Genomic DNA, 108035 nt, shown 5'->3' on the forward strand with positions numbered 1-108035 from the left:
GCAGTCCGAGTCGGCGGCGATGGCACCGAAGAGCGGACCGGGCAAGAGCATCCGGGCGACGGCATGTCCCCGCGTGCGGTCGACGAACAGCCGCAGCGCGGCCGCGGAGAACACGATGGGCCTGGCGTTGGACACCGCCGGAAAGCCTTCCCAGAACGTGCGGCCGCCACCTTGGTGCGTCCGTCCGTCCGCGTACCGGGCCCCGGCGGGTGGCACTCATGCCAGACCCTGACCCCGAGGTGGACCAAGTAGGCGGCGTCGGCCGGCTCGAGCGTGGTGAGGATGAGGACGGAACGCTCTCCGACGAATCGGACTCCCGATACCACGGCCGCGATGGGCCCGTAAGCACCGAGCGCGTTCCCCGCGACGTGGCCGCGGCGGTCCGGCGCTCCAGCGCCAGGGCTGTTACCCGGTGACGAACAGCACGCTGCAGCCGAGGATGACGATCAGCGGAGACGCCGTGGCCACGAGGGCTTCCAGGGAGGAATGCCCGGTGTGGGCTGCCCTACCTTTCCGGTCGACCCAGGGCGTCACTACGGGACGGACTTCGGCCTGGCCACCAGTCAGCTGCTGCGGCGCGCGAGGCTGTAGACGAGGATCAGGACAGCCGCTGCCATCACCACCACGTGAAGCCACGCGGGTGCGGCTGAGGCGTCTGCGGCGAGGTTCGTCACTAACGGGGTCATCGTGTTCACTCCTTGTGTGTCGATGTCCAAGGTGGGCCCTTTGCCGGCGCTCAGGCGCGGGTCGCCACGTTCGCCGGGCGGGAACGGCCCCGACGGAGCGAAGCTTCCCGGTGCGCTCCGCCGGCCCGCCGTCCACGCGTCAGGCGTGGATGACGGGGCGGCAGTCACCGTCCGCCCGCACTCCGTCCGCTGCCGATGCCTGCGGCGTGCAACGCCAGCAAGCCCAGGCCGAGCAGTACTGCGTTCGCTGAGGCAAGAACTCCGATGCCTGTCAGGTCGGCAACGTTGATCAGGATTGCGATGGCGACGAGTACTGCCGCAGCTACCGCCAGCATCAATTGGGCTCCTTAGGTCTCTTGAAGCGCGTGTACCCCGGGACGCGGGAAGCAGGCACCCACGGATCGTTCAGCATCGAAGTGAGAGCCGAGCCATGGCTGGAACCGGGCTCCACCGGCGGGGACCCGTGGGCGCGTGGGAGGCGCGTCCACGCGTCGGCATGCTTCCTCTTGGGGCACTTCGCCGAGCCGATCACGCGGCCGAGAGGGCGCAGATCGCCGTCGGGGGCGCTGGACTCCGTGGTCTACAGCGGCTCTGCGGCCTGGGCGAGTTCGCGCACCGGGCCGGCGTTCACCGGCGCCTGCGCACGCGCGACCGGGCGGTGACGGTCTGGCCTCCGGCTCCGAGGGCCGGCATCAGCATGGGCAGCGGTAAGCGATGCCATCGATGTGTTCGGCGTGATGCGGACATGGATCAAGGCTGCCGATGGGCAGCAGCTCCCGGACATCCTGCTCCCTGCAGTATGTGTACGGGGGACAACCGGTGAGGGCCGCTACGGCTCGTCCGCTCCGCAAGAGTCTGCCGCCACCCTCCGCGTGGCCCACCGTCCCGCCGTTCCCCTCGCGGCAGTGGTGGCACTCGCTCCGTGCGCACCGGCCGGCGATGGCTCAGACGCGGTACCCGGAGCGCCAGGTCACAGGGCGTAGGAGCTGCGGAGTTTTTCACGCCGGGCCCACCGATCCGCGCGAACAGCCGGGATAGGGTCGCCGTCATGCTGAGACTCGGAATCCCTGTCATCGGTGTCACGGACGTCTCCCGAGCGGAGGCCTTCTGGACCGCGGCTCTGGACCTGGTGTCCGCCCCGGAGTGGCGGAGCGAGACATGGCGGACGCTCGAACACGCCGACGGCTCCGGCCAGGTGCTCGGCCTGATGCGCAGTTCGTCTCCGCCCGAGCCGCGCCCTCGCCTCCACCTTGACCTCTTCACGAGTTCGACGGAGGAACAGCAGGCGGAGGTACGGCGGCTGATCGGCCTCGGCGCGCAAGCCGTCGACTGGGACCTCTATCCGCCCGAACCGGATTTCGTCGTTCTCGCCGACCCGGACGGCAACGTCTTCTGCGTGGTGGACCTGAGCCGCGCACCCAGCGGTGGCAGCCGACCGGCGCCCTGACGCCTGCGTCGGCGTCTGAGGCGAGACGGTCGTTGTACGTACATCAGGTTCCTGCCGCGACGCGCCGGGCAGCCGGAGCGGCACAGGGGCTGCCGCTCCCGGCGTCCCCAGCCCGCGTCGCCAGGCACTGGGCTTGCCTTCCGTCAGCGTTGCGGCGCACCGCTTCGTCCGAGGCAGGCATCCGGAAGCCCGTCAGTCTACTTGCCCACGGCGTGGACGGCGTGGTCGCGCAGGGTGTCGGCAGCCGAGCGGGCCCCGTGCGCCTTCTCGGCCACGGCGGTACCCACTTTGTGCCCGGCCTTGCGGGCACTACGGCCGCCCGCGGTGGCCGCTGTCCGTGAGCGGTAGGCCAGCGAGGGCTTGCCATGGGTGTCCGCCGCAGCGATCAGCAGACCTCCGAGCAGGGACAGGTTCTTGGTGAACTGCACACGCTGATGAGCCCGCTCGTCAGGGTCCTCGGCGTTCCACCACGCGTGCCCTGCCAGGGTCGTGGGCACGAGCGAGGCCGCCAGCGCCAGGGCGGAGGCACGTGGGAAGCGACCGGCCGCGAGGAGGACGCCGGCGCCGAGTTGTACGGCGCTGTTGATCCTCACGAGACGCACAGTGTCGTCCGGCAACTGTGGAACGCGTCCGGCGACCGGCTGGGCCACCGGTTCCGCTGCGGCTGCCACGGAGTGCGGGTCCCGGAGGGTGCGCAGCCCTCCGGAGATGAAGACGGAGGCGAGCAAGGGACGGGCGGCTTTCCTGAGTATGGCCATGCTCCGCGCATGCCCGGGTTCGCTCGGAGCACGCGTCCGGTTTCCTCCGGTGCGCAAGCCGTGCCGGCACGTGGTGTTCGGGTCGCCCGGACTGTGGTGTGCACGTCGCGGCTCTGCGGCCCGGGCGGTGGGAGGGGGCCGGGCCGCGCGTGAACGCCCATGACCGCCGCCCGCAGTCCGCCGGGCCTGGCGACCACGTCACAGGCATGCCTGCGTTCGTCCTCCGAACACCTTCCGTGCGATGCTGAGCGGCACGTGGATCATGGTGGACAGCGTGAGAAAGTGCAGGGTGAGGGCAGTGCGGCGGCGGGGCGGGGCCATCATGTGGGATCGGTTCGCGGCGTCCGATCCGGGGTTGCTGCGCCTCACAGCGGGGCTGCGGACCGTCTCGGCGATCGCCCTCACGCTGGTGGTTCTCCTACCGCTCGGGACCGGCGTCACCCACCTGGTCGCCGGAGCGATGACAGCGATGACGGCCACGTTCGCGATCAAGGACAAGCTGGTCCGCGACCAGGCAGTGACGCTCGCCCTCGGTCTGCCGGTCGCGCTCGTCGCGATGTCTCTCGGCGCGCTGCTGACGTCCGAGGTCGTCGCCGGTGAGCTGTTCTTCGTCGCCCTCATCTTCGGGGCCGTGTACAGCCGGCGGTTCGGCGAAAGGGGGACGGCCCTGGGACTGGTCGGATTCCAGATCTACTTCCTCTCCCTTTTCGTCGGAGCCTCCACGGCCGGCCTGCCGAAGCTCTGCCTGACTCTGGCCATCGCCTTCTGCTGCAGTGCGGTGGTGCGGTTCGCCGTCGTCCCGGAAACACCAAAGCGCGTCCTGACACGGTTGCGCGACGCGTTCCGGACGCGCGTCGCTCAGCTCGTCTCCGCGCAGATCGAACTTCTGGACGCCGGCCCCGAGCAGTTGGAGAAGGTGCTCGACGAACTGCGGCGCCGCACCGCTCGGCTGCACGAGACCGCTCTCATGATCCAGGGCCGTCTGGAGGAAGGCACCCAGGACGCGGGTAAGGCGGCACTCCTGCAACGCCGGGTCGCCGACGCGGAGATCGCCACGGAACGCCTGGGCATGCTGCTGCTCGATGCCCGCAGCGCCGAGCGCGCCGACACCCTCACCCTTCATCTTCCGCACGCGCCTGTACCGCTCACCGGTGACTGGAGGCCTGCTGAGGACGATGTGACGATGGCCCTGCGCCGGGACCTCAACGCTCTGCGGCTCCTGGTGGTCCGGCCGGCGTCGAGCGACGAAGGCACCGCTGTCGCTCACATTCGCAACAGGCTGCTCGGTTACCGCGACGAGGAGAAGCTTCCCCCGGCGCCCGTGGGCATCCAGGACGCGTTTCGCGGCATCGGTGAGGCAGCCAGATCCGTCCTGGGGCTTCGCCTCGCGCTGGACGGGCCGCAGGACGAGGCCGACGACTCGCCGGCGACCACGCGTTCCCGCGAGGAATTCGACGCGGAGGACCTGGCGATCGGCTCCTCCGAGGAGTCCGTGGGCGATGAACGTGCCGGGTTGCAGCGTCCGAGCACGCGGGCGGCCTTCCAGGTGTCGGTCGGCTCGGTCCTGGCCATGATCGGTGGAGAGCTGCTCTCCAGCCAGCGCTGGTACTGGGCCGTTCTCACCTGCTGGGTGGTCTTCCTCAACACCGCGTCCACCGGTGAGATCCTGGTCAAGGGGTACCGGAGACTTCTCGGCACGCTGCTGGGCGCGGTCGCCGGTGTCGGGCTGGCCGGGCTGGTCGGGGACCGGACCTGGGTCGCGTTCGCGCTGGTCCTGGTCTTCATCTTCGCGATGTTCTACACCGCTCCCCTGTCCTACGCGGTCATGTCCTTCTTCGTCACGGCGATGCTCGGGCTTCTCTACACCCTGCTCAACTCCTACAGCTTCGACGTGTTGGTGCTCCGCATCGAGGAGACCGCCATCGGCGCGGCGTGCGGCGTCGTCGCCGCCGTACTGGTGCTGCCGGTGCACACCGACCGCCGCACCGACGAACTGCTGGGGACCGTCCTCGACCGGCTGGGCGACGTCGCGTCCGCCGCGGTCGAGCAGCTCAGCGGTGGCCCCGCGTCCGACCTGCTCAGCAGGGCCCGGAGCCTGGACACGGCGCTCGACGAACTGCGGGACTCCACGCGCCCGTTGACGTATCCCATCACCCCTCTGCGCGGCCGGCGGCAGACCGTCCGCTACCTGGTGGCGCTTCTGGAGACATGCGCCTATCACGCCCGCTCGCTCGCGGCGACCGCCGAACTCGTGCCGCACAGCAAGACCGTCGCGGCCGATCCCCGTCTTCTCCGGGCCGGGCAGCGCATCGCCCACAACATCGAGGTACTCGCGGCGCATGTCGCGGACGAGCACGCCAGGGGTGAGGTGCGGTCGGGTGCCAGTATCGCCTCGACTCTGCGGGAGACCGGAGCCGGTGGTGTTCCCTCGGGCTCAGTGGCCTTCCGCGTGCTGCGTCACCTGCAACGCCTCGACGAAGGTGTGGTGGGGCTGGCCCGCCCACTGGGCGTGCCGGTCGCCGAGCGCTCGGGGACGGCAGCCGTACCCGACTGAGGAGGCTCTTCGGCCGGGCGTCACGCGCCGGGCCGGCACGCGCTGGTTCTGTCCGCGGTGTACGCGGTGACCACCCAACGCCCTCCTCCCACCCGCTCCATCCGCGCCGTGGCCCCATGGCGCAGCGGCTGATCGGTCCGCGGCGGGATCTGCCAGCCGGTTGTCGTGTCGAGGGTCCGCCACCTCGTCTCGTCCACACAGTCGTTCACCGTCGCGGTGGGCGGCTGAGCAGCGGTTGCGAGCGCGGACACCTGCGGCTCATGTCCTGGTTCGCCGCGCATCGCCGTGTTCCCCTTCCGCATGCGCGCCAGATCCGCCTTCACCACTTCCAACGCCTCGGACGTCATGTACCGCTCCAGGTCCGTCCCCTCGACCGACGCCGCCCGGTACGCCTTCAGCCTCTCGGCCCACATCGACCCGTACGCCTCCAGCACCTCGGCCCCGGCCGACGCGTCACTCACCCCGGGGGCCGAGGGAGTGAGGGTGGCCGAAGACGCCGGCGCGCCGGAGGCGGCCGTGTGCGCCGACGACACGACCGGAGCGGGCTTCGAGTCGTCCTCTCCCCCCGCACCACCGGCGGCGCAGCCGGTCAGAAGGAGAACGAACGTCGCGGCACCGCACCGGATCGTTCCGTCCGCCCGGGACCACCCCTGCCTCGCCGTCACCATCAGGACTCCCCACTCGCCGGCCGACATCGGTCACCGGCCCAACGACGCCCGGCGTCATCAGGTCACGTACGTCGCCCGGCGTCGCCCCCTCGTCCCGCCGAGCGGGTCCGGCTCGATGTCGGACCAGGACATCGCTCCACGCACGTGCGTGGTCCCGCCGGGCGTCGGCCCGAGTGACCCCCTCGGCCGACGGCCGGGACGCCCCGACCCGTACCCGGCCGCCGCTCATCCCACGGGATGCGGTACGAAGTCCGGTGTGGACGAACAGACTCAGCCCGCGACCGTTCGCGTGTTCATCGCGCTTGCCCCACCCGATCATGCGAAGGAAGAACTGGCACGGGTGCTGCGCCCCTCCGGTCACACGCACCCGCACCTGCGGTGGAACCGTATCGAGGACTGGCACGTCACCCTCGCGTTCCTCGGTGAGCTTCCGGTCGAGACCGTGCCTCTCCTGCGCCGGCCCCTGGCCGACCTCGCGAAGGCCCACCGGCCGCCCTGCTTGGCACTGCGCGGCAGCGGAAGCTTCGACGACCGCGTGCTGTGGAGCGGAATCGACGGAGACCTCGACGAACTCCGCGCACTCGCCGCCGACGTGCGTACGGTGGTCAAGAGCTGCGGGATCGGCTTCGAGGACAGGCCGCTGCGCCCCCATCTGACCTTGGCCCGTGCCCGCCGAGGAGACCGGTCGTCGGTGGCCGAGGTCGCCGGCGTGCTGGCCGGATTCAGCGGCCTTCGATGGCCTGCCGAACGTCTGCACCTGGTCGGCAGCAACGCGGGCCGCAGCCGTGGACCGATCCACTACCGGGACATCGAGGCGTGGGCCCTCGGCAGCGGGCAGGGTGCCGCGCCGTGAGCGGGGCGCGTGGGGGCCGCCTGACGAGCGGTCCACGGCGGTGCGGGTGCCGCACGGTCCCGGCTGTGGAGCCGCGACGACCGGGAGCCGGAGTGAGCCGGGCTTAGACTGGATCCGGCACCGACGGGGGGCGGGACACATGACGGTCGATGCAGTGCGGTGGTGGGGGTCGGTTCTCGATTCCGTGGTGGTGTACGAGCAGGGTGCGGTCTGCCGACGCCTGGCCCGGGGCGTGGTGCCGCCGGACGGCCGGGTGCGCGTCACCGGTCTGCCCCGCTCGCTGGATCCAGGGTCGCTGCGGGCCGTCGTTACCGGCGCCCGCGGGATACGCGTCGGCGAGGCCCGGGTCGAGGTCGACGCCGAGCCACTCACTCACCGCGCACCCGAGGGACTGCGGGGCGAGGTCGAGCGGCTGCGCGCCGAGGTCTCGGCGGCACGGGGCCGCCGGGATCACCAGCTGATCCTGATCGAGGAGGTCAGGGCCCTCCGCCCTGTTCCGCCGGCACGCGGGCCCGGGGACACGCACCGTCGCACCCCCGTCGAAGCGTGGCTGGAACTCGCCGACTTCGTCGGTGAGCGGCTTACGGCGCTGCAGGCCCGCCTAGACGAGTTGGAGGAGGCGCTGTGCGGGGCCGAGCACGAGCGCGACCTTGCGGAGGACAGACTCGCACGCGCCTCCACCGACGCGCCGTCAGCACACGTCGGGACCACCGTCTCGGCTCTCCTGACCTTGGACGTCGCCCGCACCGGCGCACCGGATGACGAAGTGGAGATCGCACTCGAGTACGGCGTGCCGGGCGCCGTCTGGGTGCCTGCCTACCGTCTCGCCTACCGTCAGGGCGGGAGCAGCGGCCGTCTGGTGCTGCGTGCTTCGGTGGCCCAGCGCACCGGTGAGGACTGGACGGGCGTGTCCGTGGGCCTGGCCACGGCCGACCTGCGGCGCGGCACCGATCTGCCGCGCCTGCGTTCCCTCCGTATCGGCCGCCGTCAGCCGCCGTCAGCGCCTTCCGGCTGGCGTGAGCCGCCGGCAGGTCTCGCCGACCTGTTCGCCGGGTACGACACGGCCCTTCGTCAGGCTGCCCCGACCGCTGCTCCCGTCGCCGCTGCGGCCAGGACAGTCCCGCCGGGCCCTCCGCCGCCCGCGCCGCAGGCGTACGGCGGGCCTCCCCCCGCACCGGCCGTTGCGGGGGGTGCCCCGGCCGGGGGTTTCACGGGGATGCCCGCCCCCGCCCATCCGGCCATGTCGCGCAGGCGGGGTCCCGCCGCGGCAGCCCCTGCCCCGATGGCTCCAGCGGCCTTCGGCGGGGGTCCCCTGCCGGCGTCGTCTCCTCCGGTGGCGCCCGCCGGTCCACCGCAGCCGAGCGGCGCCGAGCTCGACTACGCCGCGCTCGTCCTGCACGGCCCCGACGAGCAGGGAGGTCGCAGGGGCAGGCTGTTCCCCGATACCCCCTCCGACGCGGTGACGGCCGACCACCGCCGCCGCGCCGAAGCGGTGGCCGCTCTGCCACTGCCCGGGTATGCGGTGCGGCCCCGCGAGTCGGCCGGTTCCTTCGACCACCGTTTCGACACCGCCGCCCGCGCCGACATCCCGTCGGACGGCACCTGGCACACCGTCACCGTCGGTGAGATCGCCGTGGGTATGCACACCGAGTACCTCTGTGTGCCCTCCGTCGAACAGACCGTCTACGCGACCCTGGTGCTCTCCAATGCCACCGGCCGGGCTCTTATGGCCGGCCCGGTGGAGGTGACCGTCGACGACGACTTCCTGATGACGGCCGCGCTGCCCACGCTCGCCCCAGGAGGTGTCCGAAGGGTCGGGCTCGGGCCGGCCGAAGGCATTCAGGTCATCCGCCGCACCGACGTCCAGGAGTCCACCTCGGGACTGCGTAACAACGTCACGGTGGTCGACCACCGTGTCCACGTCGAGGTGGCCAACCACCTCGCCGGGCCGGTCGCACTCGAGGTCCGCGAGCGGGTGCCCGTCACCTCCGAGCCGGACGTCCGGATCGAGGAACGAGCCGACTGGACGGTACCCGAGGACGGCCCGGGCCCGGATCACCATGTCCCCGGCACCCGTGTGTGGCGGCTGCACCTGCCCGCAGGCGGTGCCGCCGTGCTCGACGGCGGCTACGAGATCCGCATGCCGGCCGGCAAGGCCCTCGTCGGCGGCAACCGCAGGAGCTGACAGACGCCATGAGTACGAAGCCGATCGCCCTCCCCGTCACGGCCGTGACCTGTCTGGAGGACCGGGCCCATGTCGAGCGTGCCGTCGTGCTCGACCTGGAGGCCGGGGTCCAGCGCCTGCGCCTGGGACCGGTCAGTGCGCTGGCCGTCGACAGGACCCTCCATGCCGAACTGTCCGCCGATCACCCGGCGTCCGTGCTCGACGTGCGGATGACCCGCAGCTGGGGGCCACGCGGTCCCCGGCCCCCTGCCGACGACGACTCGGCACTGCGCAGGCGGATCCATGCCCTCACCCAGGAACGCGACGCCCTGCGGCAGCGGCGCGACCGCCTGGAGGTCCGCCGCGACCTGCTCGGCGGGCTGGCCGCCGACCTTCTGCGGGACATCGGTGAGGGTGCGGGCTCGGGCGAGGCCGACGGAGCCCGCTGGTCCGCCGAACTTGACCGGGTCGACGGCGAGCGCGTCCTGTGCGGTGAGCGACTGCACGACGTGGAGGCGGGTCTGGCGACTCTGGACGACGAACTCGGCCACGCCGAGCAAGCGGTACGTGCGTCCGAGGAGGAGCCCCCCGAACTCGTCGGCCATATCGAACTGACGGTGGAAAGTGCGGTCGCCGGGCCGGTCGGGCTGCGCCTCGGGCACCTCGTCCCGTGTGCGCTGTGGCGGCCCGCCTACCGGGCGGATCTCGATGGCGGGTCCATGACGCTGGAAACGGACGCGATGGTATGGCAGCGCACCGGCGAGGACTGGTCGGACGTACGGCTGACGCTGTCGACGGCGCGCTCCGCGCTCGCCACCGAGCCTCCGCGACTCGGCGAGGACCGGCTGACTCTCACCGAACGTTCCGTCGCGGAGCGCCGCACGGTGGGTGTCGAACTACGCGAGGAGGAGACCCGGGACCTCGGCGCTTCGCCGGTGCTCGGCCTGCCGGGCGTGGACGACGGTGGCGAGGCCCGGGTGCTGCGCTCCCCGGGGCAGGTCTCCGTGCCCGGTGACGGCCGCGCCCACCGGGTGCCGCTGTCCGCCTTCACCACGGTCGCACGCAGCGAGTACGCGTGCTCCCCCGAGCTGTCTCCCTTGGTGACACGGGTGGTGCGGTTCGACAACCAGGCCGGCCACGCGCTGCTCGCCGGGCCCGTGGACCTGGTCCGGGACAGCGGTTACAGCGGTCGCGGCACACTGGACTTCGCGGCCCCCGGCGCTGCCGTCGAGCTGTCCTTCGGCAGTTGCGACGACCACCGGGTGGTCCGCCGTGCCGAGGAATCCCGGGACACGTCCGGCCTCACCCAGCGGACCGTCATCACCCGCACGGTCCACCTGCACGTGTCCCGTTTTTCCGCCCCGGAAGAGCGCGACCACCGGCTGGTCACCCTGCGGGAGCGGATCCCGGTCTCCGAGGTCTCGGCGGTGGAAGTCCGTCTGCGCGAGGAAGCCTGCTCCCCTGCCCCCGACGTGGTCGATGCCGAAGGGATCGCCCGGTGGGACGTGGTCCTCCCGCCCGGCGGCCACCGCACGGTCACCCTGGTCTACGAACTGTCGGCGAGCGCCAAGGTCACCGGGCTCTGAGCGGCGGCCGACGCGACGCGCCGACCCGACGCCGCTGTCAGCTGTGGTACCGCACGTCCCTCACCTGGCAGGCCCCCTCCGGTGCGCTGCCCGTCGGCCTAGCCGCCCGCGCTCGGATGCCTGGGCAGCGCTGTGCCGTCGACGTACAGGTCGACCCGCTCGTTGTAGAAGGCGATCAGCCCGGCGATGCGGCTGACGTGGACGGTGGGGAAGTCGTAGGCCCAGGCGATGTCCTCGTGAGCGGCGATGTCGCTGTCGAACGACCAGTAGCCGCTTGTCGTGCCCTTGTACGGGCACCGGGTCACGGTGCCGGAGTGTCTCAGCCTCGCCAGGTCGACATGCGTGCGGTCGAGGTAGTAGCGGGTAGGCAGGCCGGTCTCGAACAGCTTGACGCAGTCCGGCGCCTCCGCCAGCACGGCCCCGTCCAGTTCCACTCGGACGCTGCTGGAGGAACGCAGGGCGTCCACGCGTGAGTACGGGCTCCTCGGGTGGACGTGGACCGGCTCCTCCTCCTCGAACCAGGAGTCCAGGGCCTCCCACTCGAAACGGACGGACCCGTGCAGGGCTGCCGGGGCGCCGTCGTCCCAGACCCATGCGGCGCCCTCGCGGACCTGGGCCCCGACCTTCAGCGTGTGACGTCGCGCCGGCCCGGCGCCCAGCTGTTCGACACGGCCGTCGTCGACGAGAACACCGTCGACCAGGTCCTCGACCGGGATGCTGAACTGCGGATAGGCGGGCCACTCCCACACGTACAGTGCGCGCCGCGTGTCGAAGACGCAGCGCCCACCGATCGTCGCCCGGACGCGCCGGGGCACGGGCTCGACGTGCCCGACCGGCGTGATGGAACTCGGGTACCGCACGCTCTCGTCCGCCATCAGCGGTCACCTCGGTCCACTCGTTCGCTCTCCGGTGTTCCGACGCCTCCCCCGTGCGGCGACCTGGTCGAGCAACCGCTTCGCAGGGCCGAAACCTCACCCGTTCATCCGAAATACTACTGAATGTCCCCATGCCGAGCAGCCGTTTCGTCCGAACTGCCGGAGGGGCTCACACGGTCACCTTCACGCACACGTACGAGGCACCGGGCAGGGACGCCACCACGGTGGTGGTGACGCCCCCGCCCGGGGCCCGTCGGACGGAGCGCGGTCATTCCCTCCGACGCCGCCCGGCCTTCTCGGTGCCACTGCCGGGCTCCGGCTCCTGCCGCCCACCGGTGCGCGTGAGCCGGCCGGCCCGCCGTGAGTGAAGGCGCGGGCCGGTCCCCCCATGCGCTGAGCGGGAAGGCAGGTTCCGCGCGCACGATGACGTGCGGCGGACGGCAGGACGGGACTAGCGGATCTCGGTGGTCCGCCGCTCCTTCAGTGCGGCGCAGTTGGAGTTCTCCACCGACACGTACACGTTGGCGATGCTTCCGCCCCAGCTCACGCAGTAGCCCTTGCCGTAGACGTAGGCCGGTCCCGCGTAGGAGGTGAAGTTGCCGTCGTCCCCGGCCCACTCGTCGGTGGCGGGGACGTAGATGTACGCGGACATCTGCTTGGCCGTACCCGGATTGGCGCGGATGGTGGCCACACAGTTCTTGCCGTTGGTCGAGTTGTACGTCAGGTAGACCGTGCCCAGGGAGCCGACGGGCACCGAGTTCACCGTCTTGTACGCCTTGCCGCAGACGCCCTGCGGCGTGACGTTCGGTGCGGCGGAGGCTGTCGCCCCGAACGCGACCGTGCTCCCCACCGCCAGTGCGGTCAACGCACCCACAGCCGCCGCATTACGAACGATTCTCATATTTCCCCCTTGCGTGCCTGAGAGCCGTTTGCTCCCACTTGATGGGACCCGCGAAGGGCACGGATGGTTGCACTGCATCCACGCAGAGGTACGGTGCGACCACTCGAAAGGGGCGGAGCCCGCGGGGATCCCGCTGGTCGGGCCGCCCTCGAAGCGGAAAAATATCTGGCACGGACGGTCTGCCCACCCCGGCCGGAACGGCCCTGCGGCATCCGGCCGGTCCGTCCCACCGACGCCGGGAGGACCGCGGGCCCTCGTCAACCGATCAGGAAGCCGGCTCCGGGAGAGGCGTACTCGACTGGGCCGTCGAACCGGGCCGCGGCGCGTGCCGTCGCCTGTCGTGGCGTGAGGAAGCGGCTGACATGCGTGACGATCAGGCGGCGCGCTCCGGCCTCAGCGGCCGTGTTACCGGCGTCTTCCGGCGTGTGATGCACCTGGGCACCCTCGGTGGGTACCTGTGCGTTCCCTGCTTCGCACAGCAGCACGTCGCATCCTGCGGCCAGTTCGACGAGGCTCGCACACGGCGCCGTGTCCCCGGAGTAGACCAGTGACCCGTCCCCGGCCTCGACGCGAACGGCGAACGCGGGGATACCGTGAGCTACTTCCCGGCTGGTCAGAGTGAGAGCGCCGACGCCGACCCGGTGGCCGTCGTACAGCTCGTGGACCGCGAAGGCGGACTCCACCGGGCTGCGGGCCGAGGTGTTGGTGAGGAAGTGTGCCAGCCGGTCAGCGATACCGGGCGGTCCGTACAGCGGGATGGGTGCGGTGAGCTGTATGTCCGCGTAGAGCGCGGCGTAGTAGGCGGTGAGCAGGTCGGCGCTGTGGTCGGCGTGGAGGTGCGAGATCCAGATCGCGTCCAGCTCGTCGAGGCGGAGGTGTCGCTGCAGCTGCGCCAGCGACCCGCTCCCCGCGTCCACCCAGATCCGGGTGCCGCCACCGGACACCAGATAGCCGGAGCACGGATTGTCGACACTCGCATAGGGCGTCGCGGAGCCGAGGACGGTGAGCTGGAGAAGATCGCCGGACATGTACAGAGCATAGAACGCTTGATCGTCGCGCAGGGGAGGAACGGCTCGTCCGTCCGGAGCCGGCCGTCAGGTCGACGCCCGCCCGACCGTCGGCGACCCGACCCGTGCGGCCGGCGCCGGTGATCGCAGGTTCCCCCGGCTGGGCCGGCGGCCTTTCCGCCCGACGTCCGCACCGGCCGAAAGACATCGGCTACTTTGCGGAACCTTTACCAGTGACCAGCCGTTGGCTGAGTGAGCGCACGGGCTCACGATCGACCACTCAGACGAAGACCGAGGTGACCTCAATGGCAGTGTGGGACCGGCTCAAGGATCAGGCCAGGACTCTGCAGCAGTCTCAAGGGGGGCGTGGCCCGGGAGCCGGACGCAGCGGGGGGCAAGGATCCAGCGGCGGCTCGCGTGCCCAGCTGGTCAGCACGCTGAAGACCCAGCTCGCTTCCCTCAAGACGGAGCTCAAGAGCGGCGCCTACCGCGACGCGAGCATGGCGATGTGCGCGCTCGTCGCGGCCGCGGACGGGCACGTGGACCCTGCCGAGCGTCAGCATGTGGAGTCGATGATCCTCGGAAACGACGTGCTGCAGAACTTCCCGCCGGAGCAGTTGCGCACGCGCTTCAACAAGCACGTTGACCAGCTGAGTTCGAATTTCCAGCAGGGCAAGGCCGAGGCGATGCAGGAGATCGCCAAGGCCGCCAAGAAGCCGACGGAGGCAAGGGCCGTGCTCCAGACCGGCATCGTCGTTGCCGGTGCCGACGGCGACTTCTCCCAGCCCGAGCACATGATTCTCCGGGAGGCCTGCACAGCCCTGGGACTGTCCCCTGCGGAATTCCAGCTCTGACGCGAGGCTGCGGGCCGTCCCCCGAGGGGCGGCCCGCAGCGTGTGGCAGTGACGTCCCGCCGGGCTAGGGGTGCCCGGCCTGGGTACACCGACGCATGTGTCCGAGGCAGGCGGTGCGGGCCCGGCCCTCAGGACGCACTGGACGACGTGGGTTTCCGGGGACCCGGCCGCCCCCCGGCGGGGAGCGCGCACGCGGGCGTGCCGCCGGGCATCTTCTCCCGATTGTTCGCGACGAGCCGGTAGACGCCGTGGGCGATCCAGCGGAGGGGAGGCAGGGTCAGCAGTGCTCCGACGACTGCCCAGCCTCTTCCCGCGTGGAGCAGCAGCTTGGCGACGGCCTGCGCGCCACCGTGGATCCCTCCTGCCGGGGTGATCCACAGCACTTCGAACTCGGCTCGCTCCCGGGTGGTTCCGAGCGAGTCCAGGTCCGCGAACTGCCAGGGGACGACCTCGCAGCGTGGCCGGACATACCGCTGGACGAATGTGACGGAGGAAGTGCAGAAAGCGCAGTCCCCGTCGTAGACGAGTACAGGTTGCGGCCCCATGACCTCATCATGCCGCAAGAACAGCCTCCGGGGCGTTGACGGCCGTGGCCGTACAGGCTCATCATCCGTTCCCTCGCTTTGCGAGTCACCCGTAGCGCAGGACGGCGTGGCGTCACGCACGGACCGGTGGGCAGTTCCCGTAGCGCGGTGAAGCCTCCCGCGCCCGGTTGGCCACTCCGGATCCGAAGCCTGTGTCCCAGGTTCCAGCATTCCGCCGCCGTCGACATCCAGTTCGAAGTAGGGCGCAGAGCCGCCGGTCCGCAGTCGACCGAGCATCGGACCCGCCAGACGGGGACCCGTTCGCCGAGGAGCCGATATCGGGTATCCGCCTGACACGAGGGCGGGTTGCCCTTCGAGCGACGCAAAGCTTAGGCTTACCTAACTTTTACTCGAGGGTGAGGTCTCGGGGGCTTCCGCGCGGAACCTTCGTGGTTCTTCGCGGCCCGCGCCCAGCACACCGAAGTCCTCGGGCCGGCAACCACCATCGGACACAAGGGCGCGGGTCCGTCCCGCCCCGGCACAGCGCACGCCATCGGCTCGCGCGCCCAGGGAGAACAACACCCATGGCCTCGCTCAACCTCCGTCTACGCCGCGTCGCCGCCACCACGGTGGCGCTCGCCCTCGGCAGCGCTCTCGCGCTGACCGGCACGGGGACCGCCACAGCGGCAACAGGCGCGCCGGCAGGCGGAGACCTGGCATCGGTTCCGCTCGCACAGGGGCTCTACCAGTCCGCGTACTCCGAACGGAACGACGTGCTCTGGGCGACCTCCGCCGTGGGGCAGCCGCCTGCCCCGGTCACGGGTTCCCGGCTGCTGCGGATCGATCCGGACAGCCTGGAGATCACTGCAGCCGTCACGCCTCCCCTGAACGGCACCGTCGAAGCCGTCTACGGCATCGACGTCGACGACGAGCACAACACACTTTGGGTCACCAACACCCGGAACAACTCGGTCGCTGTCTACAGCCAACGGACCGGAAGGCATCTCGCCACCCGGACGAACGTGAACCACTCACGCGAGGTCGTCGTGGACGAGAAACGCGACGTCGTGTGGGCGAGTTCCTTCGGTGACGGCGCTCTGGTGGCCTTCGACAGCCGCACGCTCAAGGAGATCAAGCGTGTCACCGTGGAAGGGAGCGGGCCGACGGGGCTGGCGGTGAACGAACGGACCGGCGCCGTCTACGCCGCCGACTTCACCAACAGCCGGATCATCGAGTTCGCCCCCGGGTTGAGGGCCCCGCGGCTCATCCCCACCGGCGGCGGGCCGCTCTCGATCGCGCTCTCCACCGACGGGCGCAGTGCCTACACAGCCGACCAGACCACGGGGACCGTTTCGGTCGTCGACCTGCGCAAGGGCACCGTCGTGAGGTCGGTGGCGACGGGTGAGGGTGCGAAGTCCGTAGCTGTCGACCGTTGTTCGGGCCGGGTCGCGGTCGCCAACAGGCTCGCCGGGAGCGTATCGGTGGTCGACCCGCGCGCGGGAAGAGTGGTGGGGAGCGTGACCACCGGCGCGTACCCCAACCATGTCGAGGTGACAGACGGTGGTACCGCCTTCGTCGTCGACAAGTCCGGCGCGGGGCCGGGCGGGGAGGACGGACTCACCCGTCTACGTCTGACCCCGCAGGCTGCACTCTCCGGCCCCCCGGCGGGGACACGGCCGGCCTGCTGAACTACGCCTCCTCGCGTACCGCACGCGAGACCGCCACGCTCCGCGCCGGTCACCATCGCACTCCCCCGCCGAGAAGCCCGGCTGCGGAGGACCGGGCCCGGCTGGACGGCCGCACCCGTGATCATCAGGGTCGGTAGCGGAGCGGGTGGTCGGCAGGCACCTCCGTCAGCACGATGCGGTGACCGTCCGGGTCGGTGATCCACATCTCGATGAGGCCCCAGGGTTCCCGCAGCGGCGGACGGAGAACGGCTGCTCCCCGGGCCGTCACCTCCGCGTGCGCCGCCGCGCAGTCGGCGACCTGCATCCAGAGCCGCAGCGTGTCGGTGGGCGGAACGTCGGAACGCCCTGAGACCTCCAGAAAACCCCCGCCGAGGAAGTACACCGTTCCACGGTCGGGGCCGGTCCCGAACTCTCGGTAGACGGAGAGCCCGAGGGTCCGCCCGTAGAAGTCGCGGGACATCTCCGGATCGCGAGGCCTCAGCAATACCCTGCTGCTCAGTACGTGAACCATGATCCCGACCCTACGCGGAACGGTGCGCCGGAGCGGCGCTCCTCACGCCTGCGCCCGCGTCCGGCTCAGGGAGCCTCCACTGCGGCCTTGATCCGCTGCCCGAAGGCAGGGGCGTCCTTCCTCGCGGCGGCCACGGCGAACCCCACAAGGAGCTTGCCCAGACGGTGGCCTTCCAGGTCATTGAAAATGCGCACGCGCGTCCTGTCTCGTCCCAGGGGTTCCAGGTCGTAGCCGCCTTCACGGGCCGTCACGAGATTGGCGGACAGTTCGTTCCAGCGGATGCGCGTCGGGGCGACCAGGTCACTGATCCGGAACGTCCGCCGGGTCGTCATGCCCGCGTCCTTCACCTTGCTGCGGAAGACGGTGCCCACCGCTGTCGGGCCGGCCGGGCTCTTGGAGATCTTCTGCACACGTGGGCTGAACTTCCTGTCGTTCTCGCCGTCCGCGAGGAAGGCGAAGACCTCTGCGACAGGGCGGTCGACATCGACTGTCGCCTCGAACCGGGCCATAGTGGTCCCCTCTCGTGCAACCGGCGCGGCACGCGGCGTGGCGCTCCCGGCGTGACGCTGCCACCAGGATCAGCGCTCCACGGCCACTCGGCAGCCGGGCGGGGCGATCCTGCATGCAATCGGGTGTTCTCACCGGGTGCCGGCGTGGGCGCGGCAGGCCGCAGGGCGGGGCGGCGTCGCGGCCGCGAGGCGGACGACGGCGGACGGGGCACGCTCCGCCGGTCCCCCTTTCCCGCGCATCGGCAGAACGGACCTGGGCGCGCCCGGCCAGGCCCGCACATGGGGGGCCTGCGGCGGACCGGGCAAGTGGTGGGGACGAGGGGAGTCGCCGCTGCGCGACGCCTGTGACGAGGACGGAACGAGTCCCTGCCGACGGGCTGCCCGGGGCCCGGTCGGCGGCGCGATGGACATGAGGCCTGCCGGGCCGCGCTCCTCGGCGAGTGCGGCGTCCCGTGCGGCGCCGTCAGTGGGCGATGGTATCGATCAGCTCTCGGGCGCCCTGACGCAGCAGGGCGACGGCCACGGAGGTGCCGAGGGTGGCGGGGTCGAGCGGGCCGGCCCATTCGTGCGCGTTGAGGACCGTCTTGCCGTCAGGGCTGAACACGCACGCGCGCAGGGAGAGGTCTCCGTTGCGGTGGGCCGTGGCGTATCCGGCGATCGGGGAGTTGCAGTGGCCCTGGAGGACATGCAGGAACATGCGCTCGGCTGTGATCTCCCGGTACGTCGCGGGGTCGTTGAGCGCGCTCACCGCGTCGATGGTCGACGTGTCGTCCTCGCGGCACTGCAGGGCGAGGACGCCTGCGCCGATCGGGGGGCACATCGCCTCCGGGGAGAGAATCTCACTGATCACGTCGGGGCGGCCGATGCGGTGGAGTCCCGCAGCAGCCAGGAGAAGGGCGTCGGCGTCCCCGGCGGCGAGCTTCGCCAGCCGCCGGTTGGCGTTGCCCCGGAACGGGATGCAGTCCAGATGGGGGTGCGACGCCGCGAGTTGCGCGGTCCGGCGAACCGATGAGGTACCGACGCGAGCACCGTCGGGGAGCTGGTCGAGGGTGAGCCCACCGGGATGGACGAGTGCGTCGCGGATGTCGTCGCGCTGGAGGAACGCGGCGAACGTCGTGCCCGCGGGCAGCGGCCGGTCGGCGGGGATGTCCTTGACGCAGTGGACGGCCAGGTCCGCCTCCCCGGCGAGCAGCGCGGCGTCGACCTCCTTCGTGAAGGCCCCCTTGCCGTCGACCTTGGAGAGATCACCCATCCATCTGTCGCCCGTGGTCTTGACCGGGACGACCTCGGTGACGGTTCCCGGGTGAAGGGCTGCGAGTTCAGCCCTGACTCGCTCGACCTGGGCCAGGGCCATGGGCGAGTCGCGCGAGACGATACGGATCAGCTCAGGGACGGACATGGTTCCCACGATAGACCGACACGCTACGGCTGTGGTCCATCGACGCGATCAGCGGCGGCGGGTGACCGGCCGCTCCAGGAGACGCACACCGCAAGCGCGCAGTCGAATTCCGGCCGCGCTGAGACGGCGCTTCTCGCGGCCTTCGGGCAGGCCTCACACACCCGCCGACGCGTAGTGCGCGGCCCGCCGGAAGGAGAAGTTGCTGCACCGCTGCCCGGAAGAGTCGGCGTCGCCAGGTGCGGACCCGGCAACGAGGTCGTTCCGCCGTCATACGGGGGTGGCTGGATAAGCGCCCTGTGGCCTTGCCTCATTCACTCGAGGGCTGTCAACGCCCCGGCGAGATCCCTAGCATGGGCTCCTCACGGACACCGACTTCACTCTCTTCGAACCGCGAGGCGCTGGATGAGCAACGGGGACACCTCCCTTCCGAAGACCATCGATGTGAACGTGCCGAGCGTCGCGCGGATGTACGACTACTACCTGGGTGGCAAGGACAACTACCCCGCCGACCGGGTGGCGTGTGAACAGCTCCTCGAACATGTGCCGAGCACGAAGGTGCTGGCGGTGAACAACCGGAGGTTCCTGCGGCGCGTCGTGCACCACCTGGCGTCCGAGTACGGGATCCGCCAGTTCATCGACCACGGTTCCGGCCTGCCGACGCAGGACAACGTCCATCAGGTCGCACAACTCGTGGACCCCGGCGCGCGGGTCGTCTACATAGACAACGATCCCATCGTCCTCGCACATGGCAAGGCCATACTCGAGGAGAACGACAGGACCGCTGTCATCCAGGCGGACATGCGGGACACCGAGGGTATCTTCGGCCACCCCGAGGTGAGCCGGCTGATCGACTTCGACGAGCCGGTGGCCGCCCTTTTCGTGTCCGTGCTGCACTGCATCCCCGACGAGGACGATCCCGCGGGTCTGGTTCGCAGGGTGGCTTCCCGTCTCGCTCCGGGGAGTTTCCTGGTGGTGTGCCAACTCGTGAGCGAGGACGCGGCCACCCGCGACTTCGTCACGGACTTCATGGCGAAGAGCACCGGCAATCAGTGGGGACGCGTGCGCCGGGAGGACGACGTGCGCGCGTTCCTGGAGGGCCTCGACGTCCTGGAACCGGGTCTGGTGGAGGTGTCGACGTGGCGGCCGGATTCGGACCTGGCACCCAGGCAGGCAACCCAGGAATGGATCGAGTACGGCGGCGTCGGCCGCAAGTGGTGACGCCCCCGTGACGGCGGGGCGGGGGTGCGGGGGCGAACACCCCGGTAAGCCGACCCTCTGACCTCGCCGGCGTCGGGCGGCGTCGGTCCGGCAGGACACAAGCTCCAGGTCGCGTCTCGGCCCACGGCGGTCAACCGCCTCCGGCGCGGTGGCCCGTCGGCCCCGGCGCCAGGTTGGCCGCGTCCGAGCTCCGGGCTGCCCGTCGGCCGGGCCGTCAGGTCTCTGATCGACATGGACGCCGCGACCTGGCTACGGAGCCATAACCGGGCCCTGACCGCGAGTAGCGACCCGAGACCCACTTTACTCAGCGGAGTGGTCGGGCGGACCGGCCGGCCGAGCTGTAGCGCTCGAGTGCCTGCCTCAACAGGTCTCTGCTCTCCACCGGGTTCGGGGACTGGGCGCTGAGCGAGTCCAGGATCCATCGGTACTCATCCGTGCTCTCCTGCTTGTTCACGGAAGTGGCGTTGGTCAGGTGCTCGATGTACGCGACGTCGGGGAGCCCGTCCATGGCGAACCGCAGATAGGTGATGCCGTTTCCCGGAGACGTGTGGGCGGTCACGTCGAAGGGGGCCACCTGCACGATCACATGCGGCGGTTCCGTCATGTCCAGCAGATGGGCGAGCTGCGCGCGCATCACCTCTGTGCCGCCCGTCGGGCGCATCAGAACCGCCTCGTCCAGCAGCACCCAGAGCTTCGGGGCGTCGCGTCGCTGCAACAGCTGCTGTCGTCTGAGCCTCAGTTCGACGCGGCGCCGGGTGATCTCCTCCGATTCGAGCGCGTGCCCGGAGCGCACCACCGCATAGGCGTAGTCCGCCGTCTGCAGGAGCCCCGGGATGTAGTGCCCCTCGTACGTACGGATCGAGGAGGCGGCCTCCTCGAGGCCGACCAGGGGCTCGAACCAGTCGGGCAGAACGTCGGCGTAGTTGCGCCACCACCCCCGCTGTCCGGCCCTGCGCACCAGGTCGATGAACTCGGCCGTCCTCACCGGGTCCGTCACACCGTAGAGCACGAGCAGATCGGCTGCGTCCCGCTCCTTGCACGGCGAGTGCCCCGTCTCCATCCGGCTGATCTTCGCCGTCGAACACCGGATCCGGTCGGCGGCTGCGTCGGGCGTGATGCCCGCCTCGCCGCGCATCCGCCGCAGTTGCGCGCCCAGAACCAGACGCAGCGCCGTGGGACTTGCCCCCGCGGCCGGGGCGAGCGTCGGCTTCCGTGACGGCTTGAGCGGTTCGATGCCGGGCATGCGGACTCCTGAGGGCGGACGTCTTCACGCCAGTGTGCCATCAGGAGCCCACCGAGGCCCGGCCGATGCGCGAGTGCCGTGCTTTTTCGGCCTGTTCTGACGAGAATTCAGCCGGTCATGGTGTCGAAGTCGCCGTCCCGGACGCCCGCGAGGAACGCGCGCACCTCGTCGCCGGTGTACACGAGGGCGGGGCCGTCGGGGTACCTGGAGTTGCGTACGGCCACCGCCCCTCCCGGCAGCAGCGCCATCTCGACGCAGTTCCCACTGGGGTTGCTGTGATGACTCTTCTTCCACTCCACGCCGGTCAGGGAGTTGGCGGGAACGCCGTTGTCGATGTGCTGCATGCGGTCCATTCCTTTTCGTCGCGCTGACTCGATCTGCTGTGCCACCAGCGTCCGTACCGGGTGAACAGGTGTTTTCCACTCACACCCGTGGGTGCAATTCCGGATGCAATTGCACCCACGCACGGACGGCGAGGATACTAGTGGCCGCCCGGCCCTCGAGGCACCACCGACCAGCCCACAGCGGAGGGTGATCAGCGCTCATGCACGCGGAGAGCGGACCACGTCACGGAGCAGCGGCCTTCCCGCCCAATTCGCCCGGGGACGGCCCGGATCCGCACCAGGAGCTCGCGCGGGATCTCGGAATCGGCGCCCCCGGGTTTCTCACTCGCGGCCTGGGGGCGGATGCGGAGGGTCTGCGGCAGGCAAGGGCGTTCGTGCGTGACGCACTCGAGGGGTGGGGCCTGCGCGCCTGCGCGGACGACGCTGCCCTTGTCGCGGGCGAGTTGGCCAGCAACGCGGTCTGCCACGGGAGGGCGGCCGCACGGAACGCCGGGCACGCCCGGCTCGGCCTCGCCTGTCAGGACGGGACCCTGGTCTGCGCCGTGAGCGACCTGAGCCCCGAAGTGCCCGTGCTGCGCCCCGCGGACGAGTTTCTGGAGCGCGGCCGGGGCATGCGCATCATCGACGCGTTGAGCAGTTCCTGGGGCTGGTCGCGTCCCACCCGGAGGGGCAAGACCGTCTGGGCCGTGATCCCCGTCCTCCGGCCATGATCTCCGCTCTCCCCGGCCCCGCGTCCTACAGCCCTGCCAGTGCCGTCCAGGCCTCCGCCAGCAGCGCATGCCCGAGCGGGGTCGGATGGACTCCGTCACCCGCGACGTACTCCGCCCCGCCGGCGGCACGCGCCGCCTGGTTGAGCAGGCCGTCCGCAGCCAGCAGGGCCGCGTCGAACTCCTCGGACAGCCGGCGGACCGCCTGGATCCTGGGGTCGAGGTCCTCTCGCCAGGCCCACTGCTCTTCGTGTACCGGCACGAGGAAGGGCTCGATGAGGATCAGCTGGGCGTCCAGTCGTTCCCGGGCCTGCGTGAGGATGGCACGGTAGTCGTCCTCGAACGCACGCGCCGTGGTGACCGCGCCGGTGGCGTAGCGGCGCCAGGTGTCGTTCACGCCGATCAGGACCGACAACACGTCCGGCTCCAGCTCCAGGGCGTCCTCACGCCAGCGAGCGCGCAAATCCGAGATCCCGTCACCGCTGACGCCCCGGTTGACGAAGGTGATGTCACTGTCGGGTCGCGCGGACCGCACGCGCTCGGCGGCCAACCGGGCGTAGCCGTTGCCCAGAGGGGTGTCCCGTTCCGTCAGCCGTCCGACATCGGTGATGCTGTCGCCCTGGAACAGGACGGTTGCTGAGCGGTGCAGGCTGATGGTCACGCGGTGCTCCGAACGGTGAGGGGCCAGGGGCGGGGAATGATCCTGCCCACGGATACCCGGCATGACCCGGACCAGGCTCAGCGACGCCGGGCATGATCCGGACCATGCTCAGCGGCGCCGGGCATGACCAGGCTCAGCGGGCGGCGGCCGTCGCCCGCACCGCGCTGAAGTCGAGCACACTCTGCACCTCTTGCAGCGTCTCCTCGGCGACTCGCCGCACCTCGGCCGGAACGTCACCCTGCTCCTCCACCAGACCGGCGTAGATCGGCGCGTCGGATGCCTCTGTGGAACTCACGTGAAACTGCCCATCGATCGGTTATGCCCGCCAATCAGCGGAAACGGGAGCCGAGTGTACGCGTTCCCGCCCGGCCGTCCGGGGGGTGGGCTCCGGAAGTGACCGAGGCCACCGGAAAACCGGTTGTCGGCGGTGCGGGCTGCTGGGAGGCTGCTTCCGCCGAAGGGGTGTAGCTCAGAGGCCAGAGCGCCGGTCTCCAAAACCGGATGCCGCAGGTTCGACTCCTGCCTCCCCTGCGGGATCGGTTCCCCACCCGGCGACGGGTGGGGAACCGGGTCCGCTACTCGATGACGAGCTCGACGTCGATGTTGCCGCGTGTGGCCTTGGAATAGGGGCAGTACGCGTGGGTCGCCTCCACCAGGCGCCTGCCGGTCTCCCCCTCGAGCGCCTCGGGCAGTTCGACGCGCATGACGACCGCGAGGCCGAAGCCCGACTCGTCCTTGCCGATCGAGACCTCGGCCGTCACGGACACGTCCTTGGTGTCGACCTTCATCTCACGGGCGACGGAACTCATGGCGCTGGCGAAACACGCCGCATACCCGGCGGCGAAGAGCTGCTCGGGGTTGGTGCCCTGCCCGTTGCCTCCGAGCGCCGGCGGCAGGGCGAGCGGGAGGTCGATCCGTCCGTCCGAACTCACCGCCCTGCCTTCCCGGCCGTTCGCAGTGGCGGCGGCGGTGTAGAGCGCGTCCATGGGTGACCTTCTCTCGTACGACGTGACCGCGGGCCGGCCATCCCCAAAAGAATGACACACAATTAAATTGTGCACAACTCAATCATGGGCGGCAGGTATCCTGGACCCATGACGCCACCTTCCGCCCCTGTCCCCGGCCTGGCCGAGCTGCCCGACACGGAACTGCTCAAGCTGGATCACCAGGTCTGCTTCTCGCTGCAGGCGGCCTCCCGCGCCTTCGGCGGCGTCTACCGGGAAGCGCTCAGCGACCTCGGCCTCACCTACCCGCAGTACCTGGCGATGATGGTCCTGTGGGAACACGGCCCCCTTCCGGTCAAGACGATCGGCGAGCGGCTGCACCTGGATTCCGGCACGCTGTCGCCCTTGCTGAAGAGGCTGGAATCGGCCGGACTCGTCAGGCGTGAGCGCAGCCCCGAGGACGAGCGGTCGGTCACGGTCCGCCTCACCGACGCCGGAGCGCGACTGCGCGAGCGCGCCCTGCCCGTCCCCCGGTCGATCCTCCGTGCCACGGGACTGTCGGTGCAGGAGGTCCTGGCCCTGCAGGAGATCCTGGGACGGCTCACCGCTTCCCTCGGCCGGGCCGGCTGACGCCACCGGTCCCGCCGGCGCCCGGGGGCGGGGCGCGCCACAGCGCTCGCAGGAGTCCGGGCGCCGAAATATGATTCAGGAACTGTCTCTATGCGGAGCGGCCCATGAACCGGCGTCGAACTCCCCGGTCGGCGAGCGCCGAGGACCTGCTCAGCACCTTGCAGCATCTGACCGCCCGCGCCCGGCAGGAGGTGGAGCTGCACCAGGCGCGCGTCGAGCTGGCCCAGGCCCTGCAGCGGAAGATGCTGCCCGCTACGCTGCCGGCGTTCCCCGGACTCCAGACCGCCGCTCGCTACGCCCCGGCCCGGGACGGACTGGACATCGGCGGCGACTGGTACGACGGCTTCGTGCTCCCGGACGGGGCTCTCGGCCTTGCCATAGGCGATGTCCAGGGGCACGACGTGGAGGCGGCCGCCTTCATGGGCCAGATCCGGATCGCCATGCGCGCCATCGCGAGTTCGGCCGCCGATCCGGGCGAGGTTCTGGGCCGGACGAACGATCTGATCCTGTCGATGGACTCCGCACTCTTCGCGACGTGCTCGTTCCTGCGACTGGATACGCGGACCCGGGAGTTGCGGAGCGCCCGGGCGGGCCATGTCGCGTCCGTATGGGCGACCGCCGACGGACGCTCCGGCGTCACCGCCGACGCGGGCGGCCTGCCGCTCGGCATCGAGCTCCGACAGCACTACCCCGTGACGCGGCGCGAACTGGATGTGGCCGGTGCTTTCGTCCTGCTCACCGACGGGGTCATCGAAGGGCCCTCGCTCGCGATCGAGGACGGTCTCGACCGGATCAGACGTCTGGTGAGCGCCTACGCCCTCGCCGACGCCGAGGAGCTCGCGGACCGGGTCCTCCAGGCCGCCGCCCTCACGGGCCACGAGGATGACGCGGCCGTCCTCGTCCTGCGCCACGATGGCCGCTCGGGCGCCGGGTGAGCGGGCCACTGCCTCGCGTGTCACGACGGCGTGCCCCCGCGAGCGGTGTCTTATGAGACGCGTGATCCGCAGCGAGAAGACCAGAATCCGAGCCGTCCTCGTTCTGCAGATGCTGGGCATCGCCGCCGCCTACTACGCCTCCGGGCGGATCGGTCTGCTCCGTCAGGTAGGGGTGGAAAGCTCGGTCGTCACTCCCTTGTGGCCGCCGTCCGGCATCGCGCTGGCCTCCCTGCTGTACCTGGGTCCGCGGATCTGGCCGGGTATCGCGGTCGGAGCGCTGCTCACCGTCATGACGATGAGCGACGGACCCAGCTTCTGGGGTCTCGCTGTCGCGGCGGGCAGCGCACTGGCCCCGCTGTGCTCCTTCCTGGCCCTGCGCGCGGTGGGTTTCCGCGCGCAGCTGGACCGCCTGCGCGACGGTGTCGCTCTGGTCTTCCTGGGGGCGATGGGCGGCATGGTCATCAGCGCCACCGTCGGCACGGGCGTCCAGACGCTGAGCGGCGCTCTGCCCGCGCGTCAGTTCTGGCCGGTCTGGTCGGCCTGGTGGGCGGGGGACGCGATGGGCGTACTCATGGTCACTCCGCTGTTGCTGGTCCTGCGAAGGTTCCGTATGCCGCGAATGGACGACCGATGGCCGGAGGCTTCGGCGCTGGCGGTCGTCGCGGCGGCGGCGACGGTGGTCGCGACCCGGAGTCCGTTGTCCATGATCTACCTCCTCTTCCCGGTCCTGGTCTGGGCGGCGCTCCGCTTCCAACTGGCCGGCACGGCTCCCTGCGCCCTCATGATGTCCGTCATGGCGGTCGTCGCCGGAACCGACCGTGTGGGACCGTTCGCCGGCCACTCCGTGCTCGAGGTCATGCTGAACCTGTCCGTCCTCAACGGCTGCGTGGCCCTCACCGCGCTCCTGCTCGCCGCGATCGTCACCGAGCACAACAACATCCGGCACGAGACGGAGGTGGCGTGCGAGGAACTGGCCGCACTCGTCGAGGAGCTCGCGCCACGGCCGTCGGCAGAGGGCTGGCCCGACGGACGACCGAGCGGTTCGGGCTAGGAAGTCCGCCTCCGGCACTCAGCCTGTACGGGGGAAGTGGCGCGCCAGAAAGTCGTTGCGGAAGGTGCCGGTGGGGTCGAGCCGCTCGGTGAGCCGCTCGAAGTCCGCGTAGTGGCCGTACAGCTCGCGCAGGGTGCCCGGCGGCGTGGTGAAGACCTTGCCCCAGTGCGGCCGGGCCCCGAACGGGGCGAGGGCCCCCTCGATGGCACCGAGGACGGGTGTCACGGCCGCGGTGTCGGGAACCCAGGTGAAGTGGAAGGCCACGGAGTCCCTCCCCTGGGCGGGGCTCAGCCACAGGTCGTCAGCGGCCACGGTGCGGATCTCCCCGATCTGGAGGAGGGGCGAGAACTGCTGACGGATCCGGTCGAGGGCCTCGTAGGCCGCCACGGCGTCGTGCCGGGCGACGAAGTACTCCGACTGAAGCTCCTCCCCGTTGCTCGGGGTGAACTCGAGCCGGAAGTGGGGAAGCCGGGCGTGCCAGGGGCCGGGGACGCCCTGTTGCTGCGTGCAGTGCTCGGCTGCCACTCCGGGGACGGGGTGCCTCGGCCCCGGCGCGAGTGTCGCACCGTGCCACCGGTCGGGGGCTGCGTGGGGACCGTCGTCCGCGACCCGCCGTTTCAGCCACACCTGGTCGATCGGGCCTCCGTGCCAGCCGGTGAAGAGACTCACGCTGTAGGCCTCGGACATCACCTCGTCGAACCGGTCGAGCAGCCGCTCCTGCGGGAGTCCCTCGTACACCCACTGCTGGATGTCGAACGCGGGTACGAGGTCCAGGGTCAGCCGCGTCACCACTCCCAGCGCCCCCAGGGCGACGACCGCGCCGTCGAAGCCGGCGTCACCCCGCTCCAGCGACACCGTGCCGCCGTCCGCGGTGACGAGCTCCAGCGCTCTGACCGCGCCCGGCAGTGAACGGTTCCCCACGCCCGAACCGTGGGTGCCCGTGGCGCATGCTCCCGCCACGGAGATGTGAGGAAGTGATCCCAGGTTGTGCAGCGCGAGCCCACTGCGGTGAAGGGTTCCTGTCAGTTCTCCGAAGCGAAGTCCGGCGCTCACCGTCGCGGTACGCGCCTCCCGGTCGATCTCGACGGAGCGCGGCAGGCCCGCGACGGATATGAGCACGCCGTGGGTGTCGGCGACGGTGTTGAAGGAGTGACCGGTGCCCAGTGTCTTGACAGCCGTCCCGGCCGACACGAGCTCCTGGAGCTCGGCGACCGAGGAGGGGGTGTGCACCTGCTGCGCGCCGAAGGTGATGTTGCCGGCCCAGTTGGTCCGGCGAGCGGACGGGGCGTGCGCCGATTGGTCGATCATGTCTCCGGAGCTTACGCTGCGCGCGTCCGCGGGCTCAGAGCTTCCTTCCCACCCCGCTGACGGCATGGCCCGACAGTCCGTCCACTGCGCCACCACCCGGGTCGGGACGCCAGTCGGACGTCCTGACGACACCCGGCCGGACCAGTTCCAGCCCGTCGAAGAACGCGGCGACCCGGTCAGGGCTGCGCAGATGATAGGAACTCGCCGAATGCGCGTTGTACGCCTCGATCGCGCGGGTCAACGTGTCGTCGGTGTCCGTGCCGTCCGCGAGGGCGAGGTAGCTTCCGGCCGGAAGCGCCGCGACCAGACGTGCGACCAGGTCCCACGGGTCCTCGTCGTCCGGCAGCTGCCCCATGATGCCCAGGAGGGTGAGGCCCACGGGGCGCTGGAGATCGAGGGTCCGGGCGGCCTCCTGGAGGATGCGGTCGGTGTCGCGCACATCCGCGTCGACGTACGCACACGCGCCCTCCGGGGTACTGGTGAGCAACGCTCGGGCGTGGGTCAGCACCAGCGGATCGTTGTCGACGTACACGACGCGGGACTCCGGAGCCCGCCATTGCGCGACCTCGTGCGTGTTGTTCGCCGTGGGCAGTCCCGTACCGATGTCGAGGAACTGCCGGATTCCTGCCTCCCCGGTCAGGAAACGGACTGCCCGCGCGAGGAAGGCACGCTGGTCGCGCGCGATCCGGGCGATGTCCGGGAAGGTCTCGAGGATCAGCTCGCCCGCCTCGGCGTCGGCGGGGTAGTTGTCCTTACCTCCGAGCAGGTAGTTCCAGACACGGGCCGAGTGCGGTACCTCTGTCCGCAGCCGGTCGGCCGGTGGCTTTCGGTGATCGCTCATGTCGAAGCCTCACACACCGCGCGGTGACGGAGCCGGCGCCCAGCCGGGCGGGACTCAGTAGGGCAGCGGCCGCCCGGACGGTGTTCTCAGGTCGAGCGGGGGCGGCCCCGTGGGGGGCTGCGGACGACGGACGATCTGGATGCGGCCCACGGCCACCACCCCCTTCGGGTAATCCGGTATCTGCCCACCCAGGCGCCCTTCACACGTCGAGCCGTCGTTCGGACCGTCCGGCCGCGCTCGCGGATGCGGACCCGGCGATGTGCGGTGACCCTGGACGAGTGGGGGAACCGAGGCGAGGAGGTGTGCCATGTCCGCGCTGGACAAGATCAAGAACATGCTGAAGGGCCACGAGGACCAGGCCGGCAAGGGCGTCGACAAGGCCGGAGACATGATCGACGACCGGACCCAGGGCAAGTACGGCAAACACGTGGACACCGGCCAGGACAAGCTCAAGCAGCAACTGGGCTCTGATCGCGACCCTGACAACCCGCCGCGCGCCTGACCAACTCCCGCCCGGGCGCCGGATCCGTGAGAGCGCCGCTGTCACGGGTCCGGCGCTCGGCGCGTACGGACCCACGAGCGGATCTCGAGCACCTGACCGGATTCCTGTTATCGTCCCCGCCGCACTGCGTCTCCCGAATGTGGGCAGTGACGGAACAGGATCCCGGAAGAGTGAGCACAGCATGGGCGAGACTCGCGAGACGGCGTTGATCAAGGCCGCGCAGAAGGGCGACGCCGGGGCACAGGACCGGCTCGTCGCGTCCTACCTGCCGCTGGTCTACAACATCGTCGGCAGGGCTCTGAACGGCCACACCGACGTCGACGACGTGGTGCAGGACAGTGTGCTGCGCATGCTGCGCGGTCTGCCCTCCCTGCGCTCCCCGAAGAGCTTCCGGTCCTGGTTCGTGGCGATCACCATGAACGAGATACGCGGGCACTGGCGCGAGCGCAGGACCGGTGAGGTCACCGCGGACCGGATGGAGGACGCGTACGACGTCGTCGACCCGGCCGCCGATTTCGTGGAGCTGACGATCGTCCGGCTCGGTCTCACGGGCCAGCGGCGCGAGGCCGCGGAGGCCACGCGATGGCTGGACGACGAGGACCGCGAACTGGTCTCGCTGTGGTGGCTGGAGACCGCGGGCGAGCTGTCCCGGGCGGAGGTGTCGAGCGCCCTGGGCCTTTCGCCCCAGCACACCGCGGTGCGCGTCCAGCGGATGAAGGAGCGGCTGGAAGCCTCCCGGGTGGTCGTACGCGCCCTGGCGGCGGATCCGCGCTGCGTCCTGCTCGATGACCTGACGGCTCACTGGGACGGGGTGCCGTCCGCGCTGTGGCGCAAGCGCCTGGCTCGTCACGCGCGCGAGTGCACGGTGTGCGCGGGACACCGGTCCGGCCTGGTACCGGCGGAAGGCCTGCTGGTGGGGCTCGCTCTGGTGCCTGTGGCGGTGGTCGCCGGAAGCCCGGGGACGGACCTCCTGCCGACGTCGTTCCAGCCCGGGGCAGCCCCCGTGTCCGGCGCCGGACGTGCCGAGCGCCGGCGGGACGGTGCCCGGCGCCGGCGCCGGACCACCGTCGTCGCCGGTCTGGCGGCGGTCGCGGTGCTGGGCGGTGGCGGAACCGCGGTCCACCTGTACACGGACGACGGGGCGGAAGAGGGTGCGACCGCCGTCGCGCCGCTCACCGGTCCGTCGGCACCGCCGGCACCGGCGTCGTCCCCGGTGCCCTCCCCCTCCTCGCTCCCGCCCTCGCCCTCCCCCTCGTCGGCTTCGCCGTCGCCCTCCGAGCCCGCTTCCCCGTCCGCGTCGAGCAGCAGGAGCGCAGGCACTGCCACGAAGGTGCCGAGGCCGCGCACGCCGTCCTCCGCGCCGGCTGCCGCGCCGAAGGCGCCGCCGGCCCCGTCGGTGACCGAGGAGGTCATCGCTCTGGTCAACGCCGAGCGGGCCGCCGAGGGGTGCGGCTCGGTGAGCGGCGACAGCCTGCTGGCGAAGGCCGCGTCACGCCATTCCGCGGACATGGCGGCGCGGGACTACTTCTCGCACACCTCGCCGGACGGCACGGACCCCGGCGCGCGCATCACCGCCGTCGGATACCGGTGGAGCACGTACGGCGAGAACATAGCGAAGGGCCAGCGGACGGCCTCGGCGGTGATGGACTCCTGGATGAAGAGCGAGGGTCACCGCGCGAACATCCTCAACTGCGCCTTCAAGGAGATCGGGGTCGGCAGGGAGGACTCGGCCGGAGGGCCCGTGTGGACCCAGAACTTCGCCACCGCGCTGTGACGCCCGGAGGCAGGAGCCCCGTCATGTCGCGGAAACGCGCAGGTAGCACCCGCTCCACGTAAAGGATCTAGGCTGGGAACGAGCCCAGGCCGAAGGCGTCCGCCGGCGACACACGTCCTTCCCGCGGACAGGAGCACGGTGCCCACTCCCTCCCTTCTCGCCCCTCGGCTCCCCCCGTGGCTCGCTCACGCGCTGCGTGCCCAGCGCGGACCGGTCCCGTGGAGCGCGGTACTGCGCGGGGCGCTGGCCGTCATGCCGTTGTCCGTGTCGGTGCTCGCCGGGCATCCGACCGCCGGCGTCCCCGCAGCCCTCGGCGCGATGCTGGCAGGCATCAACGACCGGCCCGGCAGCCGCCGTGCCTCGATCGCCCGGCTGGGGCTGCCCGCTCTGGCCGGTTCGGCCGGGCTGCTGCTCGGCACATTGATCGCCGCCGCTGTGGGCGGCGGGCGGTCCGTGGTCGTGCTGCCCCTCGTGTTCGGGTTGCTGGGCCTGGTGTCCGGGGCGGTCAGCTCCACGGGACCTGTCGCGTCCGCGTGCGGCACACAGGCGCTGGTCGCGGTCGTGATCGGGGCCGGCATGCCGTTGCCGGAGCCCGGTCCGCTGCGCGCCCTGCTGTTCCTGGCCGGTGCGGGCTGGCTCCTCCTGCTGCGGCTGGTGCTGCCCTCGCCGGGAGGAATCGGCACAGGGCCGTACCGGCTGGACGGGGAGCGGGAAGCGGTCGCCGCGGTGTACGAGGCCGTCGCCGCTCTCCTGGAGGCGGTCGGCGGCCCCCGGGCCAGGGCGGGGCGTGCGGCGCTGAGCGCCGCGCTCGACCATGCGCAGGAAGCGCTGTCCGGACCCCGGCTGCGGCGCCGCACGGGCTCCGCGGCAGAGCGCCGGCTGCGCGCCCAGTACGCGGTGGCGTTCCCCCTCGCCGAAGCGGCCACCGCGCTGGCGTGGGCCGGGGTCCCGCTGCCCGGCCGGATCGTGGAAGGCCCCCGACGGCTGGCGGCCGCAGTGCGGACGGGCGGCCCCTGCGGGCCGTTGCCGGCTCCGGCCCGGACGGACGCCGCCCTGCGGGCTCTGGACGATGCCGTGTTGCGGGCCGCGACGGTCTTCGACCGGTCCCCCTGGTCGCCGCCGGGCAGAAGCGATGTGGCATCGAGCCCCTCCGGGCTCGGCCGGGCGTGGAGCGCGGCGGGGCTGGAGTACGGTCTCCGGGTCGCGGTGTGCTGTGCCACGACCACGGTCGTGGCGCAGTGGTTCCATCACGACCACTGGTACTGGCTGCCCGCCACGACCGTGTTCCTCGTCAAGCCCGATCTCGGGCCGCTGGCCTCACGGGTGGTGTGCAGGGCCGTGGGAACGGTCGCGGGGGCCGGGGTCTTCGGCGTACTCGGCCTCCTGGCACCGAGCCCGTTCTGGCTGGTCGCGACTGTGTCACTGTGCGGCGCACTGCTGCCGGTCGCGACCCGTCACTTCGCGGTGCAGACGGCGGTGGTCACCGTACTCGTGCTGTCCCTGGTGATCCTGGGTGGTGAGCCGGCCGCTTCCTGGGGGCGGATCGTCGAGTCCTTGTCGGCGTGCGCGACGGTGCTGCTCGTCGGGCACCTACCGCTGCCGGGACGGCGTGGCCACACCGTACGGGCGGCTCTCGACACCGCTGAGCGGGCGGCTCACCGCTATCTCGGGCACGTCCTGGGCGCCCCGGAGGACCACACCGGGAGAGGAGCCCTGCGCCGTGACGCCTACCGGTCGCTGGCGGCCGCCCGCAGGGCGATCGAACTGTCGGCGGCCGAACTCCCCCCGGTGGCCAGGTACTCGGCCGGGTCCGAAGGTGTCGCAGGTGCGGTGGAGCGGCTCATCGACACCACCACGGCATGTGCGGTTCAGTTGGACCGCCCGGCCGCCGAAATCCCGCCGTCGCACGCGGAACTGCTCGCCAGGCACCTCCGTGAGCTGGACCGGGCCCGGATGGTCCCCTCGGGGTGAGCGCCCGCCTCTAGGATGCGGCGCATGATCGCTGAATTGCAGTGTGTGGTGTTGGACTGTCCTGATCCGGCGCGACTGGCCGGGTTCTACGCGGCTGTGCTCGGAGGCGAGGCCGGCCGGCCCGACGAGCGGTGGGCTCTGGGCGAGGACTGGGCGACGGTGCACGCTCCGTCCGGCCTCGTGTTCTGCTTCCAGCGGGTCGAGGAGTACCTGCCTCCGCGGTGGCCTGACCCTGACCGCCCGCAGCAGTTCCACCTGGACTTCGGGGTCCCGGACCTGGACCGCGCCCAGGAGGAGGTGCTGGCGCTCGGGGCCACCGTGCTGGACGGTGGGGCCGACAGGCGTGCCTGGCGTGTGTTCGCGGACCCGGCCGGGCATCCGTTCTGTCTGGTACGCCACTGACCGGAGGGGGCCGGAACGCCCGACGCCGGGATCACCGGGTGATCAGTGCCAGAACCGCGCAGGTGCCGCCCACCGCTCCGGCGGTCAGGACGGACACCGCCACGCAGCGCAGCTTCAACTGGTCGTAGCGAGCGGTGTACTCGTCCCGGAGTTCGACGGCACGGCCGGCGATCCGGGAGAGCATCTCCCGGCAGACCTCCATCCTGTCCGCCACATACACGCGCTCGACGTCCTCGCGCTGGGCGGTGGTGAGCCAGGGCAGTGCTTCGGTGAAGCGGCGGGCTTGACGGCGCGCCTCGTCCACCTCGGCGTGCAGGAGCAGGTACCCCTCCACCTGGGCCAGGCCCCGGGCGCTCTCCTCGTCCGGCTGCATGCGGGTCCTCCTCTCCTCGGGCCGTCGCCCGGGAACCTCAGTCCTGCTTGTCCCCGGGGGCCACCGTGACGGATTCGTGCGGACGGTTCGCCGTCTCCTCGAGAGCACGGATCGCCGGATAGTGCACGTCGAACGCCGGCGACTCGGAGCGGATCCGCGGCAGGCTGCCGATGGCGCGGGGCCCCTCATCGTCACTACGGCACTCCTTCGGTCGACGGCCGATTGCTGACTCGGCGACCAGGATGGACCTCATGCCGCAGTACCGCAGGTCATCCTCCGGCGCACTGCACCAGTGGCTGGCAAAGGACACTCCATTGGCCGATGGCCGTGGTGCCCGTGTTGACGAGCATCCCGCGCCGTCGCGGGCGTGACGTGCCACTCAGGCCGTGGACCAGGCGCGCAACGCCTCTCTCGAGGAGAAGTCGGCCACGTTCTTGTCGAGCGGGTCGTCGGTGTACTGATGGATGCGCCACGCGGACTCGATCCGTGGTGCGGCCGCCTTGCCGTAGTCGGCGATCCACAGCCCGTCGCCGGCGTAGGAACTGGAGTCGTGGCCGAGCCAGAAGGAGCGATTGCAGTAGAGCAGTACCCGGTGATGCGGCCTCAGCTTTTTCACCTCTCGGATGAAACGGTCCTTGTCCGCGCTGCTCGCACGCGTCCCCTCCCCCGTCCGTTCCCAGTCGACAGCGAGGAGGTCGCCCTCCCGCACCGGTGTTCTGTCCAGGAAGTACTCCGCCTGGTCCTTGGCGTGCCCGGGCCACAGGAAGTGGTAGAAGCCGACGACGCACTCGGCGTCCCTGGCCCGTTTCACCTGGCTCTTCAGCCTCGGATTGACGTAGGAGCGGCCCTCGGTCGCCTTGACGAAGACGAAGTCCAGGCCGTCCGTGTCGAAGTCGGTCTGAAAAGCGCTCACATCGACGCCGTGCAGCACGGTCCACCTCCAAGTGGGGCGTAGTGGTTCCGCTTCTCTCCCCTGTTTGCCCACCTGGCGCTCCACCATCCGTCATCCAGATGCTGAACCGATTCGGCACGCTCGGAATAGTGCCTTGTCCCACCGGGTTGGTCATCCGACGAGACCCCTTCACTTCAGGTATCGGTATCGGAAGGTCGAATTCATGAAGATCGGCATCATCGGGGCAGGCAACATCGGCGGGAACCTCGCCCGGCGGCTCACCGCGCTGGGACACGACGTGTCCGTCGCCAACTCCCGCGGGCCCGAGACGCTCAAGGCACTGGCCGAGGAGACGGGCGCCACGCCCGTCGTCGCGACGGAGGCGGCACGGGGCGCGCGGATCGTCGTGGTGACCGTCCCGCTCAAGGCGGTTCCGGACCTGCCCTCGGGCATCCTCGACGGAGCGGCGGATGATGTGGCCGTCATCGACACGGGCAACTACTACCCGCAGCGTGACGGACGCATCTCCGCTGTCGAGGAGGGCCTGACCGAGAGCCGGTGGACCGAGCAGCAGATCGGCCACCCGGTGATCAAGGCGTTCAACGGCACGTACGCCCAGGACATCCTCGACAAGGGCCTCCCCCACGGCACACCCGGCCGCCAGGCCCTTCCGGTCGCGGGCGACGACCCGGCGGCCAAGCAGGCGGTACGGGACCTGATCGACGAACTGGGATTCGACACCGTCGACGCGGGAGGCCTCGACGAGTCCTGGCGCCAGCAGCCCGGCACACCTGTGTACGGGAACCGGGGTGACGCGGCTGCCATCGCCAAGGCCCTGGCCGAGGCCTCCCCGGAGCGCACCGACGAGTGGCGCGCCTGACCACGGCCGGTCTCCTCGGCGATGCCTTCGCGTCGGCTCTCCGCCCGGCGCGAGTCGTCCGGTGGGCCCTCGCACCACCCGCCCCGGGGGAGAAGGCCGTCGGGGTGCTCATTCCCGGGCGGGGAGACCGTCCCTGAACGAGCTGCCGGAGAACACGGCCCTCCCGGGCCCCGCAGGACCGTATCCGGGCGGTGAGGACAGGCCGTGCTCCTCCATCGTCGAGCGGTAGGCGTCGAGCAGCCGGATGTGGTGCTCGAGGGGCGCGCCGTCGGGAGCGGTCCTTCCGAGGGGGGCGTGGGCTCCGGGCACCATGTGGTGAAGCGCGGGGTGATGCCCTGCGACGTGAAGGAGGTGCACGCCGTAGTCGTGGAAGCGCTGGACGTCGGCCTTGGGGAGCGCTTGGGCGACGACCTTTCCGGTCCAGCGGCCGGGGAATCGCTCCTCGATGACCTCGGCGTACTGCCCGTCGAAGTCCGCCTCGTCACGGCCCTGGAGGTGGGAGGTGATCGCGCCTCCCGTGAGCGTGTACGCGGTGGTCGTCCTCGCGGTGTCGTGCCGGTCGATGATCTCGAGCGCCTTCAGGACCTCCTCCACGTCCTTCACGCCCGTGCAGGGGCGTCCAGCCGCCTTGTGCTGGCGCCAGTTGTGGTCGATGTCGCAGTACTGGCATTCCTCCCTGCGCCGAAGTACTGACGTACCCGGAAGACCGTGAGGTGGATCAGGTAGCCGCACTGGATGGTGGGCGCCACCTCCATGACGGACTTCCCGTTGGCCAGGGTGTGGCGGTAGTAGTCAGGCATCGGGGGCAGGCCGACGTCCGAGATGCGGGCGCCGTCGAGGTAGAGGCCGAGGATGCCGTCGGTGCCGGCCGCCACGCGGCACTGCGAGGCCGGACTCACCCGTACCGGCACCACGGTGCGGGTCCCCGTGTTCGTTTTCGCTGTGCGCGGAGTCGTCGGACGCCATACCGCCGCGCAGCAGGTCCTCCTTGAGGACAGCCTCTCCCGGAACAGGGGGAACCCCTCCATGAGCCGTTCCACCAGGCGCGTCCGGTCGTCTGCGGCGGCGGTCCGGGTGGGGCCGCGTTCACTGACGCTCGGCATGTGCGGGCTCCTCGGGTCCGGTGTCCTGGACGCTGTTGCGTGTACGCCACACTGTCCAACGAAGCAGCACCGCCAACCGTTCGCACGTGATCCGCCCGGTCCGGTGCGTCGCCCCGGCCGGCCGAGTACAGGGAGTCCTCATGCCCCGCACCATGTCCGTATCGGACAGCATCCTGATCCGGGCGGCGCCTTCGGCCGTGTACGAAGAGCTGAGCGACCCGACCGCCATGGGGCGCTGGAGTCCGGAGAACCAGGGCGCGCGGATACTCGGGGAACGCCGTGGAGCCCATGTCGGCATGGTCTTCGAAGGCCGGAACAAGCGCGGCCCCTTCCACTGGACGACCAGGTGCACCGTCACCGCCGCCGACCCCGGCGCGCGGTTCGCCTTTCGTGTGCACGCGATCGGAGTGCGGCGGCCACGGCTGCCGGGCTCCATCGCCCTGTGGGAGTACCGTTTCGACGCGGTCGACGGCTGCACCCGCGTCACGGAGACCTGGACGGACAACCGGCGGGCGTGGCCCGATGTCGTCGCCAACGCCTTCGACCGGGTCGCGACGCGCGGGCAGACCTTCGCGGATTTCCAGCGCGGAAACATCCGTACGACGCTGGAGCGTCTCAAGGCGGCACTGGAGCAGGACGGGCCGGAAGCAGCCGCCCGCGCTGAGTAGCGGACCGCTCCGCCGGCCGACAGGTGCGCCCGCCGCACTCGTACCGGGCGGCCGACACATCCATGCTCAGGTGGCGCCGGTCGGCGGACCGTCGGCCCCTGTGGACCGGTGGGTAAGCCTTGCGGGCCCGTGAGCAGGAGGCCCTGCTGGGCGTCAGGTGGTCACGGCCGTTGTCGGCGCACGTGCCGAGGGGAACCTCGTTGCGTGCTCAGGCTCGACCTGACCTGTTCCCCGCCCAGTGCGCGGGCCGGGTCAGGGAATCCGGCAGCCTTGTCGCGGCGTTGCCCTTCGCCGCGTTCACCTGTGCCTGGGTGAGGAAAAGAGCGCCGGTGAGGTCCGCGTCGGACAGGTCGGCGTCCCGGAAGTCGGCGCCGATGAGCTCCGCCCGGCGCAGGTCGGCTCCGCGGAGGTCGGCGGCGATGAGGTAAGCGCCGCGGAGTTCCGCTCCACGGAGGTCGGCACCTCTGAGCCGGGCTCCGATGAGGTCCGCCCCCCTCCGACTGCGCTTGGCGCGCCGGGGAACAGTGGCGCGTTCGAGTTCACCGGCGCGCAGCAGCAGGGCAGCGGTCCTGTCCCGGTGCGCGGACACGTCCAGCTCCGCGAGCTCGCCGGCGGGAAGACGAGTGAGGCGTTCGGTCTCGGCCAGTGCGTCCTGGAGGTCAGGGTGAACGCGCGAGGCAGCGGGCAGGGTGAGAGCCTCCGTCAGGTACCAGAGCAGCTCGTGAAGCTGTCTCATCACCGGGAAGACCTGGAACATCTGCTGGGCGGTGTCCGGGGCCGACCTCCAGTCCCGGCCGGCGTAGGTCTCCTGGGAGACCTTCTGGCCCGCGCCGAAGCAGTCGTACACGGTGCATCCGGAGAAGCCTTCGTTCCTCAGCCGGGTGTGTATGCCGCAGCGGAAGTCGTCCGCCAGATTGGGGCAGGGGGTGCCCGCCTCCTTGTTGATCGCGAAGTCCGCCGACGCGGTCAGGGTCAGAGCCACGCAGCAGAGCCCGAAACAGTTCGCGCAGTCGGCGCGCAGGGCTGTCTCTCGGGAGACGGGTGCGGCGGTCGGGTCGTCGTCGGGCACGGGCGTGGTTCCTCCGGTCTGCGGTGCTGCCGAGTTTACGGGTCCGCGCGAAGGGCGGGGGGCTACGGGTGTCAGTGGTCAGACGCACACTTGGCCGGAGAGACGCTACGGATGCGGAGGTCGCGGGAAGTGAGCGCGCAGGACAGAGGGTTCGAGCCGGCGACCGGTGACGGCCCAGCGGTCCCCAGGACCGTGGCCGGCCGCGCCGGAGAGGTGCGGACCGCTTACGAGGGGATGCTGCAGATCAGGCGGCTGACGCGTGCGGGGGAAGCTGATCCCGAGAGCGCGCCCGCCCCTTGGGAGTTGCACCGTCCGCTGCGGGCCGTGGCGTTGGCGCTCGAAGCCGCCGGAATTCCCGCGTCGGCGCTCGGCCCGTCCGGTGAGCGGACCGCCACCGGGTACCGCGTGTCCGAGGGCGAGGCGCCCGGCACGGTGCGGGTCGAGTGGACCGGGCCGCCGGGCGGCGGGGCTGCGCACGACGAGGCGGAGGCGCTGGCTTCGTGTGTCACCGTGCTGCGGCGCCTGGGCTGGACGGCCCTCCTTTACCGCGGCCCGCGCAGGCGGCGCTTTCTCGAGGTCGAGCCGCCGCCTCCTGCCGGCTCCTGACGGGCCGGCCGGAGTGCTCGCCGGACGTTGTCAGACCCATGGGGGATGCTTGATGGTCCGACACCTCTGACCGGGAGATGCTGAGATGCACGAAGCCGAAATCGCTGCGGCCCAGGCGTACGTCCGCTTACTGGCCGCCACGCGCGCCGCGCTCGCCGACCCGGCTGAAGCCCCCCTGTACATGCCGCTGCTCGCGTCCCCGATCGCGGAGGCCGACGAGGCCCTGCGGAGCGCGGGCCTCTCGGGCAACGAGGACAGGCTCTTCGCCCTGGTGCGGAAACTCCAGCCGAGCCTGACGGGCTCCGGTCACTGACCGGTTTCCGGTCGCGGCGGGCGTCCCGTCAGCGGGCGCCTGCGGCTACGAGGCCGCACGCGCCGGCGAGCGCCTGCCGCGCCGGGCCGTCGCCTACTGGTCGCCGTACAGGAGGGAGCCGGGGGTCGTGAGCCGCTCCCCCGTCTCCAGCCAGGTCTTCAGGCCCGAAAGGATCATCGGCCAACCGCCGTACAGTTCCTCGCTGGCGCTCTCGCGAAGCTCGTCGTGAGTGACGGTGAGCCGGCACGAGTCGCCAATGGGCTCGATCTCCCAGGTGACACGGGTCGGGCCCTCCCTCCTGGCCTCGTCGCTCCAGAGCGCGACCATGCTCTGCACCAGCCTGCGCGGCGGTTCGACCTCCAGGTTCTCCCCCTCGCCCAGCGAGCCCGGAGCGCCCGGCGCACCCATCTCGAAGCGGGAGCCCTGTGTCCAGTCCGAGGTGATGCGGGCGCCGAAGTTGTACGTGCTTCGGATCTCAGGGTCGGTGATCGCCTCCCAGAGACGCTCGGGAGTGGTGCGGATGTAGAACTCGAAGACCTTCTCCATCACTTCTCCAGTCGGCTCCTGAGCCCGGCGCCCCGTGGCTCCGCGTCCTTGCCCACCCACCGGTCGCGGACGAGCCGGACGGGCACCGGGAACAGGAGGAACAGCTTCCTCCCGGCCCCGTCGTCGCATGGGGGCCAGGTCCACCGCCTCCCGCAGCCACAGGTGCCTCAGCCCCACCGCAGCGGAGAGTGGTCCGGCGGCCGACCTCCCGCCCACTCTCAGTGTCTGCCCGTCACGGCGGTTCAGCTCGTCGAGCGACCTCGCAGCGCCGGATCGGCCGGAGCGTCGGCCCCCTGCACACAGCACAGATGCGCTCTGCCGGTCACCTGCCCGTGGAGGTCCCCTTGTCCGGGGGGCCCGCTCGGGAGGCTGTGGTGAATTGATTCAAACGACGAACAAACTGACCTGATTGCTTGACTAGCAGCAGTGCTCAAACTTAGCGTACGTTCCGGATGAAACGATTCACATCCACGATCCCGACCGGTCGCCGGATGACTCTGCTTACGAGGTGTTCATGTCTGATGTGTCGGCCGTCAAGGCAGCCCTGAAGTCTCAGGTCATCGAGACGCCCTCCTGGGGGTACGGCAACTCCGGGACACGGTTCAAGGTCTTCGCCCAGCCCGGCGTCCCCCGCGACCCCTTCGAGAAGCTGGCTGACGCGGCGCAGGTCCACGCCCACACGGGAGTCGCCCCCAAGGTGTCGCTGCACATCCCGTGGGACAAGGTCGAGGACTACGCGGAACTGACCCGGTACGCCGGGGAGCTCGGCCTGCGGATCGGGGCCATCAACTCCAACGTCTTCCAGGACGACGACTTCAAGCTGGGATCGGTCACCCACCCGGACCCGAAGGTCCGCCGCAAGGCCACCGACCATCTGCTCGAGTGCGTCGACATCATGGACGCGACCGGCTCGGCCGACCTGAAGCTGTGGTTCTCGGACGGCACGAACTACCCTGGCCAGGACGACATAGCGGGTCGCCAGGACCGTCTGGCCGAGGCGCTCGCCGAGGTCTACGAGCGGCTCGGCGACCACCAGCGCATGCTGCTGGAGTACAAGCTCTTCGAGCCCGCCTTCTACACCACCGATGTGCCGGACTGGGGCACCTCGTACGCCCACTGCCTCAAGCTCGGGCCGAGGGCCCAGGTCGTCGTCGACACCGGACACCACGCCCCCGGCACGAACATCGAGTTCATCGTGGCGTTCCTGCTGCGCGAGGGGAAGCTCGGCGCGTTCGACTTCAATTCCCGCTTCTACGCGGACGACGACCTGATGGCCGGCGCCGCCGACCCGTTCCAGCTGTTCCGGATCATGCATGAGGTGGTCAAGAACGGCGGTCTCGACCCTGAGACCAATGTCAACTTCATGCTCGACCAGTGCCACAACATCGAGGCCAAGATCCCGGCCGTCATCCGGTCGGTGACCAACGTCCAGGAAGCGACGGCGAAGGCCCTGCTGATCGACGCCGACGCACTCTCCGAGGCGCAGCGCGCCGGTGACGTCCTGGCATCCAACGGAGTGCTGATGGACGCGTTCAACACCGACGTGCGGCCGATGCTCGGCGACGTCCGTGAAGAACTCGGCCTGGCGCGTGACCCGTTCGCGGCATACCTCGCTTCCGGCAACCAGGAGCGCATCGCCGCCGACCGCGTCGGCGGGGAGCAGGCGGGCTGGGGCGCCTGAGCCCCGTCCTGCCGCGACCGAACGCCCGGAAACACAGCCCCGTCCTCTCTTCCCGAAGGAACCCCTCATGACGTCCGCGACGCACCCCGAAGTCGCCGCGCTCCTGGAGCGCGCCCACCGGATCGGCTCCGATCCCCGCAACACCAACTACGCCGGTGGCAACGCGTCGGCCAAGGGGACGGAGACCGATCCGGTCACCGGTGGCGAGGCAGAACTGCTCTGGGTCAAGGGCTCGGGCGGCGACCTCGGCACCCTGACCCAGGCCGGCCTTGCGGTGCTCAGGCTCGACCGGGTACGCGCGCTCAAGGACGTGTACCCGGGGGTGGAACACGAGGACGCGATGGTCTCGGCGTTCGACTACTGCCTCCACGGCAAGGGTGGTGCCGCCCCGTCGATCGACACGGCGATGCACGCGCTGGTCGACGCCGCCCATGTCGACCACCTGCACCCCGACTCGGGTATCGCGCTGGCCTGTGCGGCCGACGGGGAGCAGCTGACCGCCGAGTGCTTCGGTGACAAGGTCGCCTGGGTGGGCTGGCGTCGGCCCGGTTTCCAGCTGGGCCTCGACATAGCGGCCGTCAGGGAGGCCAATCCGCGGGCGGTCGGCGTGATCCTGGGCGGTCACGGCATCACGGCCTGGGGGGACACCTCCGAGGAATGCGAGCGCAACGCCCTCTGGATGATCCGTACCGCCGAGACGTTCCTGGAGGACCACGGCAGGGCCGACCCCTTCGGTCCCGTACTTTCGGGGCTGGGCGCTCTGGACGAGGAGGCGCGCCGTGAGCGTGCCGCGGCCCTCGCCCCGGTGATCCGCGGGCTGGCGTCCACGGACCGCCCTCAGGTGGGGCATTACACCGACGCCGCTCCGGTCCTGGATTTCCTGTCACGAGCGGAGCACCCCCGGCTCGCGGCGCTCGGCACGTCGTGTCCTGACCACTTCCTCCGTACGAAGGTCAGGCCCTTGGTCCTCGATCTGCCGGGGGACGCGCCTCTGGAGGAGGCGGTGGCGCGGCTCCAGGTGCTTCACACCGAGTACCGCGAGGCGTACCGCGCGTACTACGAGCGTCACGCGGCCCCCGACTCGCCCGCGATGCGCGGAGCGGACCCGGCGATCGTGCTGGTACCCGGGGTCGGCATGTTCTCGTTCGGCAAGGACAAGCAGACCGCCCGGGTCGCCGGGGAGTTCTACCTCAACGCCGTCAACGTGATGCGTGGCGCCGAGGCCGTCTCCACGTACGCGCCGATCGAGGAGTCCGAGAAGTTCCGCATCGAGTACTGGGAACTGGAGGAGGCCAAGCTCCGCCGGATGCCGGCGGCAAAACCCCTGGCCACGCGGGTCGCGCTGGTCACAGGCGCAGGGTCGGGCATCGGCAGGGCCATCGCCCGCCGGCTCGTCGCGGAGGGGGCGTGTGTCGTCGTCGCGGATCTGAACGCCGTGAACGCGGCAGCCGTCGCCGAGGAGCTCGGCGGCCCGGACAGGGCCGTGGCCGTGACGGTCGACGTCACGTCCGAGGAGCAGATCGCCGACGCGTTCGCGTCCGCCGCGCTGGCCTTCGGCGGTGTGGACCTGGTGGTCAACAACGCCGGCATCTCCGTCTCCAAGCCGCTGCTGGAGACGACGGCCCGGGACTGGGACCTGCAGCACGACATCATGGCACGCGGGTCCTTCCTCGTGTCCCGCGAGGCGGCACGGATGATGCGGGCGCAGGGGCTCGGCGGCGACATCGTCTACATCGCGTCGAAGAACGCCGTGTTCGCTGGCCCGAACAACATCGCGTACTCGGCCACCAAGGCCGACCAGGCTCACCAGGTGCGACTACTGGCGGCCGAGCTGGGCGAGCACGGCATCCGGGTCAACGGCGTCAACCCGGACGGCGTCGTGCGTGGCTCCGGCATCTTCGCCGCGGGCTGGGGGGCCCAGCGCGCGGCGACCTACGGCATCGAGGAGGAGAAGCTGGGCGAGTTCTACGCCCAGCGCACCATCCTCAAGCGCGAGGTGCTCCCCGAACACGTCGCCAACGCGGTGTTCGCACTGACCGGTGGGGATCTCACCCACACCACCGGCCTTCACATCCCTGTCGACGCCGGTGTGGCGGCGGCGTTCCTGCGCTGACCCTGTGCCACCCCGCCGCGCCCCCGGTCACTGTTCCGTGACCAGCCGGGGGCGCGGCTCCGGCCGGATCGGATGAGCTTCTTCATGTCTGCGACTACACGACACGACCCGGTGTTCGCCGCGGTGGACCTGGGCGCCACCAGCGGGCGGGTGATCACCGGCAGGGTCGGGCCCGGCGAGCTGGTACTGACCGAGGCCCACCGCTTCGCCAACACGCCGGTCCGGCTTCCCGACGGGCTCCACTGGGACGTACTCGCCCTGTACCAGGGCATGCTGGACGGTTTGCGCGTGGCGGCAGGCCGTGGCCCCGTCGCCTCGGTGGGCATCGACACCTGGGCCGTGGACTACGGCCTCCTGGACTCCGACGGGTCACTCCTCGGCCTGCCGTTCCACTACCGCGACGACCGAAACGCCGCCGCTGCCGTGAAGGTCCTGGACCGCTTCGACGCGCGGGAGCTGTACGGCGTAGGCGGGCTGCAGCATCTGCAGTTCAACACGGTCTTCCAACTGGCCGCCCACCGGTCGACGGCGCAGTGGCCGGCTGCTCGGACCATGCTGCTGATGCCCGATCTCCTGGTGTACTGGCTGACGGGGTCGGTGGGTGCGGAGGTGACCAACGCGTCGACCACCGGGCTGTTCGACGCGCGTGCCGGCGCCTGGTCCGATGCGCTGATCGGACGACTGGGGCTGGATCCCTCACTGTTCCCCCGCCTGCGCGAACCAGGCGAAAGCGTGGGCACCCTGCTTCCTCATGTGGCCGGCTTCACCGGGCTGCCGGCGGACACACCGGTCACGACCGTCGCCTCGCACGACACCGCGTCGGCTGTCGCCGCGGTCCCCGCGACAGAGCCTGGATTCGCGTACGTGTCGTGCGGCACCTGGTCGTTGGCCGGTCTCGAACTGGACGCGCCGGTGCTGACCGAGGAGTCGCGAGCTGCGAATTTCACCAACGAGCGCGGCGTGGACGGGACCGTTCGCTATCTCCGCAACATCATGGGGATGTGGCTGCTGGAGGAATGCCGCCGCACCTGGGAACGGGGCGGGACCTCGACAAGCCTGCAAGGTCTCCTCGCGGACGCCGCGCGTGCCCGGCCGTTCGCCGCTGTGGTCGACCCTGATGATCCCCTGTTCCTGGCACCGGGCGACATGCCGTCACGCATCGACGACGCACTCACCCGGACCGGACAGGGGACGCCGGACGGGCCCGGCGGATATGTGCGGTGCGTGCTGGAGAGCCTGGCGCTGGCCCATCGCAGGACGCTGCGCGAGGCGGCCGAGCTGGCGGGCCGCGAGCTGACACGGATCCACCTCGTCGGCGGAGGCTCACGCAACGAACTGCTGTGCCAGTGGACCGCCGACGCGACCGGCCTCCCGGTCACCGCCGGGCCTGCCGAGGCCACCGCGCTCGGCAATGTCCTGCTGCAGGCGCGGGCTCACGGCTCGGTGGGCGGGCTGAGGGACATGCGCGGGCTCATCGCGCGCACGCAGGAGCTGCGCCACTACAGCCCGCAGGGGAACATGAGCGCCTGGGACCGTGCCGCTGACCGGCTGCCGGTACGCGGATGAGAGAACCACCCGGCCCCTGTGCGGGCGTGCGGCGGCTGGTCCCGCGGAGTCGCGGACCGGGCTGGGACTGAGGAGGTCAGCTCCCGGCCAGGCCGAGTTCCTGGTCGCCCAGCGGTTCGAAGTAGCGGGCGACGTCGGCGGCGGTGACGCCGTCGAGTCCGGCGGGGCTCCATCGCGGGGCGCGGTCCTTGTCGATGATGCGGGCGCGTACGCCCTCCACCAGGTCGTGTCCCGCGAAGGCCCGGCAGGAGACACGGAACTCCTGGTCGAGTGCCGCCTCGAGGCCGCTGAGCCGCGCGGCACGGCGTACGGCGGCGAGGGTGACCTTGAGCGCGGTGGGCGACGCGGCCAGGAGCGTCTCCGCCGCCTCCTTCGCGGCGGGCTGTCCGCTGCTCAACAGCCGGCCGATGATCTCCTCGACGGTGTCTGCGGCGTAGCAGTCGTCGATCCACGCGCGCTGCGCCTCGAATTCCCCTTGCGGGGCGTCGGTCGCGTACCGGCGTACGGTACGCGTCACCTCGGTGCGTGTCGCGCACCGGGCGAGGGCGGACGTGAGGTCGGGCAGACGGTGGGACGGCACGAAGTGATCGGCGAGCCCGCACAGGAGGGCGTCGGCGGCCTCGACGGCCCGGCCGGTGAGCGCGAGGTGGGTCCCGAGCTCCCCCGGTGCGGCCGCCAGCAGCCAGGTGCCCCCTACGTCGGGGACGAAGCCGATCCCGGTCTCGGGCATGGCGACGCGTGAGCGCTCCGTGACTACGCGCACGTCGCCGTGGGCAGAGACGCCTACCCCGCCGCCCATCACGATGCCGTCCATGAGGGCCACGTACGGTTTCGGGAAGCCGGCGATCCGGGCATTGAGGCGGTACTCGTCACGCCAGAAATCCACGGAGGCCCGGCGCCCCGCCCGGGCGTCCTCGTAGATCGTCCGGATGTCGCCGCCCGCGCAGAGACCCCGCCCGCCGGCTCCCTGGATCACGACGGCGGTGACCGCGTCGTCGCCGGCCGCCAGAGTGAGCGCTTCGTCGAGGCCACGCACCATGGAGTGGGTGAGTGCGTTCAGGGCCCTGGGGCGATTGAGGGTGATGTGCAGGACGCGGCCGTCGGTGTGCAGCAGGACGGGCTCGTCGTCGTTCATGTGTGCGCTCCGGGTCAGCCGTGGACGATCTCCGTGTGCCATTCTGCGACGGCCGTCAGGGGGAGCCGGCGCCGGGTCCACCGAAGCCGCTGTGGCACTCCCGCGCCGGGGGCTCGACAATTGGTGTCCACGGGCCGCGACGTCCAGCAGCCCCGCCGGACGACCTCCGGAGGAGGCATGACCGACTCTTCACGGCGAGCAGACGACGAGGCAGCGTCGCGGCTCCGGGTCGAACGGCTCCACGCCGGTGGGACCGGGCTCGCGGAGCGCCTGGCTCTGAACCGCACCGGCAGTTTCGAATGGGATCTGGACACCCGGACGGTGGACGTCGACGAAGCTGGGCTGGCGGTCTTCGGCCTGGACGCCGCCGCCCTCGAGGCCTCGCCGTCGGCCGTGATCGACCGGCTGGACGAGCCGGACCGGACGCGTCTGGAAGCCACCATCGACGAGGCGATCTCCGGGGGCAGCAACTCCTACAGCGTCCACTTCCAGGTGCCGCTGGAGAACGGGACCCGCCAGTGGACCCACGTACAGGCCCGGATCCTGCGGTCGGAGGACGGCCGGGCACACCGCGTCATCGGCGTGGTGCGGGACGCGACGGCCGAGGTCACCCATTCGGCCTTCGTGATGGATCTGGAGGAGCGACGCCGTCGCCAGACGAACATCGTCGAACACACCACCGCGGCGATGTCGCGAGCGGTGACCGTGAACGACGTCACCGCCGCGCTCACCGGCCCGGGAGGGCTGGTGGGGATCGGCGCGGACGGGTTGGCCCTCGGTCTGGTGGACAACTCCGCGCTCAAGATCATCGCGCTGAGCGGTGAGTCGGTGGAGGTTCTCGAGGGCGTGGGATCCGGACAGCTCGATGCGACCTTGCCTCTCGGGGACACGATCCTCAGCGGGCGACCCCGGTTCATCACGTCACTCGGTTCCCTGGTCCGGCGCTATCCGGTGCTGGAGCCGCACGTCGGGGAGCTGAACTTCCGCGCCGCCGCCTATCTCCCGCTCATAGCCCAGGCTCGCTCCCTGGGCGGACTCGCGCTCTTCTACCGCGACCGCACGGAGTTCAGCGCCGACGAGAGGATCCTGTGTCTGGGGCTGGCGGCCATCGTGGCCCAGTCGTTGCAGCGGGCGATCCTCTTCGACGAGGAGCGCGAGTTCGCCACGGGGCTCCAGTCCGCCATGCTCCCGCGGCGGATCCAGGACATCGAAGGTGGCGAGATCGCGGTCCGCTACCACTCGGCGTGGAGCGGGCGCGAGGTCGGTGGCGACTGGTACGACGTGATCACTCTTCCCCGGGGCCGTGTCGGCGTCATGGTGGGCGATGTGCAGGGGCACGACACGCACGCCGCGGCCATCATGGGCCAGCTGCGCATAGCTCTGCGCGCGTACGCCGCCGAGGGGCACCCTCCGGCGACCGTACTCGCGCGGGCGTCCCGTTTTCTCGCCGAGCTGGACACCGACCGGTTCGCGACGACGACGTACGCACAGGTGGACCTGGCCACGGGGGCGGTGCGCGTGGCCCGCGCGGGCCACTTCGGACCGTTGATCAGGCACACCGACGGACGGGTGGGGGCCCCTCAGGTGCGCGGGGGGCTGCCGTTGGGGATCTCCACGGATTTCCGGGACGAGGAGTATCCGGAGACCCGCCTCGACCTGGTACCCGGCGAGACCTTCGTCCTGTACACCGATGGTCTGGTCGAGGAACCGGGGGCGGATGTCGATGCGGGGGTCGGGGCACTGATCCACGAGGTGAGCGACGGGCCCGAGGGCGCCGAGGCGCTCGCGGACCATCTGTCGGACCGGCTGTGGGAACGGTGGGGTTCGGGCGACGACGTGGCCCTGCTGGTCCTGCGGCGCAGTCCGGATCCGGGGTCGCCCCGTGCGCCCCGGCTGCACCAGTACATCCATCAGGCGGACCCGCAGGGACTCTCGGAGGCCCGGTCGATCGTGCGTCAGGCACTGAGGGACTGGGGCTTCGCCGGCCTGGCGGACGACGCGGAGCTGGTGACCGGGGAACTGCTGGTGAACGTGCTGCTGCACACCGAAGGCGGGGCGGTACTCACGCTGGAGGTGCTGCCGGAGCCCGTGCGACGTATCAGGCTGTCGGTCCAGGACCGCTCGAGTGTCTGGCCCCGGCGCCGCACTCCGGGCGAGACCTCGACCTCCGGAAGGGGTCTGCTGCTTCTCGACGCGGTGGCCGAACGCTGGGGCGTCGAACCCCGAGGGGAAGGCAAGGCCGTCTGGTGCGAGATCGGCCCCGCGTCCTGATCCTGCTCGCCACGTCCCTCGTCCGCTCCGGCTCGGGAACGGATACGGCTCCGGAGCGGGACGGCTCGGGCTCGGGCTCGGGCTCGGGCGAGAACGCCGGAGTCCGCTGAGACGTCAGTGCTGCGCCCTGCGACGCTTCCGGACGGACCACAGAATGCCGCCGCCTGCCGAGCAGTACCGCGAGCGCGGCGCCGCCGGTGACGGGCGTGGCGGAGGAGGAATTGATCTCAGCCAGGTCCGGTGCGCTGCTGCTCGGCTCCGCGGGGGCAGGCGCTGCCTCCGTGGCGGTCTCGCTCGGCGTCGCGCTGGGCTCGGGGATCTCCGAAGCCCGACGGCTCCGTGCTCGGAGTCTCCTGAGGAGTCGCCTCGGTCGGGGTCGGCTCCGGGGTCTCCCCCTCGCACACCGACGCGGTCCTCGTTGCGTCGGCCGTGCGCAGAACATCACTACTCGGTACATGACGGACACATCAGGATGGCCGGAAGCCATTGTCCTCTCAGCCGCCCCGGCTGACTGTGAGGGTGGTTTCAGAGCGCCTTGTGCATGATATGGAGACCCACATAGCCCTCCACGGGATGCTTGAATCCCTCCGGCAGAGTGCCGATGATCTCGAAGCCGAGGGAGCGGTACAGCCGTACGGCGTGGATGTTCGTCTCCACCACGGCGTTGAACTGCATGGCGCGGTATCCGGCCGCCCGAGCCCAGTCCACTGTGTACTCGCACAGCGCCCGGCCCACGCCCCGGCCTGAGTACTCCGGAGCGACCATGTAACTGGCACTGGCGATGTGTGAGCCGTTGCCCATGTGGTTTCTGTTCATCTTGGCTGTACCGAGGACGGTCCCTGTGTCGTCGACCGCGACCACCGTGCGGTCCGGAGCCGAGAGGAGCCACCAGTCCCGGGCCTGGTCCTCACCGAGCTCCACTGGGTAGGTGAAGGTTTCGCCGTCGGCGACGATCGCGTGGAAGAACGGCCAGATGGCGGGCCAGTCCTTGCCGGTGGCTTCTCTGATCAGCATGGGGCCAAGATGCCTTGACGGACAGCCCGGCGCAACGGCTTTAGTGATCTTTGTGCCGGGGCATCCGCAGCCCGAACCGGCGGAGCAGGTTCCGTCCACCACCGGCACGGGGGCGCGTCCGGCCGGCCCGGCCGGGAAGGGACGCCGGGCCGCGCGGCAGCCTTCCCTCCGACAACGGCGGGTCGGTCACCGGCCGGTGGGGCGCCCGCCGACCGGGGGCCAGGCAGAACGCCGGGTCGTAGCCTGGGCGTGGAGCAGCGCGCGTCTCACGAGCCCGCTCCAGCTCGAGCGTCAGGTTCACTCTGCGCCAGAGGATTTCGTCCGGGTCGTCGGCCAGCATCAACCGCTCCATGGTCTCTCTGCCCGCCACGGAACCCGGGGGCCCGAACGCACGGTCCGGCCTCACGCGGGCCAGATAAGCACGTTCGTAGGGATCCTCCACCACCTCCGCGAGCTGGACCGCGTCCAGCGCGGATGCCTGTAGGGCGGCCCGTACCCACGGATCCTCCACACGGCTCAGCAGCCGGTCGACCCTGCGTGAACGCCAGTTCCGCGCCCGCCAGTCGGTGCCCGCGTCCAGCATGGTCCGCATCCCCGCCGGGGTTTTCCCCGCGATCAGGTCCGGTTCTCGCGCGGCGAAGGCGAGGAGCTCGTCCACCAGATAGAGCCAGACCACCGCGCGGTAGCGGTTCAGACAGAACGCGACCGGTGAGACGCAGCCGATGCGGGCCAGACCGGCGAAACGCGCGGGGCTGACACCGAGCAGCGTGGCCCCTTCCGCCGTCCCCGCTGTACGCACCCGGCCCCGAAGGGATTCGGGGAAGCCCGGCAGGGCACGCAGCCGGTCGATCTCCTGTCGGCGGATCCGTGGCCTCGCACTGCCGGGGCCGGCTCAGCGCCGATCAGGCCCAGATGGATCGCCAGGTCCAGTTCGGCGCGCTTCAAAGCCAGTTCCTGCGCTGCGCGACCTACGGACAAGAGCACGGACGGCGCCGGGTCGGCGGCCCGCTTGCCGGTGGATTCCGTAACGGTCATGACCTTCTCCCCCGTGAGGTCGAATACTGTGTGTGACCACGGTAGTCCGGGGGGACGCATCGCTTGTCGAGCCTGTGGATAACCCTGACGCTTCCATGAGAAACGCAGGTCAGAGGCGGTCCAGGCTCTCCACGCCCTGCCGTGCCGTCACTCCGAGATGTTCGCCCACACGATTCACCAACAGCGTCATCTCGTAGGCCACCTGGCCCACGTCGGCTTCGGCGGCGGTGAGGACGCACAGGCAACTGCCGTCCCCGGCCGCGGTCACGAAGAGCAGCGCCTCGTCGAATTCCACCATGGTCTGGCGTGCTCTTCCCGCACCGAAGTGGCGCCCCGATCCGCGCGCCAGGCTCTGCAACCCGGACGAGACCGCCGCCAGATGTTCCGCGTCCTCCCGGGCCAGGCTGGTGCTCGCCCCGGTCACCAGCCCGTCGTTCGACAGCACCAGCGCGTGCTGGATGTGTTCCACCCGGCTGGTGAGATCGTCAAGGAGCCAGTCAAGTCCCCGGTCCAGCGCCATGTGCTCGTCCTCCCCGTTCGTCGTGCCCGGCCTCCCGCGCAAGCCTTGCGTACGGCCTCCCTGCGGGCAAGCGCCTCCCTACTCAGGAGGCGTTGCTTCGCGCCACGGTCGTCCCCTCGCGGAAGCCGGGCTTCCGGAGCGCCTTGGCGGCGCCCGGCGTACTCCACCAATGCGGATCAGAACGTTCTTCCCCGAGGCACGGTCCCGCGCGGCGGACAGGACGACGGGCGTCCCCTCGAGATCCGGTGCGCGCGAGACGTCCTCCTCGGCGTACGTCCGCGCGATCGAGAAGCAGTTGGACGAACGGGATGCGGCGGTGCTCGAAGTGGACGACGGCCGGGAAGCGGTCGTCGAGCCCCCGCGCCACCTCCGCGCACGCGTAGTGCTTGATCTCCGAGACAGCCGTGCGTACGGCATCGGTGAGGGGGCGGGCGTCAGCCAGGCTCGCCCCGTGGCCGAACGGGAGCGGACGAGCCGACTTCCGGCCTAACGCCTCATGCGGCGGGGGACGCATTGCGAAGGTGCTGGGTCACGGCAGAGAGACGTTCCGGACGATCGCACAGGATTCGCACATGTGCACCGCTTGTCGTTCCGCTCGGGTGCACACTGCGCGATCATGTCCGTATGGCCGACGACCACACACACGTCCAGGACTTCTTCTCCGTGCGGGCGGCGGGATGGGACAGGCGATTCCCCGAGGACGGTCCGGCCTATGCCGCCGCCGTCGGCGAGCTCCGTCTGCGGCCGGGCGACACCGTACTCGACGCGGGCTGCGGAACGGGTCGGGCGCTGCCGGCCCTGCGTACTGCGGTCGGACCCGATGGCACGGTAGTGGGGGCCGACCTGACGCGCGCGATGCTGGATGCCGCCTTGCGGGCGGGAAGACGATCGAGCGGCGCCCTGCTGCTGGCTGACGTCGCACGTCTTCCGCTGCGCGCCGGAACTCTGGACGCCGTCTTCGCCGCGGGTCTGATCTCGCACATTCCGCACCCCGGTCACGGGCTGTCGGAGCTTGCACGGGTGGTGCGGCCCGGTGGGCACCTGGCCCTGTTCCACCCCATCGGGCGAGCGGCGCTGGCCGCACGGCACGGCCGCCCGCTCTCGGACGACGATCTGCGGGCCGAGCGCCGTCTCGCGCCGCTGCTGGCAGGGGCCGGCTGGCGGCTCGACGCCTACACCGACGAGGCCAGCCGCTTCCTGGCGCTGGCCACGCGGACCGGCTGACCGGCTGACCGGCTGACCGGCCACCATGACCCGGCTGCGTACGGACAGGCCGAGCCCTCCGGGACCCCGGGCCGGACGAGGCTCGCGGGTCAGCCGGCCGGTACGTCCGACGGCGGCCGTCCGTGGGGCACCGGGCAACCGCGCACGCCGGGCGTGGGGAAGGTACCGAGGTCTGCCACCTCGTAACCGTCCGGGTAGCCCTTGATCTCGGGGTTCTGGCGGGCGTAGTGAGGGGTGGACCGCGGCGGCATGAGCCGAACGGCGCGTGCTCTCAGGAACAGGGCTCCGCGCGTCAGTGCGCGGGCGACGGTACCCGGTCGCTCGTACCGGAACGCCCGGAGCAGGGAGTCGTCGAGCAGGGCGAGGCTGGCTTTGCGGACCACGGGGGCCAGCGGGCGGGGATACCAGGAGCCCATCAGGGCCAGGGTGGCGTCGGAGACAGCGCGTGCGCTCTCGTCCCACCCGAAGTGCTCCTGCTCGTAGGAGTCGAGGGTGCGCTCGAAGTCCTCGTACGTCTGCGGCAGGTCCTGGATGCCCATGCGGGCTCCGAGCGTGCGGTAGTACGCGGCGAAGGCACGCACCTCATGGCCGGACAGCTTGCGCCAGCCGTACGTGTCGAGCCAGCGCTTCGGGACGACGACGAACGTGCAGAGCACATAGCGCATGTCGTCGTTGCTGATGTCGTAGCTGCGGTGCATCCGGTTGATCCGCCGGACGGCCGTGCGGCCCGCCTCGCTGTCGAAGCCGTGCTCCACCACGGTGTCGAGGAGAAGTGCGGTGTCGTCGTACCTCTTCTGTGCACGTTCCGTCAGTTCCGCTGTCTCCGCCAGAAGTCGGCCGATGCTCGGAACGGCGTACGTGCGGTACAGGGCGAGTTCGAGAGCGCGGGTGATGTCCCAGGGGAATTCGAACGACACGGTGAGCCGGTAGATCTGCAGGAAGTCCCGCTCCGGGTCCAGACGCTGGATCTCCTTCAGGCGTTCGTAACGCTTCACCATGCTGTCCCCCTCGTGGGCCGGAGGCACAACCCTACGCGTGCCGGACGGACGGGTACCACGGTGCGAGGGGTGGCATGGCGCGCCACCTCGGCCGGTCGCGCCTTTCGGGTATGTGGCCGTTGCCGCTGTCAGGACCTCGACGAGAGGGTTACCGAGTAGTAGGGTGCGCCGACGGACAAGCGATCGGGGAGAGGGTGGGTGCTGTGGCTGGGACCGACGAGACGGCCGCCGACGACGCGCTGTTCGTGCTGACCGCTGTGCTGCTGACCCCCGCGCAGTTCCCCAGCGTGCTCGGCGACGACTACGTGGCCGCCTGCGCCGCCCTCGGCCTCGAACCGTACGCCGAGGGGTACGGTCTCGTCCTCGGCCAGGACAGCGGCGGTGCCCGCTGGACGGTGGTCGTCGAGGACGTCTCGTCAGTGGCTGTCGCCATCGCCTCGTGGGACTGCGGGATGGCGTACGACCTCTCCCCCGACGGCCGCTCGGTGGTCTGCGCGCACCCCGGATGGCCTCTGGCGCTGGCGGTCGCCGCTCCCGGCGTCCCCGAACCGCACGACCCGTCGCCCGATCCGGACGGGGAGGGGCCGGCGCTGCTGACGCCGCCGGACACCGACGCCTGGGGACCTGCGCAGCGTCGCCTCGGGGCGGACGAGATCGCTCTCCAGTGGGCCGCCTGGCGGGAGCAGATCGACGAGAACGCTTTCGGCGCGTCCGTGGAGTCCGTGGCCGACGGCGAGGAGCGAGCTCCCGCCGGCGTGACCGACGAGGCTCGGGCCCATGAGGGAGGCGCGGAGAAGCCCGCTGGTTCCCGGCAGCATCCCGGGGTACGGAGGGCGCTCGAAGGAGCCCGGGCGTACATCAGCTCCCCGCCCCCGCCCGGTCGGATCCGCTCCGCGTTCGCCCCTGGCGGTGCGCGAACCCTGCGGGTCGACGGGCCGGGGTGGTCCATGGTCGCAAGGACCGACGACATCGCGTTCATCCTGCTGGACGAGGAGCCGGGCGAGATCATGACCGTCGGCCGCGGCCCCGAACTCCCGGGCTTGCTGAAGTCGCTCGACGAACTGGCCGTCCGGCCGGCATGACCTCCCGGGCGGGGATGCGTCCCGCCCCTGTCCGGCCGGACACCATCCGGGCGCCCGGCCGGACATCCCTCGCGCGTGCTACACGCGCTCCAGTGGACGGTGCGGTTCGGCGGGCAGCTCCGCCCTGACCACGTCACCAGGCCGTACGGACCCGCCCCGCGTGACGACACCCATGATCCCCGCCTTGCGGACGACGGTGCCGTCGTCCGTGCGGCCGACGACCTGTTTGAGCAGCCCGTCCTGGAAGGTGTCGATCTGCAGGCACGGGTTCCGCAGGCCGGTCACCTCGACGACGGCCGTGTGGCCGAGATGCAGCAGCGTGCCCACGGGAAGGGCGAGAAGATCGATCCCACCGGTGGTGATGTTCTCCCCGAGCTCGCCCGGGGCGACCTCGAATCCCGCGGGCCCGAGCTCGGCGAAGAGTTCCTGGTGCATGAGATGGACCTGGCGCAGGTTGGGCTGCGCCGGGTCCCGGGCGACCCGGGAGCGGTGCTTGACGGTCACGCCGGCATGGACGTCTCCCTCGACGCCGAGTCCGGTCAGCAGCCTGATGCTGTCCCTGTTCGGCTTGGAGAAGGAATAGACGGCGTTGCTGCTCACCGCGGTCACTGTGCCGGTCAGCGTCCTATCTCCTTGCGGCTGATCCTGCGGAGCCTCCGCCTCTGAGCAGGGTCGAGCATCAGGTAACCCACCGTGGGTACGCCGATGAGGACCAGCAGCGACCACCAGAATCCGATGAACGGAATCAGGACGACTGCCGCGACTACTCCCCCGATGGCGATCTTTGCACCGTTCGACATGATCCGTGCCTCCTCCGCGGCCGGAGCCGCTCCTGGTGAGAGAACGCCTGTGCGCCCCTGACGGTTCCTGCTGTGCGGCACCGCCGCGCAGCGGTCTAGCGGAGCGGCTCGCCGACCTCGTGCATGTGCTCCAGCGCCTGCCGGTAGGACTCGACCAGGCCGGTCTCCGCGTACGGCATGCCGATCGATGCGCAGTGCGCCTTCACCAGCGGCTGCGCCAGCCGGAGGTGGGGGCGGGGCATGCTCGGGAAGAGGTGGTGCTCGATCTGGTAGTTGAGGCCGCCCAGCAGCCAGTCGGTGAGGACGGCACCCCGTACGTTGCGTGAGGTGAGGACCTGACGCTGGAGATGACCCCAGCGGTCGCCGTCGGGGTCGGGCATCTCCATGCCCTTGTGGTTAGGGGCGAAGGCCATGCCCAGGTGCAGGCCGAACAGGGCGTGGTGCACGAGCGCGAAGACGACCGCCTTGCCCGGGGACAGCACGGTCAGGAGCAGGGTTCCGTACAGCGCGAGGTGGCCGGCCAGCAGGAAGCCGGACAGCGCGCGTTCACGGACGGGCTGACGCCGCAGGAACTGGAAGCCGTAGATCTTGAGGGCGATGCCTTCGAGGAGCAGCATCGGGAAGAAGAGCCGCGCCTGGTTACGGGTGAGCCAGCGGGCGAAGCCCTCCCGCTGCGCGGCTTGCTTCTGGGTCCACACCAGGGCGCCGACACCGACGTCGGGGTCCTTGTCTATGTGGTTCGGGTTCGCGTGATGGCGTACGTGCTTGTCGTTCCACCAGGCCTCGTTCATGCCGAGAAGGAGGTTGGCGTGCACGAAGCCGATGGCCCGGCCGGCCTTGCGGTCGCCGGTTATCTGGGCGTGGCCCGCGTCGTGGCCGAAGAAGGCCGTGCGGGTCCACAGGACGGCCAGCGGCAGAGCGAGCAGCAGGGTCCACCAGGTGTCACCGAGCAGCACCATGCCGGTGATGACGACTCCGAGCGCGGCCAGGTTGGCGGTGATCCCTGCCGCGTACCAGCCGGTGCGCCGCTCCAGGAGACCCTGCCCCTTGACGGCCTTCAGGAGCGGTGCGAAATCACTTCCGGAGGCCTGAGGGGCCGCCGGACTCTCCGATCCGTCGCGGGGGTGTTGCGCAACGGTGGCTGCTGCCGCCTGGGGCATGACGTCTCCGGTTTCTGGGCATCTGCGCTGACCTCGTCAAACGTACGGACGGCCGGCCTGCGGCAGCCATGGCGCCATCACCCCGGACGTGCGGGGGGAATCCCCCGTGTCCGGTGGTGGTGCGAGCCGCACCCCAGGCTTCAGAAGGCGAAATGAGTGAGGTGGATCACTGGGCATCTCTCCCGGAACGGGCCGTGGGTGGAGTACCCTCGGCGACCCCGGGCTCACTAGTCAAATTTGAGGAATCTGACATCGCTGTGCACAGGCTCCCTGCGGTCACACTCAACGAGATCTTCGAACTGTCCCGCTGCTCCGCAGTCTTCCTCCCCGCGGATCCGGCCCGTACCGGCCTGATCGCGTTCTGGAATGCGGACGGTAGCACCCCTCCCGTCGATCCCGGGAGCCAGACGGAGCTGACGGTGGCCGGGAGCGACGGCCACCCTTATGTGGTCCCGGCGTTGACGATGCCCGTAGGGGACGCGTTGCCGGTGCTGACACGGGCGCGGGCGAACGCGCACGCCTCGCCCTCGACCACGTTCTGGGGCGCCGCCGGACTTCTCGCGCTCCAAGTCGTCGCCCGCGGGCTGCTGCTGCCGGGCTTGAGCCCAGAGGACCACGACGCGTGGCGAGTCGGCCCGCTGACCGTTGAGGATGTCGAGCGTGTCCGGGTGCTGGCGGCGTCCATGCCTCCCGACGCCCACGCGGTACCGCTCGATACGGCGGCCTCTCCGCTGATGCTCGCCGAGCCCGAGTCGCTGGTGCGGTCGTTCCTCGACGCGGTGGCGGACGGACTGCCACGCACGCCGGCGGCCGAACTGGTCACCGGCGCGCCTGCGTTCGCCGCACCGGCCGCACAGCATCTGCCCGGCTTGCGGCCGTGGGCGGCCGATGTGGCGGCCGGTCACGACGCGGGCGTGCGGCTGTCCCTGCGTGTAGAGGTCTCGGGCCTCGGCGACACGGGTGGCCTGGAGGGCGCGGGAGAGACGGCCGGAGCGGACCGCGCCCCCGCGTTCCGGGTGGTTCTGCAGATCCACAGCGTCCAGGATCCCGCCCTGGTCGCCGACGCGGCGGACGTATGGGCCGACCGGTCCCCCGCCGCGTCGTCGTTCGGCCCACGCGCCCGCATGGACGCCCTGCTCGCACTGCGGCGTGCCGCCCGCGCCTGGCCTCCCCTGGCTCCCCTTCTGTCCGCCGCGGTCCCGGACGCGGTCGAGCCCGCCGACGAGGAGGTCGCGGACCTGCTGGGCCCGGCGGCGACCGCGCTCGCCGCGACGGGCGTACAGGTGCACTGGCCCAGGGAACTGACGAGGAAGCTCACTGCGCGGGCGGTGATCGGCCCGCGGGGCGACGGCGACGGGACGACGTCGCGGAGCGGATCGGACACGCCGTCCTTCCTGTCCGCCGACGCCCTGCTCGCGTTCGACTGGTCGTTCGCCCTGGGCGACACGAAGCTGAGCCGGGCGGAGCTCGACCGGCTGGCCGAGGCGGGCCGGCCGCTGGTCAGGCTGCGTGACCAGTGGGTGCTCGTCGATCCGGAGGACGCCCGGCGTGCCCGTGGGACGCGCGACCGCGAGGTCACGCCGATCGACGTGCTCGGGGCGGTCCTGACCGGGACCACCGAAGTGGACGGCCGCCGGGTGGCTGTGGCCGCGACGGGCTGGCTGGAGGCGCTGCGCGAGCGGATCGCGGACCCTGATCGGGGAGACCGCGGTACGGTCGGGCAGCCAAAGTCACTCGACGCGAGTCTGCGCGACTACCAGCTGCGTGGCCTCGACTGGCTGCACACCATGACCTCGCTGGGTCTCGGCTGCTGCCTCGCCGACGACATGGGGCTCGGAAAGACGATCACGCTGATCGCCCTGCACCTGCACCGCCAGGACATCGAGTCGGCCGCGGGTCCCACGCTCGTGGTCTGCCCCACCTCTCTGATGGGCAACTGGCAGCGGGAGATCGAGAGGTTCGCCCCCGGCACGCCGGTACGCCGCTTCCACGGCGGGACTCGCTCGCTCGACGGTCCGGCGGACGGTGAGTTCGTCCTCACGACCTATGGGACGATGCGTCTCGACGCGGCCCGGCTGGCGCGGGTGTCCTGGGGCCTGGTCGTCGCCGACGAGGCGCAGCACGTCAAGAACCCCCACTCCGCGACCGCCCGGCAGCTGCGCGCCATCGGCGGGCGGGCGCGCGTCGCGCTCACCGGCACCCCGGTGGAGAACAACCTCTCCGAGCTGTGGGCCATCCTCGACTGGACGACGCCCGGACTGCTCGGGCCGCTCGGCACCTTCCGCACGCGCTACGCGAGCGCGGTGGAGGGAGGGAGTGACCCTGCCGCCGCCGAACGGCTCGCCTCACTGGTCCGCCCGTTCCTCCTGCGACGCCGCAAGTCCGACCCCGGCATCGCGCCCGAGCTCCCGCCCAAGACGGAGACGGACCGTGCCGTGTCGCTCACGGCCGAGCAGACGGGTCTGTACGAGGCGGTGGTGCGCGAGACGCTCGAGGAGATCTCCGGCGCCGACGGCTTCGCGCGGCGCGGGCTGGTGATGAAGCTGCTGACGGCACTCAAGCAGATCTGCAACCACCCGGCGCAGTACCTCAAGGAGGAGCGCCCCCGGATCGTGGACCGGTCGGGGAAGGTGGAACTGCTGGACGAGCTCCTCGACATCATCCTCGCCGAGGGGGCGAGCGTGCTGGTGTTCACCCAGTACGTACGCATGGCCCGACTGCTGGAACAGCACCTGGCCGCACGCGGCGTACGCACCCAGTTCCTGCACGGCGGCACACCCGTCGCCGAGCGGGAGGCCATGGTCAGCCGTTTCCAGGCGGGCGAGGCGCCGGTGTTCCTCCTGTCGCTCAAGGCCGCGGGAACCGGACTCAATCTGACCCGGGCCGGCCACGTCGTGCACTTCGACCGCTGGTGGAACCCGGCCGTCGAGGCGCAGGCGACCGACCGCGCGTACCGGATCGGGCAGACTCAGCCGGTGCAGGTGCACCGGCTGATCGCCGAGGGCACCATCGAGGACCGGATCGCTGCCATGCTGGCGCGGAAGCAAGGGCTCGCGGATTCGGTGCTCGGCAGCGGCGAGGCCGCGCTCACGGAACTGAGTGATGCGGAGCTGGCCGAACTGGTCGAGCTGCGAGGGGGCGCACGATGAACGACGACTACGAACCGGAGCGCACGTTCGCCGCGCTTCCGCCCGCCAAGGGCCGCGGTTTCGCCTCCTCCTGGTGGGGCCTGGCATGGCTGAAGGCGCTGGAGGACACGGCACTCGACGGTGAACAGCTCAAGAGGGGGCGGAGGCTGGCCCGCGAGGGCAGGGTCGGCGCGGTGTCGGTCCGGCCCGGCCGGCTCACCGCGGTCGTGCAGGACCGCGACTCGACGGGTTATCGCAGCGACGTCCTGCTCCAGGAGCTGACCGAGGAGGAGTGGGACCGCTTCCTGGACATGGCGTCCGAGCGTTCCGGGCACATCGCCGCCCTGCTCGACCGCGAGATGCCGCCGCATCTGGTGGAGGACGCGGCCGCCGCCGGCCTCGACCTGCTGCCGGGGATCGGCGACCTGGAGCCGGAGTGCAGCTGCGAGGCGTGGGACCACTGCCCGCACTCGGGCGCCCTGTGCTACCAGGTGGCGCGGTTGCTCGACCAGGATCCCTTCGTGCTGCTGCTGTTGCGGGGGCGGGACGAGCGGCGGCTGCTCGACGAGTTGCAGGTGCGGAGCGCCGCCCGTGCGGTTCACCCGGCGAGTGGCGGGGCCCTGTCGAAGGAGCCGGGCCGGGGGCCGGTGTCACGGGGGGTGCCGGCCGACGAGGCGTACGCGGCAGCGGGCATCCTGCCGCCGCTGCCCCCTGTGCCTCCCCTCCCCGCGGAACCGGGCATGCCGCCCTCACTGGACGCGGAGACCGACGTGGCCGCGGGTATCGATGCCTCGGCCCTGGAGTTCCTGGCAGCGGACAGCGCCGTACGGGCGTACGGAATGCTGGTCGAGGCGCTGGCCGCAGGCCACGGAGTACAGCCGCTGCCGACCGGTTTGAGCGCGGAGCAGGACGCCGTGCGGCTCGCCGCCGAGGGCCGCCCCTGCGACCGGATCACGGCCCGCCTCGGCACTGCGGCCGGGCGTGGGCAGGCGGGCCTCGACGCCGCGGTGCGGGCCTGGCGTCACGGCGGGCCCGCCTCGCTGGCGGTGTACGAGGAGGAATGGCTGCCCGACGAGGAGGAGTTGGCCCGGGCCCGGGCACAGCTCGCCGCGGCGTGGGAGGAGGGTGAGAGTCCGCAGCTGCGTGCCGTCGGCAACCGCTGGACCGTGGCCGGGACCGGTGTCCAGGTGCGGTACGGGCGCGACGGGCGGTGGTGGCCGTACGCCGAGGAGCGGGGCCGGTGGGTGCCGGCCGGCCCGGGGGAGGCCGATCCGGCGGCGGCACTGGCCGGAGTGCTGTCCGGCTCCTGACGGCCGCACGCCCGTGACGCGACGGTTCCGGCTCGCGGAACCGTACGGGGAAGCCTGGCGTGTTGAGCCGTAGACCGGTAACACGTCCCTCGCACAGGAGTGCTCATGCAGCGCAGACGGATCCTCCAGGGCGCCGCGGTCACGGCCACCGCGGCGCTCCTCCCGGCGTCCGTCCGGGCCGTGGCCGCTGCCACGGAGGAGACCGATCACCCCGCAGCGCAGTGGCATCCGGCCTCCACGGCCAACTACACGCCCGCGAGGCGCCCTTCGTCCCACCCGGTCGACCGCGTCGTCATCCACGTCGCCCAGCAGACGTTCACGCAGACCGTCGGTATCTTCCAGAACCCGGCCAAGCGGGTGTCCGCCCACTACGTGGTGCGCTCGGGCGACGGGTTCGTGGCCCAGTGCGTGCGGGAGCGGGACATCGCCTGGCATGCGGGGAGGTGGGATCACAACACCCGCAGCGTAGGGATCGAGCACGAGGGCTGGGTCGACCAGCCCGGGTACTTCACCCACACGATGTACGCGCGGTCGGCGAAGCTCACGGCGGACATCTGCGAGCGCTACGGCCTTCCCAAGGACCGCACGCACATCATCGGTCATCACGAGGTGCCGGGCAGCGACCACACCGACCCCGGGATCCACTGGGACTGGCAGCGCTTCATGCGCCTGGTCAACCTGGTCTGACGCCCGCGGGATGACGGGCGGGCGGAGGCAACTCCCCACCGCCCGCCGGGCCGGCCGGTCAGCCCGCCGCGTTGCGCCAGACCGTCAGGTCCAGACTCATGTACTCGCTCGGCGAGTCCTCGGCTGAGAAGCCCTGGACGGTCACGAGACCCATGTGGCCCGTGCCGGTGAACACGCAGACCTGACGGCCCTTCGACAGCTTCTCGGTGGCGATGTTCTCCGCGAACCTGGTGTCCGCGCGGCACACTTCGAATGACCCCTGCTGCGCGGGGTCGAGCAGCACCAGCTTTCCGCCGGTGCTCTCCGCGTCCAGGTACCCGCCGGTGTCGTAGGAGAGTTCGTACCCGGCGTCCTCGCCCTCCTGGGGCCGCACGTCCTCGTCCGCGAGCGTCAGGTGATAGCCGGCGGTGAGATTGATGCCCTTGTACTCCGAGGGCTCCGGGGCGGGCTCTTCCTGCGCTTCGTCCTCCGATGTGTCCGCGGGCTTCGCGTCCGGCGCCGGCGTCCCGCTGCTGTCCTTCTCCTGCCCGCCCCGGGGCGAACTCCCGCCCTGCGTCTGCTTCTCGTCGTCCTGGTTCAGCAGGTACGCCGTGCCACCGCCCGCGATACCGAAGACCAGCGCGGCAGCGAGGGCGATGAACAGAGCGCGCCGCCCCGCGCCCTTCCCGGTCACGGGGGCTGGTTCGTCGTGGTGGGCACGGGACGACCCGGCGCGGGATGGGCCTGCGCGTACGAGGGGTACTGCGTGGGTGCGTAGGCATGACCCTGCGGGCCGGCCTGCCGCGTGGGCGGGTGCGGCTGCTGCGCCCTGTGGGGCGGCGGACCGAACCCCGGGGGCGGAGTGGCCGGAGCGGGGGTGACCGGCGCGGTGGGTGAGTACGCCACGCCCGGGGACGGGGTGGTGGGGGCGGCGGCCGGGGGCGGCGGGGTCTGGACGGGCGCCGGGGCCGCCGCCCGCACGGTGATGTCGGCGGCCACCGGAGCGGGGAGCCAGTCCTCCGGGCGCCGCAGTACCGTCTCCGCGTTGGCGGCCCTGCACATCTCGATGATCTCGGTGATCGACGGCCTGCCGGCGGGGTCCTTCGTGAGGCACCGGGTGACGAGCTCGGTCAGCCGGTCCGGGACCCCCGCGAGGTCGGGTTCCTCGTGCACGATCCGGTAGAGCACGCCGTGCGAAGTACCCTCGCCGAAGGCCGGGGCGCCCGTTGCCGCGTACGCCGCCACCTGGCCGAGAGCGAAGATGTCGGTGGCCGGGGTCACCTTGCGCCCTGCGGCCTGTTCGGGCGCCATGAACGAGGGGGTGCCGATCGTCACTCCGCTGCCGGTGAGCGACGTCGCGTCGGCGGCGTAGGCGATCCCGAAGTCGATCACCCGGGGCCCGTCGGCGGCGAGCAGCACGTTGGACGGCTTCAGATCCCGGTGGACGATGCCCGCACCGTGAATGACGTGGAGCGCTTCCGCCACGCCGGCGACGAGCAGGAGCACCGCCTGCACGGGCAGCGCTCCGTGCGCGACGACCGCGTCGGCCAACGAGGGGCCGGGTACATAGGCGGTCGCCAGCCATGGGTGGGTACCGGCGGTGTCGGCGTCGATGACAGGGGCGGTGAACAGGCCCTGCACTCGCTGTGCGGACTGGACTTCCTGGGCGAAGCGGCGCCGGAACTCCGGGTCCTCACCGAACTCCGGGCGAATGACCTTGATGGCCACGGGCCGCCCGCCGGGCGTGTAGGAAAGATAGACCTTGCCCATGCCGCCGGACCCGAGCTTCGCGGCGATCCTGTACCCGGCGATCGTGGCCGGGTCGTCGCCCGCCAGGGGCTGGAAGATCTGGGGACCGTTGCCCCGGTCGTTCTGCTGACCGCTCATTGACTTGTCTCTCCCCCGAAGAACACTGATGGAGAACGGCACCCTATCCAAGTGGGGAGGAACCTTCGCCTCCGCCTTGTCTCCGTGTCGGGACGTCCGTCTCGCGCGCACCGTCGGCACCACCGGCCTGCGAAGCGTTCCCCGCCGGGTCCTCCCCCTGTCCGTCTTCTTCCGTGGAACCTTCATCGGCCACCATCGGTGGCCCCATGGCTCCTCCGCCCCTCAGCCGTTCCAGGTCGGAGGACCGGACCTGGATCACGAGCAGCGCGATGAGCGCGGCGACGACGGAGAAGACCGCGGCGACGACGAAGGCACTGGAGACGCCCGAGGCGAGTACCTGGTCGGCCCACGGTGCGGGGAGCTCCCCCGTCCTGCGGAACTCCAACTGCTGGGCAGGGGTCGCCTCGGCGAGAAAGCGGGGAACCTGGTCCGTCGCCTCGTTGCGGCTGGCGGTGCCGAACACCGTGACGAGGATGGACAGTCCCAGCGAGCCGCCGACCTGCTGGGTGGCGTTGAGGACCCCGGAGGCGGCGCCCGCCTCCCTGGGTGCCACCCCGGACACCGCCATCAGCGTCAGGGACACGAACTGCATACCCATGCCGAAGCCGAAGACCAGGATGGGCCCGAGGATGCTGCCCAGGTAGGTGCTGTGGACATCGGTCAGCGTGAGCCAGCCGAGCCCTATCGCCGCCAGGATCGCGCCCACCACCATGAAGGGTTTGGGACCCCATCTGGGCAGCAGTTGCGAGGCGAGTCCCGCGCTGATCGCAATGATCACACTCACCGGCAGGAAGGCCAGGCCGGCCCGCAGCGGGCTGAAGTCGAGGATGTTCTGTACGAAGAGGGTGAGGAAGAAGAACATGCCGAACATCGCCGCGGCCAGACTCAGCATCATCCCGTAGGCACCGGCGCGATTGCGGTCACGGAACATGGGCAAGGGCGTGATGGGCTGCCTCGACCGGCGCTCGACGGCCAGGAAGGCCGCGAGGAAGACCACGGCACCCACGAAGGCGCCGATCGTCAAGATGTCGGTCCACCCGTCCTCGGACGCCCGGATGAAGCCGTAGACGAGCAGCACCATACCGAGGGTGGACGTGAGCGCGCCCAGGAGGTCGAAGTGGCCCGGATGGCGCTCGGATTCCTTGATGTACCGGGGTGTCGCGAGGGCGATCAGCAGACCGATGGGCACGTTGACGAAGAGCACCCAGCGCCAGTCGAGCCACTCCACCAGCAGGCCCCCCGCGAGCAGGCCGATCGCGCTTCCGCCCGCGGACACGGCGGCGAACACTCCGAACGCCCTGTTCCGCTCAGGCCCTTCGCGGAAGGTCGTGGTGATGAGCGAGAGGGCGGTCGGTGAGGCGATGGCACCACCGACGCCCTGCAGCGCACGAGCGGCGAGCAACTGCCACGACTCCTGCGAGAGCCCGCCCAGCAGGGAGGCCAGCACGAAGAGCAGGACTCCGAAGACGAAGACCCTGCGGCGCCCGAGGATGTCGCCCAGCCGGCCGCCGAGCAGGAGCAGCCCGCCGAAAGTCAGGGTGTAGGCGTTGATCACCCACGACAGGCTCTCGGTGGAGAAGCCGAGGGAGGTCTGTATGTGCGGCAGGGCGATGTTCACGATGGTGATGTCGAGTACCACCATCAGCTGACAGGAGGCGATGATGAGCAGGGCTATCCCCTTGCCACGGCCCCGCTCCGGGGATGCGGCAGCGGGCGAGGACTTCGCTCGGGCTTCGGTCATCGCGATACGCGCCGTACGGGTCGGCAGTGCGCAGAAACGTTCACTCATCGACGTTAGGACGGGCCGGACGGCACCGCCAATCGATCACGTGACGCACGCGCGCACGGGCGCACGGCCACCTCGAGGCGCACGTCCGACGGCCCCGCCGGTCAGGAACGGCCGACGGGGCCACGAGGGGGCGGGGAGCCGGAATCAGGTGAAGTTCACGTCACTGCACAGGAAGTACGTCTGGTCCATGTGCGATGCCTGCCAGATCGTGTAGACGACATGACGGCCACTGAGACCCGAGGTGCTCACCGGGATCTCGTAGTTCTGGCCGGGGGCGTACCTACCGGTCTCGGCGACCAGTTGGAGATCACCCCAGCCCAGCGCCTCCGTGGCGGGGTCGAAGCCCTGCCGCGTGACATACACCTTGAAGTAGTCGGCGCCGTGGCTGGCCTGGTCGTGGAGCTTCACCGTGAAGTCACCGGTGACGTCCGTCGTCTTCCAGGCGCCCACCCCGTCCAGGGAGTTGTACCGCCCGCTCTCGGCGTGGCCGCCGCTGCACAGCTGGCCGTCGGGCACGACGGCCGGGAAGTTACCGCCGGAGCCGTTGCGGTAGAGCCCGTTCCAGTTCCACATGGCGTTGGGGTCGGCCTGCCAGGCCTGCCAGCACATGGGGTCCTCCTGCGCCATGGCGGGGTTCTGGAAGTCATCGCCCCAGCGCAGCCAGCAGCCGTAGTTGCGGGAGGCCGGGTCGACGACCGAGCCGTGGGCGTTCGCGGTGCCCGTCCACGGGAGGAGGCAGAGTACGGCGGCGACGAAGACACCGCAGAGCCGCACGGCCCAGCCGCCTAAATTGACGCGGTCATGACAGATCATGGATGCGATCTCCATTCCGGGAGGTGGGGGGATCAGTCGGCGTGGGAGCGCTCCCGCGCCATGGTGGCTTTGCCCCGCCAGCGCCCTCTCAAACATCCGCCAGGGGGTCACCAGTAGTGGCGGCGGCCCCCGACCGCGTGCCCCACCGCTCCCAGCAGCCACAGGGCGAGGCCTATCACCAGCAGGATGACGCCGATGGTCCAGAGGACACCCACGCCGGTCACCAGGCCGAGAATCAGCAGGATGGCTCCAATGATGATCATGACTGCCTCCGACCACAGAGCGACGCATTGTGTATGCGCATATAAATGAGCATATGCCGCGAACCGCCCCAAGCCCAGAGCAGCAGCGCAGAGCCCGTGAGCGTGTGCTGTCGGCGACGCCGGGGCTCGGTCAGTCGCGGGGCAGCAGGCTCCCCAGCGGGCCGAGGTCCAGATTGAGGTCCTCGGGCCGCACTCCGTGCTGCTCGCAGAGCTCCGCCATCCGCTGGTCGAGCAGCATGAGCGTCGTCCCGATCTCGTCCACCTGGCTCTCGGTGAGGTCACCCTGATCGATACGGCGGATGGCCTGCCGTTCCATCAGCTGCCGCAGCAGCTCCACCACGGTCAGAACCAGCGCCACGAGATCGCGCCCCAGCTGGTCCGAGTCGACATCGAGTCGCGAGGTGGTCACAGCGGGCCCCCGTCCGCCCAGGGCGCCGGAATGCGTTCGTTGACGGAGGAGAGCAACGCGTGGAGGGACAGCCGCACGAGCGGAACGTCCGCGATCGCGATCACCAGGTCACCACTGACCACCACTCCCGTCGCCAGGACCCGGTCCAGCAGGTCGACCAGCGGCACGCCGATGGGGCCGGTCAGCGGCTCGGGATTGTCCCAGGGCACCACCTCACGCTCCATCTCTACACCTCACCGACGAAGGAGTAGGGCACCCAGGGGCCCGAGACGTCGATCCGCGTCCCTGTCGCGTCCCGCAGGTTCCGGGTGAGTGTCTCCAGCTCGACCGCACGGTCCTCCGCCACCAGGTAGGTGGCGTTGAGCACTTGCAGGTGGCCGTCCGTCTCGAGCTCCGGACCGTGGAGCCGCAGCCTTCGCCCCGCGGCGGCGAGGTTCCGGTAGGCGCCGTCCACCGTCTCGGCGAGTCGGAGTGCGTCGTCATGCCTCCGCTCGCGTTGCGCCTGCACTCCTCGCTTGCGCTCCAGATAGGCGAGGCCGGCTCCTGGAGCGGGGCGGGAGCGTGCGGTCGGTGTCCCGGGCACCGGTGGAGTGGGGTCAGAGGCCGGCAAGGGGGCGGCATAGACTTTCACGCCCCATTCCGAGTGGCCCGCGGTGCGCTCAAGAGCTCCGCGGAAGCGCTCCGTCTCGCCGAGCAGCGCCTGCCGGGCCCGTTCCTCGTCGTGGTAGAGCGTGGCCATCGGGAGAGGGACGGTCGGGCACGACGCAGCCGCCGCCGATACCACGTCGTGGTGTGCGCGGGCATAGCGCTCGAGCTCGCCCCGGTCGGACATGCGGGCCTGCCACACCTCTTCCGTGAAGTCCACCGCCCGCACCGCCTGGACGATCGCCGTCAGAGCACCGAAGCACAGTGGGCGCAGCGGTTCGCCCGCCGCGACACCCGGCAGACAGGCGAACACGGCCGGATCCGGTGCTTCACACACGGCGAACACGTAGAGGGCGGTCCCCTCCACGACCTGTTCGGTTCCCCACTCCGTCATGTGGCTCCGTTCTCCTTGCTCATCGGTCGTCCGACGTCTCGTCCGACTTCGACTCCAGCGCTTCCAGACGCTCGCGCAGTTCCCGGTTCTCGTCCTGGAGCGAGTGACGCGCGGCGCGCGAGCTCAGTGCCGGATCCGTCTCCCACCAGTCGATCCCGGCCTTCTTGGCGGTATCCACCGAGGCCACGAACAGACGGAGCCGAATGGTGAGCAGCTCGATGTCGAGAAGGTCGATCTTGATGTCGCCGGCGATGACGATTCCCTTGTCGAGAACGCGTTCGAGGATGTCGGCGAGGTTGGTGTTCTGCGGCCCTGGGACGGGGTAGGCGTCCCGCCCGAGATCGAGCTCGGTCACCGCGATGCCCTCCGCCCACGTCGTCTCCTGGGTGCGGGGTCCTCTTCCTCCTCGTCCTCCTCGGGGTCTTCCTCCTCGTCCTCCTCTTCGGGCTCCTCGTCGTCCTCGGGCTCGTCCTCCTCCTCTTCTTCCTCCTCCTCAGGCTCCTCCTCGTCCTCGTCCGGCTCCTCGTCCTCGTCCTCGTCCGGCTCCTCGTCCTCGTCCGGCTCGTCGTCCTCGTACTCGTCCTCCGGCTCTTCGTCGCCCCCTTCCTCATCGGAGTCGTCGGACTCCTCGTCGTCCCGTCCGGAGTCGTCGGACTCCTCGCCCTCGGACTCCTCCTTCTCCATGGCCTCTTCGTGCGTCATGACGACTTCACCGTCACGGATCTCACCGCGCCAGCCCTCAGCCTCCTCGTCCGTGAGCGTGACGAACCGCTGGAAGAGTTTGAAGTCCAGTCGCATACGGCGGCCCTGCACCCGCCAGAGATTGCCCGTCTTCTCGAAGAACCCGGAGGGGAAGTACTCGATCACCAGGACGATGCGGGTGAGACTCGGCGCCAGTTCGTGGAAACTCACACATCCACGCGTGGAGCCCTTGGCCCCCTCGGACGTCCACACGATGCGATCGTCGGGGACCTGCTCCTGGACGGTCGCCTTGAAGCCGCGCGTGGACGGGCCGATCTTGACCTTCCAGTCGCTCGACATCTCCTCATCCATCGAGACGCTCTGGACGCCCTTCGCGAAGCTGCCGAACTTGTCGTACCGCGTCCAGTGGTCGTAGGCGTCACGCAGGGGCACCCCGACGTCCAGGACCTCGATGATGTTCATGGACTTGCCGCCACCGGACTTGCTCTTCCCCTTCCCACCCCCGAACACGTCCTTCGCCTTGTCGACGACCTTGTCCTTGACGTCCCCCGCCTTCTCCGAGACGAACGCCTTCACGGGGGATTCGCCCTGCAGCACCCGAGATCCGATCGACGGCAGCGAACCGCCGTTCTCGGCGATGTCGGTGAGCTGCCCCGTCAGACCGGTCAGCTTGTCGCCCGCCTTCTGTGCGAGCTTCCCGGTCTGCGCGCCGACGAAGTTGGAGAGCTCCTCGCGGAGGCGGTCCATGCCCGACGCTTCCGCCTCGGGTTCTTCCTTGTCCGTCCTGGCCATGGCTGCCTACCTCCGCCGTTCGCCGCGCTTGGACGCGGCTCGCTTCGATGACGTCGTCTTCTTGGCTGGGGCACTCTTCTTGGCCGAGGACTTCGGGGCCGGAGCCGACTTCTTCGCGGGCGCCTTCCGCCCCGGGGCCTTCTTGGCCGGAGCCGACTTCTTGGCGGCGGCCTTCTTGGCCGGAGCCGACTTCTTCGCAGCGCCCTTCTTCGCGGGAGCCGACTTCTTGGCAGCGGCCTTCTTGGCGGTGGCCTTCTTCGCCGCTGCCTTCTTCGCGGGCGCCTTGTGCTCAGCAGCCTTCTTCGCGGGAGCCTGCCTCTTCGCCGCCGCTTTCTTGCCGGCTCCGCGTCCACCGTCCTCGGCGGAGGACTTGCCCCGGCGCGTGCTGGGTCGAGGCTCTTCCGGCTCGTCCTCCTCGTCCGGCTCCTGGTCCTCCTCGTCCGGCTCCTCGTCCGGTTCCTCGTCCGGCTCCTCGTCCTCCTCGTCCTCTTCGTCCTCCTCCTCCGGCTCCTCGTCCTCGTCGGGACCCTCTTCGTCCTCTTCGTCCTCCTCCTCTTCGTCCTCCTCGTCCTCGGGCTCGTCCTCGTCGTACTCGCCCTCGTGCTCCTCGTTCTCGTCGTCTTCCTCGTCGGGCTTCCCCAGCCGCGCCGTCCGGTCGCCGATGGCGTCGGCCAGCGAATTCATGCCACGGTCCGCGGCCGCCGTCAGCGCTTTCCTGCCGGATTCGAGGAACTCGCCCCGCAACTGTTCCTGGAGCTCCGCGAACTGCGGCATCTCGCTCAACCTGCGCACGCCCTCGGCCGCCAGCTGCCGGGGTTCCAGGCCGAAGCGCCTGCCCGCCAGATAGGTGGCGACGGAAAGGGCCAGGCGGCCCTTCTTCGTGCGTCCGAGTACGTATCCGCCCACTACGGCTGCCGCGAGCGTGGCCTTGGTCTGATCTTCCATGAGTGCGTCACCTTCGATGGTTAGGTGCGGGGCGGACCCGGCCGGCGTAGAGCCGGTCGAGCAGCTCCTCCTCTTCCCGTTCGAACTCCTCCAGGCCGACGTTCCCGTCTTCCAGCTCCTGGTTCAGAGCGGCGAGCTGGGCCCGGATCACCCCCGGGTCGTGCAGCTCACGGTCAGCCGCGTCATGCACCTTGTCGGCGACCCAGATCACACCGCGGACCGGTGCGAGGGGTAGCAGGAGCAGGCCTGTGAACAGTCCCATGTCAGACCCCCGCGGCCGTCGGCCGCTTGCCGCGGGGGGAGACGAAGCTGTAGCAGGGCAGGGGCCCCGCCACGCGCAGCTCGACGCGTGCCCGGTGGGCGTCGGCGAACCGGCGCACCGCTGCGCGGAAGGCGTCGCTCTCCCCGCGTTCGACGAGAAACGACATGTTGAGCGCGCATCCCGGGACCTCCGGCCCTGCAGCCACCGCACGGGCCAGAGGCGTGAGCTCGTGCAGAAGTCTCTTGCCGGCCTCGGAGGCCCGACGGGACAGGGCGGTGGCCACAGCCTCACCGAGCCGGACGTTCGCCTCGTAGTCAGGTCGCCTGCGCACTGCCTCGCGCAGACGTCGTACGTCCTTCTCCTCGGCGACGACGGCCGCGAGCGCGTCCTGGGCGGGGAGCGCCTTGACGTTGATCTCCACGCTTCCTTCGAGGTGGCGGAGAGCCGCCAGGTGATCGGCCTGCGATGTTGTCAGCTGAGCGCGGACCGCGGCCTCGTCCGGTGCGACCGCGCCGAACCGCATGGGCAGCAGGGGGCTCCCGTCCGAGAGGCGCATCAGCAGGTCCTGGTGCGCCATCAGGTCCCGCCGTCGCGCGCGCAGTCGTGGTGGGGCGGCGCTCACCACGGCGGTGACCTGCCCCTCACCGACCAGCCGCAGAGCGGCCGGAGGGCTGCCCACACCGACGGCGTCGGCCGGGAGCTTCCTTCCTGCCGGAATGATCGCGTAGACGTACACACCGCTCTCGGTCACGGCTCAGGCCTCCGCGTGCCGGCGTCGGCTCGCGCCGTCGCGGGCGGGGGCCCGGCGCTTCTTCGGCCGCTCCTCGCGCTCGCCGTGGTCGTCCTCGTCGTCGCCCGTCCCCACCGCCTTGCGCACCGTGTCCCCCACCGACTCCGCCGCCTTGCGCACCTTCCGCTTGCCGACCGACTTGGCGGCGCGTCCACCGAGCAGCTCGGGGATGGTGGTGCTGCCCGAGTCGCGCTCGAGGTCGAGCCGGTTGCACGCCTCGGCGAAACGCAGGTAGGTGTCCACACTCGCGATGACGATGCGCGCGTCTATCTTGAGGATCTCGATGCCGACGAGTGAGACCCGGACGAACACGTCGATGACCATGCCCCGGTCGAGGATGAGTTCGAGAACGTCGTAGAGCGTCCCTGCCCGGGGCGGGCACGGGGCGACTTCGTCGGCGTACATGGTCGTGGTCATGGAGCGTCCTTCCGGGTGATTGGGGCGGCACGGGTCATTCGTCGGCGGAGCCACGCCGGTAACGGCGGACCCTGCTGTACTCCATGAGTTCGCCCCGGTCGTCGATCTGCACCTCGTAGGAGGCCAGCAGACTCGTGGTGTCCGGGATGCGGGGCACTTCGAGTACGTCGACGACGACGCACCATCCGTCGTCCTTGCGCCGCACGGCCGACACGCCCTCCGCGGCGTGACGGATGAGTCGTTCCAGGCTCTCGCAGGCAGCGCGCGCAGCGTCCTCGGGACCGCGGCGGGACGAGGGGCGGGGGGCTGCCGTTTTCGCTGTCTGCCCGGATCGGGCGCGCCGATTCTCTGCCATGGGATCCAGTCTGGTCAGGATCGGTTGCGGCGCATCTCGACGGACCGGCGGGTGCTCGGGGACACTCACCCTTTCGGCGTTCCGGCGGGACGCGTGGCACTCGACGTGTGCACAGTCGTAGGCATGAGTGAGAGCCGTGGCCCGGACAGGCCCGATGAAGAGCACGTACGGCCATCGGGTGTCGGCGACACGACCGTCGAGGCGCTCGGAGCGCTGACGGAGGCGCTGGAGAAGGTGGAGAGGGCCCGAGGGCAGCTCTACGGATTCCACCAGCTCACGGGCGGGGCGGATCTGACCCTCGACCGGGCGGTCGAGTTGCTCCGGATGGGTGGTCACGCGGAGCAGGCCGACCTGGTCGAGCGGGAGATCCTCGGCCGCAACGTCATCCCCGGCTGTTGGACCTTCCAGCTCGTCGAGGCGTACGACGACACGTACTACCGGCCGTTCGTCGCGGTTGAGGAGCGGGTGCGCGAGGAGCTGGCGGGAGGACGGCGCCACCTCTTCGAGGCGGAGATGAAAGAGGCCCGCCGTACCCACGGGCATCCTCACCACACCGCGCGGCCCTGACGATGGATGCGGCGGAGGCCCTGCGACGGATCGCCTTCCTTCTGGAGCGGTCCCAGGCAGCCACGTACCGGGTGAAGGCCTTCCGCACGGCGGCGGACGCGATCGGCACCATGGACGCGGACGAAATCGCCCAGCGGGTGGCGCACGGTTCGCTGGAGACCGTGCGCGGCATCGGGCCGAAGACGGCGAAGGTGATCCGTGAGGCCGCGCAGGGCGCGACGCCCGGCTATCTCCAGGCGCTGGAGGAGGAGGCCTCGGCGCCGTTGGCCCCGGGTGGTCAGACGCTGCTCGCCGCGCTCCGCGGTGACTGCCATCTGCACTCGGACTGGTCCGACGGTGGCAGTTCCATCGAGGAGATGGGCCGGACGGCGATCGAGCTGGGCCACGAGTGGGCGGTACTCACCGACCACTCCCCCCGGTTGACCGTGGCCAACGGGCTCTCGACCGAGCGCCTCCTCGATCAGTTGTCCGTCGTGACACAGCTCAACGAGCGCTGGGCACCCTTTCGTCTGCTCACCGGCATCGAGTGCGACATCCTGGCCGACGGCTCACTGGACCAGGACGCCGAGGTGCTCGAGCGGCTCGACGTGGTCGTCGTCTCCGTGCATTCGAAGCTGCGCATGGACGCGGCGGAGATGACGGAGCGGATGCTCACCGCCGTACGCAATCCGCATGCGGACGTCCTGGGGCACTGCACGGGGCGGCTCCTCGGTGGCAAGAAGCGGCCCGAGTCGCAGTTCGACGCCGGCCGGGTCTTCGCCGCGTGTGCGGAGGCGGGGACGGCGGTGGAGATCAACTGCCGCCCGGAGCGGCTCGATCCCCCGCGCGAACTGTTGCGGAAGGCGGTCGCGTCGGGCGCCCTCCTGTCCATCGACACCGACGCGCACGCGCCGGGGCAGCTCGACTGGCAGCGGTACGGCTGTTCCCGGGCGGAGGAGTGCGGCGTTCCGGTGGACCGGGTCGTCACCACGTGGCCCGTGGAGCGGCTCCTGCGCTGGACGGGTGAGAAGACACGCGCGTAGGCCGTCACCGGGGCGTGCCGGCGAAGACGGGCCGGTCACGGGGGTTGGGCGTAGAGTCGATCCCGGTTGTCCATGTGACTCCGGGGCATGCCGGGGCAGGAGGAAACCATGTCACGTCATCACACCAGCCCTTCCCTACCGCGAGCACGCGGAGAGCTCTCCGCAGGGGTCATCGGTTTCCTGCGGGACGGCTGCGCTCTGCCGGACCCGGATGCCGCGCGGGCTGTCGATCCCTACGGCGACGACCTGCAGCTCGCCCTGTACGTCTGTTACGAGTTGCACTACCGCGGGTTCGCCGGGGTGCGCCCGGAACTGGAGTGGCATCCGCCGCTCCTCGCCGTCCGCGCCGCGTTGGAGGACCGCTTCCTGGCCGCCCTGCGGCGCGACGCCACCGAAGCGTCGAGCCTTGACGACATCCTGGACGGTCTTCTCGTGGAGCCGGTCCGCGGCACCGGACTCTCGTGGTTCCTGCAGGACCAAGGCGAGCTCCGTCACCTGCGCGACTACGCGGTGCAGCGCTCGCTGTACCACCTCAAGGAGGCCGACCCGCACGCCTGGGTGCTGCCCCGGCTCAGCGGGCGCGCCAAGGCCGGTATGGCGGCGATCGAGTACGACGAGTTCGGTGCGGGACGCGCCGAACGGGTCCACGCCCAGCTGTTCGCCGACCTCATGACCGATCTCGGTCTCGACACCACGTACGGCCGGTATCTGGACGACGGCTGCGCACCCATGCTGGCCCTGGTGAACCAGATGTCGCTCTTCGGTCTGCACCGGCGTCTGCGCGGTGCGCTGGTCGGCCACTTCGCAGCCGTCGAAATCACCTCCTCCCCCGCTTCGCGGCGCCTCGCCCGCGCCATGAAGCGCACCGGCGCGGGTCCCGCGGCGGAGTTCTTCTACACCGAGCACGTCGAGGCCGACGCCGTGCACGAGCAGGTGGTACGCCGCGACGTGATCGGCGGCCTGCTCGAGGACGAACCCGGACTGGCGGGCGACGTCGCCTTCGGCATCACCGCGACCTCGTATCTCGAGGACCGTCTCGGAGACCGGCTGCTGAAGGACTGGCGGGCCTGAGGCACCGCCCCGGCCCGAGCCCGCGCACCAGCAACGAACACCATCGAACACCGAACGGAGTCACAGATGTCCGCAGACATGGCCGAGGACACCCGGGCACCGCGCCTGATGACCCTCCCAGGGGTCTACGCACCCCAGCACGACACCCGCCTGCTCATGGACGCCCTGAACCGGGAGGACATCGGGCCGGGCACCGAGGTCCTGGACGTCGGCACGGGCAGCGGGGCCCTCGCGCTGCACGCGGCTCAACTGGGTGCGCGGGTGACTGCCGTGGACATCGCGCGGCGTGCCCTGGTGACCGCCCGGCTGAACGCGCTGCTGCACCGCCGGCGGATCACCGTGCAGCGGAGCGATCTCCTCTCGGCCCTGCCCGGCCGGTCCTACGACCTGGTGATCTGCAACCCGCCCTACGTGCCGTCACCCATGGGCGGACTGCCGGTGCGCGGGGCGGCGCGGGCCTGGGAGGCCGGGCGTGACGGCAGGGCGGTCCTCGACCGGATCTGTGAGACCGCTCCTTCCGCGTTGCGGCCCGGAGGCCGTCTCCTCCTCGTGCACTCCGGTCTGTGCGACAGCGACGTGACGCTGCGGCGCCTCTCGGATGCCGGGTTGCGAGCCCGTGTCACCGACCGCGCCCTCGTTCCCCTCGGGCCCGTGCTCCGCTCCAGACTGCGCTGGCTCCGGGAGAGGGGGCTCGTCCACGAGGGGGAGATGGCGGAGGAACTGGTGGTGATCCGTGCCGAACAAGCCTGAGCGCCCGTGCCGGGTCACCCTCGGCGACGAGGGTCCCCTGCTTGTCGAAGGACCCGTGGAGGTCACCTGCCCGGACGGCAGTGTGGCCGTCTCCGACCGGTTCGTCGTGGCGCTCTGCATGTGCCGGCGGAGCCGGATGTATCCGTGGTGCGACACCAGCCACCGACGCCGCTCGCGGCCGGACCAGGAGCCCGGCCGCGAGGCGGACTGAGGTCGCTCAGCTGTCGGCGCGCAGCCGCGTCTGCGTCGCCCCGCGCAGCCGACGGGACATGGCCCGCAGCCGCGGGTGGCGTTCGTGCGCCTCGGCCGAACGGCGGTCCAGCTCTTCGGCCAGGCGCTCCGTGCGCTTGTCGATGTCGAGCTCGTCGAGGATGCGGTCGACCTCCGCGAGCAGGGCGCCGTGCAGCTGCCACTGCCTGGGGTGCTCCTGGACGTCTTCGAGGAGCAGGTCCGCCACCCGGTCGCGCGTCGAGCGGCTGCGGGCGAGCGCCTCGGCCAGACGGTCCTCGGCCTCTTCGCCGCTCTCGGCCATCGGCGTGGTGATCATCACCGCGAACCCCTCGATGGCATCGGACATGTGCCCGAACAGTTCCCTCAGGTCGGTGGCCACGTCCTCGGGGAAGAGCCTTTCGTCCGTGCGCGCCTTCGCGAGGTCGGTGAGCGTGCGCGTCAGGACGCGCAGGACGACGGCGCAGATTTCCAGCGTGTCGAGACCGGTCCGCAGGACGACGCGGTGGAGCAGCCCTTCCCTGACGCGCGGGTTGAGCATCAGGCTCTCCTCGGCCTGCCGCAGGGACGCGTCGACCTCCACGATGTCGTGGTCCAGGCGGCGGGCCTCGTGCAGACGGGCCGCGGCCTCGCGCACGGGGTGGTTGCCGCCGATCTCCTCCCCCAGGGCCCGGAACATCCTCCCCATGCGCTCCCCCAGGCCGCCGATGGACGCGCCCGCCGACTCGACCCAGACGGGCGGTGCCAGCAGGAGGTTGAAGAGCAGGCCCACGCCGGCCCCGATCAGCGTCTCCAGCACGCGCTCCCAGGCATAGGCGGCGGCCTGCGAGACGCCGAGGACCAGCATGGCGCTGATGGCCACCTCGGGTACGAACTCGTTGACCCGTACCAGCCGTCCGATGAGCAGGGACGTGAAGATCGTCAGTCCGAGACTCCACCAGCTCAGGCCCACCAGAGCGCTGAAGCCGCCGGCGATCAGCACCCCGACGACGACGGCGTTCACACGTCTGATCCCGGTGGTCAGCGTGGCGTAGAGGGTCACCTGCACGACGAGGAGTGCGGTGAGCGGGGCGGTGAGGGGGGCCGGGTGCGGGGCGGGGAGAACCGTCTGGGCGACCGCGAAGGCGATGACGGCCGCCGCCGTCGACCGCAGCGTCTGGGCGGCGGCCGGCTCGGTGGTGCGCTGGACGAGTTTGATGACGGGTTCGGGCGCGGAAACTGCAGGCATTCCTTCACGGTGCCCCGAATACCGGCCGCTCAGCGCTTCCCGAGCCGGTCGGACTCCGTACGGACGTACGCGTGCGCCCATCGGTACCGGTCTCGCGGTCGCGGCCGGATGGAGAGAAGCTGGACCCATGGCTATCTCACTGACGCCCCCTGGGGAGACGCCTCCCGCAGAGGGCTGCATAAGCGAAGCGCACGTCGAACGCGCCGACGGAGGAATCTGGGAACACCCTGTCTTCTGGGCGATGGTGGTGATGCTCGGCTCAGCCGTCGTCGCCGGTTACTTCATCGCACGCGTCTTCGGGTTCACGTGAGTGCGCGCGACACTCTCGACACGCTGCTGGAACAGCACGGCATCACGTATGCCGCCGAAGCGGGCATCCGGATGCGCGACACTCCGCAGCCCCTGTACCAGCTCCTCGTGCTGAGCCATCTGCTGAGCGCGCGGATCCGCGCCCAGGTCGCCGTGGCAGCCGCGCGGGCGCTCTACTCGCACGGGTTGCGCACGCCGCGCCGCATGGCCGACGCCACATGGCAGGAGCGCGTCGACGCGCTGGGCGAAGGCGGCTACCGCCGGTACGACGAGCGCACGGCGACCCAGCTGGGGGACGGCGCCCACCTGCTGCTCGACACCTACGGCGGGGATCTCCGGCGTCTTCGCGAAGAGGCGGACGGTGACACGGAGACCCTCCGGGCGGGGCTTCGCCGCTTTCCCGGGATAGGGCCCGCGGGCGCCGACATCTTCCTCCGCGAGGTGCAGACGGTGTGGCCCGAGACCGCGCCCTACCTGGACGCGAAGGCGATCCAGGGCGCCGAACGGCTCGGTCTCCCCCAGGCGCCGGACAAGCTGTCCCGGCTGGCGAAGGATCTGGACCCGGCTGTTCTCGCGGCGGCCCTGGTGCGGGGCGCGCTCGACAAGGGGTGAGCCGGCTCAGCTCTGATGGCGCCGCTTGCCCGGCTTGACGGACCGGCCCTCCACCAGCGCGCGCCTGATCTGCGCCGCCGTCGCGCGGGCGTGGTCGGACGTCGCCCTGCGGTCGGCCACCGATGTCACGAAGCGGTGAGTGGGGCGCAGGCACTGCCCGCACGGCGTGTCGGTGGTGATCAGGTAGCCGTCCTCGCACTGGGGGTTCGCGCAGTGGCCGGGGCCGACCAGCGCTTCGGCGATCTCCTGCGGAGCCCAGCGGCGCCGGCCGTCCTCGTCCTTCTCGTGGAGGGCATGGGACCAGCGCACGTTCCACCGGCGCTCGAGGCGCTCCAGGAGCTGGTCGGGAGTGCGTCGGGCGAGCTCCCGGTGGAGCAGGTCGTGCACCGTGCGGGGGTGGCGGTGTCCGAGCGCCTGGACCAGCGGTTGCGGGAGGGCCTGGAGGATGTAGGCGACCGGGTCGCCGCCCGCCCGCTCGCGCCACTTGCGGCAGCCGCAGGGGCCCTCCGGCGGCAGCGCCCGCTGACACCGGCCGCACTGGCCCCGGCATTCCGCGCAGAGCCCGTCGTCCAGTCCGTCCAGATGGGGCGCGGGGGCCCGGCCGCAGTCGCGGCAGCAAGCGGCACAGGGTCCGCAGAGGCGCTCGTCGCCGAGCTTCGTCGTCCACTGGCGCTGCTGGCAACGGCAGCACAGGGCGTTGTTGCAGTACTCGTGGTGAGCGGCGCCCGAGTGTCGCCCGGGGGGCGGGAAGGACATGGGTGGTTCTCCAGGTGCGTGGCCGGGACCGGTGAGGTCCAGGCCATGTCGACGAGCGCGCGGGGGCCCTGGGACGACGGTACCGCCTCGTGCGGTTCCCCTGCGGCGCTCTGCCACGATCAGGTCGACATTGTCCCGCACCCGGATGGTGCCTGAGCTCAGGGCCTCAGGCCGCTGACCACGTCGGCGGTGGCTGTGATCCCCTCGTGGATGGTGGGAGCCATGCTCGTACTCGCGAGAAGGAATCCCAGAAGGGCGCAGACGATCGCGTGCGAGAGTTTGAGTCCGCCGTTCCGCAGGAAGATCGCTGCCAGGACCAGCAGGAGCAGTACCACCGAGATCGAAATGGCCATGGCCAACCTCCTCCGCCGCGCCGGATTTGCGGCATTCGGCCGCCAGTGTGGCGCAGCGGAGAGGCCGTTCGGCGCACTGGCGTGTCCGCCGAACGGGTGTTGACGCAGGGTGACCCCGAACGACGTCTGCTGTCGTCAGCCGCTCCGGCGGCCGGAGCGCTCCCGCCGGCGGAGGAACGTCGCGAGTCCGGCGAGATCATCGGTGTTGAGGTGGTCGACGTCCGCGGCGACGAGCTCGGTCCACACGGCCTCGCGTTCCGGGCCCGCGACGTCGGGCGTGCCCCAGAAGCGGACTCGCTGCCCGCCTGCGTGGGCGGCCTGGACGAGGGTGCGCAGCCTGTCCCTCTCGGCCGCGGGGAAGGGCCCGGCACCCTTCCAGCTGAAGTTCGTGGCCCAGTTGCCGCTGACGAGCGGGATGAAGGAGACGGGAGCCCCTGCGCCGAGGTCCTCCGGCCGGCCGTCGTAGAAGGCGAACCGGGTGGTCTGGGTCTCCATCGGGATGCGGGCGGCCCGGTCTCCCGAGATGACCGGGGTGACCGCGCCGGCACGGACCCGGCCGTGGACGGAGCGGGTGAGGATGTGACGGTACCGGCGGAGCACCCGGTCGAGCGCGAGGTAGGCGGCGGCGCCGTCGTTCTTGATGTCGATCAGCAGCTGCAGCGGGGCGTGGTACCCGCGGTGGACGGAGCCGTGGTTGGCGCGGACCCTGGCCAGCAGGGGGTCGAGGTAGAGCGAGACGAGGGTCCGCGAGGGGTCGAGGCTCTCGGGCTCGTGTGCGACGAGCAGTTCGCCCTCGACGAGGAAGATGTCCGCCTCGACGCTGGTGAACCCGTGCGCGAGTGCGTCGTGGAGCGGACGTGCGTGCAGGTAGTCGTTGTGTGCGTGGGCCCGTGACAGCGGGCGGGGGCCCCGGGGGAGGGCGGTCGCGGCGGGTGCCGCTTCGGCCGCCTGGGCGGGGATAAGCGCGCCGGCGGCTGCGGTGGCGAGGGCGGTGGTGACGACTCCGCGACGGGTCAGGTGTGCCATGGGGTCTCCCTGAAGCGGTCGGGCGGGCAGAGCGGGCGGGGGGACGCGACGATTATGGTGGCGTGCTTCCACCGAAAGGCAGGTACCTGCCAAGAGTTGGACATGCCGTCGTCCGCGCGTCGGGTGCGCTGCGTCTGCCGTTCTCCCGCCCACCGCTCCGGAAGGCCACGCGGCGGAACCCGGGGCGGGGCACGTGTGCGCACCCCCACCCCGGGTTCCGCGTCACGGAGCGGGCAGCTCCATCAGTCCGGCCACGGTCTCGCGGTGCCTGCCCGCGGTGCCGTACGCGATCGAGTCCGCCTTGGCACGCTTCAGATACAGATGAGCGGGATGCTCCCAGGTCATCCCGATCCCGCCGTGCAGCTGCACGCATTCCTCCGCCGCGTGCACCGCGACCCCGGAGCAGTAGGCCTGCGCCACGGCCACCGCGAGCGGGGCTTCCGGACTGCCGGTCGCCAGGGCGTCCGCGGCGTTGCGGGCGGCGGCGCGCGCGGAGACGACCTCGAGCCAGAGCTCGGCCATCCGGTGTTTGAGCGACTGGAAGGAGCCCACGGGCCGGTTGAACTGGTGACGCTCACGCGTGTGGCGGACGGTCTCCGTCAGACACCATTCGGCCAGCCCGAGCTGCTCCGACGCGAGCAGTCCGGCGCCGGCCAGCAGGCCCTTGCGCACGGCAGCCGCCGCCGGGCCGGCCTCCGCCAGCCGGGTACCCGCGGCCCCGGTCAGGGTGACCGTGGCGAGCGGGCGGGTCAGATCGAGCGGGACGAGCGACTGGACCGTGACACCGCCCCCGCCGGTCTCCACGGCGTACAGGCCCTCCGCCGTGGGAACCAGCAGCACGTCGGCAGCCGCGGCTTCGGCGACACCGGTCACGGTCCGCTCCAGGGTGCCGGCCATCGCCGCGGCGCCGTCCTCGGGAGCCGTGCCGAACGGCAGGGCCAGCACCGCGATCCTGCGGCCTGCCGCCAGCTCAGCGAGGAGTCCGGCGACCGGGCCGTCCTCGGCGCCCAGTGCGAGGAGGATCTCGGTCGCGACGACGGCGCTGGTCAGGTACGGCGCCGGGGCGACGCTGCGGCCCAGTTCCTCCAGGACCACGGCGGCCTCGCGGTGGGTGGCACCCTGGCCGCCCAGCTTCTCCGGGACCAGTAGTCCGGCCGCTCCGATCCCCGCGGCGAGCGATTCCCAGAGTCGCTGGTCGTACGGCGTGCCGGACTCGGTCCCGGCGATCACCGTCGGCGCGTCCGCCCGGTCGGCGAGCAGCGAGCGCACGGCGGACCGCAGGTCCTCCTCGGCCTCCGAGTAGAGCAGGTCCGGGGCCTGGCCGGCTTCGGTCTGTGCGGTCATCGGGCAAGATCCTTCCAGGCGACGTCCTTGTCGTTACGCGGCTCGACGGGCAGGCCGAGCACACGCTCGGCGACGATGTTGAGCAGGACCTCGCTCGTACCGCCCTCGATCGAGTTGCCCTTGGACCGCAGGTAGCGGTAGCCGGCGTCGCGTCCGGTGAAGTCGACGATCTCAGGGCGGCGCATGGTCCAGTCGCTGTACAACAGGCCTTCGTCGCCGAGAAGTTCGACCTCGAGCCCGCTGATCTCCTGGTTGAGCCGGGCGAACGCCAGCTTCATACCGGAGCCCTCGGGGCCGGGCTGTCCGGCGACGAGCTGCTGACGCAGCCGCTCGCCGGTGAGCCTGGCGACCTCGGCCTCGACCCACAGGGTGAGCAGCCGCTGATGGAGGTCGTGGGTGCGCAGTCCGGGCTGCTCGCGCCAGGTCTTCGCGACGGTGCCGATCATGCCGCCCTCACGGGGGATCCGGGCTCCGCCGATGGAGACGCGCTCGTTCATCAGCGTGGTCTGAGCGACCTTCCAGCCCTCACCCACCGGACCGAGGCGCCTGCTGTCCGGGATCCGTACGCCGGTGAGGAAGACCTCGTTGAACTCGGCCTCGCCGGTGATCTGACGCAGCGGCCGCACCTCGACCCCGGGGTCGGTCATGTCGCAGATGAAGTAGCTGATCCCGCGGTGCTTCGGGACGTCCGGGTCGGTGCGGGCGATCAGGATCGCCCAGCGCGCCACATGGGCACTCGACGTCCACACCTTCTGACCGTCGACCACCCAGTCCTCGCCGTCCCGCACCGCACGCGTACCGAGCGCGGCCAGGTCGGACCCGGCGCCCGGCTCGCTGAAGAGCTGGCACCACACCTCTTCACCCACCCACAGCGGCCGGAGGAACCGCTGCTTCTGTTCGTCGGTGCCGTATCCGAGGATCGTGGGAGCGGCCATTCCGAGGCCGATGCCGATACGGCGCGGATCGTTGTCGGGTGCTCCGGCGGCGGCGAGTTCGGCTTCGACGACGGGCTGCAGGGAACGGGGTGCGTCCAGCCCGCCGAGTCCGACGGGGTAGTGCACCCATGCCAGGCCCGCGTCGAAGCGCGCCTTGAGGAAGTCGGTGCGGCCTGTGGTGGCCGGCGGGTGGGCGGCCAGCAGTTCCTGGGTGAGCCTGCGGACGTGCGCCGCGTCGATGGCGGTGCTCATCGGTCACCTCCGGACGGCAGGACGACGATACGGCCGGTACTGGTGCCGTCGGCGACGCGCTGGACGGCTCGTGCCGCGCCCGCCATGGGGACACGCTCGCTGATCAGCGGCTTGATGGCGCCCCGCGCCGCGAGCTCGGTGAGTTCGTCGTGGCAGGCGCGGACGGCGGCGGGGTCCTTGGTGTTGTACAGACCCCAGTGGAGGCCGGTGATGGAGTAGTTCTTCACCAGGGCGTGGTTGAGGCCGGGCGTGGGGATGGTCCCGCTCGCGAAGCCGACGACGACCACCCGGCCCTCGAAGGCGATGCACTTGACGGACTTCGCGTAGGCGTCACCGCCGACCGGGTCGTAGACGACGTCCGCGCCGCGTCCGCCCGTTGCCTCCTTCACAACCGCGACGATGTCCTCGCTCCGGCGGTCGATGACCAGGTCGCAGCCCAGTTCACGGGCGATCGCGGCCTTCTCGGGGCCGCCCACGACGCCGATCACGGTGGCACCGGCGGCCTTGCCCAGCTGGACGGCCGCACTGCCGACACCGCCCGCGGCCGCGTGCACCAGCAGCGTCTCACCGGCCTGGAGGTGTGCGCGTCGGTGGAGTCCGAACCAGCCTGTCTGGTAGCCGATGTGCAGTGCTGCGGCCTCCGCGTCGTCCAAGGAGTCGGGGACCGGCAGCAATGCGGCCTCGTCCACCACGACGTACTCGGCGAACCCGCCGTCCGGGAGGGCGGGGGTCGCCAGCACCCGGCGCCCGTCCTCCGTCTCGCCGCAGATCTCCACACCGGGGGTGAAGGGCAGCGGAGGCCTCACCTGGTACTGGCCGCGGCAGAGGAGCGCGTCGGGGAAGTTGATGTTCGCCGCGCGCACCTTGAGCAGCACCTGCCCGTCCCCTGGGGTCGGACGGTCCGTCTCCTCGAGCTCCATCACCTCGCTCGGCTCGCCGTTCCGGTGCACTCGCCATGCCTGCATGAGGGGCCTCCACAACACTGTCGGCATTACCACTGCTCCGGCGCATACTAAGCGGTCGCTTGCCCGTCTGGGAACACCCTCGCACCGGACGGCCCGGACGCCTTCAGGCAGGCTTCGGTTTGGCCCTGACGTGCATCCGCTCCCCCTGCGGCCCGAACAGGCTCAGGAATTCGACCGGCTCGTCGCCCGCGGGGCCGAACCAGTGCGGGAGCCTGGTGTCGAACTCCGCGGCCTCCCCCGGGACCAGGACCAGGTCGTGCTCGGCGAGCTTGAGCCGCAGCCGCCCACTGAGTACGTACAGCCACTCGTATCCCTCGTGGGTGCGCTGCTCCGGCGCCTCGGTGCAGGGCGCCTTCTGCACGACCTTGTACGCCTGCAGGCCCCCCGGCCGGGCGGTGAGCGGCAGGGAGGTCTTCGCGCCGTGCACGATCGGCTTCGCCTTGACTCTCGGATCGCCTACCGGCGGCGCCCCGACGAGGTCGTCGAGCGGCACCTCGTGGGCACGCGCGATCGGGAGCAGCAGTTCCAGGCTGGGACGCCGGCCGCCGGATTCGAGACGGGAGAGGGTGGAGACGGAGATCCCGGTGGCCTCGGAGAGCCCTGCGAGCGTCACCCCCCGGTCCTTGCGCAGCCGCCGCAGCCGTGGACCGACCCCGCTGAGTACGGCGTCGAGCTCGGGCGTGTCCTGGATCGGTTCCTTCATGACGCCCATTGCAGGATCGGCAATCGCGTTTGTCAATCCTGCTGTCCGCCCTCGTGGACGGCGATGATCCGTACGGGCGGATCAGCGCGCGAAGACCTCGAAGGTGACGGCCGGGCGGCCGCCGAAGCGTTCGGCGGCCGTCCGGGTGGCGCCGGCGAGGAACGTGCGGCAGTACGCCTCGGGATCCTCATCCGTCAGCGCCTCGATGTAGGTGCGGTGGGCCAGCAGCGACTGGACGGAACGCTCGAACCCAGGTGTCGCGTCGACCGCGTGGGTGGGGCGGTCGGTACCCGCCACGGCGACCCAGCGCACGCCGTCCCACGGCTCGAGGCCCTGTTCGCCGAGCTCGGGGAAGATCCAGCGGTTCCCCGCGTCACCGGCGGCGTCCAGGGTGGCCCTGCCGACCGCGCGGTGGTCCGGGGTGTTCCACGCCACGCCTCCCCAGGTGTCCCGGTGGTTGAGGGTGATGAGCAGCTCGGGCCGGTACCGGCGGATGGCCGCGGTGATGTCGCGGCGCAGAGCCGTGCCGTACTCGATGACACCGTCCCGGTGTCCGAGGAACTCCACGGCGGCGACTCCGACGGCGGAAGCACTCGCCCGCTGCTCGCGTTCCCGCAGCGGAGCGCAGTCCGCAGGGGCGAGCGTGTCGATCCCGGCCTCGCCTCGGCTCGCCAGGAGGTAGGTGACCTCGCGCCCCTCATCGGTCCAGCCTGCCACGGCCGCGGCGCAGCCGTACTCCAGGTCGTCGGGGTGCGCGACCACCGCCAGCGCACGGCGCCAGTCCGCGGGCATGGGCTCCAGCTGCTGAGTCATGCACGGCAGGCTATCCAGCCGACAAGGCGGACGCGCGCATTCCGGACGCGGTTCGGGGCAGGGGGCGAGGAGTTGCTCCGGCCGGGCGCCGTACGGCCGACCGGCTCGGCCTTTATACCCCCGGGGGTATCATCTGGTGTCCGGGCCGTCGGGCGACCATGATCCCCGGGCGCCCCGCTCCGGCGACCGAAAGGAATCCGCTCATGATCAGCCTCGTCTCACTCTCTCCGTCCGAGGCCGCCGCCCGGCTGGAGGAGTTCACCGTCGTCGACGTCCGGGCCCCCGGCGAGTACGCCTCGGGGCATGTGCCCGGCGCCCTGAACGTGCCGCTCGACCGGATCCCCGAAGCGGTACCCGCCCTGAAGTCGGCCGCCGCCCGGGGTTCGCTGCTGGTGGTGTGCGCCTCCGGCGTCCGCTCCACCAGGGCGTGCGAGATCCTCGCGAACGCCGACATCGACGCGGCCACGCTGACCGGCGGGACCTCGGCCTGGGAGGGTGAAGGCCACGCCCTGGACCGCCCCGCCGGGGCCCGGGCGACCTGGCCCATGGAGCGCCAGGTGCGCCTCGCCGCCGGTTCACTGGTGGTGGCCGGGCTGGTGGCGGGCCGGCGGCTCCCGGCGGCGCGCTGGCTGTCCGTGGGCATCGGCGCCGGGCTGGTCTACTCCGCGGTGACCGACACCTGCGGTATGGCGGCTGCCCTGGCAAGGCTCCCGCACAACCGCGCGCCACACTCGTCCGCCGGCCTGGACGCCACTCTCGACGTCCTCCAGGGCTGACCCGGGCGCCTAACGGTCGCTCTCACCCCGCACGAGAGCCAGGAGCCGGTCCAGCACGTGGGGGCCGCCGGCGCGCACGCCGTCGTGTTCGTACTCGCTGGTCACCCACGTCCGCAGCCCGCGGATCGACGAGGCCGTGCGCAACGCGTGACCGGTGTCCACGTACATGTCGTCGTGGTAGACGGCGGCAGCCACCGGCACCTCGTTGGCCGCGAGCCGCTCGGTGTCGTAGAGGTGGGGCCAGTCGGCGCGGGCGGCCAGGAGCTCCGCCGTCTCGCGCAGGGGGCGCAGGGCGGGATCGACGTCGAAATGCCAGGGGTGGATGCTCTCACCCGTGAAGAGAACGGGACCACCACCCGCCAGGGCCGCGTCGACGTCGAACTGCGGGAACTCGGCGCGGACGCGTTCCGCCGCCCAGCCGGTGGGCCGCGCGCCCTGACCGTAGATCGCCTCGTGCATCAGGGCGTACAGCGGGTGACCGGCGAACGAGGTGGCGGTGCGCATGGCCTCCTGGAAGCCGTCGGACAGTTCGGCGCCGTGCCGGCCTTGGACGAACGCGTTCTCCAGGAGGTAGTGCAGTTGGTGGCTGCCGCCGCCCGAGCCCAGCATGATGCCGAGGGACTGGAACCTCTCCGGTGTCAGGGTGTGCCCGGCGCTGTCCGGGCGGTGTTCGGCGAGGTGCGCGGCGATCGCGCGGGCACGTGCGACGTCCTGCGGGTAGCGGGCGTAGTGCGCGGCGACCTTGCGTTCGACCCGTGGGTATCCGGCCCGGTAGACGTCGTCGGCGTGCGCGTCCAGGGAGGGCAGGCCGCCGGTGATCAGGACGGCTTCGAGCCCCTCCGGGGCCGCTGACAGATAGCGGACGGCGCAGAAGCCGCCGAAGGACTGCCCCAGGACGGTCCAGGGCGCGCCGCCCGTGAGCCGGGAACGGATCAGTTCACAGTCCCGGACGATGGCGTCGGAGCGGAAGTGCGCGAGGTAGTCGGCCTGCTCGCGCGCCCCGCCGCGCAGCGGCAGCGTCTGCCGGTTGGCGGGGGTGGACATCCCGGTCCCACGCTGGTCCAGGAGCAGCACACGGAACTCCCGCACGGCTCGCCCCAGCCACGCCTCGGTACCGACGAAGCGGCGGGCCCCGAAGCCCGGGCCGCCCTCGAGGTAGACCAGCCACGGCAGACTCTCGGCGCTCCTTCCGCTCGCCACCACCTCGCGGCCGAAGATCTCGATCGTCTCGCCGCCGGGATCGTCGTGGTCGAGGGGCACCGTGAACCGTCGGTCGGTCAGGACGAGGCCGGGCTGGCGGTAGCTGTGCAAGGGAACTCCTGTGTCCGTCGTTTCTCCGACAGTCCAGCACACGGGCCGGGGCCCCGGTCGGTCCGGCCCGTGTGCGCACCGCCCCGACTGCTCCTACTGTGCACTCATGGCCCCTCGGGGCAGGTGCGACCGGACGACGCGTACCGGGCACGGACGGTGACTCCCGTCGAGCGGGGCACCGCGGCACGGTGAGGGGCGGGTCGCGGCGCGGGACGAAGTGAGCCCGTCGGTGCCCGGCCTGCACGAAGGCCCGGACGCGCCCGGCCGGTCAGTGACGGCGGGCCCGTGCGGGCAGGGCGCGACGCGGTCGCGGCCCGAGACGGTTCCGCCCCGCGTGGTCGCGGCCCCGTCGCGATCGCGCACCGACACGGAGAAGATTGCTGGCGTTTGCAAGTAACCCGCGTATGCAATTATTGTCTACGCCAGTAACCGCTGCACGCGGATCGACTCGGTCCGACACCACGAGAGGCGCCACCATGTCCACGGTCCCCACCGTCACCCTCAACAACGGAGTCACGATTCCGCAGCTCGGCTTCGGCGTCTTCCAGGTCCCTGACGACGAGACCACCACGGCCGTCGCCGACGCGCTGGAGGCGGGCTACCGCTCCATCGACACGGCAGCCGTCTACGGCAACGAGGCGGGCGTGGGCCGCGCGCTGGCCGAGTCCGGCCTCGCCCGCGACGAGATCTTCGTGACGACGAAACTCTGGAACGCCGACCAGGGCTACGACGCCACGCTCGCGGCTTTCGACACGAGCCTGGGCAAGCTCGGCCTCGACCATGTGGATCTCTACCTCATCCACTGGCCGACCCCCGCCCGCGACCTCTACGTCGACACCTGGCGCGCCCTGGAGAAGCTGCTGGCCGACGGGCGCATCCGGGCCGCCGGTGTCTCCAACTTCCAGCCCGCGCACCTGCGCAGGCTGCGGGAGGAGAGCCCGCTCGTCCCCGCGGTCAACCAGATCGAGCTGCACCCGGGTCTCCAGCAGAGCGAGCTGCGTGCCGTCCACGCCGAGTCCGGTATCGCCACCGAGGCCTGGAGCCCTCTGGCGCAGGGCGCGCTGCTCGACGACGAGGTTCTCACCTCCCTCGCCGCACGGCATGACAGGACTCCGGCCCAGGTGGTTCTTCGCTGGCACCTCCAGCTCGGGAACATCGTGATCCCGAAGTCGGTCACTCCGGCACGCATCCGGCAGAACATCGACGTCTTCGATTTCGAGCTCTCGGCGGCCGACATGGACGCGATCGCGGGCCTGGACCGCGGCATGCGCACGGGCCCCGATCCTGACACGCTCAACTGACCAGCGGGTCGCCACCGTTCAGGGGCCGTCGGCCGATCACACCCCGGGCAGGCGTGAGTGACGGCTGCCCGGCCGCGCCCGCGCGCGGGGCGCGGCGCTCCGCCGGCTACCGCCCGCGCCGGTAGCTGCTGCCGTCCCGGGGCCGCTCCAGCAGGCCGGCGACGACGAGGTACCGGCGCAGGGCCGAGCAGTCCTCGTGCACGGTCAGCAACGCGTCGTTGACCTCGCGCTCCGTGTAGACCCGGTCACGCTCGAAGAGCGTGTCCGCGAGGTGCCCCAGCAACTGCTCGCGACGGGCAGGCTTCCGGGGGATCGCCGTCAGGCGCCCGCCGGAGAAGAGGGCGGCCACCTGGTGGGAACCTCCGGGTTTCGTATCGGACATGCACGGAGCCTTCCAGCAGCCGGCCCGGCGGGCAACGCGTTTTCTCGGCATACGAGCGCTTGTTGACGTTCGGGCTGACCGTCGTACGGTGTGACCATTCATGCACCCTGACGACATGAGGCGGTCCCGCATGGCCCTGTTCGATCTGCCCCTCGAGGAACTGCACGCCTACCGCAGCCGGTCGGTGGAGCCGGAGGACTTCGACGCGTTCTGGTCGGCCACACTCGAGGAGGCCAGGACCCATGCCCTGGACGCCCGCTTCGAACGGTGCGCCGATCTCGGTCTCGTCACCGTCGATGTGTACGACGTGACGTTCGCCGGCTTCGGCGGCCATCCCGTCAAGGGGTGGTTCGTCATACCGGCCGGCGCGACCGAGCCACTGCCGGTGGTCGTGGAGTTCATCGGGTACGGAGGAGGGCGGAGCCTTCCTCACACGCATCTGCTCTGGGCCTCGGCCGGTATGGCCCACTTCGTGATGGACACCCGGGGCCAGGGCAGCGGCTGGGCCCCCGGCGCCACCGCCGACCCCGTCGGCTCGGGGCCCTCGTTGCCCGGATTCATGACGCAGGGCATCGAGGACCCCGCCACGTACTACTACCGCAGATTGATCACCGACGCGGTGCGCGCGGTGGAGGCGGCACGTTCGCACCCGCTGGCCGACGCGTCCCGCACCGCCGCGATCGGCGCGAGCCAGGGCGGCGGTCTCGCGCTGGCGGTCGGCGGGCTCGTGGCCGACCTGGCGGCCGTCGCGCCGGACGTGCCGTTCCTCTGCGACTTCCCCCGTGCGACCCGGATGACCGACCGCAAGCCCTACCGCGAGATCGGCGACTACCTCAAGACCCACCGCGGCCGGGCCGAGCAGACGGACAGGACGCTCGCCTACTTCGACGGGGTCCACTTCGCCGCGCGGGGCCGGGCGCCGGCCCTGTTCTCGGTGGCCATGGAGGACCTGACCTGCCCGCCGTCGACGGTCTTCGCGGCGTTCAACGCGTACGCGCACCCGGACAAGGAGATCGAGGTGTACGACTTCAACGACCACGAGGGAGGCGGTCCGTTCCAGCACGCGGTGCAGCTCGCACGGCTGCCCCGCCTGCTGAAGGCCTGACGGACGCGCGCGGTACGGGCCCCTTGACCTCTCTCGCGCGCGGAGCCTAGGTTTTCCCGGGGAGAAAGCGCTTGCTGTCCGGTAGGTGCCTCCATCTCCATCTGAAGGGGTGTTTGTCACGACCAGCAATCCTTCGCGCCGGGAGCCGGTGCGGGTCGCGATCGTCGGGACGGGCGCGATCGCGCGTGGCAGTCACCTGCCCGCGCTCACCGCGCTCGGCTCCGGGCAGCCGTTGGAGGTCGTCGCCGCGGTCGATGTCGACGCGGACTCGGTCGAGGCGTTCTGCGCCGACGCGGGAATCGCCCGCCCGTACACCGACCTCGACCGGATGCTGGCCGAACAGCGCCCGGACCTGGTCACTCTCGCCACCCCGCCCCGGTTCCACCGCGACCAGACCGTGGCCGCTCTGCGCGCCGGGGCGTGGGTGTGGTGCGAGAAGCCACCCTGCCCGTCGTTGGAGGACTTCGACGCGATCGAGGCGGAGGAGGGTTCCGGGCAGAACGGCCCGTATGCCTCGATCGTCTTCCAGCACCGGTTCGGCTCGGGCTCGCGCCATGTCCGGAAGCTGCTCGCCGGCCGGGCCATGGGCCGGCCGCTGGTGGCCCACTGCCAGACCACCTGGTACCGGGACGAGGCGTACTACTCCGTCCCCTGGCGCGGGACGTGGAGCAGCGAGGGCGGGGGCCCGGCGATGGGCCACGGTATCCACCAGATGGATCTGCTGCTCGATCTGCTGGGGCCGTGGGCGGAGATCCGCGCGATGGCGGGGCGCCTGGTGCACGCGGTCGAGACGGAGGACGTCTCCACCGCGCTGATCCGCTTCGAGAACGGCGCGTTGGCCACCGTCGTGAACAGCGTGCTCAGTCCGGACGAACTCAGCCGGATACGGATCGACTGCGAACGCGCGACGGTCGAGCTCACCCATCTCTACGGTCACCGCAACGCCGACTGGCGGATCACCCCGGCGCCCGGGGTCGACTCCGTGGAGGCGGACGCCTGGCGGGCCTTCGGACCGGACGTGCCCAGCTCGCACGAGGCGCAGCTCAAGGGCCTGCTCGACGACCTGCGTGCGGGACGGCGGCCCAGGAGCAGCGGCGCGGACGGCCGCAAGAGCCTCGAGCTGGTCACCGCCCTGTACAAGGCCGCCTTCACCGGGGGAACGGTCCGGGCCGGCGAGATCGGCCCCGGGGATCCGTACTACGCCGCCCTGCACGGCGACGCTCCCGGATGGGCGCCGGGACGCCTGGGACAGCCCTCGGAGGTCCTGGCGTGACCGAGGCACTGGAACTGGTGCACCGCCATGGCGACCACCTGTCCGTCACCGTGGCGGGAAGCGGGGTGGAACTGCTGCGCTACGTCTACCGCGCCGAGGACGCCTGGGAGGCCCCGAAGCCGTACATCCATCCCCTGCGCACCCTGTCCGGCCAGGTGGTGACCGGGTACAGGCCCAACGACCACCGCTGGCACAAGGGGCTGCAGATGACCGCCTCACATCTGTCGGGGGCGAACCTGTGGGGCGGCAACAGCTATGTGCACGGTGAGGGCTATCTCGCCCTGCCCGAGCGCGTCGGTTCCATGAGGCACGCGGGCTTCGACGAGGTGTCGGTGCATGACGGCGGCGTCCGTCTCACGGAGCGGCTGACCTGGCATCCGCGCGGCGGCGAGGTCTGGGCCGGGGAGACGCGCCGCATCGACGTGCACGACGTCGACGCGGGGGCGGGCTGCTGGGCACTGACCTGGTCCTCCGCGGTCACCAACCGTCGCCGGGAACCGCTGCGGTTCGGCAGCCCGACCACGCACGGCCGTCCGAACGCCGGGTACACCGGGTTGTTCTGGCGAGGGCCGCGCGCGTTCAGGGAGGGACGGATCATCGCCCCGGACTCCGGGGGTCCGGACATGATGGGACGTCAGTCCCCCTGGCTCGCCTACAGCGGTGAGCACGACGGAGCCGACGGGCACGCGACGCTCGTCTTCGTCCACTCCCCCGAGAACGACCACACGGGCGCGGGTGGCGGGCATCCCTCGCACTGGTTCGTGCGTGCTTCCCCCTTCGCGGCTGTCGCCCCGTCGTTCGCCTTCCACGACGAGCTGGTCCTTGACCCGGGGGCGACCCTGACCCGCCGGTACCGGGTGCTGGTCGCCGACGGGGCCTGGGAGCGCGACCGGATCGTCTCCGCGGTCAGCGGCCTCCCCTGGTAGGGGCCCCGGTCGCGGGGGCCGGTTCCCCGGACTCCGGGCGGAGGCGCGCGGCGCCTTCCGGGCACCCGCGTGGGCTGTCGCCCGGAACCTGTCGCCCGGAACTGGCGTGTCCTCCCGGCGTGCGACGCGCACGGACCGGCGCGCCACATGACCGGCGTGCCGGTGGGACCGGGAGGCGGGTCGGAGGCCGGACCGGGTCTCACCGGCCGACGGACGCCCACGGCGGCGGGGCGCCCGCGTGACCGTCGGCGGGACGGAGGCGGGTCCGGTCCGGCGCACCGCCTCCGGCGTCGGCCGGGGTTCCGGAAAGCGGCCGGCGGTGGCAGCCCGCGCCCCGGCGACGCGCGGCCGGCGCGTCGCCTGTGCGGTCAAGGGCTGCCGAACCCGTTGAACGGCCGGAAGAGGGCCCGGCCCCCACCTGGGCGCGGATTCCGGCCGGCGTCCGGGCGAGTGGCCACACCGGACGGCGGTCACCGGGCTCCGGCCGAGAGGGGGGCCGGATCACCCGTCGTGTCCGCCGCTCCCCGGCGGGTCCTCCGTCCCCTGGGCGTCGCCTCAGCTCTTCTCTGCCGGCGAGAGGACGAAGACGGGGATCTCCCGGTCCGTCTTGGCCTGGTAGTCGGCGTAGTCGGGGAACGCCTCGACGGCTCGGTCCCACCACAGGGCCTTCTCCTCCCCCGTGACCTCACGGGCGACCATGTCCTGCCGCCGGGTCCCGTCCCGCAGCTCCACCACGGGATCCGCTTGCACGTTGTAGTACCAGACGGGGTGCTTCGAGGCACCGCCGAGGGACGCGACCACGGCGTACTCCCCGTTGTGCTCGACCCTCATGAGCGGCGTCTTGCGGAGCTTGCCGCTCTTGGCGCCCCGCGTCGTCAGGAGAACGACGGGCAGGCCGCGCAGGGTGGTGCCCTGCGTTCCGCCGGAGCTCTCGATCAGTTCGACCTGCTCACGGACCCACGTCGTCGGGCTCGGCTCGTACTCGCCCTCGATCGGCATGACTCATGTCCTCTCGTCGCAGTGCTGCGGTCGTGTGCCCATCATGGCGTCGGCGTGGGAGCGGGACGTCCAGGGACACCGCCGTACAGCCTGCCCGCCGTATGGCGTCTCATTCCCTGGACAGCCGTGAGACGGATGGACGGGGTTCCCTGCACAGAAACGAAGAACTTTCGCACCTATACCTCCACCTATATCCGAAATATCCACTTGCCCCGATCGGGGAGCTTCGAGGCACAGGCCGTACCGTGGGGGCAGCGGAGTAAGCCAAGCCTTACCCCGCTGCACTCTGCCCGTGCTCGTCCGCCCTAAGGAACAACACTCCATGACACGCCCCGTCCGCGTCGCCATCGTCGGAGCCGGTCCCGCCGGAATCTACGCAGCGGACGCGCTTCTCAAGTCCGAGGCCGCCCAGGAGCCGGGCGTTTCGATCGACCTGTTCGAGCGCATGCCCGCCCCGTTCGGCCTGATCCGGTACGGAGTGGCTCCGGACCACCCGCGCATCAAGGGCATCGTCAAGGCGCTGCACCAGGTCCTGGACAAGCCGCAGCTGCGGCTCTTCGGCAACGTCGACTACCCCAACGACATCGGCCTCGACGACCTGCGGTCCTTCTACGACGCCGTGATCTTCTCCACCGGTGCCGACGCCGACCGCGCCCTCGACATACCCGGGATCGAGCTCGAGGGCTCCTACGGCGCCGCCGACTTCGTCGCCTGGTACGACGGGCACCCGGAGGTCCCGCGCACCTGGCCGCTGGAGGCGGAGAAGGTCGCCGTGCTGGGCGTCGGCAACGTGGCCCTGGACGTCGCGCGCATCCTGGCCAAGACGGCGGACGAGCTGCTTCCGACCGAGATCCCCGCGAACGTCTACGACGGGCTCAAGGCGAACAAGGCGCTGGAGGTGCACGTCTTCGGACGACGCGGGCCGGCTCAGGCGAAGTTCAGCCCCATGGAGCTGCGCGAACTGGACCACTCGCCGAACATCGAGGTCATCGTGAACCCCGAGGACATCGACTACGACGAGGGTTCGATCGCCACCCGGCGGGAGAACAAGCAGGCCAACATGGTCGCTTCCACGCTGGAGAACTGGGCGATCCGGGACGTGGGCGACCGTCCCCACAAGCTGTTCCTGCACTTCTTCGAGTCCCCCGTGGAGGTGCTGGGCGAGGACGGCCGCGTCGTGGGCCTGCGAACCGAGCGCACGGAGCTGGACGGTACGGGCAACGTCAGGGGCACGGGCCGCCACACGGACTGGGACGTGCAGAGCGTCTACCGCGCGGTCGGTTACTACTCGGAGGAGCTCCCGAAGCTGCCCTTCGACGTCGTTTCCGGCACCGTCCCGCATGCGGCCGGACGCGTACTGACCGGCGGCGAGCCGATGCCCTCCGTGTACGTCACCGGGTGGATCAAGCGGGGTCCGATCGGGCTCATCGGGCACACCAAGGGTGACGCCAACGAGACCGTCGCCTGCCTGCTGGAGGACCACGCCGCCGGACGGCTGGCCGCTCCCGCACAGCCGGAGCCCGACGCGGTCGCCGACTTCCTGGAGCAGCGCGGCGTCCGGTACACCACCAAGCAGGGCTGGCACCGCCTGGACGCCCACGAGCAGGCGCTCGGCGCCGAGCAGGGCCGCGAGCGCGTCAAGGTCGTCGACCGCACGGCCATGCTGGACGCGTCCGGGGCCTGAGGCCGGCCGGACAGCCGCGCCCCTGGAGCCGCCTCGCGCGCCGCTCCGGGGGCGCTTCGCCGTCCGGGCCATGCGCCGGGGTGATCAAGGCCCTGCCGCCGGCGCGATCGGCGCCCGCGGCGCCCCGTTGGCGCACCCGCTCGCCCGGACGCTCCCGGCCGGCCCGCGCGAGCAGGCGGACGCCGTCGTCGGACGTGCCGGGTCCCGCGCGGAGGCGGGGGCGGGGGGCGGGGGGCGGACACATGCTGACGGAACGCGGGTTCCCCGAGGCCGTAGACTCGCGGAATGGCCAAGTACTTCGATGTGCACCCCGAGAACCCCCAGCGCCGCACCATCACCAACGTGGCCGAGAGCATCCGGTCCGGCGCCCTCGTCGCCTATCCGACCGACTCCTGTTACGCCTTGGGATGCCAGCTGGGCAGCCGCGACGGGATCGACCGGATCCGGTCGATCCGTAACCTCGACGACCGCCACCACTTCACGCTCGTGTGTCAGAACTTCGCGCAGCTCGGCCAGTTCGTCCAGGTCGACAATGACGTGTTCCGCGCGATCAAGGCGGCGACGCCCGGCAGTTACACCTTCATCCTCCCGGCGACCAGAGAAGTGCCGCGGCAGTTGCTGCACCCCAAGAAGAAGACCGTGGGCGTCCGGATCCCGGACCACACCGTCACTCAGGCCCTTCTGGCCGAGCTCGGTGAGCCGCTGCTGTCCAGCACACTGCTCCTGCCGGACGAGGAGGAGCCTCTGGCGCAGGGCTGGGAGATCAAGGAACGCCTCGACCACGTGGTGGACGTCGTGCTCGACTCCGGCGACTGCGGGACCGAGCCGACCACCGTGATCGATTTCTCAGGCGGCGAGCTGGAGGTCGTACGCCGGGGAGCCGGCGACCTGGCCCGCTTCGAGTAGGCGTCCGCCCGCCCAGTCACTCCGCGCTTCCGGCCGCCCCGCTGAGATGCGCGCACCCCCGGGTTCCTGGTTCGGTGGAGGGGTCCGCTCCGCCGAGCGCCAGGAGTGATCATGAGTGAGTCAGAAGACGTCCGGTCCCGCCTCCAGCGGATGCGCGGACGGGCCGAGGATCTCGAGAGGGCCGCCGAGCAGGCCACCGACCCCGCGGAACGCCGGCGTCTCCTGGACGAGGCGCACCGGCTCGAGTCCAGGAGCGTGCAGGTCAGCGGCATGGCCAGCGGTGACATCTACCCCATGGAGTAGGCCGGATGGTGCAGCTTCGGAGGCGCGCGCCGAGGCTCCGCTTGCCCTCACCGGGTTGGCATGTTACTACCGGAATTGAGGTGTCATACGGTGGATACGCGGAGGGCGGGGTACGGGCTTCCCCTCCCCCGCCCCGCTCTCCGCCCGCGCTCCGCGAAGGGGATCCGGTGACGTACATGAAGTGGCAGGAGTTCTTGGAGGCGGTCCGGGAGCGTGGCGCCTACCCCTCGGCGCTGGAAGCGGAGCGCGCGTCACGCGTGGTGCTGGCACTGCTGGGGGCGCATCTGGTCGGCGAGGAGCGGAACGAGCTGGCCGCGCGTCTGCCGGAGACCTTCGCGCTCATCCTCCTCAATCCCCTCCAGGCCGCGGAGCCCCTCAGCTCCGAGCGCTTCGTGCGCGCGGTCTCCGCCTGGATCGAAGGGGCGAACGAGAAGACGGCCGCATGGGACACCAGTGCCGTGCTCAGCGTGGTCGCCGACGCCGCGGGCGAGGAGCTGCTCCAGCGGCTCCTGCTGCAACTGCCCCCGGGCTACGACCTCCTGTTCGGCCATCCCGGCAGCGGCTGACCGTCAGCCGATCCCCGCGATCCGCGCGAGCCGCCGCATGGAGTCCACCAGGGCGTCCCGGTCGTACGTGCTCGTGGTGACCAGCACCTCATCGGCACCGGTCTCCTTGATCAGCTCGTCGAGCCCGGTCTCCACCGCGTCCTCGGTACCCACCAGGTGGCCGCCGAGTCCGCCCTCGAACAGCCTTCGCTCCCTGTCCGTCATGGCCAGCGCCTCGATCCGCTCGGCAGGCGCCAGCGGCGGGAAGGACCCGTGGGTGCGCGAGTAGGCCATGGACCAGGCTTCCGGGACGAGCAGGCGCCGCGCTTCCTCGGTGGTCGCGGCGACGGCGACGGTTCCCGCCACGATCACATAGGGTGTCCGGCTCCACGCGGAGGGCCGGAATGCGCTCCGATAGGCCGCGACCGCCCTTGTCAGCTTCTCGCGGCCGCGGAGATCGCCCACGACGAGCGGCAGACCGGCCGCCGCCGCGATGGCCGCGCCTGCTCCGGTCGCCAGGACGTACGGGGGTATGCGCATCCCTTCGGCAGGATGGGCGTGCACCCCAGGATGGGCCTGCTGGGTGCCGTCCAGCCATCCGAGGAGTTCGGCGAGCTGCCCGGCGAAGGCGTCGGCGTCCTCCTTGCCCCGGCCGAGGGCTCTGCGGACCCCGTCGGTGAAGCCGACCGAGCGGCCCAGTCCCATGTCGATCCGCCCGGGGAAGAGAGACGCGAGAACGCCGAACTGCTCGGCCACGACGTAGGGCTGGTGGTTCGGCAGCATCACCCCGCCGGTTCCCACCCTGATCGTGGACGTCGCGGCCGCCACGGCGGCGGCCAGCACGGTCGGCGCCGAGCCGGCCACACCGGGTACGCCGTGGTGCTCCGAGACCCAGAAGCGGTGGTATCCGAGCGCTTCGGCCGTGCGGGCCAGCGTGACGGTGTCCCGTAGCGCTTGTGGTCCGTCGTGTCCCTCCCGGGTGCGGGAACGGTCGAGGAAGGAGAACCGGGTCGATGCGATGGAAGAGCTCACGCATGGTGCAACGCCGCGGGCGCACCGGGATTCCCGGTGCGTCGCGAGTTCAGCGCCCCGTGGCGGAGGTGGCGCTCTCGGCGGGCGCGTCACGCAGTCCCAGGCGCAGGTGCTCGACGTGGTAGAGGGCCTGATCGAGGAGTTCGGCGACGTGGTGGTCGTACAAGGCGTAGACGATGGAGCGGCCTCGGCGCTCACCCGCGACCAGCCCGAGGTTGCGCAGCAGACGCAGCTGGTGTGAGCAGGCGGACGGTTCCATCTCGACCGCTCCGGCGAGATCGCCGACCGCGCAGGGGCCCTCCTGGAGCCGCGCCAGGATCCGCAGCCGGGAGGGTGTGGCCAGGGCCTGGAGGGTCTCGGCGACCCCCGCTGCCCCCACGGCGTCCAAGCGCTCGCGGGTGGTGGCGGTGGTCTGCTCGTCGCGTCCGTGACCCATGGCTCACATTCTACGGACGACACATGAAGACCTGTTCACATATTCCTGTACGGTGAGGGCGTCGCCGTTCCCGCCACCTGTGAGGGGCTGTTCCGCCATGCCCGCCGATGTCCTTCCGCACCCTTCGCACACCGTCTCCGGCGGTACCGGCGACGTCCCCCGGCGCCGGACGCGCGTCCTCGCGCTGAGCGAGGCCCGGTGGGCGGGCGCGGCCCTGGTCCTGTTCCTGTGCGCGCTCCCGCTGGAGCTCTCCGACGCGCCGGTCTGGGTGTGGGGCCCGCTGTACGCGCTCGTGTACGCCGCCGGAGGCTGGGAGCCGGCCCTCTCGGGGTTGCGGGAACTCCGGGGGAAGGTCCTGGACGTGGACCTGCTGATGATCGTGGCGGCGCTCGGCGCCGCCTCGATCGGGCAGGTGATGGACGGGGCGCTGCTGATCGTCATCTTCGCGACCTCCGGGGCGCTGGAGGCACTGGCCACGGCGCGCACGCAGGACGCGGTCCGCGGGCTCCTCGACCTGGCCCCGGCCACCGCGTCGCGGATCACCGCCGACGGGACCGAGGAGAGCGTGGCGACCGGAGACCTGGCCGTCGGCGACGTCATCCGTGTCCGGCCCGGTGAGCGTGTCGGCGCCGACGGCCGCGTCCTCGACGGCGCGAGTGAGGTCGATCAGGCCACCATCACCGGGGAGCCGCTGCCCGTGACGAAGGAACCCGGCGACGAGGTGTTCGCCGGGACGCTGAACGGCACGGGAACACTGAGGATCGCCGTCGAGCGCGACGCGTCCGCATCGGTCATCGCCCGGATCGTCGCGATGACCGAGGAGGCCTCACGGACCAAGGCACCCACACAGCTGTTCATCGAGAAGGTCGAGCAGCGCTACTCACTCGGCATGGTGGCAGCCACCCTGGCCGTGTTCCTCCTCCCCCTCGCCTTCGGCGACGACGTGACGGACAGTCTCCTGCGCGCCATGACGTTCATGATCGTGGCCTCGCCGTGCGCCGTGGTCCTGGCGACCATGCCGCCCCTGCTCTCCGCCATGGCCAACGCGGGGCGCCACGGCGTCCTGGTCAAGTCCGCCGTCGCCATGGAGCGGCTCGGCCAGGTGGACGCGGTGGCACTGGACAAGACCGGCACCCTGACCGAGGGCACCCCGCGAGTCGTCGGGATCCACCCCCTGCCCGGGGCCGGCCTGACCGACGACGCACTGCTCGTCCTGGCCGCCGCCGCCGAACATCCCAGCGAACACCCGCTGGCCCGCGCCGTCGTGGACGCCGCCCTGGAGCGACGGCTGTCCCTGCCCCCGGCCTCGGCGTTCACCTCGGCGCCGGGCACCGGAGTCACCGCCACGGTCGACGGCCATCAGGTCGCGGTCGGTTCCCCCGCCCGGCTCCTGCGTGGAGCCACCACCCCCGCGGGTGTCCGCGCCGCCGCCGTGGCCGCCCGCCTGGAGGACTCCGGACGGACCGCGGTACTCGTCCTGCGCGACGGCATGCCGGTCGGTGTGCTGGGGATCGCCGACCGCATCAGGGGTGACGCCGCGGCGACCGTCGCCTCGCTGGCCCGCCTCACCGGCGGTACCCCGATACTGCTGACCGGTGACAACCAAGGGGCCGCCGCCGGGCTGGCCGCCCAGGCGGGCATCACCGACGTCCGGGCCGGCCTCCTCCCCCAGGACAAGGCTGCCGCCGTTCGCGAGCAGGAGCGCGCCGGGCGCAGGGTTCTGGTCGTGGGAGACGGCGTGAACGACGCACCCGCTCTCGCGGCAGCCCACATCGGGATCGCGATGGGCAGGGCGGGCTCGGATCTGGCGCTGGAGACGGCGGACGCCGTCATCATCCGCGACGAACTGGCCACCGTGCCCGCCGCGGTGGCTCTGTCCCGGGCAGCGCGTCGCCTCGTCGTGCAGAACCTGGTCATCGCGGGGGTGTTCATCTCCGCTCTCGTCGTCTGGGACCTCGTCGGCCATCTGCCCCTGCCGCTGGGGGTCCTGGGCCACGAGGGGTCCACCGTCGTCGTGGGCCTGAACGGGCTCCGGCTGCTGCGCGAACAGGCCTGGACCCGGGCGGCCGGGCTCGATCACAGGGGGGCCCGCGCCACCGCCCGGCCCGGTCCGCCCGGCGCCTGAGGCCCCGTCACCGGTCGGCGTGGGCGCCGGGGGCGGACGGGCTCACGACCCGCCGCACTCCGCCCCCGAGGACAGTGCGCCCCATATGAGGCTAAAGTCCCTTTCGTGTCCGCATCGCACGAGGGGACTTCATGACCAGCTCCCGAACCGGGACCGACGTCCCAGAAGGGCCCGGCACCGCGGTCAAGATGTCGGTGCTGACGCTGACCATGATGGTGGTCGGCTCGATGGTCGGCGCCGGCGTGTTCTCCCTGCCCTCCCGCTTCGCACAGGAGACAGGTGTCGCCGGGGCGCTGATCGCCTGGTCGATCGCCGGCACGGGCATGCTGATGCTCGCGTTCGTGTTCCAGACGCTGGCGGTCCGCAGGCCCGACCTCGACGCGGGGGTCTACGCGTACGCCAAGGCCGGGTTCGGCGAGTACCTCGGGTTCTTCTCAGCCTTCGGGTACTGGGCCAGTGCCTGCGTCGGCAACGTGACCTACTGGGTGCTCATCACCTCGACGGTCGGGGCTGTCTGGCCGGCGCTGGGCGACGGCGACACCGTGGTGGCTGCCCTGGTGTCCACGGTCGGCCTGTGGGCCTTCTACCTCCTCATCCGCAGGGGCGTGAAGGAGGCGGCGGCGATCAACAGGGTCGTCACCGTGGCCAAGGTGGTCCCGATCATCGTCTTCGTCATCCTGGCCCTGTTCTTCTTCGATGTGCGGGTCTTCGCCGACAACTTCGGCGGCGCGGACTACGCGGGCTCCCTGTTCGACCAGGTACGCGGCACCATGCTGGCCACGGTGTTCGTCTTCCTCGGCGTGGAGGGCGCCAGCGTCTACTCGCGCCACGCGAAGCGCCGCGAGGACATCGGGCGGGCCACCGTCCTCGGATTCCTCAGTGTCTTCGCCGTCTTCGCGTCGGTGACCATCGTGTCGTACGGGATCCTGCCGATGGGAGAGATCGCGGATCTCCGCCAGCCCTCCATGGCCGGGGTGCTGGAGGAAGCCGTGGGGACCTGGGGCCAGGTCTTCGTCAGCGTGGGGCTGATCGTGTCGGTGCTCGGCGCCTATCTGGCATGGACCCTGATGGCCGCGGAAGTCCTCTTCGTGGCCGCGAAGGACCACGACATGCCGCGCTTCCTGCGCCGCTCCAGCGCCGCCGACGTACCCGTGTCGGCGCTCCTGATGACCACCTTGCTGTCCCAGGTCGTCCTGGTCATCACCCTTTTCTCGGACGACGCGTTCAACTTCGCCCTCGATCTGACCAGCGCCCTGTCCCTGATTCCGTTCCTGCTCGCCGCGGCGTTCGCCGTCAAGATCATGGTGCGTCCGGACGCACTGACCAAGGGGCGGGGCCACGGGCGGGATCTCGTCGTGAGCGTCGTCGCGACCCTCTACACCGCCTTCCTCCTGTTCGCGGCCGGGCTGAAGTTCGTCCTGGTCTCCTTCATCATCTACGCCCCCGCCACGATCCTGTTCGCGATGGCCCGCAGGGAACAGGGCCGCCGCGTCTTCTCCCCGGTCGAACTCGTCATCTGCGCGGCCTCGATCGCCGGAGCCGTGATCGGCGTGGTCGCCCTGGCCTCGGGCTGGATCAGCCTCTGACGCCCTCTCCCCCTGTTTCCCGGCACCACCCCGCGCGTCCACGAGCGGGCCCACCCGCCCCGCAGCGAAAGGCAGCCCACATGACGACCCCCTCCGCGGCGGACGCGGCTTCCCCGCACGGCGTCCATTCCGAAGTCGGCAGGCTGCGCAAGGTGCTGGTCTGCGCACCTGGTCTCGCGCACCGGCGGCTCACCCCGAGCAACGCCGACGAACTGCTCTTCGACGACGTGATGTGGGTGGACAACGCACAGCGGGACCACGCCGACTTCGTCGGCAAGCTCCAGCAGGCCGGCGTCGAGGTGGTCGAGCTGCACGATCTGCTGGCCGCCACCCTGACCGACCCCGCGGCCACGTCCTGGCTGCTCGACCGCAAGATCACCGCGAATGAGGTGGGCCTTGGACTCGTCGACCCGGCTCGCGCCTTCCTGGAGTCACTGGCCCCCCGGGCGCTGGCCGACTATCTGATCGGCGGCATGGCCACCACCGATCTGCCCGACGCATACCGGTCCGGCTATCTCGCTCTCGCCCGTGAGTCGACCGGGGCGCGCGAGTACCTGATGCCACCGCTGCCGAACACGCTCTACACCCGCGACACGACCTGCTGGCTGTACGGAGGGGTGACGCTCAATCCGCTGTACTGGCCCGCCCGCCACGACGAGACGCTGCTGATGAAGGCGGTCTACCGCTTCCATCCCGACTTCTCGGGCAGCACGGTGTGGTGGGGCGATCCCGAGCTCGACTGGGGCCAGGCCACCTTCGAGGGCGGTGACATCATGCCGGTCGGGAACGGAGTCGTCCTCATGGGCATGAGCGAACGCACCTCGCGGCAGGCCATCACCCAGGTCGCCGCCTCCCTGTTCGCCCAGGGGGCCGCCGACCACGTCGTGGTCGCCGCCATGCCGAAGCTGAGGTCCGCGATGCACCTGGACACCGTCTTCACCTTCGCCGACCGTGACATCGTCACCGTCTACCCGAAGATCGTGGACGCGATCCACACCTTCTCGCTCCGCCCGAGCGACCGGTCACCCGGCGTGGAGGTCGTCGACGAGGGCCCGCGTCCGTTCACCGACGTCGTGGCCAGGAGCCTGGGGCTGTCCGCCCTGCGGGTGATCGAGACGGGGGGTGACGTGTACGCATCCGAGCGGCAGCAGTGGGACAGCGGAAACAACGCCGTCGCGCTCGAACCTGGGGTCGTCTTCACCTACGACCGCAACACACAGACCAATGACCTGCTGCGCGCGGCGGGGGTCGAGGTCATCACGATCGTCGGCGCGGAGCTGGGCCGCGGCCGGGGCGGCGGGCACTGCATGACCTGCCCCCTCATCCGCGAGCCGGTGGACTTCTGAGGGCCCGGTCCGTGAGCGGGGCCGGCCCCGGGGCCGGGGTCGTCGGCAGACCGTGTCCGGCGGCCTTCTCCCCCGTTGCCGACCGCGTGAGCGGGCGGGCGGGGGCCGGGACTGCTCACAGGTGCCCGGCACCCGGCTCCGAGCGTCCCACCTGTCGGACTCCTCGCTACCGCTGACACCGGTGACTCCCGTGCTCAGCAGCGCCGGAACACGTGGCCCCTCTCGCCCGCGGGGAGCACATCGAGGTCTCGCAGGACGAGGGAGAGCCTGTCGCCCCAGGCGGAACAGCTCTCCTCGAAGCCCACCTCGCCCTCTCCCTCGTACTCGATCGCGAAGACCCGGTCGTCGTAGGCCTCGGCGTACGCGCCGCATTCGTCGAACTGGGCGCACTCCTCCGTCACCGCGAAGTCGAAGCCGATCGAAGCGTGCCCGGCGAGCAGCTCGGTGGTGTTCTTCTGTCCGATCGCCAGGCCGTCGCTGTGCGCCCGCGCGGCCAGCGTCCGGGCGAACGCCGCGTTGTGGGCGCTCGTCAGTCTGCCCTCGGAACGCTCGAAGGAGTCGAGGTTGTCCGGCTCCACCGCCTGGAAGCCGCTCTCGGCACAGCCGTCGATCCACTCCCCCACGATCTCCGCGAGCTGGGTGCGGCCCGTGGCCGTGGACGTGTCCAGAAGGACCTCGTCCCAGCCCTCGTCGATGATCAGCTCCCCCTCGTCATCACGCAGCAGCAGGCCGGGATGGGTATCCTGCCACCACTCCAGCGCACCTGGCTGCGTCTGGAAGGCGTTGACGTAGCAGACGTTGTACATGCCGCGGGCCGGCTCGTCCTCCCGGTCCCGGGACACCGCCCGCACACCGTCGGACGGCGTGTAGCCCCCGCCGATCTGGTAGTCGAACCCCATTCCGGCCGTCGGCAGGAGCACCTCGGCGGGCTTCGCGCGCTGCTCCGGCCCGGCCTCCGCGGACTCTCCCCCGGCGGCGGAACAGCCCGCCAGAAGGCCCACCGCGAGGGCGTGGGCGATGCCCGTCGCCATGCGGGCCACCACACGCCTGCGGCGGAAGGACAGGGAGCGGGCAGAGCCGGCCACGCGTACTCCAGTTGTCAGGAAGATCCGGTAGGGGTCCACGTATCCTCCGTCACCGCTCCCGAGGCCCTTCCGCCGGGGCCGTGTGCCGGCTGCTGCGCGGCACCGGCCCCGCCCCGCACGCGCCGCTGGTGGCGGGCTCGTGCAGGCGCGCGAGGCGGGACTCCGTCAGCCGCGCGCCGCGTCGGCCGCGCACCCCTTCTCCACCTCGGCGACCCGGGCGAGAAGCTCCTCGCGGCCGATGGCGTCGGTGCGGGTCGCGGGCACCGTGCAGGCGTGGGCGCCGGCCACGGCTCCGTAGAGGGCGCAGCGCCGGGGGTGTTCACCTGTCAGCCGGCCGAGGAGGAAGCCTGAGGCGTAGGCGTCGCCGGCGCCGTTGGAGTCCACCACCGGGGCGGGCGGGGCGACCGCGGGTGTGTGCGTCAGTTCGCCGTCGTACAGCAGGTAGGATCCCTCGGCGCCGGCGGTCGCCGCCACGACGTGGGCCCTGCCCCGTTCGGCGATGTCCCGCATGGTGTGCTCGGGGTCGGCCAGTGCGGTGGTGGACAGGAAGACGATGTCCGCCTGGAGGGCGAAGGCCTCGTGGTAGGGGTCGGCACCGTCCCAGTCGTGGAGATCGGTGGAGATGCTCACCCCGGCCTCGCGGAGCACCGGCAGCGTGAGGGCGCACGGCTGCGTGATGACGACGTGGGCGTGGAGGGTGGCGGTGGCGAGTTCACGGACCGTCGACTCCTCGAACCTGTCGGAGTCGTGCGAGCGTGCGGCGTCGTAGAGCGACAACCGCCGGCCGTCGGGGCCCACGAGGTTGACCGCGCGCTTGGTGCCGCCCGGCAGGGGTACCGCGGTGAGCGGAATTCCCCGGTCCTGGTGGAATCCGCGGACCAGCTCTCCCTCGTGGTCGTCGCCGATCATGTCCAGGTGATGCGTACGCAGGCCGAGGGTGTGCAGCCCGAGCGCGACGAAGTCCCCGCTCTGGCCCGCGCGGGTCTCGATGCCCGGCCGGATCATGTAGCTGTCGGCGAAGGGGAGGGGCAGTTCGGGCACGTGCACGATGGTGTCCACGCCCGCGCCGCCCAGCACGAGGACGTCGGTTCGCTTGCGCATGAGGGTGTCGGAGCCTCTCGGTTCAGGGATGGGTACGCGTCGTCGCTCGGCCCGGTGGCCCGGTCCGTCCAGGACGCGCAGGACGGAGCGTGCTCCGTCCTGCGCGTCGCCGGCCGGTGTGGGCCCGTCTCCCGGGCGGTCAGGCCGCTCGGGCCCCTGTGTGCAGCGCCAGCGCCGCGCGGGCCGGCACCGTGGCCTGGAGGGTGCCGTCGTCGCCCACCGTGACGGTGTCGCCGTCGCAGTCGTCCGGGGACGCCGCGGCGACGTTGCAGTAGGTGCCGCCGGGCAGGGACGTCGTGAAGGATTCGGTCAGGGGGCCGTCCCCGTTGTTGACGGCGACGAAGCCCTTGTCGCCCCTCCCGAAGGCGATCGCGCTGCCACCGTCGTCCCACCAGTCGGTGAGCTCGGCCGGGCCCACCTCGTTGCGGAAGCCGACAAGGCCGGTGATCGCCTGCTGGGCGTGTGTGTCCGTCCAGCCGTCGGCTCCGCTCGGCGGGCCGGCGTCCTTGTCGGACCACTCGTAGCCCGAGTACACGTTCGGCGAACCGTACGGCGAGGCGAGCATGAAGACGTTGGCGAGGGTGTAGGCCGCGCCGTCCTTGTAGGTCAGCGTCGAGCCGTTGCGTTCGGTGTCCCAGTTGTCGACGAACGTGCGGGCGGTGGCGCTGCTCAGCTTGCCGTCGGCGACGGACTTCAGCTGGGCGATGTCCCCGCCCTGGAAGGCGCTCTTGAGATGCGCTCCGTACCGGAACTCGTCCACGTCGCCGATCCCGGTGTACTCCTCGGGCCGCACGGCCTCGCCGCCTCCGTGGATGACCTCCGACACCCAGAAGCCCGGGTCGCGCATCTTCGCCTTGACGGCGGCCAGGTCGTCGGCCGCCATGTGCTTGGCCGCGTCGACACGGAAGCCGTCGACACCGAGGGAGCGCAGGTCGTCGAGGTACGCGGCGATGGTGGACCGCACCTCTTCCCTGCCGGTGTCCAGGTCGGCCAGCCCCACCAGTTCGCAGTTCTGTACGTCGCCGCGGCTGGTGTAGTCCTTGATGGCTGTGCGGCAGGTGTGGAAGTCGGCGTCCTCGAAGTGACCGGGGTAGGCGTACTTCGTGTAGGCCGTCCCGCCCGTACCCGTACCCGACCCGGCGGCCATGTGGTTGACGACCGCGTCGGCGACGACCTTGAGGCCTGCGGTGTGACAGGCCCTGACCATGGCGGCGAACGCGTCCCGGTCCCCCAGGCGGCCCGCGATCCTGTAGCTGACCGGTTGGTAGGAAGTCCACCACTGGTCGCCCTGGATGTGTTCGGTGGCGGGTGACACCTGCACGTAGCCGTAGCCGGCGGGGCCGAGCCGACTGGTGCAGGCGGACGCCACCTCGGCGTACGGCCGCTCGAACATGGTGGCGGTGACGGACTTGTCGCCGGGCGGCGCCGCCTGCGACTGCCAGGGGGCGAGCGTGGCAAGACCGCCGACTGCCATGACTCCGGCCAGTGTTCCGCCGATCAGACGGAATCGGTACTGCATGTGCGGCTCCTTCGACGACAGGGCACGGACGTGCCCTCGAAGGCAGCCACGCGCCAGGCTGCCGTGGGGGGAACGTCCTGGAGCCTGCCGCTCGATCCGTGCAGCCGTCAAGCAGTTCTGCAATTCCTTTCAGATCCTTGCGCAAGGACGGGAGGGGTCTGGGCGGGTCAGGCGGACGCCGACGGCATGAGTGCCGCCGCCGTCCGCAGTGCTGCGGCGTGCCCGGCGAGCTCGGGTTCACCGCCCCGGTCCGCCGGCATGGAGGCCATCAGGGCGAGCCGGTCGCGCCAGCTGTGGCCCGCGAGGGGCACGGCGACGGTGTGCATGCCCCGTACCGACTCGCCGAGACTGTCGGCGCGGCCGAGGGCACGGACACTTTCCAGCTCGGCCAGCAGGGCGGTACGGGAGAGCAGGGTGCGGCCGGTGAGGCCGGGCAGTCGTTCCTCCGGGTACAGGGCGCACACCTGTTCCGTGGCCAGCTGGGCGAGCAGTACCTTGCCGGCCGACGTCGCGTGCGCGGGGTGTGTGCGGCCTGCCTCCAGCACGGTACGCACGGAGTGCGACGACTCCCGTCCGTCCGTGATGATCACCTGATCGCCGATCAGGGCGGCGACGCCGACCGTCTCTCCGGTGGCGGAGGCCGCCGCGTCCAGCACCACCTGCAGGCGCGCCCTGATCTCGGGTCCGTAGCCCGCCGGACGCCCCAGCGTGACCAGTTCGGGCCCTGCGGAGTAACCCCGGCCCGAGGCGTCCCGGGTGGCGAAGCCACGCGACTCGAGGGTGCTGAGCACCCGGTGCGCGGTGGAGCGGGCCACCTCCAGCTCTCTGGCGGCGTCGGTCACCGACAGCGTGTCATGGGTGAGGAAGAGGCTCATGAGGCGCAGTCCGGTGTCCAAAGACTCGATGATGTAGCTCTTGGGGTCGGCCACGGGGTCCTCTCGGTCGTGTCGCGGGGGCCGGGCTGGTGGTGCGGCGCCCCGCCCCCATGATTCCGTTCCGGCTGGACGACGGAGCGACCGCCTTCGCCGACAGGTCTGCTGGCGGTGGCGGGGCGGGCGTCGGAGCGAAGGACGCTGAGCCACTCGGCGCACCTGAGGTGACGCGATCCGGCCTGACCGGCCCGCCCTTGACCGCCGGCGGGTGCGGGGTCCGCATGAGAAACGGCCGGGGCGGGAAGACCCAGTGCAGCAGAGCCCGACGGCGGGCCCGGAAGCGGAGGTCGTCATGCT

General features: G+C 71.0%; 111 protein-coding genes, 1 tRNA gene and 4 pseudogenes (1 of these 116 cut by a window edge). 50 read left to right on the forward strand and 66 right to left on the reverse strand.

Annotation, left to right across the window (positions count from 1 at the left end):
* Window positions 1-563: 563 nt before the first annotated feature.
* Window positions 564-686 carry a hypothetical protein gene (locus ACHFIV_RS13210; protein WP_398967265.1) on the reverse strand — a complete coding sequence of 41 codons (123 nt, stop codon included), beginning with the start codon at window positions 684-686 and terminating at the stop codon, window positions 564-566.
* Window positions 687-850: 164 nt separating this feature from the next.
* Window positions 851-1021, reverse strand: coding sequence for a hypothetical protein (locus ACHFIV_RS13215; RefSeq protein WP_398967268.1), 171 nt, complete (start codon window positions 1019-1021; stop codon window positions 851-853).
* Window positions 1022-1734: 713 nt separating this feature from the next.
* Between ACHFIV_RS13215 and ACHFIV_RS13220 the strand changes: the two genes are divergently transcribed.
* On the forward strand, window positions 1735-2133 hold the full coding sequence (locus ACHFIV_RS13220) for a VOC family protein (RefSeq protein WP_398967270.1): 399 nt from the start codon (window positions 1735-1737) through the stop codon (window positions 2131-2133).
* Window positions 2134-2330: 197 nt separating this feature from the next.
* Here ACHFIV_RS13220 and ACHFIV_RS13225 read toward each other — a convergent pair whose 3' ends face one another.
* Window positions 2331-2891 carry a DoxX family protein gene (locus ACHFIV_RS13225; protein WP_398967272.1) on the reverse strand — a complete coding sequence of 187 codons (561 nt, stop codon included), beginning with the start codon at window positions 2889-2891 and terminating at the stop codon, window positions 2331-2333.
* A 322-nt stretch (window positions 2892-3213) separates the two neighbouring features.
* Here ACHFIV_RS13225 and ACHFIV_RS13230 point away from each other — a divergent pair, with 322 nt between their 5' ends.
* The 4 genes from ACHFIV_RS13230 to ACHFIV_RS13245 all read left to right on the forward strand — a co-directional run bounded on the left by ACHFIV_RS13230 (window position 3214) and on the right by ACHFIV_RS13245 (window position 10716).
* Window positions 3214-5445 (forward strand): FUSC family protein, encoded by a 2232-nt coding sequence (locus ACHFIV_RS13230; RefSeq protein ID WP_398967275.1) that lies wholly within the window; start codon window positions 3214-3216, stop codon window positions 5443-5445.
* Between the two features lie 924 nt (window positions 5446-6369).
* Complete coding sequence (gene thpR, locus ACHFIV_RS13235) at window positions 6370-6966, forward strand: RNA 2',3'-cyclic phosphodiesterase (RefSeq protein ID WP_398968198.1); 597 nt, start codon at window positions 6370-6372, stop codon at window positions 6964-6966.
* A 139-nt stretch (window positions 6967-7105) separates the two neighbouring features.
* On the forward strand, window positions 7106-9151 hold the full coding sequence (locus ACHFIV_RS13240; protein WP_398967277.1) for a DUF4139 domain-containing protein: 2046 nt from the start codon (window positions 7106-7108) through the stop codon (window positions 9149-9151).
* Between the two features lie 8 nt (window positions 9152-9159).
* Complete coding sequence (locus ACHFIV_RS13245) at window positions 9160-10716, forward strand: mucoidy inhibitor MuiA family protein (RefSeq protein WP_398967279.1); 1557 nt, start codon at window positions 9160-9162, stop codon at window positions 10714-10716.
* 98 nt (window positions 10717-10814) lie between these two features.
* On the opposite strand, the gene ACHFIV_RS13250 is transcribed toward ACHFIV_RS13245, so the two are convergent.
* The 3 genes from ACHFIV_RS13250 to ACHFIV_RS13260 form a co-directional block, all read right to left on the reverse strand.
* The gene (locus tag ACHFIV_RS13250) at window positions 10815-11591 is read right to left on the reverse strand and encodes a DUF427 domain-containing protein (RefSeq protein ID WP_398967281.1); all 777 of its coding nucleotides are present in this window, start codon (window positions 11589-11591) and stop codon (window positions 10815-10817) included.
* Between the two features lie 451 nt (window positions 11592-12042).
* Window positions 12043-12492: a spore-associated protein gene (locus tag ACHFIV_RS13255; protein WP_398967283.1), complete on the reverse strand. Its 450-nt coding sequence runs from the start codon at window positions 12490-12492 to the stop codon at window positions 12043-12045.
* Between the two features lie 257 nt (window positions 12493-12749).
* Window positions 12750-13520, reverse strand: coding sequence for an MBL fold metallo-hydrolase (locus tag ACHFIV_RS13260; RefSeq protein ID WP_398967285.1), 771 nt, complete (start codon window positions 13518-13520; stop codon window positions 12750-12752).
* Between the two features lie 284 nt (window positions 13521-13804).
* Between ACHFIV_RS13260 and ACHFIV_RS13265 the strand changes: the two genes are divergently transcribed.
* Window positions 13805-14353, forward strand: coding sequence for a tellurite resistance TerB family protein (locus ACHFIV_RS13265; RefSeq protein ID WP_398967288.1), 549 nt, complete (start codon window positions 13805-13807; stop codon window positions 14351-14353).
* 128 nt (window positions 14354-14481) lie between these two features.
* Here ACHFIV_RS13265 and ACHFIV_RS13270 read toward each other — a convergent pair whose 3' ends face one another.
* Window positions 14482-14898, reverse strand: a complete 417-nt coding sequence (locus ACHFIV_RS13270) for a thiol-disulfide oxidoreductase DCC family protein (RefSeq protein ID WP_398967291.1) — start codon at window positions 14896-14898, stop codon at window positions 14482-14484.
* Between the two features lie 563 nt (window positions 14899-15461).
* Here ACHFIV_RS13270 and ACHFIV_RS13275 point away from each other — a divergent pair.
* Window positions 15462-16565, forward strand: coding sequence for a YncE family protein (locus ACHFIV_RS13275; protein ID WP_398967294.1), 1104 nt, complete (start codon window positions 15462-15464; stop codon window positions 16563-16565).
* Window positions 16566-16689: 124 nt separating this feature from the next.
* Here the strand turns inward: ACHFIV_RS13275 and ACHFIV_RS13280 are convergent, their stop codons facing one another.
* From ACHFIV_RS13280 to hemC, 3 genes are all read right to left on the reverse strand, one after another.
* Window positions 16690-17076 carry a VOC family protein gene (locus ACHFIV_RS13280; protein ID WP_398967296.1) on the reverse strand — a complete coding sequence of 129 codons (387 nt, stop codon included), beginning with the start codon at window positions 17074-17076 and terminating at the stop codon, window positions 16690-16692.
* Between the two features lie 65 nt (window positions 17077-17141).
* Window positions 17142-17585, reverse strand: coding sequence for an SRPBCC family protein (locus ACHFIV_RS13285; protein WP_398967299.1), 444 nt, complete (start codon window positions 17583-17585; stop codon window positions 17142-17144).
* A gap of 463 nt (window positions 17586-18048) precedes the next feature.
* A complete protein-coding gene (gene hemC / locus ACHFIV_RS13290; RefSeq protein ID WP_398967301.1) occupies window positions 18049-18984 on the reverse strand; it encodes a hydroxymethylbilane synthase in 936 nt (311 codons plus the stop codon).
* A gap of 402 nt (window positions 18985-19386) precedes the next feature.
* Here hemC and ACHFIV_RS13295 point away from each other — a divergent pair, with 402 nt between their 5' ends.
* Entirely contained in the window at window positions 19387-20202 is an 816-nt protein-coding gene (locus ACHFIV_RS13295; protein WP_398967304.1) for an SAM-dependent methyltransferase, read from the forward strand.
* A 304-nt stretch (window positions 20203-20506) separates the two neighbouring features.
* On the opposite strand, the gene ACHFIV_RS13300 is transcribed toward ACHFIV_RS13295, so the two are convergent.
* Together ACHFIV_RS13300 and ACHFIV_RS13305 are read right to left on the reverse strand one after the other, a co-directional pair.
* Complete coding sequence (locus ACHFIV_RS13300) at window positions 20507-21445, reverse strand: helix-turn-helix domain-containing protein (protein ID WP_398967307.1); 939 nt, start codon at window positions 21443-21445, stop codon at window positions 20507-20509.
* Window positions 21446-21552: 107 nt separating this feature from the next.
* Entirely contained in the window at window positions 21553-21789 is a 237-nt protein-coding gene (locus ACHFIV_RS13305) for a DUF397 domain-containing protein (RefSeq protein ID WP_398967309.1), read from the reverse strand.
* Between the two features lie 374 nt (window positions 21790-22163).
* Between ACHFIV_RS13305 and ACHFIV_RS13310 the strand changes: the two genes are divergently transcribed.
* The gene (locus ACHFIV_RS13310; protein WP_398967312.1) at window positions 22164-22499 is read left to right on the forward strand and encodes an ATP-binding protein; all 336 of its coding nucleotides are present in this window, start codon (window positions 22164-22166) and stop codon (window positions 22497-22499) included.
* 25 nt (window positions 22500-22524) lie between these two features.
* Here ACHFIV_RS13310 and ACHFIV_RS13315 read toward each other — a convergent pair whose 3' ends face one another.
* Together ACHFIV_RS13315 and ACHFIV_RS13320 are read right to left on the reverse strand one after the other, a co-directional pair.
* Window positions 22525-23157, reverse strand: coding sequence for an SGNH/GDSL hydrolase family protein (locus ACHFIV_RS13315; protein WP_398967314.1), 633 nt, complete (start codon window positions 23155-23157; stop codon window positions 22525-22527).
* Between the two features lie 133 nt (window positions 23158-23290).
* Entirely contained in the window at window positions 23291-23452 is a 162-nt protein-coding gene (locus tag ACHFIV_RS13320; RefSeq protein ID WP_398967317.1) for a hypothetical protein, read from the reverse strand.
* A gap of 163 nt (window positions 23453-23615) precedes the next feature.
* Between ACHFIV_RS13320 and ACHFIV_RS13325 the strand changes: the two genes are divergently transcribed.
* Window positions 23616-23688 (forward strand) — tRNA-Trp (locus tag ACHFIV_RS13325).
* 44 nt (window positions 23689-23732) lie between these two features.
* Here the strand turns inward: ACHFIV_RS13325 and ACHFIV_RS13330 are convergent.
* Window positions 23733-24143 carry an organic hydroperoxide resistance protein gene (locus tag ACHFIV_RS13330; RefSeq protein WP_398967319.1) on the reverse strand — a complete coding sequence of 137 codons (411 nt, stop codon included), beginning with the start codon at window positions 24141-24143 and terminating at the stop codon, window positions 23733-23735.
* A gap of 108 nt (window positions 24144-24251) precedes the next feature.
* Between ACHFIV_RS13330 and ACHFIV_RS13335 the strand changes: the two genes are divergently transcribed.
* The 3 genes from ACHFIV_RS13335 to ACHFIV_RS13345 all read left to right on the forward strand — a co-directional run bounded on the left by ACHFIV_RS13335 (window position 24252) and on the right by ACHFIV_RS13345 (window position 26717).
* Complete coding sequence (locus ACHFIV_RS13335) at window positions 24252-24731, forward strand: MarR family winged helix-turn-helix transcriptional regulator (protein WP_398967322.1); 480 nt, start codon at window positions 24252-24254, stop codon at window positions 24729-24731.
* Between the two features lie 104 nt (window positions 24732-24835).
* Window positions 24836-25666 (forward strand): PP2C family protein-serine/threonine phosphatase, encoded by an 831-nt coding sequence (locus ACHFIV_RS13340; protein ID WP_398967325.1) that lies wholly within the window; start codon window positions 24836-24838, stop codon window positions 25664-25666.
* 61 nt (window positions 25667-25727) lie between these two features.
* Entirely contained in the window at window positions 25728-26717 is a 990-nt protein-coding gene (locus tag ACHFIV_RS13345; RefSeq protein WP_398967327.1) for an MASE1 domain-containing protein, read from the forward strand.
* Between the two features lie 18 nt (window positions 26718-26735).
* On the opposite strand, the gene ACHFIV_RS13350 is transcribed toward ACHFIV_RS13345, so the two are convergent.
* Entirely contained in the window at window positions 26736-28025 is a 1290-nt protein-coding gene (locus ACHFIV_RS13350) for an FAD-binding protein (protein WP_398967329.1), read from the reverse strand.
* Between the two features lie 34 nt (window positions 28026-28059).
* A complete protein-coding gene (locus ACHFIV_RS13355; protein WP_398967332.1) occupies window positions 28060-28866 on the reverse strand; it encodes an SAM-dependent methyltransferase in 807 nt (268 codons plus the stop codon).
* Window positions 28867-29173: 307 nt separating this feature from the next.
* Here ACHFIV_RS13355 and ACHFIV_RS13360 point away from each other — a divergent pair, with 307 nt between their 5' ends.
* The 4 genes from ACHFIV_RS13360 (at window position 29174) to ACHFIV_RS13375 (ending at window position 33515) form a co-directional block, all read left to right on the forward strand.
* Entirely contained in the window at window positions 29174-29368 is a 195-nt protein-coding gene (locus ACHFIV_RS13360) for an antitoxin (RefSeq protein WP_398967335.1), read from the forward strand.
* Between the two features lie 181 nt (window positions 29369-29549).
* Window positions 29550-31142: a sigma-70 family RNA polymerase sigma factor gene (locus tag ACHFIV_RS13365; protein ID WP_398967337.1), complete on the forward strand. Its 1593-nt coding sequence runs from the start codon at window positions 29550-29552 to the stop codon at window positions 31140-31142.
* Between the two features lie 138 nt (window positions 31143-31280).
* The gene (locus ACHFIV_RS13370; protein WP_398967340.1) at window positions 31281-33113 is read left to right on the forward strand and encodes an FUSC family protein; all 1833 of its coding nucleotides are present in this window, start codon (window positions 31281-31283) and stop codon (window positions 33111-33113) included.
* A 24-nt stretch (window positions 33114-33137) separates the two neighbouring features.
* Window positions 33138-33515: a VOC family protein gene (locus ACHFIV_RS13375; protein ID WP_398967342.1), complete on the forward strand. Its 378-nt coding sequence runs from the start codon at window positions 33138-33140 to the stop codon at window positions 33513-33515.
* Between the two features lie 31 nt (window positions 33516-33546).
* On the opposite strand, the gene ACHFIV_RS13380 is transcribed toward ACHFIV_RS13375, so the two are convergent.
* The 3 genes from ACHFIV_RS13380 to ACHFIV_RS13390 all read right to left on the reverse strand — a co-directional run bounded on the left by ACHFIV_RS13380 (window position 33547) and on the right by ACHFIV_RS13390 (window position 34819).
* The gene (locus ACHFIV_RS13380) at window positions 33547-33888 is read right to left on the reverse strand and encodes a hypothetical protein (RefSeq protein WP_398967344.1); all 342 of its coding nucleotides are present in this window, start codon (window positions 33886-33888) and stop codon (window positions 33547-33549) included.
* 37 nt (window positions 33889-33925) lie between these two features.
* Window positions 33926-34141, reverse strand: a complete 216-nt coding sequence (locus ACHFIV_RS13385; RefSeq protein WP_398968264.1) for a hypothetical protein — start codon at window positions 34139-34141, stop codon at window positions 33926-33928.
* A 126-nt stretch (window positions 34142-34267) separates the two neighbouring features.
* Window positions 34268-34819: a glycoside hydrolase family 25 protein gene (locus tag ACHFIV_RS13390; RefSeq protein WP_398967347.1), complete on the reverse strand. Its 552-nt coding sequence runs from the start codon at window positions 34817-34819 to the stop codon at window positions 34268-34270.
* A gap of 13 nt (window positions 34820-34832) precedes the next feature.
* Here ACHFIV_RS13390 and ACHFIV_RS13395 point away from each other — a divergent pair, with 13 nt between their 5' ends.
* On the forward strand, window positions 34833-35660 hold the full coding sequence (locus ACHFIV_RS13395; RefSeq protein ID WP_398967350.1) for an NADPH-dependent F420 reductase: 828 nt from the start codon (window positions 34833-34835) through the stop codon (window positions 35658-35660).
* Between the two features lie 108 nt (window positions 35661-35768).
* Here the strand turns inward: ACHFIV_RS13395 and ACHFIV_RS13400 are convergent.
* Window positions 35769-36763 (reverse strand): annotated as a pseudogene (locus ACHFIV_RS13400) (hypothetical protein).
* A gap of 140 nt (window positions 36764-36903) precedes the next feature.
* Here ACHFIV_RS13400 and ACHFIV_RS13405 point away from each other — a divergent pair.
* Complete coding sequence (locus tag ACHFIV_RS13405) at window positions 36904-37431, forward strand: SRPBCC family protein (RefSeq protein ID WP_398967352.1); 528 nt, start codon at window positions 36904-36906, stop codon at window positions 37429-37431.
* Window positions 37432-37639: 208 nt separating this feature from the next.
* Here the strand turns inward: ACHFIV_RS13405 and ACHFIV_RS13410 are convergent, their stop codons facing one another.
* Window positions 37640-38500, reverse strand: a complete 861-nt coding sequence (locus ACHFIV_RS13410; protein WP_398967355.1) for a pentapeptide repeat-containing protein — start codon at window positions 38498-38500, stop codon at window positions 37640-37642.
* A gap of 111 nt (window positions 38501-38611) precedes the next feature.
* On the opposite strand from ACHFIV_RS13410, the gene ACHFIV_RS13415 reads away from it, so the two are divergent.
* Together ACHFIV_RS13415 and ACHFIV_RS13420 are read left to right on the forward strand one after the other, a co-directional pair.
* Window positions 38612-39106 carry a hypothetical protein gene (locus ACHFIV_RS13415; RefSeq protein WP_398967358.1) on the forward strand — a complete coding sequence of 165 codons (495 nt, stop codon included), beginning with the start codon at window positions 38612-38614 and terminating at the stop codon, window positions 39104-39106.
* Window positions 39107-39191: 85 nt separating this feature from the next.
* Complete coding sequence (locus tag ACHFIV_RS13420) at window positions 39192-39419, forward strand: hypothetical protein (RefSeq protein WP_398967360.1); 228 nt, start codon at window positions 39192-39194, stop codon at window positions 39417-39419.
* Between the two features lie 93 nt (window positions 39420-39512).
* Here the strand turns inward: ACHFIV_RS13420 and ACHFIV_RS13425 are convergent, their stop codons facing one another.
* Window positions 39513-39965: an SRPBCC family protein gene (locus ACHFIV_RS13425; RefSeq protein ID WP_398967363.1), complete on the reverse strand. Its 453-nt coding sequence runs from the start codon at window positions 39963-39965 to the stop codon at window positions 39513-39515.
* Window positions 39966-40479: 514 nt separating this feature from the next.
* Between ACHFIV_RS13425 and rhaI the strand changes: the two genes are divergently transcribed.
* The 3 genes from rhaI (at window position 40480) to ACHFIV_RS13440 (ending at window position 45325) form a co-directional block, all read left to right on the forward strand.
* The gene (rhaI, locus tag ACHFIV_RS13430) at window positions 40480-41646 is read left to right on the forward strand and encodes an L-rhamnose isomerase (protein WP_398967366.1); all 1167 of its coding nucleotides are present in this window, start codon (window positions 40480-40482) and stop codon (window positions 41644-41646) included.
* 67 nt (window positions 41647-41713) lie between these two features.
* Window positions 41714-43759 (forward strand): bifunctional aldolase/short-chain dehydrogenase, encoded by a 2046-nt coding sequence (locus tag ACHFIV_RS13435; protein WP_398967369.1) that lies wholly within the window; start codon window positions 41714-41716, stop codon window positions 43757-43759.
* 84 nt (window positions 43760-43843) lie between these two features.
* Window positions 43844-45325, forward strand: coding sequence for a rhamnulokinase family protein (locus tag ACHFIV_RS13440; protein WP_398967371.1), 1482 nt, complete (start codon window positions 43844-43846; stop codon window positions 45323-45325).
* 76 nt (window positions 45326-45401) lie between these two features.
* On the opposite strand, the gene ACHFIV_RS13445 is transcribed toward ACHFIV_RS13440, so the two are convergent.
* Window positions 45402-46460 (reverse strand): enoyl-CoA hydratase/isomerase family protein, encoded by a 1059-nt coding sequence (locus ACHFIV_RS13445; protein WP_398967374.1) that lies wholly within the window; start codon window positions 46458-46460, stop codon window positions 45402-45404.
* Between the two features lie 177 nt (window positions 46461-46637).
* Between ACHFIV_RS13445 and ACHFIV_RS13450 the strand changes: the two genes are divergently transcribed.
* Window positions 46638-48731, forward strand: a complete 2094-nt coding sequence (locus tag ACHFIV_RS13450) for an ATP-binding SpoIIE family protein phosphatase (RefSeq protein ID WP_398967377.1) — start codon at window positions 46638-46640, stop codon at window positions 48729-48731.
* Between the two features lie 114 nt (window positions 48732-48845).
* Here the strand turns inward: ACHFIV_RS13450 and ACHFIV_RS13455 are convergent.
* From ACHFIV_RS13455 to ACHFIV_RS13475, 5 genes and pseudogenes are all read right to left on the reverse strand, one after another.
* A pseudogene (locus ACHFIV_RS13455) lies at window positions 48846-49156 on the reverse strand (LAETG motif-containing sortase-dependent surface protein); the annotation flags it as partial.
* A gap of 100 nt (window positions 49157-49256) precedes the next feature.
* The gene (locus ACHFIV_RS13460) at window positions 49257-49745 is read right to left on the reverse strand and encodes a GNAT family N-acetyltransferase (RefSeq protein ID WP_398967380.1); all 489 of its coding nucleotides are present in this window, start codon (window positions 49743-49745) and stop codon (window positions 49257-49259) included.
* A 40-nt stretch (window positions 49746-49785) separates the two neighbouring features.
* Window positions 49786-50780 (reverse strand): annotated as a pseudogene (locus ACHFIV_RS13465) (DUF6397 family protein).
* 109 nt (window positions 50781-50889) lie between these two features.
* Entirely contained in the window at window positions 50890-51300 is a 411-nt protein-coding gene (locus ACHFIV_RS13470) for a roadblock/LC7 domain-containing protein (RefSeq protein ID WP_398967383.1), read from the reverse strand.
* A gap of 137 nt (window positions 51301-51437) precedes the next feature.
* Window positions 51438-51661: pseudogene (locus tag ACHFIV_RS13475) on the reverse strand (ATP-binding protein); the annotation flags it as partial.
* A 263-nt stretch (window positions 51662-51924) separates the two neighbouring features.
* On the opposite strand from ACHFIV_RS13475, the gene ACHFIV_RS13480 reads away from it, so the two are divergent.
* Window positions 51925-52524: a class I SAM-dependent methyltransferase gene (locus ACHFIV_RS13480; RefSeq protein ID WP_398967386.1), complete on the forward strand. Its 600-nt coding sequence runs from the start codon at window positions 51925-51927 to the stop codon at window positions 52522-52524.
* Window positions 52525-52613: 89 nt separating this feature from the next.
* Here the strand turns inward: ACHFIV_RS13480 and ACHFIV_RS13485 are convergent, their stop codons facing one another.
* Window positions 52614-53522: an oxygenase MpaB family protein gene (locus ACHFIV_RS13485; protein WP_398967388.1), complete on the reverse strand. Its 909-nt coding sequence runs from the start codon at window positions 53520-53522 to the stop codon at window positions 52614-52616.
* Between the two features lie 203 nt (window positions 53523-53725).
* On the opposite strand from ACHFIV_RS13485, the gene ACHFIV_RS13490 reads away from it, so the two are divergent.
* On the forward strand, window positions 53726-54604 hold the full coding sequence (locus ACHFIV_RS13490; protein ID WP_398967390.1) for a hypothetical protein: 879 nt from the start codon (window positions 53726-53728) through the stop codon (window positions 54602-54604).
* 78 nt (window positions 54605-54682) lie between these two features.
* Here ACHFIV_RS13490 and ACHFIV_RS13495 read toward each other — a convergent pair whose 3' ends face one another.
* The 3 genes from ACHFIV_RS13495 to ACHFIV_RS13505 all read right to left on the reverse strand — a co-directional run bounded on the left by ACHFIV_RS13495 (window position 54683) and on the right by ACHFIV_RS13505 (window position 56564).
* Complete coding sequence (locus tag ACHFIV_RS13495; RefSeq protein WP_398967393.1) at window positions 54683-55213, reverse strand: MOSC domain-containing protein; 531 nt, start codon at window positions 55211-55213, stop codon at window positions 54683-54685.
* 8 nt (window positions 55214-55221) lie between these two features.
* On the reverse strand, window positions 55222-55404 hold the full coding sequence (locus ACHFIV_RS13500) for a hypothetical protein (RefSeq protein WP_329237680.1): 183 nt from the start codon (window positions 55402-55404) through the stop codon (window positions 55222-55224).
* Between the two features lie 95 nt (window positions 55405-55499).
* Window positions 55500-56564, reverse strand: coding sequence for a fatty acid desaturase family protein (locus ACHFIV_RS13505; protein ID WP_398967397.1), 1065 nt, complete (start codon window positions 56562-56564; stop codon window positions 55500-55502).
* A gap of 257 nt (window positions 56565-56821) precedes the next feature.
* Here ACHFIV_RS13505 and ACHFIV_RS13510 point away from each other — a divergent pair, with 257 nt between their 5' ends.
* From ACHFIV_RS13510 to ACHFIV_RS13520, 3 genes are all read left to right on the forward strand, one after another.
* On the forward strand, window positions 56822-59713 hold the full coding sequence (locus ACHFIV_RS13510) for a DEAD/DEAH box helicase (protein ID WP_398967400.1): 2892 nt from the start codon (window positions 56822-56824) through the stop codon (window positions 59711-59713).
* The gene (locus ACHFIV_RS13515) at window positions 59710-61002 is read left to right on the forward strand and encodes an SWF or SNF family helicase (RefSeq protein ID WP_398967402.1); all 1293 of its coding nucleotides are present in this window, start codon (window positions 59710-59712) and stop codon (window positions 61000-61002) included. The genes ACHFIV_RS13510 and ACHFIV_RS13515 overlap by 4 nt, the downstream gene beginning before the upstream one ends.
* 105 nt (window positions 61003-61107) lie before the next feature.
* Window positions 61108-61689 carry an N-acetylmuramoyl-L-alanine amidase gene (locus tag ACHFIV_RS13520; protein ID WP_398967404.1) on the forward strand — a complete coding sequence of 194 codons (582 nt, stop codon included), beginning with the start codon at window positions 61108-61110 and terminating at the stop codon, window positions 61687-61689.
* Window positions 61690-61747: 58 nt separating this feature from the next.
* Here the strand turns inward: ACHFIV_RS13520 and ACHFIV_RS13525 are convergent, their stop codons facing one another.
* From ACHFIV_RS13525 to ACHFIV_RS13595, 15 genes are all read right to left on the reverse strand, one after another.
* Window positions 61748-62362, reverse strand: a complete 615-nt coding sequence (locus tag ACHFIV_RS13525) for a hypothetical protein (protein ID WP_398967407.1) — start codon at window positions 62360-62362, stop codon at window positions 61748-61750.
* Entirely contained in the window at window positions 62359-63555 is a 1197-nt protein-coding gene (locus tag ACHFIV_RS13530; RefSeq protein WP_398967409.1) for a serine/threonine-protein kinase, read from the reverse strand. Before ACHFIV_RS13530 ends, ACHFIV_RS13525 begins: the two co-directional genes overlap by 4 nt.
* Window positions 63556-63598: 43 nt before the next feature.
* Window positions 63599-65296, reverse strand: a complete 1698-nt coding sequence (locus ACHFIV_RS13535) for an MFS transporter (protein ID WP_398968201.1) — start codon at window positions 65294-65296, stop codon at window positions 63599-63601.
* 192 nt (window positions 65297-65488) lie between these two features.
* Window positions 65489-66157: a lytic polysaccharide monooxygenase auxiliary activity family 9 protein gene (locus ACHFIV_RS13540; RefSeq protein WP_398967412.1), complete on the reverse strand. Its 669-nt coding sequence runs from the start codon at window positions 66155-66157 to the stop codon at window positions 65489-65491.
* A gap of 107 nt (window positions 66158-66264) precedes the next feature.
* Window positions 66265-66420, reverse strand: coding sequence for a DUF6131 family protein (locus ACHFIV_RS13545; protein WP_398967414.1), 156 nt, complete (start codon window positions 66418-66420; stop codon window positions 66265-66267).
* 130 nt (window positions 66421-66550) lie between these two features.
* Window positions 66551-66829, reverse strand: a complete 279-nt coding sequence (locus ACHFIV_RS13550) for a gas vesicle protein K (protein WP_398967416.1) — start codon at window positions 66827-66829, stop codon at window positions 66551-66553.
* Complete coding sequence (locus ACHFIV_RS13555; RefSeq protein WP_398967418.1) at window positions 66826-67053, reverse strand: gas vesicle protein; 228 nt, start codon at window positions 67051-67053, stop codon at window positions 66826-66828. Before ACHFIV_RS13555 ends, ACHFIV_RS13550 begins: the two co-directional genes overlap by 4 nt.
* Window positions 67054-67055: 2 nt before the next feature.
* Window positions 67056-67868, reverse strand: a complete 813-nt coding sequence (locus ACHFIV_RS13560; RefSeq protein ID WP_398967420.1) for a GvpL/GvpF family gas vesicle protein — start codon at window positions 67866-67868, stop codon at window positions 67056-67058.
* A 19-nt stretch (window positions 67869-67887) separates the two neighbouring features.
* Window positions 67888-68223: a gas vesicle protein gene (locus ACHFIV_RS13565; RefSeq protein WP_398967422.1), complete on the reverse strand. Its 336-nt coding sequence runs from the start codon at window positions 68221-68223 to the stop codon at window positions 67888-67890.
* Window positions 68220-69362, reverse strand: a complete 1143-nt coding sequence (locus tag ACHFIV_RS13570; RefSeq protein WP_398967424.1) for an SRPBCC family protein — start codon at window positions 69360-69362, stop codon at window positions 68220-68222. The genes ACHFIV_RS13565 and ACHFIV_RS13570 overlap by 4 nt, the downstream gene beginning before the upstream one ends.
* A 6-nt stretch (window positions 69363-69368) precedes the next feature.
* Window positions 69369-70307, reverse strand: a complete 939-nt coding sequence (locus tag ACHFIV_RS13575; protein WP_398967427.1) for a histone protein — start codon at window positions 70305-70307, stop codon at window positions 69369-69371.
* Between the two features lie 7 nt (window positions 70308-70314).
* Window positions 70315-70569 (reverse strand): gas vesicle protein GvpG, encoded by a 255-nt coding sequence (locus ACHFIV_RS13580; RefSeq protein ID WP_398967430.1) that lies wholly within the window; start codon window positions 70567-70569, stop codon window positions 70315-70317.
* Window position 70570: 1 nt separating this feature from the next.
* Window positions 70571-71320 (reverse strand): GvpL/GvpF family gas vesicle protein, encoded by a 750-nt coding sequence (locus ACHFIV_RS13585; RefSeq protein WP_398967433.1) that lies wholly within the window; start codon window positions 71318-71320, stop codon window positions 70571-70573.
* Between the two features lie 3 nt (window positions 71321-71323).
* The gene (locus tag ACHFIV_RS13590; RefSeq protein WP_398967436.1) at window positions 71324-71776 is read right to left on the reverse strand and encodes a gas vesicle structural protein GvpA; all 453 of its coding nucleotides are present in this window, start codon (window positions 71774-71776) and stop codon (window positions 71324-71326) included.
* Window positions 71777-71810: 34 nt separating this feature from the next.
* A complete protein-coding gene (locus tag ACHFIV_RS13595) occupies window positions 71811-72131 on the reverse strand; it encodes a gas vesicle protein (protein ID WP_398967439.1) in 321 nt (106 codons plus the stop codon).
* A gap of 123 nt (window positions 72132-72254) precedes the next feature.
* Here ACHFIV_RS13595 and ACHFIV_RS13600 point away from each other — a divergent pair, with 123 nt between their 5' ends.
* The 5 genes from ACHFIV_RS13600 to ACHFIV_RS13620 all read left to right on the forward strand — a co-directional run bounded on the left by ACHFIV_RS13600 (window position 72255) and on the right by ACHFIV_RS13620 (window position 75752).
* Window positions 72255-72698: a hypothetical protein gene (locus ACHFIV_RS13600; RefSeq protein WP_398967442.1), complete on the forward strand. Its 444-nt coding sequence runs from the start codon at window positions 72255-72257 to the stop codon at window positions 72696-72698.
* 2 nt (window positions 72699-72700) lie between these two features.
* Complete coding sequence (locus ACHFIV_RS13605) at window positions 72701-73720, forward strand: PHP domain-containing protein (RefSeq protein WP_398967444.1); 1020 nt, start codon at window positions 72701-72703, stop codon at window positions 73718-73720.
* A gap of 108 nt (window positions 73721-73828) precedes the next feature.
* Window positions 73829-74791: an iron-containing redox enzyme family protein gene (locus ACHFIV_RS13610; protein WP_398967447.1), complete on the forward strand. Its 963-nt coding sequence runs from the start codon at window positions 73829-73831 to the stop codon at window positions 74789-74791.
* A 66-nt stretch (window positions 74792-74857) separates the two neighbouring features.
* A complete protein-coding gene (locus ACHFIV_RS13615) occupies window positions 74858-75541 on the forward strand; it encodes a HemK2/MTQ2 family protein methyltransferase (RefSeq protein WP_398967450.1) in 684 nt (227 codons plus the stop codon).
* Complete coding sequence (locus tag ACHFIV_RS13620) at window positions 75525-75752, forward strand: CDGSH iron-sulfur domain-containing protein (protein ID WP_398967453.1); 228 nt, start codon at window positions 75525-75527, stop codon at window positions 75750-75752. The genes ACHFIV_RS13615 and ACHFIV_RS13620 overlap by 17 nt, the downstream gene beginning before the upstream one ends.
* Before the next feature lie 6 nt (window positions 75753-75758).
* Here the strand turns inward: ACHFIV_RS13620 and ACHFIV_RS13625 are convergent, their stop codons facing one another.
* Window positions 75759-76997 (reverse strand): aromatic acid exporter family protein, encoded by a 1239-nt coding sequence (locus ACHFIV_RS13625; RefSeq protein ID WP_398967456.1) that lies wholly within the window; start codon window positions 76995-76997, stop codon window positions 75759-75761.
* A 127-nt stretch (window positions 76998-77124) separates the two neighbouring features.
* On the opposite strand from ACHFIV_RS13625, the gene ACHFIV_RS13630 reads away from it, so the two are divergent.
* Complete coding sequence (locus ACHFIV_RS13630; protein ID WP_398967459.1) at window positions 77125-77307, forward strand: DUF6480 family protein; 183 nt, start codon at window positions 77125-77127, stop codon at window positions 77305-77307.
* Window positions 77304-77918, forward strand: coding sequence for an endonuclease (locus ACHFIV_RS13635; RefSeq protein WP_398967461.1), 615 nt, complete (start codon window positions 77304-77306; stop codon window positions 77916-77918). Before ACHFIV_RS13630 ends, ACHFIV_RS13635 begins: the two co-directional genes overlap by 4 nt.
* Before the next feature lie 6 nt (window positions 77919-77924).
* On the opposite strand, the gene ACHFIV_RS13640 is transcribed toward ACHFIV_RS13635, so the two are convergent.
* From ACHFIV_RS13640 to ACHFIV_RS13675, 8 genes are all read right to left on the reverse strand, one after another.
* Window positions 77925-78674 (reverse strand): hypothetical protein, encoded by a 750-nt coding sequence (locus ACHFIV_RS13640; RefSeq protein WP_398967464.1) that lies wholly within the window; start codon window positions 78672-78674, stop codon window positions 77925-77927.
* 158 nt (window positions 78675-78832) lie between these two features.
* On the reverse strand, window positions 78833-79027 hold the full coding sequence (locus tag ACHFIV_RS13645; RefSeq protein ID WP_398967467.1) for a hypothetical protein: 195 nt from the start codon (window positions 79025-79027) through the stop codon (window positions 78833-78835).
* A gap of 135 nt (window positions 79028-79162) precedes the next feature.
* Window positions 79163-80053, reverse strand: a complete 891-nt coding sequence (locus ACHFIV_RS13650) for a phosphatidylinositol-specific phospholipase C/glycerophosphodiester phosphodiesterase family protein (protein WP_398967469.1) — start codon at window positions 80051-80053, stop codon at window positions 79163-79165.
* 222 nt (window positions 80054-80275) lie between these two features.
* Window positions 80276-81397, reverse strand: a complete 1122-nt coding sequence (locus ACHFIV_RS13655; RefSeq protein WP_398967472.1) for an acyl-CoA dehydrogenase family protein — start codon at window positions 81395-81397, stop codon at window positions 80276-80278.
* The gene (locus tag ACHFIV_RS13660; protein WP_398967475.1) at window positions 81394-82584 is read right to left on the reverse strand and encodes an acyl-CoA dehydrogenase family protein; all 1191 of its coding nucleotides are present in this window, start codon (window positions 82582-82584) and stop codon (window positions 81394-81396) included. The genes ACHFIV_RS13655 and ACHFIV_RS13660 overlap by 4 nt, the downstream gene beginning before the upstream one ends.
* Window positions 82581-83549, reverse strand: a complete 969-nt coding sequence (locus tag ACHFIV_RS13665; protein WP_398967478.1) for an NADPH:quinone oxidoreductase family protein — start codon at window positions 83547-83549, stop codon at window positions 82581-82583. The genes ACHFIV_RS13660 and ACHFIV_RS13665 overlap by 4 nt, the downstream gene beginning before the upstream one ends.
* A gap of 103 nt (window positions 83550-83652) precedes the next feature.
* Window positions 83653-84252, reverse strand: coding sequence for a helix-turn-helix domain-containing protein (locus ACHFIV_RS13670; RefSeq protein ID WP_398967481.1), 600 nt, complete (start codon window positions 84250-84252; stop codon window positions 83653-83655).
* Window positions 84253-84333: 81 nt separating this feature from the next.
* Window positions 84334-85065: a PIG-L deacetylase family protein gene (locus ACHFIV_RS13675; protein WP_398967483.1), complete on the reverse strand. Its 732-nt coding sequence runs from the start codon at window positions 85063-85065 to the stop codon at window positions 84334-84336.
* Window positions 85066-85268: 203 nt separating this feature from the next.
* Between ACHFIV_RS13675 and ACHFIV_RS13680 the strand changes: the two genes are divergently transcribed.
* Entirely contained in the window at window positions 85269-85841 is a 573-nt protein-coding gene (locus tag ACHFIV_RS13680; RefSeq protein ID WP_398967485.1) for a rhodanese-like domain-containing protein, read from the forward strand.
* Between the two features lie 9 nt (window positions 85842-85850).
* Here the strand turns inward: ACHFIV_RS13680 and ACHFIV_RS13685 are convergent, their stop codons facing one another.
* Window positions 85851-87152: an alpha/beta fold hydrolase gene (locus ACHFIV_RS13685; protein ID WP_398967487.1), complete on the reverse strand. Its 1302-nt coding sequence runs from the start codon at window positions 87150-87152 to the stop codon at window positions 85851-85853.
* Between the two features lie 476 nt (window positions 87153-87628).
* On the opposite strand from ACHFIV_RS13685, the gene ACHFIV_RS13690 reads away from it, so the two are divergent.
* Window positions 87629-88453 carry an aldo/keto reductase gene (locus tag ACHFIV_RS13690; protein WP_398967490.1) on the forward strand — a complete coding sequence of 275 codons (825 nt, stop codon included), beginning with the start codon at window positions 87629-87631 and terminating at the stop codon, window positions 88451-88453.
* Window positions 88454-88559: 106 nt separating this feature from the next.
* Here the strand turns inward: ACHFIV_RS13690 and ACHFIV_RS13695 are convergent, their stop codons facing one another.
* Window positions 88560-88835, reverse strand: a complete 276-nt coding sequence (locus ACHFIV_RS13695) for a DUF2087 domain-containing protein (RefSeq protein WP_398967492.1) — start codon at window positions 88833-88835, stop codon at window positions 88560-88562.
* A 130-nt stretch (window positions 88836-88965) separates the two neighbouring features.
* On the opposite strand from ACHFIV_RS13695, the gene ACHFIV_RS13700 reads away from it, so the two are divergent.
* The 3 genes from ACHFIV_RS13700 (at window position 88966) to ACHFIV_RS13710 (ending at window position 92139) form a co-directional block, all read left to right on the forward strand.
* The gene (locus ACHFIV_RS13700; RefSeq protein ID WP_398968204.1) at window positions 88966-89940 is read left to right on the forward strand and encodes an acetylxylan esterase; all 975 of its coding nucleotides are present in this window, start codon (window positions 88966-88968) and stop codon (window positions 89938-89940) included.
* A gap of 109 nt (window positions 89941-90049) precedes the next feature.
* Entirely contained in the window at window positions 90050-91213 is a 1164-nt protein-coding gene (locus tag ACHFIV_RS13705) for a Gfo/Idh/MocA family protein (protein WP_398967495.1), read from the forward strand.
* Window positions 91210-92139 carry a PmoA family protein gene (locus ACHFIV_RS13710; RefSeq protein WP_398967497.1) on the forward strand — a complete coding sequence of 310 codons (930 nt, stop codon included), beginning with the start codon at window positions 91210-91212 and terminating at the stop codon, window positions 92137-92139. The genes ACHFIV_RS13705 and ACHFIV_RS13710 overlap by 4 nt, the downstream gene beginning before the upstream one ends.
* 555 nt (window positions 92140-92694) lie before the next feature.
* Here the strand turns inward: ACHFIV_RS13710 and ACHFIV_RS13715 are convergent.
* Window positions 92695-93138 (reverse strand): nitroreductase family deazaflavin-dependent oxidoreductase, encoded by a 444-nt coding sequence (locus ACHFIV_RS13715; RefSeq protein WP_398967499.1) that lies wholly within the window; start codon window positions 93136-93138, stop codon window positions 92695-92697.
* Window positions 93139-93460: 322 nt separating this feature from the next.
* Between ACHFIV_RS13715 and ACHFIV_RS13720 the strand changes: the two genes are divergently transcribed.
* The 4 genes from ACHFIV_RS13720 to ACHFIV_RS13735 all read left to right on the forward strand — a co-directional run bounded on the left by ACHFIV_RS13720 (window position 93461) and on the right by ACHFIV_RS13735 (window position 96597).
* Window positions 93461-94822 carry an FAD-dependent oxidoreductase gene (locus tag ACHFIV_RS13720; protein ID WP_398967501.1) on the forward strand — a complete coding sequence of 454 codons (1362 nt, stop codon included), beginning with the start codon at window positions 93461-93463 and terminating at the stop codon, window positions 94820-94822.
* 285 nt (window positions 94823-95107) lie between these two features.
* The gene (locus tag ACHFIV_RS13725; RefSeq protein ID WP_398967503.1) at window positions 95108-95728 is read left to right on the forward strand and encodes an L-threonylcarbamoyladenylate synthase; all 621 of its coding nucleotides are present in this window, start codon (window positions 95108-95110) and stop codon (window positions 95726-95728) included.
* Window positions 95729-95839: 111 nt separating this feature from the next.
* Window positions 95840-96031 carry a DUF6381 family protein gene (locus ACHFIV_RS13730; protein ID WP_398967505.1) on the forward strand — a complete coding sequence of 64 codons (192 nt, stop codon included), beginning with the start codon at window positions 95840-95842 and terminating at the stop codon, window positions 96029-96031.
* Window positions 96032-96207: 176 nt separating this feature from the next.
* Window positions 96208-96597, forward strand: coding sequence for a DUF2267 domain-containing protein (locus tag ACHFIV_RS13735; protein ID WP_398968207.1), 390 nt, complete (start codon window positions 96208-96210; stop codon window positions 96595-96597).
* A gap of 3 nt (window positions 96598-96600) precedes the next feature.
* Here the strand turns inward: ACHFIV_RS13735 and ACHFIV_RS13740 are convergent, their stop codons facing one another.
* Together ACHFIV_RS13740 and ACHFIV_RS13745 are read right to left on the reverse strand one after the other, a co-directional pair.
* Window positions 96601-97608: an MsnO8 family LLM class oxidoreductase gene (locus ACHFIV_RS13740; RefSeq protein WP_398967507.1), complete on the reverse strand. Its 1008-nt coding sequence runs from the start codon at window positions 97606-97608 to the stop codon at window positions 96601-96603.
* Between the two features lie 49 nt (window positions 97609-97657).
* Complete coding sequence (locus tag ACHFIV_RS13745) at window positions 97658-98044, reverse strand: ArsR/SmtB family transcription factor (RefSeq protein WP_398967510.1); 387 nt, start codon at window positions 98042-98044, stop codon at window positions 97658-97660.
* A 97-nt stretch (window positions 98045-98141) separates the two neighbouring features.
* Here ACHFIV_RS13745 and ACHFIV_RS13750 point away from each other — a divergent pair, with 97 nt between their 5' ends.
* The 3 genes from ACHFIV_RS13750 (at window position 98142) to ACHFIV_RS13760 (ending at window position 103101) form a co-directional block, all read left to right on the forward strand.
* Entirely contained in the window at window positions 98142-100169 is a 2028-nt protein-coding gene (locus tag ACHFIV_RS13750; protein ID WP_398967513.1) for a heavy metal translocating P-type ATPase, read from the forward strand.
* 131 nt (window positions 100170-100300) lie between these two features.
* Complete coding sequence (locus ACHFIV_RS13755; protein ID WP_398967516.1) at window positions 100301-101755, forward strand: basic amino acid/polyamine antiporter; 1455 nt, start codon at window positions 100301-100303, stop codon at window positions 101753-101755.
* Between the two features lie 80 nt (window positions 101756-101835).
* On the forward strand, window positions 101836-103101 hold the full coding sequence (locus ACHFIV_RS13760) for an arginine deiminase (protein WP_398967518.1): 1266 nt from the start codon (window positions 101836-101838) through the stop codon (window positions 103099-103101).
* A 194-nt stretch (window positions 103102-103295) separates the two neighbouring features.
* Here the strand turns inward: ACHFIV_RS13760 and ACHFIV_RS13765 are convergent, their stop codons facing one another.
* The 4 genes from ACHFIV_RS13765 to ACHFIV_RS13780 all read right to left on the reverse strand — a co-directional run bounded on the left by ACHFIV_RS13765 (window position 103296) and on the right by ACHFIV_RS13780 (window position 107735).
* Window positions 103296-104186 carry an endo alpha-1,4 polygalactosaminidase gene (locus ACHFIV_RS13765; protein ID WP_398967521.1) on the reverse strand — a complete coding sequence of 297 codons (891 nt, stop codon included), beginning with the start codon at window positions 104184-104186 and terminating at the stop codon, window positions 103296-103298.
* A 165-nt stretch (window positions 104187-104351) separates the two neighbouring features.
* A complete protein-coding gene (locus ACHFIV_RS13770; protein ID WP_398967523.1) occupies window positions 104352-105287 on the reverse strand; it encodes an adenosine kinase in 936 nt (311 codons plus the stop codon).
* A 139-nt stretch (window positions 105288-105426) separates the two neighbouring features.
* On the reverse strand, window positions 105427-106806 hold the full coding sequence (locus tag ACHFIV_RS13775; RefSeq protein WP_398967525.1) for an alpha-amylase family protein: 1380 nt from the start codon (window positions 106804-106806) through the stop codon (window positions 105427-105429).
* 167 nt (window positions 106807-106973) lie between these two features.
* A complete protein-coding gene (locus ACHFIV_RS13780; protein ID WP_398967528.1) occupies window positions 106974-107735 on the reverse strand; it encodes an IclR family transcriptional regulator in 762 nt (253 codons plus the stop codon).
* Window positions 107736-108030: 295 nt separating this feature from the next.
* Between ACHFIV_RS13780 and ACHFIV_RS13785 the strand changes: the two genes are divergently transcribed.
* Window positions 108031-108035, forward strand: the start of a protein-coding gene (locus ACHFIV_RS13785) for a hypothetical protein (protein ID WP_398967530.1). Its footprint extends 346 nt past the window's final position; 5 of the gene's 351 nt are visible here — the first part of the coding sequence; the start codon lies at window positions 108031-108033; the stop codon falls past the right edge of the window.

The organism is Streptomyces sp. ALB3 (genome assembly GCF_044385685.1).
Classification (GTDB): domain Bacteria; phylum Actinomycetota; class Actinomycetes; order Streptomycetales; family Streptomycetaceae; genus Streptomyces.

What these genes read in the sequence shown, in the direction of transcription:
- ACHFIV_RS13265 (WP_398967288.1), top strand. Translation starts at nt 13,805, where the DNA reads ATGGCAGTGTGGGACCGGCTCAAGGATCAGGCCAGGACTCTGCAGCAG.
- ACHFIV_RS13425 (WP_398967363.1), bottom strand. Translation starts at nt 39,965, where the DNA reads ATGGAGAAGGTCTTCGAGTTCTACATCCGCACCACTCCCGAGCGTCTC.
- ACHFIV_RS13725 (WP_398967503.1), top strand. Translation starts at nt 95,108, where the DNA reads ATGGCCAAGTACTTCGATGTGCACCCCGAGAACCCCCAGCGCCGCACC.
- ACHFIV_RS13545 (WP_398967414.1), bottom strand. Translation starts at nt 66,420, where the DNA reads ATGATCATCATTGGAGCCATCCTGCTGATTCTCGGCCTGGTGACCGGC.
- ACHFIV_RS13590 (WP_398967436.1), bottom strand. Translation starts at nt 71,776, where the DNA reads ATGACCACGACCATGTACGCCGACGAAGTCGCCCCGTGCCCGCCCCGG.
- ACHFIV_RS13460 (WP_398967380.1), bottom strand. Translation starts at nt 49,745, where the DNA reads ATGCTGATCAGAGAAGCCACCGGCAAGGACTGGCCCGCCATCTGGCCG.
- ACHFIV_RS13615 (WP_398967450.1), top strand. Translation starts at nt 74,858, where the DNA reads ATGTCCGCAGACATGGCCGAGGACACCCGGGCACCGCGCCTGATGACC.
- ACHFIV_RS13240 (WP_398967277.1), top strand. Translation starts at nt 7,106, where the DNA reads ATGACGGTCGATGCAGTGCGGTGGTGGGGGTCGGTTCTCGATTCCGTG.
- ACHFIV_RS13330 (WP_398967319.1), bottom strand. Translation starts at nt 24,143, where the DNA reads ATGGACGCGCTCTACACCGCCGCCGCCACTGCGAACGGCCGGGAAGGC.
- ACHFIV_RS13650 (WP_398967469.1), bottom strand. Translation starts at nt 80,053, where the DNA reads ATGGCACACCTGACCCGTCGCGGAGTCGTCACCACCGCCCTCGCCACC.
- ACHFIV_RS13655 (WP_398967472.1), bottom strand. Translation starts at nt 81,397, where the DNA reads ATGACCGCACAGACCGAAGCCGGCCAGGCCCCGGACCTGCTCTACTCG.
- ACHFIV_RS13300 (WP_398967307.1), bottom strand. Translation starts at nt 21,445, where the DNA reads ATGCCCGGCATCGAACCGCTCAAGCCGTCACGGAAGCCGACGCTCGCC.
- ACHFIV_RS13660 (WP_398967475.1), bottom strand. Translation starts at nt 82,584, where the DNA reads ATGAGCACCGCCATCGACGCGGCGCACGTCCGCAGGCTCACCCAGGAA.
- ACHFIV_RS13440 (WP_398967371.1), top strand. Translation starts at nt 43,844, where the DNA reads ATGTCTGCGACTACACGACACGACCCGGTGTTCGCCGCGGTGGACCTG.
- ACHFIV_RS13360 (WP_398967335.1), top strand. Translation starts at nt 29,174, where the DNA reads ATGTCCGCGCTGGACAAGATCAAGAACATGCTGAAGGGCCACGAGGAC.
- ACHFIV_RS13745 (WP_398967510.1), bottom strand. Translation starts at nt 98,044, where the DNA reads ATGGGTCACGGACGCGACGAGCAGACCACCGCCACCACCCGCGAGCGC.
- ACHFIV_RS13245 (WP_398967279.1), top strand. Translation starts at nt 9,160, where the DNA reads ATGAGTACGAAGCCGATCGCCCTCCCCGTCACGGCCGTGACCTGTCTG.
- ACHFIV_RS13690 (WP_398967490.1), top strand. Translation starts at nt 87,629, where the DNA reads ATGTCCACGGTCCCCACCGTCACCCTCAACAACGGAGTCACGATTCCG.
- ACHFIV_RS13260 (WP_398967285.1), bottom strand. Translation starts at nt 13,520, where the DNA reads ATGTCCGGCGATCTTCTCCAGCTCACCGTCCTCGGCTCCGCGACGCCC.
- ACHFIV_RS13280 (WP_398967296.1), bottom strand. Translation starts at nt 17,076, where the DNA reads ATGGTTCACGTACTGAGCAGCAGGGTATTGCTGAGGCCTCGCGATCCG.
- ACHFIV_RS13640 (WP_398967464.1), bottom strand. Translation starts at nt 78,674, where the DNA reads ATGTCCTTCCCGCCCCCCGGGCGACACTCGGGCGCCGCTCACCACGAG.
- ACHFIV_RS13470 (WP_398967383.1), bottom strand. Translation starts at nt 51,300, where the DNA reads ATGGCGCTGGACCGGGGACTTGACTGGCTCCTTGACGATCTCACCAGC.
- ACHFIV_RS13305 (WP_398967309.1), bottom strand. Translation starts at nt 21,789, where the DNA reads ATGCAGCACATCGACAACGGCGTTCCCGCCAACTCCCTGACCGGCGTG.
- ACHFIV_RS13225 (WP_398967272.1), bottom strand. Translation starts at nt 2,891, where the DNA reads ATGGCCATACTCAGGAAAGCCGCCCGTCCCTTGCTCGCCTCCGTCTTC.
- ACHFIV_RS13540 (WP_398967412.1), bottom strand. Translation starts at nt 66,157, where the DNA reads ATGATCTGTCATGACCGCGTCAATTTAGGCGGCTGGGCCGTGCGGCTC.
- ACHFIV_RS13770 (WP_398967523.1), bottom strand. Translation starts at nt 105,287, where the DNA reads ATGCGCAAGCGAACCGACGTCCTCGTGCTGGGCGGCGCGGGCGTGGAC.
- ACHFIV_RS13230 (WP_398967275.1), top strand. Translation starts at nt 3,214, where the DNA reads ATGTGGGATCGGTTCGCGGCGTCCGATCCGGGGTTGCTGCGCCTCACA.
- ACHFIV_RS13720 (WP_398967501.1), top strand. Translation starts at nt 93,461, where the DNA reads ATGACACGCCCCGTCCGCGTCGCCATCGTCGGAGCCGGTCCCGCCGGA.
- ACHFIV_RS13220 (WP_398967270.1), top strand. Translation starts at nt 1,735, where the DNA reads ATGCTGAGACTCGGAATCCCTGTCATCGGTGTCACGGACGTCTCCCGA.
- ACHFIV_RS13445 (WP_398967374.1), bottom strand. Translation starts at nt 46,460, where the DNA reads ATGAACGACGACGAGCCCGTCCTGCTGCACACCGACGGCCGCGTCCTG.
- ACHFIV_RS13530 (WP_398967409.1), bottom strand. Translation starts at nt 63,555, where the DNA reads ATGAGCGGTCAGCAGAACGACCGGGGCAACGGTCCCCAGATCTTCCAG.
- ACHFIV_RS13295 (WP_398967304.1), top strand. Translation starts at nt 19,387, where the DNA reads ATGAGCAACGGGGACACCTCCCTTCCGAAGACCATCGATGTGAACGTG.
- ACHFIV_RS13340 (WP_398967325.1), top strand. Translation starts at nt 24,836, where the DNA reads ATGAACCGGCGTCGAACTCCCCGGTCGGCGAGCGCCGAGGACCTGCTC.
- ACHFIV_RS13285 (WP_398967299.1), bottom strand. Translation starts at nt 17,585, where the DNA reads ATGGCCCGGTTCGAGGCGACAGTCGATGTCGACCGCCCTGTCGCAGAG.
- ACHFIV_RS13735 (WP_398968207.1), top strand. Translation starts at nt 96,208, where the DNA reads ATGAAGTGGCAGGAGTTCTTGGAGGCGGTCCGGGAGCGTGGCGCCTAC.
- ACHFIV_RS13505 (WP_398967397.1), bottom strand. Translation starts at nt 56,564, where the DNA reads ATGCCCCAGGCGGCAGCAGCCACCGTTGCGCAACACCCCCGCGACGGA.
- ACHFIV_RS13600 (WP_398967442.1), top strand. Translation starts at nt 72,255, where the DNA reads ATGAGTGAGAGCCGTGGCCCGGACAGGCCCGATGAAGAGCACGTACGG.
- ACHFIV_RS13435 (WP_398967369.1), top strand. Translation starts at nt 41,714, where the DNA reads ATGACGTCCGCGACGCACCCCGAAGTCGCCGCGCTCCTGGAGCGCGCC.
- ACHFIV_RS13355 (WP_398967332.1), bottom strand. Translation starts at nt 28,866, where the DNA reads ATGAGCGATCACCGAAAGCCACCGGCCGACCGGCTGCGGACAGAGGTA.
- ACHFIV_RS13350 (WP_398967329.1), bottom strand. Translation starts at nt 28,025, where the DNA reads ATGATCGACCAATCGGCGCACGCCCCGTCCGCTCGCCGGACCAACTGG.
- ACHFIV_RS13670 (WP_398967481.1), bottom strand. Translation starts at nt 84,252, where the DNA reads ATGAAGGAACCGATCCAGGACACGCCCGAGCTCGACGCCGTACTCAGC.
- ACHFIV_RS13665 (WP_398967478.1), bottom strand. Translation starts at nt 83,549, where the DNA reads ATGCAGGCATGGCGAGTGCACCGGAACGGCGAGCCGAGCGAGGTGATG.
- ACHFIV_RS13715 (WP_398967499.1), bottom strand. Translation starts at nt 93,138, where the DNA reads ATGCCGATCGAGGGCGAGTACGAGCCGAGCCCGACGACGTGGGTCCGT.
- ACHFIV_RS13630 (WP_398967459.1), top strand. Translation starts at nt 77,125, where the DNA reads ATGGCTATCTCACTGACGCCCCCTGGGGAGACGCCTCCCGCAGAGGGC.
- ACHFIV_RS13595 (WP_398967439.1), bottom strand. Translation starts at nt 72,131, where the DNA reads ATGGCAGAGAATCGGCGCGCCCGATCCGGGCAGACAGCGAAAACGGCA.
- ACHFIV_RS13560 (WP_398967420.1), bottom strand. Translation starts at nt 67,868, where the DNA reads ATGACGGAGTGGGGAACCGAACAGGTCGTGGAGGGGACCGCCCTCTAC.
- ACHFIV_RS13755 (WP_398967516.1), top strand. Translation starts at nt 100,301, where the DNA reads ATGACCAGCTCCCGAACCGGGACCGACGTCCCAGAAGGGCCCGGCACC.
- ACHFIV_RS13555 (WP_398967418.1), bottom strand. Translation starts at nt 67,053, where the DNA reads ATGGAGCGTGAGGTGGTGCCCTGGGACAATCCCGAGCCGCTGACCGGC.
- ACHFIV_RS13535 (WP_398968201.1), bottom strand. Translation starts at nt 65,296, where the DNA reads ATGACCGAAGCCCGAGCGAAGTCCTCGCCCGCTGCCGCATCCCCGGAG.
- ACHFIV_RS13700 (WP_398968204.1), top strand. Translation starts at nt 88,966, where the DNA reads ATGGCCCTGTTCGATCTGCCCCTCGAGGAACTGCACGCCTACCGCAGC.
- rhaI (WP_398967366.1), top strand. Translation starts at nt 40,480, where the DNA reads ATGTCTGATGTGTCGGCCGTCAAGGCAGCCCTGAAGTCTCAGGTCATC.
- ACHFIV_RS13750 (WP_398967513.1), top strand. Translation starts at nt 98,142, where the DNA reads ATGCCCGCCGATGTCCTTCCGCACCCTTCGCACACCGTCTCCGGCGGT.
- ACHFIV_RS13675 (WP_398967483.1), bottom strand. Translation starts at nt 85,065, where the DNA reads ATGACTCAGCAGCTGGAGCCCATGCCCGCGGACTGGCGCCGTGCGCTG.
- ACHFIV_RS13485 (WP_398967388.1), bottom strand. Translation starts at nt 53,522, where the DNA reads ATGGTGAAGCGTTACGAACGCCTGAAGGAGATCCAGCGTCTGGACCCG.
- ACHFIV_RS13365 (WP_398967337.1), top strand. Translation starts at nt 29,550, where the DNA reads ATGGGCGAGACTCGCGAGACGGCGTTGATCAAGGCCGCGCAGAAGGGC.
- ACHFIV_RS13420 (WP_398967360.1), top strand. Translation starts at nt 39,192, where the DNA reads ATGCACGAAGCCGAAATCGCTGCGGCCCAGGCGTACGTCCGCTTACTG.
- ACHFIV_RS13450 (WP_398967377.1), top strand. Translation starts at nt 46,638, where the DNA reads ATGACCGACTCTTCACGGCGAGCAGACGACGAGGCAGCGTCGCGGCTC.
- ACHFIV_RS13405 (WP_398967352.1), top strand. Translation starts at nt 36,904, where the DNA reads ATGCCCCGCACCATGTCCGTATCGGACAGCATCCTGATCCGGGCGGCG.
- ACHFIV_RS13605 (WP_398967444.1), top strand. Translation starts at nt 72,701, where the DNA reads ATGGATGCGGCGGAGGCCCTGCGACGGATCGCCTTCCTTCTGGAGCGG.
- ACHFIV_RS13385 (WP_398968264.1), bottom strand. Translation starts at nt 34,141, where the DNA reads ATGAGGTCCATCCTGGTCGCCGAGTCAGCAATCGGCCGTCGACCGAAG.
- ACHFIV_RS13375 (WP_398967342.1), top strand. Translation starts at nt 33,138, where the DNA reads ATGATCGCTGAATTGCAGTGTGTGGTGTTGGACTGTCCTGATCCGGCG.
- ACHFIV_RS13625 (WP_398967456.1), bottom strand. Translation starts at nt 76,997, where the DNA reads ATGCCTGCAGTTTCCGCGCCCGAACCCGTCATCAAACTCGTCCAGCGC.
- ACHFIV_RS13680 (WP_398967485.1), top strand. Translation starts at nt 85,269, where the DNA reads ATGATCAGCCTCGTCTCACTCTCTCCGTCCGAGGCCGCCGCCCGGCTG.
- ACHFIV_RS13275 (WP_398967294.1), top strand. Translation starts at nt 15,462, where the DNA reads ATGGCCTCGCTCAACCTCCGTCTACGCCGCGTCGCCGCCACCACGGTG.
- ACHFIV_RS13760 (WP_398967518.1), top strand. Translation starts at nt 101,836, where the DNA reads ATGACGACCCCCTCCGCGGCGGACGCGGCTTCCCCGCACGGCGTCCAT.
- ACHFIV_RS13580 (WP_398967430.1), bottom strand. Translation starts at nt 70,569, where the DNA reads ATGGGACTGTTCACAGGCCTGCTCCTGCTACCCCTCGCACCGGTCCGC.
- ACHFIV_RS13210 (WP_398967265.1), bottom strand. Translation starts at nt 686, where the DNA reads ATGACCCCGTTAGTGACGAACCTCGCCGCAGACGCCTCAGCCGCACCC.
- ACHFIV_RS13515 (WP_398967402.1), top strand. Translation starts at nt 59,710, where the DNA reads ATGAACGACGACTACGAACCGGAGCGCACGTTCGCCGCGCTTCCGCCC.
- ACHFIV_RS13575 (WP_398967427.1), bottom strand. Translation starts at nt 70,307, where the DNA reads ATGGAAGATCAGACCAAGGCCACGCTCGCGGCAGCCGTAGTGGGCGGA.
- ACHFIV_RS13730 (WP_398967505.1), top strand. Translation starts at nt 95,840, where the DNA reads ATGAGTGAGTCAGAAGACGTCCGGTCCCGCCTCCAGCGGATGCGCGGA.
- ACHFIV_RS13500 (WP_329237680.1), bottom strand. Translation starts at nt 55,404, where the DNA reads ATGTCGAACGGTGCAAAGATCGCCATCGGGGGAGTAGTCGCGGCAGTC.
- ACHFIV_RS13480 (WP_398967386.1), top strand. Translation starts at nt 51,925, where the DNA reads ATGGCCGACGACCACACACACGTCCAGGACTTCTTCTCCGTGCGGGCG.
- ACHFIV_RS13215 (WP_398967268.1), bottom strand. Translation starts at nt 1,021, where the DNA reads ATGCTGGCGGTAGCTGCGGCAGTACTCGTCGCCATCGCAATCCTGATC.
- ACHFIV_RS13775 (WP_398967525.1), bottom strand. Translation starts at nt 106,806, where the DNA reads ATGCAGTACCGATTCCGTCTGATCGGCGGAACACTGGCCGGAGTCATG.
- ACHFIV_RS13270 (WP_398967291.1), bottom strand. Translation starts at nt 14,898, where the DNA reads ATGGGGCCGCAACCTGTACTCGTCTACGACGGGGACTGCGCTTTCTGC.
- ACHFIV_RS13255 (WP_398967283.1), bottom strand. Translation starts at nt 12,492, where the DNA reads ATGAGAATCGTTCGTAATGCGGCGGCTGTGGGTGCGTTGACCGCACTG.
- ACHFIV_RS13415 (WP_398967358.1), top strand. Translation starts at nt 38,612, where the DNA reads ATGCGGAGGTCGCGGGAAGTGAGCGCGCAGGACAGAGGGTTCGAGCCG.
- ACHFIV_RS13520 (WP_398967404.1), top strand. Translation starts at nt 61,108, where the DNA reads ATGCAGCGCAGACGGATCCTCCAGGGCGCCGCGGTCACGGCCACCGCG.
- ACHFIV_RS13380 (WP_398967344.1), bottom strand. Translation starts at nt 33,888, where the DNA reads ATGCAGCCGGACGAGGAGAGCGCCCGGGGCCTGGCCCAGGTGGAGGGG.
- ACHFIV_RS13250 (WP_398967281.1), bottom strand. Translation starts at nt 11,591, where the DNA reads ATGGCGGACGAGAGCGTGCGGTACCCGAGTTCCATCACGCCGGTCGGG.
- ACHFIV_RS13570 (WP_398967424.1), bottom strand. Translation starts at nt 69,362, where the DNA reads ATGGCCAGGACGGACAAGGAAGAACCCGAGGCGGAAGCGTCGGGCATG.
- ACHFIV_RS13335 (WP_398967322.1), top strand. Translation starts at nt 24,252, where the DNA reads ATGACGCCACCTTCCGCCCCTGTCCCCGGCCTGGCCGAGCTGCCCGAC.
- ACHFIV_RS13610 (WP_398967447.1), top strand. Translation starts at nt 73,829, where the DNA reads ATGTCACGTCATCACACCAGCCCTTCCCTACCGCGAGCACGCGGAGAG.
- hemC (WP_398967301.1), bottom strand. Translation starts at nt 18,984, where the DNA reads ATGTCCGTCCCTGAGCTGATCCGTATCGTCTCGCGCGACTCGCCCATG.
- ACHFIV_RS13645 (WP_398967467.1), bottom strand. Translation starts at nt 79,027, where the DNA reads ATGGCCATTTCGATCTCGGTGGTACTGCTCCTGCTGGTCCTGGCAGCG.
- ACHFIV_RS13695 (WP_398967492.1), bottom strand. Translation starts at nt 88,835, where the DNA reads ATGTCCGATACGAAACCCGGAGGTTCCCACCAGGTGGCCGCCCTCTTC.